The sequence below is a fragment of the Pseudomonas sp. LD120 genome, from assembly GCF_009861525.1.
Classification (GTDB): domain Bacteria; phylum Pseudomonadota; class Gammaproteobacteria; order Pseudomonadales; family Pseudomonadaceae; genus Aquipseudomonas.
This window is the reverse complement of sequence record NZ_WVHL01000005.1, coordinates 283,020-398,362: the sequence shown is the minus strand read 5'-3', so window position 1 is coordinate 398,362 and position 115,343 is coordinate 283,020. Positions and strand designations below refer to the sequence as shown.

The window sequence follows — 115,343 nt, the reverse complement described above, 5'->3', positions numbered from 1 at the left end:
GTGAATGCGGCATCTATCTGCGCCACATCGATCTGGGTGGTGGCCTGGGCGTGCGCTATCGCGACGAAGAACCGCCGCTGGCCGCCGCCTACATCAAGGCCGTGCGCGAACGCCTCGCTGGCCGCGAGCTGGCCCTGGTGTTTGAGCCGGGCCGCTTCATCGTCGCCAACGCCGGCGTGCTGCTGACACGGGTCGAGTACCTCAAGCACACCGAACACAAGGATTTCGCCATCGTCGACGGCGCCATGAACGACCTGATCCGCCCAGCGCTGTACCAGGCCTGGATGGACGTCAGCGCCGTACAGCCACGCGAGGCCGAACCCCGTACCTACGACATCGTCGGACCGATCTGCGAAACCGGCGACTTCCTCGCCAAGGAACGCGCCCTGGCCCTGGCCGAGGGCGACCTGCTGGCGGTGCATTCCGCTGGCGCCTATGGTTTCGTCATGAGCTCGAACTACAACACCCGCGGCCGTGCCGCTGAAGTGCTGGTCGATGGTGACCAGGCTGTTGAAGTGCGTCGCCGCGAGACGGTAGCCGAGTTATTCGCTGGCGAAAGCCTGCTGCCGGAGTAAGACCATGCTGCTGCGTTTTACCAAGATGCACGGCCTGGGCAATGACTTCATGGTTCTCGACCTGGTCAGCCAGCACGCGCACATTCTGCCCAAGCACGCCAAACAATGGGGTGATCGCAACACCGGGGTCGGCTTCGATCAGTTGCTGATCGTCGAAGCCCCGAGCAACCCGGACGTGGACTTCCGCTACCGGATTTTCAACTCGGACGGCTCCGAAGTAGAGCAGTGCGGCAACGGTGCCCGCTGCTTCGCCCGCTTCGTGTTGGACAAGCGCCTGACCACCAAGCGCCAGATCCTCGTGGAAACCAAGAGCGGCGTGATCAAACTGGATATCCGCAATGACGGCCAGATCAGCGTCAACATGGGTGCCCCACGCCTGGTGCCAGCGGACATTCCGTTCCTGGCACCAGCGCAGGCCGACCGTTACACGCTGGACGTCGAGGGGCGCCAGGTTGAGCTGGCTGCCGTATCCATGGGCAATCCCCACGCCGTATTGCGGGTAGATGACATCAACAGCGCGCCGGTGCACGAGCTGGGCCCGAAAATCGAACACCACCCGCGCTTCCCGGCACGGGTCAACGTCGGTTTTCTCCAGGTGCTGGACCGTCAGCACGCCCAGTTGCGGGTCTGGGAACGCGGTGCCGGGGAAACCCAGGCCTGCGGTACCGGGGCCTGTGCAGCGGCTGTGGCCGCGATCAGCCAGGGGTGGATGGATTCGCCCCTATTGATCGACCTGCCGGGCGGGCGCTTGTCCATTGAATGGGCGGGCCCTGGCCAACCGGTGATGATGACCGGCCCGGCAGTACGCGTATACGAAGGACAGGTGCGTCTATAAGTGAGCGAAATCCATGACTGATCAGCCGCAGGTTCCCGACGAATCGCCCTCCGAACACCTGGAGGCCGCCGCCGTTGCCGCCTACCTGGAGGCACATCCGGACTTCTTCGTCGAACACGACGAGTTGCTGCCGGCCTTACGCGTCCCCCACCAGCGCGGCGACACCGTGTCGCTGGTGGAACGCCAGATGGTAATTCTGCGCGAACGCAACATCGAAATGCGCCACCGCCTGTCGCAGTTGATGGACGTGGCCCGGGACAATGACCGGCTGTTCGACAAGACCCGCCGCCTGGTCCTCGCACTGATGGACGCCACTAGCCTCGAAGAAGTGGTGATGAGTGTCGAAGACAGCCTGCGCCAGGAGTTCCAAGTGCCCTTCGTCAGCCTGATTCTGTTTAGCGACAACGCCATGCCGGTGGGTCGCTGGGTCTGCGCCGCCGAAGCCCAGGAGGCCATTGGTGGCCTGTTGTCGGAAGGCAAGAGTGTCAGCGGCAGCCTGCGCGAACACGAACTGGACTTCCTCTTTGGCGAAGAGCAGCGCAAGCAGATCGGCTCCAGCGCCGTGGTCGCCCTGGCACACCAGGGCATGCACGGCGTGCTGGCCATCGCCAGCCGTGATCCACAGCACTACAAGAGCTCGGTGGGCACGCTGTTCCTCACTTACATCGCCGAAGTCACCGGCCGCGTGCTGCCACGCTTCACCCACTCGCTGCGCTCGGTACGCTGACCATGCAGCAACAACTGGACGCCTACTGCGCGCACCTGCGCAGTGAGCGCCAGGTGTCGCCCCACACCCTGCAAGCCTATCGGCGCGACCTCGACAAAGTGCTGGGGTTTTGCGAAAAGCAGCAAGTGCAGCGCTGGAGCGACCTGGATATCCAGGGTCTGCGTAGCCTGATTGCCCGCCTGCATCAACAAGGCCAATCATCGCGCAGTCTGGCACGGCTGCTGTCTGCGGTGCGCGGGCTCTATCACTACCTGAACCGTGAAGGGCTGTGCGATCACGACCCGGCCAACGGCCTGGCGCCGCCCAAGGGCGAACGACGCCTGCCCAAAACCCTGGACACCGATCGCACCCTGCAACTGCTCGATGGCGCAGTGGAAGACGACTTCCTGGCCCATCGCGACCAGGCGATTCTGGAGCTCTTCTACTCTTGCGGACTGCGCCTTTCCGAATTGACCAGCCTGAACCTTGAACAACTGGATCTGGCGGATGGCCTGGTGCAGGTCCAGGGCAAAGGCAGCAAGACCCGAGTGCTGCCCGTGGGCAAGAAAGCCCAGGAAGCGCTGTCGTTATGGTTGCCATTGCGAGCCCTGAGCAACCCGCCGGATGGTGCACTGTTCGTGAGTCAAAAAGGCCGACGCCTGGGGCCCCGAGCCATTCAACTGCGGGTCAAGGCCGCTGGCGAACGCGAACTGGGACAAAACCTGCACCCGCACATGCTGCGTCACTCCTTCGCCAGCCACTTGCTGGAATCCTCCCAGGACCTGCGCGCCGTGCAGGAGTTACTGGGACACTCGGACATCAAGACCACGCAGATCTACACCCACCTGGACTTCCAGCATCTAGCTGCGGTCTATGACAGCGCCCATCCCCGAGCCAAACGCACTAAAGGCGGTGAGTAATGACCATCAAGTTGATCACATTCGACCTCGACGACACTCTGTGGGACACCGCTCCGGTAATCGCCAATGCCGAAGCCACCCTGCGCCAGTGGCTGACGGAACACGCGCCGAACCTGGGGAGCGTGCCGGTGGAACACCTGTGGGCCATACGCGAGCGCGTGCTGAACCACGAACCAAGCTTCAAGCATCGTATCAGCGCCCTGCGCCGCCGGGTGTTGTTCCATGCCCTGGAAGAAGCCGGGTACGAGCATACCCAGGCCAACCAGCTGGCCGACCAGGGCTTTGAAGTGTTTCTGCATGCCCGTCATCAATTGGACATCTTCCCCGACGTCCAACCGACCTTGGAGGCTTTGGCCAATCACTTCGCCCTGGGAGTGCTCACCAACGGCAACGCCGACGTGCGCCGCCTGGGCCTGGCGGACTACTTCAAGTTCGCCCTGTGCGCCGAAGACATCGGCATCGCCAAACCGGACGCTCGACTGTTCCACGAAGCCTTGCACCGCGGCGAAGCCACTGCGGATAGCGCCGTGCATATCGGTGATCACCCTGGCGATGACATCGCCGGCGCCCAGCAAGCGGGCCTGCGCGCAATCTGGTTCAACCCTACCGGCAAGGCCTGGGAAGCCGAACGTGCTCCCGATGCCGAGATCCGCAGTCTCAAAGAGCTGCCGGCACTGCTCGGCCGCTGGCACAGCTGCTCCTGAACCGGCATCTTCGCGAGCAAGCTGGCACCTACTGGCGAAGCGGGCTCACCTGCGATCAGCTCACGACGGCGCTCCCCAAGCAGGCGCCCATGAAAAAGCCCGCAGCGACGGCGGGCTTTTTCAGCAAGTTGAACAGCCAGGTTCAGATAGGCCGGCTGCCGTACTTGTTATCCGGCTTTTTGGGCGGATCGGCGACCACATTGGCCTCGACTTCCTGCACTTTACCGCCACGGGCCAGGAACTCTTCCATGGCACGCGCCAGTGCATCGCGCTCCTTGTTCTTGGCTTCGACACTCGGCAACTCGTCTACCGATACGGCAGCCTTGGCCTTGCCTTTGGAGGTCGGAGCAGGGGCATCGCTGCCATCGTCTTCCGCCACATCGTCGGCGGCCGCTTCAAGACCTTCTTCGGTATCGTCTTCGTCACCGACTTCGAGGTCGTCGTTTTCCAGATCATCGTCGCTCATGTTCTACCTCATGACTTGCGAAAAGCAGATTAGTTATAGCCCAGCTCAGCCGGCTGTCGACGGCCGCCAGAAAAAATCAACGTCCACTGATACTCAGCGGCTTATGCCTCATCACCGTGCAAGGTGGCAAGGACTTTGCGAGCACCGCCATGGTCACGATGCTCGCCCAGATAAACACCTTGCCAGACACCTAGCGCCAAGCGCCCTGCCGATACCGGCAAAGTCAGCTGACAGCCCAGCAGACTGGCTTTGAAGTGCGCCGCAAGGTCGTCCGCGCCTTCATCGTTATGTTCGTACCCGGCCATGCCTTGAGGCACCAGGGTGTTGAAAAAACGCTCAAAGTCACGTCGCACTGCCGGATCGGCGTTCTCATTGATGGTCAAAGAGGCCGAGGTATGTTGCAGCCACAGATGCAGCAGACCAACCCGACATGCCCGCAACTCAGGCAAGCCGGCGAGCAACTCGTCCGTCACCAGATGAAAGCCTCGGGGCCTGGCTTGCAGGGTAATCAGGGTCTGTTGCCACATACCAATCTCCACGCTTCGGCGCGCATTCTAGCGCGCTCTGGAAAAAAACAAAGCGCCGAATAATCCTGCTTTAGTGTAAGCATTTGCCCTGCTGAAAATCGTTATGGCAAACACGCCAATACTCGTCAGAAAATCCTTTCAGCCGTCGTCAATGACAAACACCAGGCGAAAAAAAACCCGGCCGAAGCCGGGATTTTTTATCCGTCATGATTACAAGTTGTAACCACGCTCATTGTGCTGGGCCAGATCCAGGCCAACCGCCTCTTCTTCTTCGGTCACCCGCAGCCCCATGGCCGCATCCAAGACTTTGAGAATGATGAAGGTGATGATCGCGGTGTAGATCACCGTGAAGCCAACACCTTTGCACTGGATCCAGACTTGCGCGGCAATGTCGGTCACCGTGCCGAAGCCGCCCAGGGACGGAGCAGCGAATACCCCCGTCAGGATCGCGCCGAGGATACCGCCGATACCGTGCACGCCAAAGGCATCCAGGGAATCGTCATAACCCAATTTGCGCTTGAGCGTGGTGGCGCAGAAGAAGCACACCACGCCGGCCGCCAGACCGATGATCAGCGCGCCCATCGGGCCCACCGTACCGGCGGCTGGAGTGATCGCCACCAGACCGGCAACCACACCCGAAGCAATGCCCAGCGCACTTGGCTTACCGTGGGTGACCCACTCGGCAAACATCCAGCCCAGCGCAGCAGCAGCGGTGGCGATCTGAGTCACCAACATGGCCATGCCGGCGGTGCCGTTGGCCGCTGCGGCGGAACCGGCGTTGAAGCCGAACCAGCCGATCCACAGCATGGCCGCGCCCATCAAGGTGTAACCCAGGTTGTGAGGCGCCATCGGCGTGGTAGGGAAGCCTTTGCGTTTGCCCAACACCAGGCAGGCAATCAGACCGGCCACACCGGCGTTGATGTGCACCACGGTGCCGCCAGCGAAGTCCAGCACGCCCCAGTCCCACATCAAGCCGCCGTTGCCGGACCAGACCATGTGCGCGATCGGTGCATACACCAGGGTGAACCACACACCCATGAAGATCAGCATCGCCGAGAACTTCATCCGCTCGGCGAAAGCACCGACGATCAGCGCCGGGGTAATGATGGCAAACGTCATCTGGAACGTGATGAACACCGCTTCAGGGAACAACGCCGCCGGACCGGTCAGGCTTTCTGGCGTGACTCCCGCCAGGAACGCCTTGCCCATGCCACCGAAGAAGGAATTGAAGTTGACGACGCCCTGCTCCATGCCGGTGGTGTCGAACGCAATGCTGTAGCCATAAATGACCCACAGAATGCTGATCAGGCCGGTAATGGCGAAGCACTGCATCATCACCGAAAGAATGTTTTTCGACCGCACCATGCCACCGTAGAACAGCGCCAGGCCAGGAATGGTCATGAACAGCACCAGGGCTGTGGAGGTCAGCATCCAGGCGGTGTCGCCGGAATTGAGGACTGGAGCTGCCACTTCGTCTGCCGCCATGGCCAGGCCTGGCATTACGAGGGACAAAAGGGCTCCTAGCCCTGCGATTTTACGCAGAGTCATATTGTTTTCTCCTGGGGCGTTGGGTTTGGCGGCTTAGATTGCGTCGGTATCGGTTTCGCCGGTACGGATGCGAATAGCCTGTTCCAGATTGACCACGAAAATCTTGCCGTCACCGATCTTGCCAGTGTTGGCAGCCTTGGTTATCGCCTCGATAACCCGGTCAAGATCCTTGTCGTCAATGGCGACATCGATCTTGACCTTGGGCAGAAAATCCACCACATACTCCGCACCGCGATACAGCTCGGTGTGACCCTTCTGCCGGCCGAAGCCTTTGACTTCAGTAACGGTAATGCCCTGCACGCCGATCTCGGACAGCGACTCGCGCACGTCGTCCAACTTGAACGGCTTGATGATGGCAGTGACTAGCTTCATGAAACTCTCTCCCGAATTGGTGGACTTGCCCCAGGAAAACAAACCCGACTCAAGTCTATGCGCAGTGCCTGGCTTTGTAACGCATCGTCGGCCTTGGTCAGCCAGACCGACACCCGCTAACCGCTCCTGACGAACCACTCCCCGCGCAGGTTGCCGCACTGCATTCGCCACAGCGACTGCATCAGTGCATGGGTCACCCAGGTCTAAGCAGAAAGCTTGCCAGCTCCAGAAAAGCCCATGATTTCAGTCCCTTGCCCGCAGCCAGCCCGACCCGCCAGAAACCCACAACATCGATACGCACAATAACGGTGCGTCGGCGCCCAGCCCGATGCGCGAAAAACGTGCAGAGCAGGCACCGCCAGGCCCTTGAGTGGCCCGTGATACACTGGCGCCCATCTGCTCTTCAGGACTCTCCCATGCTCGCGCCCAAAGACCTTCTCGATGCCCTGAGCGGCCACGCTTCGCGGTTGCTCAGCGGTGAAACGCCATTGCCTCGCAACGAAATCGAAAGCCAGCTCAAAGCCCTGCTGCAAAGCGGCTTCAGCAAACTGGACCTGGTCAGTCGGGAAGAATTCGACAGCCAGATGGTGGTCCTGGCCCGCACCCGGGCTCGCCTGGAAAGCCTCGAGGCCAAGGTGGCGGAACTAGAAGCCCGACTCAACCCCGCAGCGCAGTAAACGGATACGCCCTGCGCCCTCTGCGCCAACAAGCAGCCATCAGAGGGCCAAGGGCCGGCAGACGACATATCCTGTCTGCATTCCAGCCGCCTCCAGCCACCCCCCTCATCTATCCTTGCTGCACCGCAGGACGCGGTTCTCGATGTCTCAAGGAAGATCTCCCCATGTCCCTGGCAATCATCAACAGTCGTGCCCAGGTGGGCGTACAGGCGCCGGCAGTCAGCGTTGAAGTGCACCTGGCCAACGGCCTGCCAAGCCTGACGCTGGTTGGACTGCCGGAAGCCGCCGTCAAGGAAAGCAAGGACCGGGTGCGCAGTGCCATCCTCAACGCAGGGTTCAATTTCCCCGCGCGCCGCATCACCCTCAACCTGGCGCCGGCGGACCTGCCCAAGGACGGCGGACGCTTCGACCTGGCGATCGCCCTGGGCATCCTCGCCGCCAGCCTGCAAGTACCAACCCTGGCCCTGGACAACATCGAGTGCCTGGGAGAACTGGCGTTATCCGGCGCGGTACGTCCAGTACGCGGTGTACTGCCGGCGGCGCTGGCGGCACGCAAGGCCGGACGCACCTTGCTGGTCCCCCGGGCCAACGCCGAAGAAGCCTGCCTGGCGTCGGGTTTGCGCGTCATCGCCGTGGACCATCTGCTGGAGGCGGTCGCCCACTTCAATGACCAGGCGCCAATTGCGCCCTATGTCACCGACGGCTTGCAACAGTGCCATGTGCCGTATCCCGACCTGAAGGAAGTTCAGGGGCAGCTCGCCGCCAAGCGAGCCCTATTGATCGCCGCCGCTGGCGCCCACAACCTGCTATTAAGCGGTCCTCCGGGCACCGGCAAAACCCTGCTCGCCAGCCGCCTGCCTGGGCTGTTGCCGCCGCTGCAGGAGGATGAAGCCCTGGAAGTGGCGGCGATTCAATCAGTCAGCAGCCACAAGCCCTTGCGTCACTGGCCACAACGGCCGTTTCGCCAACCTCATCACTCGGCCTCGGGGCCGGCACTGGTGGGAGGTGGCGCAAAACCGCAACCCGGGGAAATCACCCTGGCCCATCATGGCGTGCTGTTTCTCGATGAATTCGAACTTAGGTAAACATGTCAACACCTGTAGCCCCGGCTGATTTGATACCTTGCTATACCTACCGGGACGAATGCGGAATGACTCAAATTTATGCATTAGCCTCGTTCTCATACCTAACCAGGTAGGAAACGTTGGAGGTAGAGTCGGTCTACAGACTTTTTTAGAAGATTAGGTAATGTCGCCACGCTGGCGAAGAATTCGTAGGTCATTGGCTACAGTAGGCTGGCTTTTTCCAACCAAATCAGCGATTTCACTCTGCGTCATTCCTTTATTGTAGAGCGTACTCTCGAGCGTGCGACGCTCGTCAACCGTAAGTTTCGCCGGATCAAAAGCTGTCATCTGCTGAAAAGCACCATTAGCATGAACATGAACCGACATCACTCGACCGTCCGGTTTTTTGACATGGGCGACCCCTACCCCCGCCCCGCCCTTAATGACATAAGTGTCGTTTTGTAAATCGATGTTCAACGCAATCGAAAATGGCGAAATTTGCTGGGCTTGCTGGGCTTGCTGGCCTACGGCTGAGCCTGAGCCTGAGCTGTTCTTCGGGGTACGTGGAGGCATGGCGTGAATCCTCAAGGTCTGATCTATCTAATAGAATTGATTGAATTGGTTCAACTCCATCAGAATTTAGCATCTCAGCTGAGGCGTTGCAAGTTCACGACTGGGACGACCCGGGATGGCTCTTCACAAAGCCCGCTGCAAAGCGGGCTTCGGCTCAAATCATTTGAGTGTAAGCTCGGCCACATGCTTCAGTGATCGGATATGCCCCATCTTGTGCAGTCCGACCTCTACTAAAGAAGCGATATGGCGAACAGGATCCCAATCTAACCCATTATCACTCGTAAACTGCCTTAAAAGAGCTTCATAAATGTCCATGTGCTCCCCAAACAGCGTTGGAGAGTTGAACTCCTGCCCATCAAGATCGGAGACGCTGGCATTGCCCAGGCCGCTCTCATCTGCTAGTGCAAGAGAGACCGCAAAGCGACATAAAATATTAGGCGTCAACCCAGTCTTAGATTTCAAAAACTTAAGCTTTGCTGTCGACGATGTCGAAATTTTAAATTTATGAGGAAATGAGTTCATACACTTTCCTTCCAACGCCAGAAATAACCTTCCTCAACTTCCGTAGAGCGGGTTTCCGGATTATATATAAGATGATAAGAATGGGATATGCTAGCCCGCAGGCTCTCATAAAAATCGTAGTTAATCTCTGTATCGGTTGACAGGATTACCACCTGGTGACTAGTTTGAGGAAAGTAGTTCTCGAGAAGTTTTTTTCTGTGAAGTGAGTCAAGTCTACCGAGCGGAGTGTCGATAACGACAGGCAAGCTGCGACCGGAAGTCCGGGCCAAAGCTTCTAGGATTGATATGGCAAAAATTTGTTTTTCACCAGCGGAAAGCTCGGCCTTTCTGATTAAAAAGCCACTGTCGTCAACCAGCGTGATTTCGAACGTAACCGGATTTACCTTGATGCTAAGATGACGATCATCTTTTCGCGCAAGCCCATTAAACGAACTATAGAACTGAGACTCGAGCTCGGCAATTTTTTGTACACGAGCACGTGATGCAAACTCTTTTAATACATCTCTCGCGCTTTGAGCGAGCGCAAAGGTACGCTCCCCGTCTTGCGACTTCGCCATATCCGCGTTCAGCTCGTCAAGTCGACGAGATATTGGAGACATTTTTTGAAGAGTTGCCTTTGCTTGATCTACAAGAATAATCCTCTTCTCGTTTAACGCAGCCAACCTTTCTTGAAACACACCTTGCTCTCTAAATAACGGAGCGATGATGCTGTCATCGGGGGCACGGGCGATATTCTCTCCGGCCGAGTCAATCGCTGACTCAGTTTCATGCAACTCCTCGACTAAATCTTTGACTCGGCTCTTTAGAGAAGTCACACCGTCCAATAAGCGATGAGTCATCCCGACAGAGCCGCTCTCAGATAGTTCGTGAACTTTTTCAGTAGTATTGCTGCCCCGAGAAACTGCCTCACCAAATGTAGATAAAAAAGCAGCGTCTAAAACATTCTTATACTCGGAGGCTCCGGGAAGATTTCTCTCCAGCTCTTGCACAAATCTGTCTTGTTGAAGCTTTAAGTAATCGGAAAGAACCTTGGCTTTGGCCTCATCGCGTTCGACTTCAAGCTGAGCTATTAGCCTTGAATTTAGACGTTTAGTAATCGTGAGCGGTAGAATTCCGCTTAGCAGCTCATGAAGAGAGCTCTCAATGTTTCGTTTGTTAGCCACTAGCGAGCCGAGTTTAGCCGACTCCTCTTCTCTTGAAGCATTCCACGCCCCACCACGCCCATTAATACTAGATTCAATATTGGACAGATTACTGTTGACTTGACTAATCTCTAATCGCAAGTCTAGTATTTTATCCTTAATGCACTCTAGCGATTGATGTAGTTCATCATACTCAACTTGAGCATCGGATATCTTTGCCTTCCGCTCTTCCGATGCTTTCTTTGCTGCACGTGTCCGAATTAGAACTGAAAGATCTGAATCTAATCTATCAATTAAATCAAGACCAAGAAGCTTGTTAATTGAATCACGCAGACTATCGCCGGTAGTTTCTTCTGCAAGGCTAGCAATTTTCTCACCATCAAAGAAAAATAATTCCGAGACGCCAATTGGAATCAACTCATTCAGGAAAGATTGCGCTTGCTCATATGTAAGCTCAGACAGCTGATGACCATCACGCGAAATTAGTAACCCTTCCTTGATTTTCTCACCATTCTCAACATACCAGTCTCTTACCAAATGATATGTTGAGATCTCGCCATGCTGAGCATATCGAAACGTAAGCTCAATAGCAGACCTAGAAGGTTTAGCAATACTATTATAAGCCCTATGGATACAATCTTTTAAATACTGATGATAATCCGATACCGTGGCAGCCGCGCCCAATACCCCTTTACCATATAACGCCAACTTCAATGCGCTAAGGATCGTGGTTTTTCCACCCCCATTTAGCCCTCCAAACAGTATAATCGGAGCTTGCTTTCCTCTTTTCATTTTTGGCGTGAGATCAAATTTATGAGCTCCGCTGAAAACTCTAAAATCCAAAACGGATAGGGTATCAATAATCATTGTAGCAGGCCATCTAGTTCGGATTTTAGGGATTCAAAAGCTGATTTATAGGTGTCATGATTGCGCGATACTGAGTGTCGCTCTAAGGCCTCATCAAGCTCGCCCCAATCTTGTTCAAGAATTTTTTGCAACTCGTCGAGGATCCCCTTACGCCTAGATAGGCCAGAAAACGATAGTTCAGCGTCAATCAAACGCATGATCAAAACCGCCGGAAGTCCTTTTTCGTCTTCGAGAGCGCCCAAAATTTTTGCATCAGGCTCAGTAAATGAACCAGCATCATTTTTTATCCACTCAATGCAGTCATCAGGATAGACCGCAGCGTATATTTTAGGCAAAGAGTCGACCCAATCAGGTTCATTTGGATCCTTAAGCCATTGTTGCCGGATGATCTGTAACTCATCACGCCCGATAAGCTCAAGTTCTCTATCGGTCTCACGGATTCCTTTTTCAATCTCAAGCAGCAGTTGCAGCCATTCTTTCCGATACTTCATCCAGTACGGGCCAGGCACATGCTTCGTAGCAGTATTAGTGTCATCATCAATGACACCACGAGCGAATGTTACCTTTCCTGTACGGCGTTTATAGTTGCGATACTCAGTTTTATTCTCAGGTAATGTGCTTGAATGCAATTGGTTACGAAAATCCAACAATGGGCGCATCCAGTCTTCACCACTGTCAACCAGTCCTTCAATAGCTTTATCATGGGTAACAACAGTGCAAGTCCAACAGCCAAAGCGCGAATTACCACATGAGGGGGTATTGGTATCAATTACCAGCGGACACTCACCTGCATTTGAGTCTTTATACAGTTCAAACAACACACGGTTAGAGCCTCCCCAAGGACGAGAAGCACTCATCAAGTACTCCCAGACATCGTCAGAGTTCCAATGTTCAATTGGCATATACGTATAGGCGTTTGGAAGCGATGTATGTCGGCCTAAGGCAGACCCATCAATACGGTGACGGGCGATTACTTGTGCGCGTGTAGAACTTTCTTGACGTCTAGAGCCTAAAGCTACAACGACCTCACCAAACTTCGCTACTTTATCCTTAATAAAATCACTTACTGGATCAATCTTCATGCGCTCCGTGCACCAACGAAAGGCTTTAGTCGGCGCAGGGTAGCCTTTGCCTAGAAGGTTAACCCAGAAGGTTTGGCTAGTTTCTGGAGTTACGGAATGGGCGGTAATAGGAAGATTGTCAAGCTTTGCTTGCGAGTTAACAGAGTTCAGTGCCTCACGTATCATATCGACAACAACCGGGGTTTCTACCCGGGTATCTGACGAAACAATGTAGACATGCTTGTGCCTTTGAGACGCCTCAAGTGTCTTCAACGCGAAATAAATGAGGGATAGAACAACAGTTGAATCCTTACCACCACTAAAACCAACTACCCAAGGCCGATTATCAGCTTGGTAAATGTGCTGAATTTCCCTAATCAGATCTGCCAAAGGCCTCCCGCCAATGGTCGACTCACTTACAAATGCATCGTGAGTTGGATACAAAAACTGTTCAGTAGTCATTACTTTGCAAACCTTTCTTCGTATTCTCTTTCGGCAACTGATAGAGGCATCCCAAGCTTCTGCTTAATTAAGCTTGCGGTCAGGGCTACGTTCATCGTGGCCTTAGAAATCCGACCGTGCACCATAGCTCGCCCCTCCCATTCGAGATTGGAGCGAGACCAATCTATTTCTTTTAGTTTAATCGCAGTAGCTTTCCATTGAGACTCGCTCCGGATAATAAGGTCAGACCCCACAATACCCATTGCTTGTAACATCACACCATGAGCGTGTATGTAATTATCCCTAAGGTCGGAAGTTAAAAGCTCTTTATTCTTTGCGCTAATCCAATCGGGCATCTGAGACGATACATGCTCCCAAAAAGATTTTGCTAGCTCTTTTTCATTTTGCTCTATTGCGTCACCTTTACTTTTTTTAAGCAAAACTTTGGAAGCATTTTTAATGGCACTTAACGTAAATAGTTTTGAACTGCGATGTGAGAGGCTAGATTTTTCAAGCTCTGTCATGCGCGCGAAAACTTCAACATTTTTTACTAAGTAACGGGCTAAATCCGACAAGTTATCACGATGATCGTACAAGGTGCTTATTGAGTCACTCGGACGAACAGCGTGCTTATTCAGATCAGCAAACATCTGCTGACTCCGAACTAAACCATTATCAATAAAGAACAATACAGGGATATTGTCATATCCAAGTTCTGGATTATCCTGGATCGCCTGCTCAATCGCCGCGCGGCGGTGCTGACCATCATTAATAAGAATTTGCGCATCCATCGGGATGGATAATGTCCCTATACTCTGTTCTAAACCTGTATCGGAAGCAGGATGAAATTTCACCACGCCATCAATCGAGGCGGTGATCGCCGAGAGTGTGTAGTCGTCCCTATTATTAATGAGGTAATTTGAAATCTCAGGGACACGGGCAAGGTTCAGTGTTCTCTGCGCTCTAAGGTCAGCAGGAACATCATCTTCATTAAAGATAAAAATTTTAGGGACTAAGCGCATGGGGCACATCGCTATATAGCAAGGCCGGCCAGCTTGGATGCCCCTAACGCATGGGAACGAGTGAACGTACGTAGTCATTTTTAAAACGTCATTTTCTGTACAGTACGTTATTTTGCATATTTTTAACGTACAAGCAAGAAATGCGTGATGAAAGGCATGCGCAAAATGCGGGCTACGGGGATTGCGTTCCCACGTGTGTTGGAGGCGCTGAGCCGCTAGCTACGAGGGTGAAGCCGCCTTAGGCTGAGCCACACCGCTGTTTTTTGTACAATGACTTGCTCGCGATTTCCTAGCCAAAAATCTTACCAAACCGACCTATTGACTAACGCAATCTGAAAATCGGGGGAGACAGTCAGCCAAAATCCAGAACCCTACCGACCATGCTATAGGTAACGATCCGACAAGATGAGCACTACTTAGCTTAAACAGCGTCCACACCACAATTTAATCACTTCAAACAGCTGTATATTGATAAAGACCATTGATGTTAAGCTCGCGTAATATTGCATCATACGCCAGCGCTTTATTGTCAGCTAAAATAGTCCCTTTAATGTCCCGGTAAATTCTTTTCCATAAGAAATGTTTTTGGTTTCCTCGCCTTTCTAAATTGAGTAATTGTCGTATAACTGATCGGGAAAACTCATGAAGAAGACCCTCGCTGACTTTTACGTCGCCATGTGTATAGTGAAACTTGTTTCGGAGCTTCAGGTAAAAATCACACATTTGGTAGTGAGAGTCACCCAGCACATTAAACTCTTTTCCAACCGCTTTAAATACCGTCCCGAATCCAAATACACGCGCGGTACCAAGCTTATAAATATCTTTTTCAAGCACGCCTTTTTTTAGTTCATCTGAAATTTCAGCGCCATAAAGAAACATTGCACCACAAGAATAACATTCATAGGACCTAAACAAATGCATAAACGCTTTGTTATAAAGCTTTCGCTGCAAGGACAGCTCATAGCCAAGAAAATGAAAAACAGACATTACCTTGTATACACAAGGAAATCCATTCTGCATCGCTGCACCAGTAGCAGTTGTAGAGAGCTCTGTTGAGTTAGTAGGGCATACATTAATTAGCGAATTAAAATAACTAATCACCCTTTGGACATCAGGCTGGATTACGGAAAAGCCGCCGACCACCGATGATAGATAATCATTAAAAGCTTTCAGTTCTCGCAGCTGCAAACCGTCTAAATCTGAATCGCCACATCTGCTTCGCAACATAGAGTCTGATAAGAAGCTGTATCCGTTCAATAGCCTGATAACTAACGAATTAAATTCGTTATATTCAGCGCATACTGACTGGACCTTGCTTTTCACGATAGGATGAAGGTACTCAACTTGAGTCGAGCAACTGATGTGGTTTTCAGAATCAAGCCCAAAACTGTCAACTTTAAGCTGGCTTATTTTTTCAATATCACCATCTTTTAAGCACAATCTGTAAAAGCATTGTTCTATCTCAGCATCTATCTCTGGAAAGGTGCTCGCCAAAAAGTTCTCAGCAGTGGCTAATAGCACACCGCTAGGAATGAGCACAGATACGGGACGAACTCCAACACTCTGATTTACATAATTGGAAGCATCTGCCAACAGCACCGCGGAGCTAGCGATAATTAAAAAGCGCTGATGCTCTAGAACCGCGGCGGCTAGCATTTCCCTTTGACTTTGATCAAACGTATTCCCATCTAATACGCTAAAATAGATCTTAGAGCTCATCTTCTAGCTCTTCACCGTCAGAGTAAATAAAGTCTCGCGAGTTTAACGTCCTTGCCAAATCGTTAAATGAATCTGTGAGGTCTTCATTAATAAGATCCGCTACCAAAGTATCAAAAGTTGTCTTGGAAGAATCACCACCATGTTTTTTCATTTCGCTAGATTTCCCGAGCTCCGCTACATATAGCCGATCTCGCTCCACCGCAGCAATACTAAAGTTGGTCTTATAAGACTTTTCGAATACTTTTCTTTTGTCTTCCCGCATTTGATTAATAAAACTACCAACCTCTGCTTTAGCTAGATCAGACAGCACTTCTTTTTCTTTATCATCGCAAATCGTGTGCTCGCCATTAGAAAGTAACAATCTGACTATCTGTCGCTTAGCAGATCTTGTGACCTTTATTCTCGAGCCGCTATATATAGTATCCTGAAGATAGAGATGGCGTTCATCAAATAGATCTGAATTAGAAGCAAATGAGTGTTCAACAAACTTCTTCACATAGTGCGAAGCTCTTTGAACTGGAATATTATGAGCAATGAATTTAGAGCATAGGATGGACCAGGCCTCAATCATTGCTTTTTGAAAGATAACTTTCCTGGCAAACCCTGGAATTTCCTCTCCTATTATGTTTGTCAGGTCAGTTCGCACGTCGCTATGCATAGAATACGCCCCCTTCCCTAGCAGCCCATTAAGAAGGAAGTGGTCTTTAACCGCCAAAAATATTCTATGCTCACCGGTTCTATCCCGCTTTATTATTTCCTCTTTTTGCGTAAAGTAATCACCGAACTTTTCGTAATAGCTTTCGAAATAAGAAACTCCAAAAAACAAATCCATCAATGCGGGCGTAATATTTTGGTTAACCAATGTAACTAATTGTTCACGGTGGCGAGACAAGAAATCTCTCCAAGGGAAATACTCAGGTGAGCTCAATTGCTCTTCGTACTCGTCCGTTCCAAAGTCGAAATCAGCTGCTCGCTTATCAAGACCGAGTATTGCAGCTAGCAACTTCACCCCACCTTTAGTTTTGAAACATTCTTCAAAGGAGCTATTAATTACGCCAATACTGGTAAGCGTGTGCTCTCTAGATATTTCAAGCGATTCTTTGTGTTTTTTTGTATTCCACTCCACCAGACCAAGGCCTTCAATACCTTTAGTATCGAGTACTTTCTTACAAAATTCTCTGCAGATAATAGACCCTAACGTCTGCTCAGAAAGCAATGTTAGAAAGTGCCCGCTTACCCTTTCGACTGTGGAGTTAACATCCACAAATAAGTTTCTAAGCACATCCGGAACTTTTGGCTGGTCTTCATTATGTTTACCGATTGAATTCGGTGGGTACACTATACATATAGGGATCGTAAGGCCTTCAATTAAATGCCTGTGTTCTACTCTTAAAAAATTTAATGCGAAAAGGCGATGCTGTCCATCGATTACAACTAGCTTAGCACCCTTAACATTATCACGGGTTACATTTACCTCAATCTTCGCGCTGTCGATACTTATTGATACGTTATGATCGTCATCTCCACACGAGAATACTCTAGCCTCTTCCTGCTCTACTTTGTAGTTTGTTACTCTTTGTATGCCAGGCCACTCCCTAACATAAATTGGCCCCATATTATCTGAAGTATCTTCAAATTTTGAATCAGGATAATAGTCCTCTAAACGATTATTCTGGTCTACGCCTACAACCGCAACCAAAAGAGGAGGAAGGAATACTATCTCCTTTTGAGCCTCGCCCTCTTTGGCTGCCAGATATTGACTGATCTCCGCACGAGCCCTATCTTCATCAATGTCACGTTGAATCAGGTAGTCGAAATTCAAGTCCGTATTAACGTCTTTTGCGTAAGACAAGAAAGTGAGGTCATCTACTTTGAACGAGGTCATGAAATATTCAATGGGAACAGAACCATTGGTTTTAAATACGCCAAACGCTCCTTCTTTTTTAAATTCATACCTGTGTGGTGCTGCTGCTGGTCTTCTAGACATAAAATTTCCTTTTCTTAAGCTTTCTAAAAGAGAGCTATTAAATGAGTAGACGCAGGCCGACCCTTCGAGTGGGGCGATCCTGAAAAACTTGGCTAGATCTTACCTGCTTCATTGATGGCTTGGCACCTGCAAACCCAGCTTTCTAATTTTGCTCGTAGGTCCCAGCTGCGCGTCCCTGAGTGGGGCGGCGTTCCAGCGGCATTGCGATGATTCACCGAGTTTGCTCCTTGAGAGACAAGTTCTCATAAAGCACTGGCTGCCATGGCGTAAATTTTTGAGTTTGACTATGGGATTAGGGTTCGTGATTCGCTTTATCTATTCCACAGGACGGGTCTTAGCCAGCGCCTTAGCAACAGCTGTGCCCTTAGGTCGCAGGCTGGCACCTAGACAGGAGAGTTAATGCAGCGCATGACGGGGAGTGAGCGCCCCCAGTCCAAGTGGCAACGAGACACCCAATCAGCACTGACTCGAGCCCAGGGGGCGCAGCAGCAAGCAGTACCTGCAGAAATTTTAGAATCATCCCAGGCATCACGTTCGTCGTTTAGAAAGCCTTAGCGGGTTTGGCGTATCAGCAGTGATGCGCCATTACGAAGCGCTCCGGGCTTACGTTCGAATGGGTGGATTCTAATCTTGCTAGTCAATCCTGACCCATCCTTACGAGGAAAGCGCCTGTGGCTGGCTAGAAAAGTGCCATCGGTAATGAAAAAATTACGAATTTTTATAATAGGCCGCTGACCACTAGTCGAGGCTCGCGCGCACCTTAACTGCCGTCTAGCACGTGCTTAGCAGGCATCATTTTCTTAGCTTCCCAAACCCTTAGCGACCAGAAAATTTTTGGCAATTGGCTCTAACTCCGAAATACCGTGTTGAAACTCTGATAAGGCATACTGATAGGCTGACACGTGTGAGCCTGGTAGAGAGCCTTCAAGGTCAATAGACCGCGTTAACAACCGCTCCCATCGAACGAGCATCATCTTTTTAGGACATTGCTGCTTTCGCTCACAATCAATCAAAAAAGTCAGAAGTGAAATTAGATGATTATGAACATCCTCAATGCTTTCTAAGAGTTGCAGACATTCTTTATGACCCATTTGCTTTGATTCCGCTCCCAGTATTAGCACAACACCTCCGAATTCGGAAATAGTTAAAACCTTAGCTTCGGGCATGCCCATACGTCTGGCTTAATTAACGCAGGGCCTACCCAGCAGCGAGCCCAAAATTCAAACTCTTCGGCGGTATGAATGACGTAGCAGCGGACACCTTTGTTATTATAAAACTCAATGTAATCGTGTGCAATAACTGCTCTTGGCACTCTAACCTCACCGTCCCTTCCCCATGAACTACCCTTGCTGTATATCAAAACCTCACCGTCTATGCATTCTGTTAATAAAAAATAACCTTTACCTAAGTCTGGCACTCTATTCAAACAAATATTTTTTAGCTCTTCGCTGGCCCCAGTCTCAATTTCATTTCCAAACTTTTTCATCTTTTGACCCGATAAAATATCTGACTAGTAACCATTCGAGCAGGCTCAAAATCGCCGCATGTAGTTTTCACACGTAAAAATTTCACAGCCACCGTACAAATATACTCTATAGAGCATAGCGTTTTCTAGCTCGAGCGGGCTTCATTTTCCACCTTTTACAGAGGTGAAAAATGACGCTTGATGAGGCAATTGGTCTTGCAATCAGGCAAAGCCGGGCTCAAAAAGGTCTATCTCAAGAATCTATAGGAGCAAGCCAGAGCTTCGTAAGTGATGTAGAGCGCGGTAAAAAGTCAATCACAATGAATCGACTTGGAGAGTTTGCAAATTGTTTAGATGTCCAGCCCGCTACTTTAATTATCAGGGCTGCATTACTGGCAACTCCTCACTTAAGTATGGACGAACTTTTCGAACAAATTCGATTTGAGATTTCCAGCTAATTCTTACTAGACTTTACTTCACTCTCCGCAGAGTATTTTTTTCCAGCTTGGCAATTTTGCTTTCCAAATAAGATACACGAGCACTATTGCTTTTCTGGATCTGATCGATGGCTTCCTCTAGTTCTGAGATTTCAATGAGTTGGTTGGAGCAGATATTTGACAAATAGAGTACAAGATCTTTACTTTTAGATAGCTGGTGTTTAATCAGATCTATCTTTCTTAAATCGTTGGCGCTGCTAACTGTAACGATGGATTCTTGCTGGGAACGTAATAACGCCAGCACATCTGGGTAATATTTATAAATAGTTGACCGACTAACGCCAGCCGTAGTTGCAAGAGCAGTTACTGTTATCGCGTCTCCATTTGCTTCCCTCATCTTTACGACCAATTCTTTTAAATACAACCGCATATCACTCATTGTTTTCCACCTGAAGTTTAGATATCACTGCTGTAGCAGCAGAAAGTCTTTCGTTTAGCAAAAGTTTTGTTTGGATAGGTAGCTGACTTTGGCTCAAAATTCTTTTGCAGTCAGACTCGAATTCTAACCACCACAGCAAATTTGTTGGAGTGGCTAAGAAATTGCTACACTTAGAACATACTTCAGGAGTTCTTTTTATTACATTCGGCTTTGTTTTACTCCCTTCACAAGCGCTTGTGTCTTGCATGTATAGACAGACGCCCCACTGGCAAGGAAGCATCACTGTACCGCTCGACATCAGGAGTTTTATATCTCGAGACTTTCGTAGTTCTCCAAGAAACGTTTCAACTCGTCCGTTATTATTCGTCGAATAAAAATTACCTGCTGATGAGTCCAATAGAGTGGCGGCCACTTGAGCCATTTCATTACCTAGCTCCTCTGCAAGCATTCTCCGAAACTCTGAATCGGGCCTTGCATAGCTAATATCAACACTATCCGCCGATAGATGAGAATACTGCTGTGCTAAATCCCCTAAGGCTGAACGGTCCCTTTTGGCAACAAATCGAGCAAGATGCTTGCGCCCCATGTGCGAATGGAGTCGTCCTCCCCATTCTGTATTAGCTTCAAGGTTTATGAATCTGGCAAAATTGTTAATTCTGATATTAATTTGAGAAGAGCTTAATACACTGAAACTTTTTTTCGGAAAAAATGGCCATAACGAATTTCCGGCAGGGGTTAACCAAAGATTATCAATACCACTTTTTTCCCGGGCCGGCTTAGACAACGACAACAGTATATCGAAAGCCTCTACGGCAGCAGGTGAAAGTATCCATGGAAAATCGCTATGACCCGTGCCCTCACTTCGCTTATTTTCTGCAGAGAAACGAATTTTTGAGCGAGGGGCGTGGTAATAAAAATGCTCGACGCCGTTATCATGGAGCCTCGGCATTACGCTTCCAGTGCTCGCGCGTCTGATTTCACTCACTCGCTGACCGCAAGTATAGGTAATCGTAATGAAGCAAGCTGTTGACAGGTGCCTAATTAGCTTTCCTATTAAAATAGGGTCATGGCTCCACATTTCACAGCTTTCTATATTTTCGTAGGTCGTTGCAAAGTCCTCAGCGCATAAATTTGATTCTATATATGCGGAAATCTGTTCTGACTTATCTAGACCATCTGCGATCCCGCTATGCACAAGGGATATATATTTCTGATAAAATGCGAGGATTTGCGCAGAGTTCTTTCTCATAAAATCGATCGATTCTTTAAGTAAGAAAATACATACCGGCTCCGGAGGTGCTTCCCAGTATCCAGGCTCGCGAAGTGAGGCAGAGATCCTTGCAATGTCTCTTCTTGAAATGGGCTGACCGATAAATGAGTCATTTAGAAAACCCTTCAATCGATAAAACTGGTTGATTGTTGTCGTCCACCATTCTAAAGTTTGCTTAGTTACTCCTCTTCCTTTCTTCGCGTCAGCGCCTACAATTTTGACGACAGACGCTGTGGTTGCCAGATGCGCTCTTTCGAATCCGTTAGATTGTATTAGCGAAAATAGTCTTCGCAAATAAATCACTTTCGGTTTAATTGTGCTAGGGGAGTAGCGCCCAATTACTCCGAGTAGCATTCCAGTAGCAAACCGCTTTAGAAGATCTATATAGTAGGCACTGAGCGGGGTTTCTTCGCTTCCTTTCTGCCACTCTATTTTTATTTGCTTATCCGAAATTTCAAAGTCAGTCGACGTCAAAACCCAAGTATCATCAGTATAGATAATCCCTAATGAGACCAACGGATCGATAAACTCTTGTTTTTCTTCTCTATACGCATTTAAGATTTTCATGTCATAACCGGCAAATCGGGAATAGTTTCTTTTAACTTAACCGCATTTTTGTATGTTGAAGCAGGAACTCTACAAATTATTTCACTTTTAATTATGTTAAGAATTGGGCGGTATACTTTATCAAATCGCTCTCGCGCCTCATGGTCAAACATCGAAGCACTACCTAATTTTTCTAAATGCTCTTGAGCTCGGATTATTCTCGCTATCGAAACAGCATCATCTATGGGCACTACAGCGTTTTTGCAGGTTGCACATGATAGAAACTCTAAACATGGTTCTCCTTTTTTTGACCCTATCGCTGTACCCGTAAGAGGTGCAGAGCAGTCAAAGCCTATAACTGTTTTAAAATTTTCATTATTAGTTTTTTCAGCTAATTCAAGCATCTGGCCTTGAAAACCCGCTAGCTTTTCGTACCTGTACTCGGCCGCAGTTCTGCTTCTCAAATAGGGATGTGTCGTGACTTCCTTTCGATGCTGCAGTAGCTTAGAGACTTCCTGAACTGATCCAGTCTTGTTATATACAAGCTCAGCGACGGCACGTCGTATGTCAGCAAATGTAAAGTGACTTAGCTGATGCTCCTCTCGGAATGTTTTTAGGCAGTTATGAAGACTTTGGGTATTAAGGCGTTTTGCTTTGTGACCAGCCCTAGTGATAAATAAAAGCTCTCTATCTGCCGCAGAAGCTAAATGCCGTATAGGAGCAGTCATACCGACTACCAACTGGATTAAATTTGGAACCGAGTAGTTACCTTCTCGTATAAGGCTTATTTTTTGTGTCTTAGAAGCTCTATGTTTATCCCATACCAGCAGTGCCGAATTCGGATCTAAGGGATTCTGAGTTATACACTCGAGGTTTATCTCCATTAGTGATAGCGGATTCGCGGCAGTCTGAACCATTATTAACAAATAGATTGGAAGAACACTAGACATCGTGAGTTCTTTGCAGGCTGTTAGTTTCCTCAGGCCGCATCCACCTAAAGTTGCATAGCCGCTACATACCATTTGTTTTTGGGTCCAAATTTCTCTACTTTCTAACTCAATTAGTTTTTTCAGGTTCTTTAAATCGCGCTCTGAAAATCCGGTAGCTTTAGCTGGCGATTCATCTATTAACAGCTTTCTTATCAAGAATTTTTGCTTAACTTTTAAAATTTCTTTCTTACAAGCAGACGAAATCTTTTTAAGATCTTCGATACTGACTGGATTATCCCTGATGCAATCAGCTTCCCTGGTGAAACTTTTAAAGCTCAACCCTTGGTCAAACCAAGCAGGCTGTGAACTTTCATCGGCTATACGACTTACTAGGCGTCGCACAATATTATAATGTGTCCCATTAGTTTTCTTCAGGCGTCCATTATTTTTTAGATACTCTGCAAAGCCGCTTACAACATCTATCTGCCTGACTGATTCAGAAAACCCTATAAGGCACAGGTAGTTTACAAATTTTTTTACTGACCGCCAGGCTTGATCTCTGCTCCGACTATTGTAATGTCCCGTAACATCGTAAAAGGCTTCCATTATATCGCTGGCGATTTGGGGGCCTAGAGTCTCAGTACGCAATCGATAAACAACTTCAACTCTTCTGTTTTCGTCGTAAAAAACCTTCTCAATATTAGGCATTCGTGCCTCCCAACCTACGAGAGTTCCCCTCGAGTATATTCAATATATCTATATCGTAGACGTTGAGGCTTTCCAGATACATTACGGTAGTATTTACACTTGAATGCCCTAGTAGCCCCTGTATGATTTTTATGTGATCCACTCCACTTTCTTTTGCGTAGGCTCTTAGCGACTTCTCCATAAAAGTCGCGAAAGTGGTCCTGGTCTGATGGGGATTTGATTTTATACCAAGACTATTGCAGCCTCTTTTATATGCGGCGTAGTAGCAATCATAGCTTAACGTAGCGCCGTTTTGATTAATAAAAAGCTTATCTTCTGTGGCGCTTTTCCCTGCCTTGCGACGAAGTTCTAGAAGCCTTCTTTCTACTGCAATATATCTTCTGGTCTCGCTAATTACATATTCAGTGAGATAAACTTTTAGCCACTTCCCACCCTTTGCCAACACTTCGATAAATCCGCCAGAATTTGCATCGGCCAGAGAACTAAAGTCCTTCTTTGATATAGAGAGCAAGCTACTTACTCTAAGCCCGGTTGAAACTGCCCAAATGAATACAATACGATGTGTACCCTTAAGCTTTGCGCTCAATTTCTTGCAAGACTCAACCGAAAGTGCAATAGGCCGAGAATACTTTCCTCTTAAAGATAATCGCGCCCTGGCTAACTCTGATGAGTTCATAGCTTTCAAGGAGCGTAAGCTATCGTTTTCAGGCTTAGAGTTTAAGTAAAACTTTAAAAACTCAACTACTACAGTGGTTCTTAAATTAATCGTTGCCGGCTTGAGACTTTTTTCAATCTCACCAGACGAAGCTTTCATAGAGTTTCGATATGCGATCACAGAGCGAACGCTAGATTCTTTCCACTCCAACCTTTTTAAGCTGCAATATTCAAACCAATGATAAAGGCACTCACTATATGTTTTGATAGTCTTAAAAGAGGACATGCCCTTTGATTGCATATGTTTTTCATATAAATAACTATGAGCCTCTCGAATTAATAACCCATCCTTAGTAAGCAGTATCGGTATGCAAGCATTGTGCTTATTGATGTAAGTACATAGGTGGTCTTGGTTTTGGCAAGGGAATTTAATACCGATCCCTAAGGGCATGGCAACCTTCTTGACTGGGATCAACGCCATCGAATATTCCTCCCGTATGGGTCTACACTGTAGCCCATTAGTCTAATACCTGAGTTCGACCGCAAGGTGTTGGAGGTCCTGCGCGAGCCCATGGAGTCCGGGATGATTGTCATCGCGCGCGCGCGCGACCGGGTGCAGTTCCCGGCGCGCTTTCAACTGGTGGCCGCCATGAACCCTTGCCCCTGCGGCTACCTGGGCGAACCCAGCGGACGCTGCCGCTGCACCCCGGAGCAGATCCAGCGCTACCGCAACAAACTGTCCGGCCCGCTGCTGGACCGCATCGACCTGCACTTGACCGTGGCCCGAGAGGCCACGTCCCTGAACCCCGAGCCACAGCCCGGGGGTGGCAGCGTTAACGCTGCCGCCCAAGTGGCTCGGGCCCGCGAGCTGCAGTTGCAGCGCCAGGGTTGCGCCAATGCCTTTCTCGACCTGCCCGGTCTGCGGCGCCATTGCGGCCTGTCCAGCACCGATGAGCATTGGCTGGAGACCGCCTGCGAACGCCTGAGCCTGTCGCTACGCGCCGCCCACCGCCTGCTCAAGGTGGCCCGGACCCTGGCCGACCTGGAACACCAAAACGCCATCTGCCGCGAGCATCTGGCGGAGGCGCTGCACTATCGACCCAGCACCGGCTGAAGGCTCACTCCTGGGCCAGGTCCACCAGCGGCGTCGCTCGCACTTCAGTCTCGCGCCCGGCCTGAATCTGGCTAACCCGACTCAAAGCCTGATCCACAGCTGCCTTGTCCGCCAATACGCTATAGCGGATCTGAAACAGCCGCTGCTCCTTGGCTCCGATGGTGGGCACCAGGTTCAGCGGGCGCTGATAACGGCGGTTGTAAGAAAAACTGGTGCCCGGCTCCAGCCCGGTCACGTAGCCCTGACCCTGGGTGTCGGTGTTTTTCCATAGCGAGAACACCGGCAGTTGCTGGGTGTTGAAGCCCAACGAGACACCGAGACTGCCCGCCTTGTTGTGCAACACCGCCAGGGTCTGGCCCGTGGCGTCGGCATACGGCACGACGTTGTATACGGCCTCGTCATAGTCGCGAGTCGGGCCGCGGTAGGTTTGCCAGTCGGCCAGATCGCCCTTGGCCTTGTCGTTGAACGGTGAGACCTGCTTCACCGGCGCAGCGAACTTCGCTCCTTGCTCCAGAAACGGCGTGCTGAAGTTGCTGTGGTACAGCGCTTGGTATTCCTTCGGGTAATCGCCATTGTTGGTCAGACGATCATTGAGCGTAAAACTGCTGCTGCCAGGCTCGGTCACCAGTTCGGTGCCGACGCTGAAATCCACTTTTTTGAATGCCTGCTCCTTGAGCTCGCCGCGCAGGCGAATGGCGTACGGCGGCTTCTCGTCAATGTGCAAGGTGACCTTGCTGGCCGGGGTGTTCGCCGCGCGGCCGTGCAAGGTCAGAAGTTCGCCATTGTCTATCCCCGGATGCCCGACCCACTCATAACCGCACCGGGTTACCAACTCATTGAAGCCTTCCAGCCAACCCAGCCCACCGCGGCCACTGAGCTCGATAAAGGCTGGATTGACCACCTCCTTGACCGGGGAATCCCAGCCCAGGCGCACCTCGCCCACCGAGGCCTGCAACACATTCATGCCCCGGGTCGGCACCACCGAGAGCTTCATCAGACCGTTGTCGATGTCGATGATGCTCACCCCTTCCTGACGACCACCGTGTAACGTGCGCAGGGTCACGGAAAACGGTCGCTCAGTCTTAATCCCTAATTGTTCGCTGGTGAGGTGCAGGCCTTGGACGGCCTTGTCGGTGTCGAGCAGTACATAGTCCCAGGCCAGAGCGTGGGATGCGGTGGTCAACGCACCGAGGGCGACAAGCAGTTTGAGCGAGGTCATGGAGGGGATGCCTTTCTTGGAGTTGTGTCGTTTTTATAGCGCTGAAGAATCGTTTCAGCAAGCAACGAAGCCGTAAAAACCACACCCGTCCGCAAACCATCGCTTACCGGCTCAACCCCGCAATCCTCGGTGCACAGCCGCCAGCACCGTCGACGCGCCTCCCGCTGAGCGGGCTGCTTTAAGCCTCAGAACGGCCGGATGCGGTAGCCGCCAGCGCTCTGCGCGGCGAACCTGTAGTACGCCGACAGATTGATCTTCTGGTTGATGTGCTGGGCGAACGACACCTCGTCATCACCCCAGACGCGGCCGATATGGCTGTAGGCAAAGGCCTGCTTTGCCCAACTTTTGTCGCCCTTGCCCATGTTGTTCATGGCTACATAGCCGGATGACTGGCTGGACATGCCGCTGACCTTGCCACTGATATCGTTCTGGCCGTTGGTTACTGGCGAAATGAACACCTTAGCCTTAGAGGTGCGGGCCTCGGCGTACTGCGAGAGCTTCTGGTTTTCCGAGTGGTTGAGCACCAACAGCACCTTGCCCTGCAGATCGTTGGCGGTGGGCCAGGACTTACCCTTGAGGTTGCCCTGCAAGGCCCCCGCGCCACTGCCAATGTGCGTCGCCAGATCCTGGGGGGTAAAGAGCTTGCCCTGGAACACCCGCGCCACCAGTTCGTCGAAATCCTTTGGTGTGCGCCCCGAACTTTCTTTCGACCAGCCCTGTTTCTTGTCCAGGATCAGCGTGATGGGGAAGTGCCCCGGATGCTTGTCACTCCAGTTCTTGACGTCGTTCAGACAGGCTTCGAGGTCGTTCTTGCCGGTGCCATCGCCGGTGCAGTTATTGTCGTTGCCGGATTGGAACAAGGTGCCGGGGTTGTGCCGCACGAACCAGTGATGGGGCGAACCGCCGCTCACCGCATCGCGCTGGTCCCAGAAGTCCAGCTCCAGGGTCCGTACACTGTCAAGCACACTGCTGAAGGTGTTCGCGTATTGCTTCTCGTAGCAGTTATGACAAGCCACCTGGGCAATGCCATTGAACGGGGTGTTCCACGACGCAGGATCGATGAATGCCGGGCTTTCCTGGCTGAATGCCGTCTGGCTGAGCAACAGCGCCGAAAAAGCCAGCAACCGAGGGGCGAAACCAATGAGATGAGTCATGCGAGCTCCTGCTAAAGGACAGTCCTTGAAGGGCAAAACATTGCTCATCTGTTTTAGTCGACTCACACCTCATTGCAACTTTCGCCCCATCGCCCGAACAGCGGCCAAGGAGCGAAGCCGCCCCCCCTCAACGGAAGCGATCGACTTCCTGACGCAGGTCCGCCGCCAGCGCTTCCAGCTCTCGGGCCGTGACGGCCAGATTGGAGACCACTTCCCGCTGTTCGCTGTTGGCCTGGGCAATGCTCTGCAAGTTACTGCTCAACACCGTGGCGGTGCTGCTCTGCTCCTGAGTCGCGGTGGAGATCGCCGCGAACTGCTCGCCAGCGCTGCGGCTCTGCTCGTCGATCAAGGCCAGGGCCGAGGCCACATTGGCATTGCGCGACAGCCCCTCTTGCATCAAGCGGTTGCCCTGCTCCATGGTCTCGATGGCGTGGCCGGTTTCCTGCTGGATACTGCTGATCATCTGGGAAATTTCATCAGTGGCTTGGCGGGTGCGCGACGCCAAGTTGCGCACTTCATCGGCCACCACGGCGAAACCGCGCCCCTGCTCGCCAGCACGGGCGGCCTCGATGGCGGCATTGAGGGCCAGCAAATTGGTTTGATCGGCGATTGCGGTGATCACCCCGACAATCCCGCCGATCTCCTGGGAGCGCTGGCCCAAGGTGTTGATCACCGTGGCCGTGCTGTTGAGTGCCCCGGCAATCTGCTCCAGGGACGATGACGCCTGCTCCATGGACTCGCGGCCAATGTGGGTCTGCTGGGCGTTTTCCTGAGCCAGGCGCTGGGTACTGCCCATGTTGTCGGCGATGTTCAGCGAGGTGGCGCTGAACTCTTCCACGGCCCCGGCCATGCTGGTGATCTCGCCGGACTGCTGTTCCATGCCCTCATAAGCGCCGTTGGACAGCCCCGAGAGCACCTGAGCCCGACCGTTGACCTCGGCGGCGGAGCGGCGAATGTGCTCGACCATGGTCGACAAGGCTTCGCCCATCTGGTTGAAACTACCGGCCAGTTGGCCGATTTCGTCATGGCTGGATACATTCAGCCGCGCACTCAGGTCACCAGCGCCCAGAGCCTGAGCCTGTTGCACCAGATCACTCAGCGGCGCCAGCTTGTTGCGCAACAGCCAGACCGTGGCGCCCACCGCCAGCAGCATCGCCAGCAGGCTACCAATGACCAGGCGAATACCCACGCTCCAGGTCACCGCGCGGATCTCAGCCTTGGGCATGCTCGCCACCACCGACCAGGGACCATCGCTAAACGCCACCGCCAGGCTGTAGAAGTCTTCGTTCCTATCACTCCAGAAACGCCCTTTGCCAGGCTCCCTGGTCGCCGTCGCCATGACCTTCGCCGCTTGCTCCAGGTTCTGCACGCCCGCAGGCGGCACCAGCCAGTGGTTCTGCTCATCGAGCAAGGCCAGGGAGCCGCTTTGACCAATGCGGAAACGCTTGAGGTTATCGAACTGGGCCGCTTGCGCGTCGGTGTAGTCGAAGCCGACAAACAGCACCGCTATGACCTTGCCGGCGCTATCGAGCACCGGGGTGTACTGGGTCATGTAAGAGCGCCCGAACAACATGGCGCGACCGACATACCCTTGCCCCGCCATGAGTTTCTGGTAGGCCGGATGGCCATGGTCGAGCAAGGTGCCGATGGCCCGGTTGCCGTCCTGTTTACTCAAGGAGGTGCTGACTCGGACCAAGTCATCGCCACTGCGTACGAACACCGTCGCCACCCCGGCGGTCATCTGCTTGAATTCGTCCACTTCCGCGAAGTTGTTGTTCAGCACCACGTCCCCCAAGTGCAGCCCGGGAGTCTGCACACCGGCCACGGTCACCGGCTGCTCGGGGTGCAGGCTCAGGCCACTGCTGAAGCGGTTTTCGAACAACCCGCTCAGGCGCAGGGTGCTGTCGCGCAGGCTACCGTGGAAGGTGTTGAGCTGGTCCGCCAGCAGGCGGGCTTCGCTGGCCAGGTGCTCTTCTCGGGTGGCGAGGTTCGCAGCGTCCAGTGAGCGCAGGGCAAACAGGGTACTGCCGCTGATGACCAGGGCGAGTATCAAGGCAAGGGCAAGCCCTAGCTGAGAGGCTATCCGGGCACGGGGTTGGGACATGATGGCTCCTGGCCGAGAAGGCGGATCGTCCTGATCAGTTGGCACACTCGGCAACAATATCTCTAAGAATTTTCAGTAATCTAGGACCTTCCTGAACGCTGGCTCCATAATCCAGATTCGGCAGCACTGCACCATACTTGAGCAAATTGCAGGGATATTTGCGCAGGCCCTCCGCGGGATGCTTCATCGTTTCAGCCAAGGCGCTCGACATCAGGCAACTGCATGGCATGCACCTCACCCTGCAGGAAGTCGCTGAGACGACGCAAACGTTCACCTCCGGGCCGGGTCTTGGGCCACACCAGATAGTAGTTCAGGCCACTGGCCACGGCCGTCGGCCACGGCAAGCTCAGGCGCCCCTGGGCCACATCCTCGGCCACCATCAGCAAATCCCCCATGGACACGCCGTAACCTCGCGCGGCTGCGATCATCCCCAACTCCAAGGTGTCGAATACCTGTCCGCCTTTGAGCGAAACCCGATCCGTGAGCCCCATGTGCTCCAGCCAACTGCGCCAATCCCGCCGATCCGGGGTCGGGTGCAGCAGTTCCGTGGTCGCCAGCCGCGTTGCATCCCAGGGCTGATCGTTGAGCAGGTTCGGCGCGCCCACCGGAATCAACAGTTCGGGAAACAGATGGCTGGCCTCCCAATCCACCGGGAAGTGCCCGTCGCTCAACAACACCGCACAGTCGAAGGGTTCCTGGTTGAAGTCCACGGAATCCACGTCCATCCAGGCGCTGGTGAGCTGCACTTCATTGCCCGGCTGCAGATGACGGAAACGGCTGAGGCGCGCCAGCAACCAACGCATGGTCAAGGTCGAGGGTGCTTTCATGCGCAGGATGTCATCTTCACCGCGCAAGGTGCTGCAGGCCCGCTCCAGGGCACCGAAGCCTTCCCGGACGCCTGGCACCAGCAGCCGCGCCGCTTCGGTCAATTGCAGGTTGCGCCCGCTGCGCTGGAACAGCCGACAGGCGAAGTGTTCTTCCAACGTACGGACATGCCGACTGACGGCGCTCTGGGTAATGGACAACTCTTCGGCGGCGCGGGTGAACGAGCGATGCCGGGCCGCGGCTTCAAAAGCACGCAAGGCATACAAAGGAGGAAGACGGCGGGACATGGACGCGCTCCAAAACGCAATGAGGTGAGGCGATCAATAAACTCATTCATATGAGTTTTTATCATGCCAGCAATCGTTTTTATCCCTTTGTGCTATCGCCGGCAAGCGCCGAGAATCAGCGCCATTCCCGACGTTCCCGTTGATTGAGACTAATGACCATGCAGCATCCGGCACGCACTGAATTCTGGGCCATCCTGCGGCTGGCGGGGCCGCTGATCGCCTCCCAGCTGGCACACATGCTGATGGTCCTCACCGACACCTTGATGATGGCTCGCCTGAGCCCCGAGGCCCTGGCCGGTGGCGGTCTCGGCGCGGCCAGCTACTCCTTCGTCTCGATCTTCTGCATCGGCGTGATCGCCGCCGTGGGCACCCTGGTGGCGATTCGTCAGGGCGCCGGTGACATTGACGGCGCGGCACGTCTGACCCAGGCCGGCTTGTGGCTAGCCTGGCTGATGGCCCTGGTGGCCGGCCTGCTGCTGTGGAACCTCAAACCGGTGTTGCTGCTGTTCGGCCAGACCGAGAGCAACGTCAACGCCGCGGGCCAGTTTCTGCTGATCTTGCCGTTCGCCCTGCCCGGCTACCTGAGTTTCATGGCGCTGCGCGGCTTCACCAGTGCCATTGGCCGGGCAACCCCCGTGATGGTCATCAGCCTGATCGGTACCGTGGCCAACTTCCTGCTCAACTACGCGCTGATCACCGGCATGTTCGGCTTGCCAAAACTCGGGCTGATGGGTATCGGCCTGGTCACCGCCATCGTCGCCAATTGCATGGCCGTGGCGCTGGCCTGGCACATCCGGCAGCACCCGGCCTACACCGCGTACCCACTGCGCCAGGGCCTGCTCCGGCTGAACCCTCAGTACCTGCGGGAACTGTGGCGTCTGGGCCTGCCCATTGGCGGCACTTACGCGGTGGAAGTCGGGCTGTTCGCCTTCGCTGCCCTGTGCATCGGCACCATGGGCAGCACCCCGTTGGCGGCGCACCAGATCGCCCTGCAGATTGTGTCGGTGGCGTTCATGGTGCCGGCGGGGATTTCCTACGCCATCACCATGCGCATCGGCCAGCATTACGGCGCCGGGCAGCTACTCGACGCACGTCTGGCCGGACGGGTCGGCATCGCCTTCGGCGCGGTGGCGATGCTGGGCTTTGCCATGGTATTCTGGTTGTTGCCCAACCAGCTGATCGGGCTGTTCCTGGATCACAACGACCCGGCCTTCGCCGACGTCATCCAGCTAGCGGTGAGCCTGTTGGCCGTGGCCGCCTGGTTCGAACTGTTCGACGGCACCCAAACCATTGCCATGGGCGCGATCCGTGGCCTCAAGGACGCCAAGACCACCTTCCTGGTAGGCCTGGGCTGTTACTGGCTGATCGGTGCGCCATGCGCCTGGCTGATGGCGTTTACCCTGGGCTGGGGACCGACCGGCGTCTGGTGGGGATTGGCTCTGGGCCTGGCCTGTGCGGCCATCAGCCTGACCCTGGCCTTCGAATGGCGCATGCGCCGCATGATCAAGCGCGAGCCTGAGGTATCGCTGATGCGCTTTGAGGCCAGCCAGACTGACTGAAGCAGCGCCAGAACAGCCCCAACACCAGCGCTCAGCAGACTCGAAGGCGCCCTATACGCCGCCTCCGAGCATCGACTGCTGACTGTTGCCAAACGTCAGGTACTCCACCAACTCCGCCAGCGGCAACGGCTTGCTGATCAAGTAGCCCTGAGCCTGATCACAACCAAAACCGCGCAGCAACGCCAGTTGCTCTGCGGTTTCCACGCCTTCGGCCACCACATCCAGGTGGAGGTTGTGGGCCAGGTTGATCATCGCGTGGACCAGCTTGCGATTCTCTTCACGTTGCTCCATGCCGCCGACGAAACTCTTGTCGACCTTGAGCAAGGTGATCGGCAAGCTGTTGAGGTGGACGAAGGAAGAGAAACCGGTACCAAAGTCGTCCAGAGAAAACCGCACCCCCAAGCGCCCGAGGGCATCCATGGTCTGCTTCACCAGATCGCTGCGACGCATCACTGCGGTTTCGGTCAGCTCGAACTCCAGCCACTGCGCCTCCACCCCGCGTTCAGCAATCAGCCGACTCAGGGTCGAAAGCAACTGGCTGTCCTGAAACTGCCGGAACGACAGGTTGACCGCCATGTGCAACGGCGGCAGCCCGCGCTCGCGCAGGGCCTGCATGTCGCGCAGAGCGCGGGAGATGACCCAGTAACCCAGCGGCACGATCAGACCACTCTGTTCGGCCAGGGGCACAAATTCACTGGGGGGCAGCAACCCACGCTCGCCGTGGCGCCAGCGCACCAGGGCCTCGAGACCGACGATCTTGCCATCATGCAGGTTCAGCCGTGGCTGGTAGTGCAACTCCAGTTCGTCACGGCGCAAGGCCCGGCGCAGCTCGCCTTCCAGGTCGGCCAGACTGCGAGCGTTGCGATTGATCCGCTCGTTGAAGAGGTGAAAGGTACAACCCTGGGTGCTCTTGGCCTGTTGCATGGCAATGTGCGCATGCCACATCAACGGATCGGCGCCCGCATTGGCCCGGGCATGGGCAATCCCCAGGCTGCAGCCGATCAACAGACTTTCACCGTCAACCCAGTAAGGTTCGGCCATGGCTTCGGTAATGCGTTCGGCCATCCACTCGGCCCGCTGCGGCGCGCGACGGGTATCGATCAGCAAAGCAAATTCATCGCTGCCCAGGCGAGCCAGTTGATCACCGGCTTCCAACTGGCTTTTGAGTCGCGAAACCACCTGCAGGATCAGCCGGTCACCCGCCTGGTGACCGAGGGCGTCGTTGGCATGGCGAAAGTTATCCAGATCCAGATGCCCCAGGGCCAGGCCGCGCCCGTCGTTTTCGGCCAGGCGTGCGGCCAGCAGGGTCTGGAAGCCCTGGCGGTTGGCGATGCCGGTCAACGGGTCCTGTTCGGCCAAGCGCTGCAAGGTACTTTCCAGCACGCCGCGTTCGCGCACGTGGCGCAGGCAACGGCGCAAGGCATCGGTGCTCAGGCAGGAACCCACCAACCAGTCGCTGACGCCCACCGGGGCCACTTCGGGTTCCTGGTCCAGCAACAGAATGGTTGGCAGGCTGCAGCGCCCGGGGCCGGGCTGCAGTTGGGCAATGGTCAACAGGACCGCATTGCGGTCGTCTTCAAACAAACGGCTGACCGACTCCCAGCTGGGAGCGCTGATCAATACCACCGAGTCTCCCAACGGAGCGACACACTCGCGCAACAACGCTGTCCACACAGGCTCTTCGGCCAGTAGCAGCAAACGCAAGGGTTCGACAGGCTTAGACAAGCTAGCTCCCTAGACTCTGCAAAAAAGTTGGCGGCATGCATTATGGCGCGCAAATAAGCAATAACAAATGATATTGATTATCATACGCAATTTTTTGTACCGCTCTAACTCGAACATTAGGCGCATATTCAGCGCGCATCCTGAGGGAAAGTATCAAAACCGGCAAATTTAGATAGCGTTGTGCGTCACAAGTCGCAGAGACGCAGCAGAATCTGTACAGCCTGTTAAAATGCCCGCCCTTTTCGTCAGCGATCCCTTTTTACCGTCATGTCCCGACTCAATCCCCGGCAGCAAGAAGCCGTGAACTATGTCGGCGGCCCTCTTTTGGTGCTCGCCGGCGCAGGCTCCGGCAAGACCAGCGTGATCACCCGCAAGATCGCGCACTTGATCCAGAACTGCGGTATCCGCGCCCAGTACATTGTCGCGATGACCTTTACCAACAAGGCCGCGCGGGAAATGAAAGAGCGCGTCGGCACCTTGCTGCGTGCCGGCGAAGGCCGCGGCCTGACCGTGTCGACCTTCCACAACCTGGGCCTGAACATCATCCGCAAGGAGCATGCGCGCCTGGGCTACAAGCCGGGCTTCTCGATCTTCGACGAGGCCGATGTCAAAGCACTGATGACCGACATCATGCAGAAGGAATATTCCGGGGACGACGGCGTCGACGAAATCAAGAACATGATCGGCTCGTGGAAAAACGACCTGATCCTGCCGCCCCAGGCCCTGGAAAACGCACGCAACCCCAAGGAACAGACCGCCGCCATCGTCTACACCCACTACCAACGCACGCTCAAGGCGTTCAACGCGGTGGACTTCGACGACCTGATCCTGCTGCCGGTGAAGCTGTTCGAGGAACACGCCGACATCCTGGAAAAATGGCAGAACAAGGTCCGCTACCTGCTGGTGGACGAGTACCAGGACACCAACGCCAGCCAGTACCTGCTGGTGAAAATGCTCATCGGCAAGCGCAACCAGTTCACCGTGGTGGGTGACGACGACCAGTCGATCTACGCCTGGCGCGGCGCGCGGCCGGAGAACCTGATGCTGCTCAAGGACGACTACCCGTCCCTGAAAGTGGTGATGCTGGAGCAAAACTACCGCTCCACCAGCCGCATCCTGCGCTGCGCCAACGTACTGATCTCCAACAACCCCCACGAGTTCGAAAAACAGCTGTGGAGCGAGATGGGCCACGGTGACGAAATCCGCGTGATCCGCTGCCGCAACGAAGACGCCGAGGCCGAGCGGGTAGCCATGGAAATCCTTAGCCTGCACCTGCGCACCGACCGGCCCTACAGCGACTTCGCCATTCTTTACCGGGGCAACTACCAGGCCAAGCTGATCGAACTGAAGCTGCAGCACCACCAGGTACCCTATCGCCTGTCCGGCGGTAACAGCTTCTTCGGACGCCAGGAAGTAAAAGACCTGATGGCCTACTTCCGCCTGATCGTGAACCCCGACGACGACAACGCCTTCCTCCGGGTGATCAACGTACCGCGCCGGGAAATCGGCTCCACGACCCTGGAAAAACTCGGCAACTACGCCACTGAACGCAAGATCTCGATGTATGCCGCCACCGATGAAATCGGCCTGGGCGAGCACCTGGACAGCCGTTTCACCGACCGCCTGGCGCGTTTCAAGCGCTTCATGGACCGGGTGCGTGAACAATGTGCTGGCGAAGACCCGATCTCCGCCCTGCGCAGCATGGTCATGGACATCGACTACGAGAACTGGCTGCGCACCAACAGCTCCAGCGACAAGGCCGCGGACTACCGGATGGGCAACGTCTGGTTCCTGATCGAAGCCTTGAAGAACACCCTGGAAAAAGACGAAGACGGCGAAATGACCGTCGAGGACGCCATCGGCAAGCTGGTCCTGCGGGACATGCTGGAACGTCAGCAGGAAGAGGAAGACGGCGCCGAAGGTGTGCAGATGATGACCTTGCATGCCTCCAAGGGCCTGGAATTTCCCTACGTGTTCATCATGGGCATGGAAGAGGAAATCCTCCCGCACCGTTCCAGTATCGAAGCCGATACCATCGAGGAAGAACGACGCCTGGCCTACGTGGGCATTACCCGGGCTCGCCAGACCCTGGCCTTCACTTTCGCGGCCAAGCGCAAGCAATACGGTGAAATCATCGACTGCTCGCCCAGCCGCTTCCTTGATGAACTGCCCCCGGACGATCTGGCCTGGGAAGGCAATGACGACACGCCGACCGAAGTCAAAGCCGTTCGCGGCAATAGCGCTTTGGCGGATATACGCGCGATGTTAAAGCGCTAAAATCGACTATTTTTAACTGACTTTTGGCGCAACAGGCGCTATTTGAGGAAGCTCCGTGGAAGCACTGCACAAGAAAATTCGCGAAGAAGGCATCGTGCTTTCCGATCAAGTACTGAAAGTCGACGCCTTTCTGAACCATCAGATCGATCCGCAGTTGATGAAGCTGATCGGCGACGAATTCGCCACGCTGTTCAAGGATTCGGGCATCACCAAGATCGTCACCATCGAAGCCTCCGGCATCGCCCCGGCAATCATGACCGGCCTGAACCTGGGCGTACCGGTGATCTTCGCCCGCAAGCACCAGTCCCTGACCCTGACCGAGAACCTGCTGTCGGCCACCGTGTACTCCTTCACCAAACAGGTGGAAAGCACCGTCGCCATCTCGCCACGGCACCTGACCAGCAGCGACCGGGTGCTGATCATCGACGACTTCCTGGCCAACGGTAAGGCGTCCAAAGCGTTGATTTCGATCATCAAGCAGGCCGGCGCCACCGTCGCCGGCCTGGGCATCGTCATCGAGAAGTCCTTCCAGGGCGGCCGCGCCGAACTGGACGCCCAGGGCTACCGCGTGGAATCCCTGGCTCGGGTCAAATCCCTGGCCGGCGGCGTGGTCACCTTTATCGAGTAATCCCGCCCACCAGGCCTGCGCAACAACTGGCGTATGCGGGAGCTAGCTTGTGTAGCTGGCTTGCCAGCGAAGGTGCCCTTTAAGGGCAATGCCAGACTTGATGGCCCATTCACCGGCAAGCCGGCTCCTACGACAAGCTGGGGGCCGTGGCCTGCAGCCCGGCCAGCAGGAACCGCTGATACAGTTCCTCCCGCAGTCCATCGGGCTGCTCCAGCCCCATGCGCTCAAGGTGCGCTGCAAATGCCTCAGGCTCCGGCGCGTCGAATGCTGCCTTGCCCAGTTCGAGGATCTCGCTGAGCTTGAACTTGCTCTTGAGCCAGTTCAGCGCCCGCAGCAGATCACGCTCCTCGTCGCTGAAGTCGCTGCCCAACGGATACTCCGGAAACAGGTGGCGATGACGCGCCTGAATCCGCTGCAGACGCTGTGGGCTGTTGTCGGTAAAACGCGGATCCAGACGAAAATCCTTCGGCAGCTTTCCGGCTTTCTGCGCCTGCTCCAGCAACCCGGGCTGAAAGCGTGAATCGCTGATACTGAGCAGCGCTTCGATCACCTTCGCATCCGTCTTGCCCCGCAGATCGGCAATGCCGTACTCGGTGATCACGATGTCCCGCAGGTGACGCGGGATGGTGCAATGGCCGTACTCCCAGACAATATTGGAACTGACCTCGCCGGCCGATTCGCGCCAACTGCGCAGGATCAGCACCGAGCGAGCATCTTCCAGTGCATGGGCTTGGGCGACGAAGTTGTACTGCCCGCCGACGCCACTCAAGACACGGCCATCTTGCAACTGATCGGACACCGCCGCGCCCATCAAGGTCATGGTGAAGGCGCTGTTGATAAAGCGCGCATCCCGACGCTGCAAACGCTTGAGCGCCTCATCGCCATACAGCTCGTTGATGTGGCTGATGGCGGTCATGTTGAATGACGCCAGCTTGTCCCGGGGCAGCTCCCGCAGACGCTGGTAGAAGCTGCTCGGGCCGAGGAAAAAGCCGCCGTAGATCGAGACACCACCCGCCGCTGACGCCGGGTCCAGGGTTCCGGCATAGGCTTGCTGTTGCAGCGCAATCGTCGGGTAGACCTGGCGCCGCACGATGCCCGCATCGGCCAATGCCAGCAGGCCGTTGACGAACATTTCACTGCAACCGTAAAGGCCCTGGGCAAAGGGTTCGACGCCACCTTCGCGGTCGATCAGCGCCTGCCAGTGCTCCACCTGCAGATCCGCCAGCAGGGCGCGGTAACCTTGGTTGTCTGCCTGCCGCGCCAGCAACGCGGCGGTCAGCGCATCGCCCATGGAGCCAATGCCGATCTGCAAGGTCCCGCCGTCGCGCACCAAGGTGCTGGCATGCAGGCCGATGCAGTGATCCTGAACCCCCACCGGCATGTTCGGCGTGGAAAACAACGTGCTGCGCTCCTCCTCGTCAATCAGCAGGTCGAAGTCCGCCGCATCGATCTCGGAGTCCCCCGGCATATAAGGCAAATCGCTGTGGACCTGACCCAGCAACACAATGGTCTCCCCCGCCGCACGGCGCTTGGCGATCATCGGCAGCAAGTCGAGGGTGATGTCCGGGTTGCAGCTCAGGCTCAAACGCCCCGGCTGCTGCGAGTCGCGGGCCACCAGTTGCGCCACCAGGTTCAGGCCGGCGGCGTTGATGTCCCGGGCGGCATGGCTGTAGTTGCTGCTGACGTAGTCCTGTTGCGCTGGCGCACTGTGCAAAAGACTGCCGGGCTGCAGAAAGAACTGCTGGACGCGAATATTCGCCGGCAGGCTGTCACGGTGCAGGTCGGCAAGAAAATCCAGTTCGGGGTAGTCGCCAAATACCCGCTCGACAAAAGGTTCGAGAAACCGCTTCTGCAAACCGTCGCCCAGCGAAGGCCGCCCCAGGCTCAAGGCGGTGTAGATCGTCAGTTGGCGTTCGGGCAGTTGGGCGACCCGGCGATACAGGGCGTTGGCAAAACGGTTGGGTTTGCCCAACCCCAACGGCATGCCCATATGAATGTGTTGCGGCAAACGCGCGAGCACGTCATCCACCGCTTGCTCGATAGAACAGGATTGCAGCATCTGACCCTCCGAGAACCGTCCATGAATTGAGGTTGGACCGAGCTTGCCGGGAGTTTGCTGCGTTGAACAGTACGGCAGGAAAATTGCGCCCACAAAAAAGCCGCTCGTAAGCGGCTTTTTCGCTGAAGATGACTGCTTATTTCAAGCCGGACATCTTCTGGATAGCGGCTTTGAGCTCGTCATCGGTGCAATCAGCGCAAGTGCCTTTAGGTGGCATGGCGTTGATACCGGTGATGGCCTTGGCCAGGATGCCGTCGAGGCCGCCCTGGTGATCGGCACGCTCTTTCCAGGCTGCGGTGTCACCGATTTTCGGAGCGCCCAGCAGACCAGTGCCATGACACGCGTTGCAGTGCTTGGCAATTACGTCATCCGGGGATTTCGCCCCACCGCCACCGCCACTGGAAGCTGCGACTTCCATACCCTTGCATTCCTGCCCCTGGACGCAGACCTGGCCAACAGGCTCAAGGCGCTTGGCAATGTCGTCATTAGTCGCAGCTTGAGCGCTGACTGCCCAAAGGGCCAATACGGTTGCTGGTGCGGCCAGCATTTTCATAATTAGGTTCACGCGTACACCCTCAATGGTGGCTAGTCACGCCTGCGGCCACGGTTTCGCAGGCGGGCGAAAGTATAACGGTTAGCCCGCCACACTGAAACAACCCCAAAGTCGAAGGGGTCTTAATCGCGGCGAAATGTCGCTGGGCGGCTTAGGATCAGCCCTACAGGACGCCTCTTGGCTAGAAGTTCGCAGGCGTGGCTGCGCTGATTAGTCGCGCCGGGGCATCAAACGGATTACGGAAGCGGTGCGGCTTAGTACTTTCAAAGTAGTAGCTGTCGCCAGCTTCGAGGACAAATGTTTCAAGCCCTACCACCAGCTCCAGACGGCCCTCGAGCAGTATTCCGGTTTCCTCGCCATCGTGGGTGAGCATCTCTTCACCGGTATCGGCGCCCGGAGGATAGATCTCATTGAGGAAGGCAATGGCACGACTCGGGTGCGCCCGACCCACCAGTTTCATGGTCACCGCGCCATCGGAAATATCGATCAATTCGTGAGCTTTGTAGACGATCTGAGAAGGCGTTTCCTGAAGAACTTCTTCGGAAAAGAACTCGACCATGGACATGGGAATGCCGCTCAGTACCTTTCTCAGCGAGCTGATCGAGGGGCTGACGCTGTTCTTTTCGATCATTGAAATGGTGCTATTGGTGACGCCCGCACGCTTGGCAAGCTCACGCTGGGAAAGACCTTTCAGTTTACGGATGGATTGCAGTCGTTCACCGACGTCCAATGCGGCAGCCTCCTAGGCGGGAATCAGGCGTTGTTGTAATTGAGCGTTATCATGGCGACAGCGTTCAGTATTTACAACACTTGGTCCCGATTCCCCCAAAGACAGGCGACTTTCGGTACAGGCCGCGTAATCTCAGCCTTCGCAGTACACCAGCGGCACCCGGCGCAGGTTGCAGAACAGCTGATAAGGGATGGTATCGGCGGCCAGCGCGACCTCGCTGGCAAGGATGTTCTTGCCCCACAACTCCACCGAGGAACCGAGGCCGGCCTGCGGCACATCCGTCAGGTCGATGCACAACATGTCCATGGACACGCGGCCCAGCAGGCGGCTGCGCTGACCAGCCACCAGCACTGGCGTGCCAGTGGGCGCGTGACGCGGATATCCGTCGGCATAGCCCATGGCAACCACGCCGATACGCATCGGCTTGTCGGTGATGAACTTGGCGCCGTAGCCAACCGGCTCGCCGGCGGGCAGCTCACGCACACAGATCACTTTGGACTCCAGGGTCATGACCGGCTGCAGCCGTGCTGCCACGGAGTTGCCTTCTTCGAACGGTGTTGCGCCGTAGAGCATGATGCCCGGACGCACCCAATCACTGGGAACGCTCGGCCAGCCCATCAGCGCAGGCGAGTTGCACAGGCTGACTTCAGCGCCCAGGCCCTGGCGCGCAGCCTCAAACACCGCCAGTTGCTCGCTGCTGCGTGGGCAATCCGGCTCGTCGGCACGGGCGAAGTGGCTCATCAGCACAATCTTTTCGACCTTGGTGCTGGCCTGCAGCCGTTGATAAGCCGCCTGGTAGTCCTGGGGGTTAAGACCGACCCGGTGCATGCCCGAATCCAGCTTGAGCCAGATCGTCAGCGGCTTGGCCACGGCAGTCTGTTCGATAGCCTCGAGCTGCCACAGCGAATGCACCACGCACCAGAAGCCATGCTCGACAATCAATTGCAGTTCCGAGGCCTCGAAGAAGCCTTCCAGCAGCAGGACCGGCGCACGAATACCCGCAGCCCGCAGCTCCAGCGCTTCTTCGATGCAGGCCACGGCAAAACCGTCAGCCTCGGCTTCCAGGGCCTGGGCACAGCGCACCGCGCCATGACCATAGGCATCGGCCTTGATCACCGCCAGGGCGCGAGCGCCGGAGGTTTCACGGGCCAGTTGGTAGTTGTGACGCAGGGCTTGGAGATCGATCAGGGCACGGGCAGGACGCATGGCGGCAGACTTCTAGGCGGTCATGGGGAAGAAAAAACCGGTGCTGATGGCGGCACGCCGCCACCAGTACCGGGAGAGGGATATTGTCGCTTAAGGCAGAGCAGCCTCCACCGACAGCTCGATGAGGATTTCGGGCTCGCACAACTTGGCTTCGACGGTAGCCCGGGCCGGTGCCACGCCTTTTGGCAGCCACTGGTCCCAAACACTGTTCATGCCTGCGAAGTGGGCATCGATGTCCTTCAGGTAGATGGTCACCGAGAGCAGCTTGCTCTTGTCGGTGCCCGCCAGGTCCAGCAGGCGCTCGATGTTGGTCAGGGTTTCCCGAGTCTGCTGCTCGATCCCGGCCTGCATGTCATCGCCGACCTGACCAGACAGATACACCGTGTTGCCGTGAACAACGATCTGGCTCATGCGCTCATTGGTGAGCTGGCGCTGGATTGACATGTTTAGCTGACTCCTGATGGTTGCCATAACGGGAAATATCGATGCCTTCGGCACTGATCTGCGGCTTCTTCTTGGCCATCAGATCCGCCAGCAAGCGACCGGAGCCGCAAGCCATGGTCCAGCCGAGGGTGCCGTGACCGGTGTTCAAGAACAGGTTACGGAACGGCGTGCCGCCGACAATCGGCGTACCGTCCGGGGTAGTAGGACGCAGCCCGGTCCAGAAACTGGCTTGGGACAGATCGCCGCCCTGAGGATAGAGATCGTTGACGATCATCTCCAGCGTCTCACGCCGGCGTGGGTTCAGCGACAGGTCAAAACCGGCTATCTCGGCCATGCCGCCGACGCGGATGCGGTTGTCGAAACGAGTGATCGCGACCTTGAAGGTTTCGTCGAGGATGGTCGAGGTCGGGGCCATCGCCGGATTAGTGATCGGCACGGTCAAGGAGTAGCCCTTGAGCGGGTACACCGGCGCCTTGATCCCCAGCGGCTTGAGCAGTTGCGGCGAGTAGCTGCCGAGGGCGAGTACGTAGCGATCGGCGGTTTCCAGCTTGCCGTCGATCCACACGCCATTGATCCGGTCGCCGGCGAAGTCCAGACGCTGAATGTCCTGGCCGAAGCGGAACTCCACACCCAGCTTGGTGGCCATTTCCGCCAAGCGCGTGGTGAACATCTGGCAATCGCCCGTCTGGTCATTGGGCAAACGCAACGCGCCGGCAAGGATGTCGGTGACACTGGCCAGCGCCGGCTCGACCCGGGCAATGCCTTCACGGTCCAGCAGTTCGAACGGTACGCCGGACTCTTTGAGCACGGCGATGTCTTTGGCCGCGCCGTCCAGTTGGGCCTGGGTACGGAACAGTTGGGTGGTGCCCAGGCAGCGCCCTTCGTAGGCAATACCGGTTTCCGCCCGCAGCTCGTCGAGGCAGTCACGGCTGTACTCGGACAGACGCACCATGCGCTCCTTGTTCACCGCGTAACGGCTGGCGGTGCAGTTGCGCAGCATCTGCGCCATCCACAGGTATTGATCGATGTCGGCGGTGGCCTTGATCGCCAACGGAGCATGGCGCTGCAGCAGCCATTTGATGGCCTTGAGTGGTACACCCGGCGCAGCCCAGGGTGAGGCGTAACCTGGCGACACCTGGCCGGCGTTGGCGAAGCTGGTTTCCATGGCAGCGGCCGGCTGGCGGTCCACCACTGTGACATCAAACCCGGCTCGAGCCAGGTAATAGGCACTGGTGGTTCCGATAACGCCACTGCCCAAGACCAGAACGCGCATTTTCATATCCCTCATCGCGGTTTAACCGCTGACGTTTGTTATTCAGAGCAAAGATGGTCGCAGTGTAAGAAACATTGAGCAGTGATTTTCACTATATAACCGCCTATATTTGGCGAGAATTCTCGGCAATATCGCTTTTCACGGAGGGGCATCCCCTATGCGTACCAATCATCAGACCCGTCGCGCCCTGGACAAGATAGATCGCAACATCCTGCGGATACTCCAGGCCGATGGACGCATTTCCTTTACCGAGCTGGGGGAACGGGTCGGGCTCTCCACCACCCCCTGCACCGAGCGGGTGCGCCGCCTGGAACGCGAAGGAATCATCATGGGCTACAACGCCCGACTCAATCCGCAGCACTTGAAAGGCAGTCTGCTGGTGTTCGTCGAGATCAGCCTGGACTACAAGTCCGGCGACACCTTCGAGGAGTTCCGCCGGGCAGTGCTGAAGCTGCCTCACGTGCTGGAGTGCCACTTGGTGTCGGGCGACTTCGACTATCTGGTCAAGGCGCGCATCTCGGAAATGGCGTCCTACCGCAAGTTACTGGGGGATATCCTGCTCAAGCTGCCCCATGTACGCGAATCCAAGAGCTACATCGTGATGGAAGAGGTGAAGGAGAGCCTGAACTTGCCAATTCCGGATTGAGCGAAAATGGCCGCAAGCTCTGGGGCGATTGCGCCGGCAAGCCGACTCCTGCGCCGCGCCATGGAGCTAGACCAGCACCTGACGATTACTGGCCATGTATTCATGGATCTGTTTTTCGACCCGGGGGTGGATCATCTCCACCGGGCGCCGGCCGTTGGGGCACGGCAGGCTCGGCGTGGTGCCGAACAGACGACAGATCAGCGGGCGCTCGTCATACACCGTGCAGCCATTGGCCCCCAGGTGCACACAGTTGAGCTGGTCCATGGCGGCCTCCTGCTCGGCGGCGGTCTTGCGCGGCAGACGGGACATCTCCTCTGGCGAAGTGGTCACCGGGCCGCAGCAGTCGTGGCAGCCAGGAACACAGTCGAAGGTGGGAATCTGCTGACGCAGGCTGCGGACGATTTGACGGTTACAGCTCATGAGAAGGCTACCAGGACATGAATAGTCGTGAATTCTGCCTCAAATGCCCCGCCGCAAACAGGACCGGGCGTCCCGCGGTTGCCGCGACGGAAAGCCCCGGCTTATGCTCCGTGAATTTTTCCAGACGCCACAATCAGGACGCTTTCCATGCCCGCCAGCCCTCAGCACACCGCTTCCTATTACGCCGCCAGCAGCCTGCCGCAGCCTGACTATCCAACGCTGGCGGGCGAGCTGGCGGCGGACGTGTGTGTGGTGGGTGGCGGGTTCTCCGGGCTCAATACCGCCCTGGAACTGACTGAACGCGGGTTCAGCGTAGTCCTGCTGGAGGCCCGCAAGATCGGCTGGGGAGCCAGCGGACGCAACGGTGGACAACTGATTCGTGGGGTCGGCCACGGCCTGGACCAGTTCACCAAGGTGATCGGCAGCGATGGCGTGCGGCAGATGAAGCTCATGGGCCTGGAAGCGGTGGAAATCGTCCGCCAGCGTATCGAACGCCTGCAGATCCCTTGCGATCTGACCTGGGGCTACTGCGACCTGGCCAACAAGCCGGCGGACCTTGAAGGCTTCGCCGAAGACGCCGAAGAGCTGCGCAGCCTGGGTTATCGCTACGAAACCCGCCTGCTGCAGGCCGATGAAATGCACAGCGTGGTGGGTTCCAAACGCTACGTTGGCGGCCTGATCGACATGGGCTCGGGCCACCTGCATCCGTTGAACCTGGCCCTGGGTGAAGCCCAGGCAGCGCAACAGATGGGCGTGCAACTGTTCGAGCATTCAGCAGTGACCGCTATCGACTATGGCCCCCAGATCAAGGTCCACAGTGCTCGGGGCACGGTTCGCGCCAAGACCCTGGTGCTGGGCTGCAACGCCTACCTCAATGGCCTCAACCCGGTGTTGGGGGGCAAGGTCCTGCCGGCCGGCAGCTACGTCATCGCTACCGAGCCCCTGAGCCCGGCCCAGGCTCGAGAGCTGCTGCCACAGAACATGGCGGTCTGCGACCAGCGTGTTGCCCTGGACTACTACCGGCTCTCGGCTGATCGGCGCCTGCTGTTCGGCGGCGCCTGTCACTATTCGGGACGCGACCCCAAGGACATCGCGGCTTACATGCGACCCAAGATGCTGGAAGTATTCCCGCAACTGGCCGGGGTCAAGATCGACTACCAATGGGGTGGCATGATCGGCATCGGCGCCAACCGCCTGCCGCAGATCGGCCGACTCAAGGATCAGCCCAATGTGTATTACGCCCAGGCCTATTCCGGCCATGGCCTGAACGCCACGCACTTGGCGGGCAAGTTGCTGGGGGAGGCGATCAGTGGCCAACAGGGCGGTGGTTTCGACCTGTTCGCCAAGGTGCCGCACATCACCTTCCCCGGCGGCCAGCACCTGCGCTCGCCGCTGCTGGCCCTGGGCATGCTCTGGCACCGGCTGAAGGAACTGGTCTGACTCGTCCAGCGTCAGCCAACCGCTGCCGGTTACAACCGCCAGAAAGGCTTAAGGCCCTCGGCCCGCGCTTGCTCACGGCTCAGCCCGACATCCCGTAGCTGCTCGGCGGTCAGTTCCAGCAATGCCTTGCGGGTGCGCAGTCGATGCCAATACAGACTCCAGGCGCTCAAACCGGACGGCGCACTGCACGGCAGCGTCGGCGCCGCCGACCGTTCTTGCTCCACCTCCAGCTCCTGACCGCGTAACGACAGCCGCACATCGCTCAAGCCGTTCATCTGCATTGCTCCTGTTTGCTCAAATCGCCATGAGCAGACATGATGCGTGGCGCCAGAAAACCATTACAGACTCAAATCAGCGGTATTACCCCCATACAGTTCTGCCAGAAATAGCGCTGAATCCTGTATTTTTGCCCCATCTGTACTGGTTCCTAGCCACCACCACTTCGAGCCCACGCCATGACCCTCTATGTGAACCTCGCCGAACTCCTGGGTACCCGTATCGAACAGGGCTTCTATCGCCCAGGAGATCGACTGCCCTCGGTACGCGCCCTGAGCATCGAGCACGGGGTCAGCCTGAGTACCGTGCAACAGGCCTATCGCTTGCTGGAAGACAACGGGCTGGCGATGCCCAAGCCCAAATCCGGGTATTTCGTGCCTCCCAGTCGCGAGCTGCCCGCATTGCCGGCCATCGGGCGTCCGGCGCAAAGGCCGGTGGAAATCTCTCAATGGGACCAGGTCCTGGAGCTGATCCGCGCCGTGCCGCGCAAGGACGTGGTGCAGTTGGGCCGCGGCATGCCGGACATCACCACGCCGACCATGAAGCCCCTGCTGCGGGCCCTGGCCCGACTCAGTCGACGGCAAGACATGCCCGGCCTGCACTACGACAACATCTACGGCGTGCTTGAGCTGCGTGAACAAGTGGCGCGGCTGCTGCTGGATTCCGGCTGCCAACTGGGGGCCAGCGATCTGGTGATCACCACCGGCTGCCACGAGGCCCTGTCCACCAGCATTCGCGCCATCTGCGAGCCCGGGGATATCGTCGCCGTGGACTCGCCGAGCTTTCACGGCGCCATGCAAACCCTCAAGGGCCTGGGTATGAAGGCCCTGGAAATCCCCACCGACCCGATTACCGGCATCAGCCTGGAAGCCCTGGAACTGGCCCTGGAACAGTGGCCGATCAAGGCCATACAGCTGACCCCCAACTGCAACAACCCTCTGGGTTACATCATGCCGGAGCCGCGCAAACGAGCCTTGCTGACCCTGGCCCAGCGCTTCGACGTGGCAATCATCGAGGACGATGTGTATGGCGAACTGGCCTACACCTACCCGCGCCCAAGGACCATCAAGTCCTTTGACGACGACGGTCGGGTGCTGCTGTGCAGCTCGTTCTCGAAGACCCTGGCCCCCGGCCTGCGCATCGGCTGGGTTGCTCCGGGCCGCTACCTGGAGCGGGTGCTGCACATGAAGTACATCAGCACCGGCTCCACGGCCCCGCAGCCCCAGGTGGCGATCGCCGAGTTCCTGAAAAGCGGCCATTTCGAACCCCATTTGCGCAAGATGCGCACCCAATACCAGCGCAATCGTGACCTGATGCTCGACTGGGTCAGCCACTACTTCCCCACGGGCACCCGCGCCAGTCGCCCCCAGGGCAGCTTCATGCTGTGGATCGAACTGCCCGAAGGCTTCGACGCTTTGAAGCTCAACCGGGTACTGCTGGACCAAGGCGTGCAGATCGCCGTGGGCAGCATCTTTTCGGCGTCGGGCAAATACCGCAATTGCCTGCGGATGAACTACGCTGCCAAGCCAACCGCGCAGATCGAAGACGCGGTACGCAAAGTCGGCGCCGCGGCCATCAAGCTGCTCAGTGAAACTCCGGACTGAGGCCCAACCCCGCCGCACAAAGCCAGCCGCCCCCCTGCCAACCCGTGCCGTGATACGAGATGACCGGACTTGAGTCGTAAACAGGCGTTTATCCTGCCGCTGATCCTCAGCCTCGGACTAGGCGGCTGCAGCACCCGTGAAGTGCCCTATCAACCCAGCCAGGCCCTGGTCGCCAGCGACTCCAGCTTCGCCCGGTCCATCCGCGCCCAGGCCACGCCCTATCAGGGCCGCTCCGGCTTTCGCCTGCTGCCCAACAGCGCCGAAGCCTTCATGGCCCGCGCCGAACTGATCCGCAACGCCCAAAGCAGCCTCGACTTGCAGTACTACATCGTCCACGACGGCATCAGCACCCGGATGCTGGTGCATGAACTGCTCAAGGCCGCCGACCGCGGTGTACGGGTGCGCGTCCTGCTAGACGACACCACCAGCGACGGCCTGGACCAGATCATCGCCATCCTGGCCACCCATCCACGGATTCAGATCCGCCTGTTTAACCCACTGCACCTGGGTCGCCGTACCGGCCTGACCCGGGCCATGGGCCGCTTGTTCAACCTGTCGCAACAGCACCGGCGAATGCACAACAAGCTGTGGCTGGCGGACAACAGCGTCGCCATCGTCGGCGGGCGCAACCTCGGGGACGAGTACTTCGATGCCGAACCCAACCTGAACTTCACCGACATCGACCTGTTCTGCGTCGGCCCGGTAGCCGAACAACTCGGGCACAGCTTCGACCAGTACTGGAACAGCGCGCTGAGCCGGCCAGTGGGCGAGTTCATCTCCGACGCCCCTTCGGCCAAGGACCTGAGTCACACTCGCCAGCGCCTGGAAGCATCGCTGCAACATATCCGCCAGCGCGACCAGTTGCTGTACCGCCAGTTGATGACCTACCAGACCCAGCCCCGCATGGACATCTGGCGTAAAGAGCTGATCTGGGCCTGGAACCAAGCGCTGTGGGACGCGCCCACCAAGGTCCTGGCCAAGGGGGATCCCGACCCGCGCCTACTGCTGACCACCCAACTGGCACCGGAACTCAATGGGGTCAGCAAGGAACTGATGATGATCTCGGCCTACTTCGTCCCCGGCCAGGCAGGACTGGTGTACCTGACCCGTCGCGCTGATGCCGGGGTATCGGTCAGCCTCTTGACCAACGCCCTGGAAGCCACCGACGTGCCGGTGGTGCACGGAGGTTATGCGCCCTACCGCAAGGCATTGCTGGAACACGGAGTGAAGCTCTATGAACTGCGCCGACAACCTGGAGAGCACGGAGGCAGCGGCCCACGGCTATTGCACAGCGCCCTCCTGCGGGGCTCGGACTCCAGCCTGCACAGCAAGGCGATGATCTTCGACCGGCAGAAAAGCTTTATCGGCTCATTCAATTTCGATCCACGTTCGGTGCTGTGGAACACCGAAGTCGGCGTACTGGTGGACAGTCCCGAGCTTGCTGAGCAGGTGCGCGCCCTGGCCCGACAAGGGATGGCGCCAGCCCTGAGCTACGAAGTGAAGCAGGAGGGCAACCAACTGGTCTGGGTCACTGAAGATCAGGGCCGGCTGCACACTCTGCGCCACGAACCTGGCAGTTGGTGGCGCCGCGTCAATGCCTGGCTGAGCACTCGCATCGGCCTTGAGCGCATGCTCTGAGCCGCTACAGGGGGTGAGTCTGAACACGACCGAAGGCGCCCTGGCGCAGCAACAGGACCAGCAACCCGAAGGCTCCAGCCGCCACCAACAACAACATCGCATGCCCACTGACCCACTGACTGCCCGCCCCTGCCAGCAAAGGCCCGATCAGGCAACCAATGCCCCACAGCTGCGCCACGTGAGCATTAGCCCGCACCAGCGCATCATCGCGATAGCGTTCGCCGATCAAGATCAGCGACAAGGTGAACAAACCGCCGGCACTGGCTCCGAACAACACCCACAACGGCCAGATCAGTACGCTGTTCAGCAACAGAGGAATGGCCAGGCTGGCGCCCAGCAAAACCACTGCGCAGCCCGTGAACAAACCACGCCGGGACACTCGGTCCGCCAGGGCGCCAATCGGCAATTGCAACAGCGCATCGCCCACCACCACGGTGCTGACCATTGCCAGGGCGATGTCGGTGCTAAAGCCCTGACTCAAGCAATAAACCGGCAGCAAGGTCAGGATCAGCGCCTCGAAGGTCGCGAACAACGCCACCGCCCAGGCAATCGCCGGCAGTTCCTGGCAAAAGCGCCAGAGATCGAACAGGGTCACGCTGCACGCCTCGGAACTCGGCGCGCCGCTGCGCCCCAGCAACAACAGCGGGGATGCCAACAGCAACACCACCGACACCCAAAAACCGTAATCCTGCTCAGTCCCCAGAACGCCCAGCAACAGCGGCCCAGCCAACTGACTCAAGGCATAACCACTGCCATAGAGCGCCACCAGTCGGCCCCGCCACTGCTCCACCACCAACTGATTGATCCAGCTTTCGCCCAGAATGAAGATGATGGTCAACACCACACCCAGCAGCAGGCGCAGCGCCAGCCACACCGGGTAACTGGGCAGCAACGCCAGCAAACCAATGGAGAAGGCACCCGCCCACAGACACAGGCGCATCAAGCGGGCAGTACCAAACCGCGCAGCCAGGCGACTGGACATCTTCGCGCCGAGCAACACACCAATGGCCGGCATCGCCGCCACCACGCCAATTGCAAAAGGCCCGTAGCCCCAGCTTTCCAGGCGAAAGGACACCAGCGGCATGGTCATACCCAGGGCCAGGCCGACACTCAAGACAGCGGATAAAACGGCGAAATAGGTCGCCCAAGGCATTTCCACGCTCCTGTGGATCATTGTTCTGCAAGCCACAGACAACACAGCCGGACTCCCCTCACGGGAAGCCCGGCTGCGCTGTGGATCTAGGGTTTCGGGCAACCGCGCCTATGCCGCGTGGCGCTTGCCGGCGCTGGCTCCATCACGGACGCCAGCCGTTGAACCCCGAAGACTCAGAGCTTGATCCAGGTCGCTTTCAGTTCGGTGTACTTGTCGAACGCGTGCAGCGACTTGTCCCGACCATTGCCCGACTGCTTGAAGCCGCCGAACGGCGCGGTCATGTCGCCTCCGTCGTACTGGTTGACCCACACACTACCGGCGCGCAACGCCTTGGCGGTCAGGTGAGCCTTGGAAAGGTTCGCGGTCCACACGGCAGCCGCCAGCCCGTAGGGCGTGTCGTTGGCAATCTGAATCGCCTCCTCCACGCTGTCGAAGGCAATCACCGACAGTACCGGGCCAAAGATCTCTTCCTGAGCAATCTTCATGGCGTTGCTGACGCCGTCGAAAATCGTCGGCTCGACGTAGGTGCCGCCGGTTTCCTCCAGGGTGCGCTTGCCACCGGCCACCAGCTTGGCGCCATCGGCATGCCCGGCTTCGATGTAGGACAGCACGGTGTTCATCTGCTGGGTGTCCACCAGGGCGCCGACGCTGGTGGCCGGGTCCAGTGGGTTGCCCGGCTTCCAGGCTTTCAAGGCCTCGATCACCAGCGGTAGGAACTTGTCCTTGATGGAACGCTCCACCAGCAGGCGCGAACCGGCGGTGCAGACTTCGCCCTGGTTGAAGGCAATGGCACTGGCGGCCGATTCAGCGGCGGCCTGCAGGTCCGGGGCATCGGCGAATACGATGTTCGGGCTTTTGCCACCAGCTTCCAGCCAGACGCGCTTCATGTTGGATTCGCCGGAGTACACCAGCAGTTGCTTGGCGATCTTGGTCGAACCGGTGAACACCAGGGTGTCCACGTCCATGTGCAGGGCCAGAGCCTTGCCCACGGTATGACCGTAGCCCGGCAGCACGTTGAACACGCCAGCCGGAATACCCGCTTCCACGGCCAGGGCAGCGATGCGGATCGCCGTCAGCGGGGATTTTTCCGAAGGCTTGAGGATCACCGAGTTGCCGGTGGACAGCGCCGGGCCCAACTTCCAGCAGGCCATCATCAGCGGGAAGTTCCACGGCACGATGGCCGCGACCACCCCCACCGGCTCACGGGTCACCAGACCCAACTGGTCATGAGGAGTGGCGGCGACTTCATCATAGATCTTGTCGATCGCCTCGCCGCTCCAGCTCAGCGCTTGCGCGGCGCCAGGGACGTCGATGCCCAGGGAATCGCTGATGGGCTTGCCCATGTCCAGGGTTTCCAGGAGCGCGAGCTCTTGAGCGTGCTGCTTGAGCAGGCCGGCAAAGCGAATCATCACGGCCTTGCGCTTGGCTGGCGCCAGGCGCGACCAGACGCCGGAGTTGAAGGTGGCGCGGGCGTTTTCCACGGCGCGCTCGGCATCGGCGGCGTCACAGCTGGCGATGGTCGCCAGCACACGGCCGTCTACCGGGCTGATGCACTCGAAAGTGTCGTTGGAAACGGATGCGGTGTATTCGCCATTGATGTAGGCGCGACCTTCGATGGTCAGGTCGCGAGCACGTTGTTCCCAGTCGGCACGAGTCAGGGTGGTCATACGAGTGTCCTCCTCTTATTTGCATAAAAGCGCCACGCGAACTACGCCGGCACTCCCGAAGAATTCTGCCCAGCCAGCCCGTATTCGGCCGAAGGCAATCGCCACCCTAAACCAGCGACGCCGGTACTTTCAATATATTTGACAAAGGCCCGGCAAACGCCATTGCTATGTGCATTTTAATAAACATAGACTTTGGCCTTCATAGCCACTCGCGCCGCGATCACGGGGGAATACAAGAATGAGCATCCATAATGTCGTCGACTTCAGTCAAGCCAACACCGAGGGTGAGCGCTACCACCCCGCGCCGGAGAAAATCCTCAAGGGCGACCCCGAGCAGGCAGTGTTCAATCACTACGCCAGCCCTTGTGGACAACTGAACGCTGGAATCTGGGAAGGCGCCGTTGGCCAATGGACCGTGAACTTCAGCGAACATGAGTACTGCGAGATTCTCCAGGGTGTCTCGGTGCTGCGTGATCACGACGGCAACGCCAAGACCCTCCGCGCTGGCGACCGCTTCGTGATTCCGGCCGGCTTCAAGGGCACCTGGGAAGTGCTGGAGCCCTGCCGCAAGGTCTACGTGGCCTTCGAACAGAAGGCCTGAATCACAGGCACAAAAAAACCCGCTTGAAGGCGGGTTTTTTTGTCAGAAGAAAAATCAATTACTTGATTTTGCCTTCCTTGTAGATCACGTGCTTACGAACAACCGGATCATATTTCTTGATCTCGATTTTGTCCGGAGTAGTACGCTTGTTCTTGTCGGTAGTGTAGAAGTGACCAGTACCGGCGCTCGAGATCAAACGAATCAATTCACGCATGATTAGCTCCCTTAAACCTTGCCGCCATCGCGACGGATTTCGGCCAGCACGACATCAATGCCGCGCTTGTCGATGATACGCATGCCTTTGGCAGATACGCGCAGACGCACAAAACGTTTCTCGGACTCAACCCAGAAGCGGTGATGCTGCAGGTTCGGCAGGAAACGACGACGGGTTTTGTTGTTTGCGTGGGAAATGTTATTCCCAGTCACCGGACCCTTACCGGTAACTTGACAGACTCTAGACATGCCTCAGCCCTCTAAAACCACATGCCCAACCCGGCATGGGTTGGCCGCTTAATCTCTCAGTCATTTGGCGCCAGGCGCCGCGTTTCTTTAGGGTCTTACCGGCTACACCTACAAGCGAAGGAACCGGGCCCCTAGAAAAGAGCGCTGCTTTATACCAGAAAGACCCCATAGCAACAACAACCGCTGTGCCTGGGATGATGAAAAGTCCTGATTTTCTTGTGCCGGACGCCTGCGGCAAAGGCTACCGTAGAAAACGACCGCTCGTCGCAGAATATATTTCTCTCGAAACCACAGGAGTAAATCGACCGTCGATCGCGGACAGCACAGCACAAAATAGCCGACCCAGCGCAAGCCAAGCCCCAAGTTCCGACGGCAAATACAAAAGGGATAGTCATTTTCCAACGAGGTCACTAGGGTAAGGCATTTCCAGACTGCACTCGCAGATGGGCTTTCGATCTGCACGAGGAACCCGACCATGCGTCTCGCCGCACTCCCGCTCCTGTTTGCCCCTCTTCTGAGCCCGCTGGCTCAGGCCGCCGCGTTGAGCGTCTGCACCGAAGCCAGTCCGGAAGGCTTCGATGTGGTGCAGTACAACTCGCTGACCACCACCAACGCCTCCGCTGACGTGCTGATGAACCGCTTGGTGGAATTCGACGCCAACAGCGGCAAGGTGGTGCCCAGCCTCGCCGACAGCTGGGAAATTTCCGCCGACGGCCTGACCTATGTGTTCAAACTGCACCCCAAGGTCAAGTTTCACCGTACCGACTACTTCAACCCCAGCCGTGAGCTGAGCGCCGAAGACGTCAAGTTCAGCTTCGACCGCATGCTCGATCCCGCTCATCCGTGGCACAAGGTCGCCCAGAGCGGTTTCCCCCACGCCCAGTCCCTGCAACTGCCCAACCTGATCAAGAAGATCGATGCCCTGGACCCGCTGACAGTGCGCTTCACCCTGAACCATGCCGACTCAACCTTCCTCGCCACCCTGAGCATGGGTTTCGCTTCGATCTACTCCGCCGAATACGCCGATCAACTACTCAAGGCCGGCACACCGGAGAAACTCAACAGCCAGCCAATCGGCAGCGGCCCGTTCATCTTCAGGCGTTTCCAGAAAGACGCGTCGATCCGCTACAAGGCTAACCGCGAATATTTTGCAGGCAAGCCAGCCGTAGACTCACTGATCTTCGCCATTACCCCGGACGCCAACGTGCGCCTGCAAAAGTTGCGGCGCAACGAATGCCAGATCGCCCTGTCGCCCAAGCCTCTGGACGTCCAGGCCGCCAGTGACGACCCGACGCTGAAGGTTGAGAAAACCGCGGCCTTCATGACCGCTTTTGTCGCCATCAACAGCCAGCACCCGCCGCTGGACAAGCCCGAAGTGCGCCAGGCCATCAACCTGGCCTTCGACAAATCCAGCTACCTCAAGGCCGTGTTCGACAATACCGCCGAAGCGGCCAACGGCCCGTATCCGCCCAACACCTGGAGCTACGCCAAAGACCTGCCCGGTTACGCCCACGATCCAGAAAAAGCCCGCCAGTTGCTGGCCAAGGTCGGGCTGAAAAACGGCTTTGAGACCACTCTGTGGACCCGCCCTTCCGGTAGCTTGCTCAACCCCAACCCCAGCCTCGGCGCGCAGTTGTTGCAGTCGGATCTGGCCAAGGTGGGTATCCAGGCCGACATCCGCGTGATCGAGTGGGGCGAACTGATTCGCAGGGCCAAGGCCGGCGAGCATGACCTGCTGTTCATGGGCTGGGCCGGCGACAATGGCGACCCGGATAATTTCCTCTCGCCGCAGTTCACCTGCGCAGCGGTCAAGGCAGGCACCAACTTCGCCCGCTACTGCGACCAGAACCTGGACAAGCTGATCACGGCCGGCAAGACCACCAGCGAGCAAGGCGTGCGCAGCAAGCTGTATCAACAGGCCCAAACCCAGATCCAGCAACAGGCGCTATGGCTCCCCCTGGCGCACCCAAGCGCTTTTGCCCTGACTCGCAAACAGGTCGAGGGTTACCAGGTGAGCCCCTTCGGTCGCCAGGACTACTCGAAAGTCAGCCTCAATTAACCCATCAGCACCACCTCAAGCGACCAGTTTCAGGATGAAACTGGCCGCCCACTCAGATCCAGCCGTATTCGGCCATCGACAATGGATCACCATCGCCGATGATGAAGTGGTCCAGCACCCGCACATCAATCAACTCCAACGCCTCCTGCAAACGCCGGGTGACAACTCGATCCGAAGGACTGGGCTCAGCGATGCCCGATGGATGGTTATGGCAGAGGATCAGCGACGCCGCGTTATGCGCCAAGGCACGCTTGATCACCTGCCGCGGATAAACCGTGGTGCTGTCGATCGACCCTTGAAACAGCACTTCAAAGGCCAGAACCCGATGCTTGGTATCGAGAAACAGGCAACCGAATACTTCATGGGGCTCGTGCCGCAGCATGGACTTGAGGTAATCACGGACCACCAGAGGACTTTCCAGCGCGGACTGCCGATGGAGTTTCTCCGCCAGGTGCCGCCGAGCCATTTCCAGCACCGCCTGCAACAAGGCGTACTTGGCCGGCCCCAGCCCCAACTGGCGAGTGAAGGTCAACTGGTCGGCCTCCAGCAGGGCGCGCAGGCTGCCAAAGCGCTGCAACAGGTGCCGCGCCAGGTCCACCGCGCTCTTACCTGCCACCCCGGTACGTAGGAAAATTGCCAGTAGTTCGGCGTCGGAAAGACTGATAGCGCCCTGTTCCAGAAGCCGCTCCCGCGGACGCTCCGCCGCAGGCCAATCACGAATGCTCATCACACCTCCCTGTGTGTGGCGCCGCTGTTCCACAGCGGACGCTGTGCTATCTTAGCCCCCCTCTTTTTTGCGTGGTATTTCACCTGGGGAGGGGGCATGCCACGCAGCAATCACTTAACGGAAAGACAGGCCTATGCAGCGGCTGTATCGGAAACGCATCGTGCTCGGCGTCGGCGGTGGCATTGCCGCCTATAAGAGCGCGGAGCTGGTTCGCCGACTCCTCGACCAGGGCGCCGAAGTGCGCGTGGTCATGACCCGGGGCGGCATTGAATTCATTACCCCGCTGACCCTGCAGGCCCTCTCCGGGCACCCGGTCCACCTCGACCTGCTGGACCCGGCCGCCGAAGCGGCCATGGGCCACATCGAGCTGGCCAAATGGGCCGACCTGGTATTGATCGCACCGGCCACGGCCGACCTGATCGCCCGCCTGGCCCAAGGCATTGCCGACGACCTGCTGACGACCCTGGTCCTGGCCACCGACGCCACCGTCGCCATCGCCCCAGCCATGAACCAAGCCATGTGGCGCGACCCTGCCACCCAGGCCAACACGCAACTGCTGCAAAGCCGTGGCCTGCGGGTATTCGGCCCGGCCTCCGGCAGCCAGGCCTGTGGCGATGTTGGCCTGGGTCGCATGCTGGAAGCCTCTGACCTGGCGCAATGCGCCGCTGACTGCTTCCAGCACCAGGCACTGACCGGCAAACACCTGCTGATCACCGCAGGTCCCACCCAGGAAAACATCGATCCGGTGCGCTACATCACCAACCATAGCTCAGGAAAAATGGGCTTCGCCCTGGCCGAGGCGGCTGTCGAAGCTGGCGCCCGGGTCACCCTGATCACCGGCCCTGTGCACTTGCCAACACCCGACAGAGTCACGCGGATCGACGTTGTCAGCGCTCGCGACATGCTCGCAGCCTGCGAAGCAGCCATCCCATGTGATGTTTTCATCGCCTCTGCGGCGGTCGCGGACTACCGTCCGGAAGTCGTCGCCCCACAAAAATTAAAGAAAGACCCTACGAAAGGTGACGGCCTGCTCCTGCAGATGGTGCGCAATCCAGACATCCTGGCCACCATTGCCGGCCGCCCGGATCGCCCTTTCAGTGTTGGCTTCGCCGCCGAGACCGAGAATCTGCTCGACTACGCTGCACGTAAATTGAAGGACAAGAACCTCGACCTGATCGTCGCCAACGACGTGGCCAACCCGAGCATTGGCTTTAACAGCGAGGAAAACGCCTGCAGCGTGATTGACCGGGAGTTGCACGCAACTCTCTTCGCCCAGACCAGCAAGGGCAAGATTGCCCGCCAACTGATCTCTTTTATCGCCCAACGGCTGAACCAGGTTTAACTCGCATGCACGCTTTACAAGCCAAGATCCTCGACCCACGCATCGGCAACGAATTTCCCCTGCCGCAGTACGCCACGCCGGGCTCCGCCGGCCTCGACCTGCGGGCCATGCTCAAGCAAGACACCGTCCTGGAGCCAGGTCAGACCTTGCTGATTCCCACCGGGCTGTCAGTCTACATCGGTGACCCGGGTTTGGCCGCGCTGATCCTGCCTCGCTCCGGCCTGGGCCATAAACACGGCATCGTGCTGGGTAACCTGGTAGGCCTGATCGACTCGGACTACCAGGGCGAACTGATGGTGTCTTGCTGGAACCGCGGCCAGGCCGCCTTCAACATTGCCGTCGGCGAGCGCATCGCCCAACTGGTACTGGTACCGGTGGTGCAGGCGCACTTCGAAGTGGTCGCAGCCTTTGACGAAAGCCAGCGCGGCGCGGGCGGCTTCGGACACTCGGGCAGTCACTGATTGCCCCGCAACGAGCCGGGCACCCGCTCGGCTCGGTCGCTGCAGCAGGACATTTAAGGATGAATGGTCGGCGCAACCTGCATCACGGCCCGCCCCGTCAAACCGGGCACTTGAGCGCTTGTCGCCGGGCAAGCCCCCTTCGGATGGCACTTTCACAGCACGAACTCCAGGCTGTAAACGCCGTCATACCCTTCAGTTCGAGCCCGCCGCGTGGTTATTCCCCGGCCACCCCCCTTCAAATGGAGCCCCCTCAGCGATGAGCAACGCAGCCAAAGTCGCACCACGTTTTCCCGATAGCATCTTCCGTGCCTACGACATCCGTGGCGTTGTGCCGCAAACCCTGACCGCTGAAACCGCGTACTGGATCGGCCGCGCCATCGGCTCCCAGAGCCTGGCCCAGGGTGAGCCTGACGTCTGCGTGGGCCGCGACGGTCGCCTGTCGGGACCTGAGCTGGTGGAGCAACTGATCCAGGGTCTGTACGACAGCGGCTGCCATGTCAGCGATGTCGGCCTGGTGCCGACTCCGGCCCTGTACTACGCCGCCAACGTCCTGGCCGGCAAGTCCGGAGTGATGCTCACCGGCAGTCACAACCCGTCAAACTACAACGGTTTCAAGATCGTCATTGCCGGCGACACCCTGGCCAACGAACAAATCCAGGCCCTGCACGAACGCCTCAAGAACAACGACCTGAGCAGCGGCCAGGGCAGCATCAGCCGGGTCGACATTCTGCCGCGCTACAGCGCTGAGATCACCCAGGACGTGAAGCTGGCGCGGCGCCTGAAGGTCGTGGTGGATTGTGGCAACGGCGCCGCCGGGGTCATTGCCCCGCAACTGATCGAAGCCTTGAATTGCGAGGTCATTCCATTGTTTTGCGAGGTGGACGGCAACTTCCCCAACCACCACCCGGATCCGGGAAAGCCCGAAAACCTCGAAGACCTGATCGCCAAGGTCAAGGAAACCGGCGCTGACCTGGGCCTGGCGTTCGACGGCGATGGCGACCGCGTCGGCGTGGTGACCAACACCGGCACCATCGTCTTTCCAGACCGCCTGCTGATGCTGTTCGCCAAGGACGTGGTGGCGCGTAATCCAGACGCGGAGATCATCTTCGACGTCAAATGCACCCGACGCCTGATCCCACTGATCAAGGAATACGGCGGTCGTCCGCTCATGTGGAAGACCGGTCATTCGTTGATCAAAAAGAAAATGAAACAGACCGGCGCACTGCTGGCCGGCGAAATGAGCGGACACCTGTTCTTCAAGGAGCGCTGGTTCGGTTTCGACGACGGTATCTACAGCGCGGCGCGCTTGCTGGAAATCCTCAGCAACGAGCCATCCAGCGCAGAAGAGCTGTTCGCCACCTTCCCGAACGACATTTCTACGCCGGAAATCAATATCCATGTGACCGAAGAGAGCAAATTCAGCATCATTGATGCCTTACACGACGCGCAATGGGGCGCAGGCGCCGACCTGACCACCATTGATGGAGTGCGAGTCGACTATGCCAAGGGCTGGGGCTTGGTTCGCGCCTCCAACACCACCCCTGTGCTGGTACTGCGCTTTGAGGCTGATAACGAAGCCGAGTTGCAGCGGATTAAGGACGTCTTCCACGTCCAGCTGAAACGTGTTGCACCTGATCTCCAACTACCGTTTTGACCGTTTGAAACACCGGAGCCCTGAATGACCATCGAACGCGACGCCGCCGCCAATACCGCCAAGGTCCTATCCGAAGCGCTGCCTTATATTCGCCGCTATGTCGGCAAGACCCTGGTGATCAAGTACGGCGGCAACGCTATGGAGAGCGAGGAGCTGAAGACTGGCTTCGCCCGCGACATCGTGCTGATGAAGGCTGTCGGGATCAACCCGGTGGTGGTGCACGGGGGCGGCCCGCAAATCGGTGACCTGCTCAAGCGTCTGTCCATCGAGAGCCACTTCGTCGACGGCATGCGCGTGACCGACGCGCAAACCATGGACGTGGTGGAGATGGTCCTCGGCGGCCAGGTCAACAAGGACATCGTCAACCTGATCAACCGTCACGGCGGCAGCGCCATCGGCCTGACCGGTAAAGATGCCGAGCTGATCCGGGCGAAAAAGCTGACCGTAACCCGCCAGACGCCGGAAATGACCACCCCGGAAATCATCGATATCGGCCATGTGGGCGAAGTGGTCGGGATCAATACCGACTTGCTGAACCTGCTGGTCAAGGGTGATTTCATTCCAGTGATCGCACCAATCGGCGTTGGCGCCAACGGCGAGTCCTACAACATCAACGCTGACCTGGTAGCCGGCAAGGTGGCTGAGGCCCTGAAAGCCGAGAAGCTGATGCTGCTGACCAATATTGCCGGCCTGATGGATAAGTCGGGCAAGGTACTGACCGGTTTAAGCACCCAGCAAGTGGACGAACTGATCGCCGATGGCACTATCTACGGTGGCATGCTGCCAAAAATCCGCTGCGCTCTGGAAGCCGTGCAAGGCGGCGTCGGCAGCTCGCTGATCATCGATGGCCGCGTGCCCAATGCGATCCTGCTGGAGATCTTCACCGATACCGGTGTCGGCACCCTGATCAGCAACCGCAAGCGCCCTTAAGCGCACGCAAAAAAAGCCCCCGCCCGGAATACCGGGCGGGGGCTTTTTTATCGACGCTGTCCCGTCCTGAATAAGGTTGACACCTTCTGACCTTATTCAAGGAGAGGGTGATGAGCACTGAGATCAAGCGCACGCAGAGTGATTACACGCTGGCTTTTAAACTGGCCGTGGTGGATCAGGTCGAAAAAGGCGAGTTGAGTTATAAAGAGGCTCAACAGCGCTACGGTATCCAAGGTCGATCAACTGTTCTGGTCTGGTTGCGCAAGCATGGCCTCCAGGACTGGAGCCAAGGCGCTTCAATTCGCTCTTCGAGGACCATTTCCGTGAATGAGCCCGCCCTGCCGTTAACCCCGGAACAACGTATCAAGGAGCTGGAAGCGCAGCTCGCGCTGTCGAATCAGAAAGCCCAGTTCCTTGAGGCGGTAGTCAATGTTCTAAAGAACGATTACGGGATCAGCGTCGTAAAAAAGCGTCCCGGCAAGTCCTCACGCAAAAGCAAATCCAGGACCTGAGTATCAGTAGGGCTTGCCAGTTCATGGGGATTAGCCGACAGGCCTACTACAAGCGCAACCAAGCTCAGGACGCGCGCTTGACCCTCGACCAGAGAGTGATGGATTTCGTCCAATACAAGCGCTTGCACCAGCCCCGCTTGGGCACCCGCAAGCTGCACCATCTGCTGCATTGCCAGCCCCTGCTTGAACTTCAAGTAGGCCGTGATCGGCTGTTTGCAATCTTGCGCGAACATCGCCTGCTGGTGGCTCGCAAGCGTGCTTACCATAAGACTACCGACAGTCATCATCGCTTCCGGCGCCATCCAAACCTGCTTAAATCCGGCCCTGATCAAGTGGTGCCAAATGGTCCGGAGCAGGTCTGGGTGGCCGACATCACCTATCTACCCACTCGCGAAGGTGTGGCGTATCTGAGTCTTGTGACCGACGCTTACTCGCGCAAGATTGTGGGTTATCACGTCCATGAAAACTTACGGACCGAGTCGGTAATACGAGCGCTGCGCAGTGCCGTGAAGCAGCGTCAAACCGAATTACCGTTGGTGCATCACTCGGATCGGGGTAGCCAATACTGTTCTGCGCTTTATCAGGCGCTGCATGCCAAACACGGAATCCGTTGTTCGATGACGGACGGTTATGACTGCTACCAGAATGCTTTGGCGGAGCGGGTGAATGGGATCTTGAAGACAGAGTTTCTGTTTCATCGACCAGAGAACTTGGCGCATGCAAGGAAGATGGTGAGTGAGTCGGTATCAATTTATAACGCTGAGCGACCCCATCTAGCGCTCAAATACAAAACGCCCGATGCGGTGCATCGGGCGTTTTGAGTGAAACAAGTGTCAACCTATTTCAGGACTAGACACGCTGTCTTTATAGAAGCCGGCTTGCAAAGCTGGCTTGCCAGCGAAAGGATCACAAGAACGGTATCGGACCGTCAGAGGCTTTCGCCGGCAATCCGACACCTACGGGTCAGATGCCATATTGCGCGCGGTAGGCTTCCACTGCGGGCAGATGCTGCTTGAGCGCCGGATCGTCAGCCAGGAACTGCAGAACCTGGGTCAGGGAAACGATGCTCACGACGGGAATACCGAAGTCACGCTCGACTTCCTGGATCGCCGACAGCTCGCCGTTGCCGCGCTCCTGGCGGTTCAAGGCGATCAACACGCCCGCCGCCTTGGCGCCATCCTGAGACTCGATGATCTGCATCACCTCGCGAATGGCAGTGCCTGCGGTGATCACGTCATCAATGATCAGCACATCGCCGGTCAATGGCGCGCCCACCAGGCTGCCACCTTCGCCATGTGCCTTGGCTTCCTTGCGGTTGAAGCACCAAGGCAGATCGCGCTGATGATGCTCAGCTAGAGCAACGGCTGTAGCCGCCGCCAGAGGAATGCCTTTATAAGCCGGGCCAAACAGCACATCGAAGGGAATACCGCTTTCGACGATCGCCGCCGCATAAAAGCGCCCCAACTGAGCCAGGGCCGAGCCACTGTTGAACAGGCCGGCATTGAAGAAGTAAGGACTGGTGCGCCCGGACTTGAGGGTGAACTCACCGAAGCGCAAAACCCCGCGATCGATGGCAAAACGAATGAAATCGCGCTGATACGCCTGCATGAAAAAACCCCAGATACCACGGATTTAGCTAATTAGGTAGAGCTCGGGTATCATACACGCACGTGATTTTTGGGGCCATTTATGCGGATCATCAGTGTGAACGTCAATGGTATTCAGGCTGCGGTCGAGCGAGGTTTGCTCAGTTGGCTGCAGGCACAGAATGCCGACGTTATCTGCCTGCAGGACACCCGCGCCTCTGCCTTTGAACTGGACGACCCAGCCTTCCAACTGGATGGCTACTTCCTTTATGCCTGCGATGCTGAAGTCCCTGCCCAAGGCGGCGTGGCTTTGTACTCGCGGTTGCAACCGAAGGCGGTCATCAGCGGCCTCGGCTTCGAAACAGCCGATCGTTACGGGCGCTACCTGCAAGCCGATTTCGACAAGGTCAGCATCGCGACCTTGCTGCTTCCATCAGGGCAGAACGGCGATGAAGACTTGAACCAGAAGTTCAAGCTAATGGACGATTTTGCCCGTTATCTGGATAAACAGCGACGCAAACGTCGCGAGTACATCTACTGTGGCTCGCTGTACGTGGCGCAACAGAAGCTGGATATCAAGAACTGGCGCGATAGCCAGCAATCTCCAGGTTTCCTGGCACCTGAACGCGCCTGGATGGATGAGATTGTCGGCAACATGGGTTATGTCGACGCCTTGCGCGAAGTCAGCCGTGAAGGTGACCAATACAGCTGGTGGCCGGACAACGAACAAGCCGAGATGCTCAACCTGGGCTGGCGCTTCGACTACCAGTTGCTAACCCCAGGCCTGCGTCGTTTTGTACGTAGTGCGCGCCTGCCGCGTCAACCACGCTTCTCGCAGCACGCGCCGCTGATCGTCGACTATGACTGGACGCTGACCATCTGAGTGCCTTCTCAAGAACAACAAAAAAGCCGACATCACTGTCGGCTTTTTTGTACGCGCTTGACCTACTTGATCAGGCGCCAGGTGAAAGGGTAGCGATAAGGCACCCCTTCTCCGGCTTTAACGCCACCGATGATGGTCAGCACCAAGGCACCTATCGCCAACAAACCGAACATAAAGAAGCCGATCACCACAATCATCAACAAAAAGCAGACCGCCGAAGCAATGGCGACAGTCAACTGAAAGTTCAGCGCCTCCTTGCCCTGGGCATCGATGAAAGGGTCGGATTCACGCTTCATCTGCCAGAGAATCAGCGGGCCGATCAGCGTACCGAAAGGCACCCAGATCCCCAGCAACGCCGAGAGATGACAAAACATCGCCCACTGCCGGACTTCATGACTTGGCGTAGGCACTGGAGACTGTTCATCACTCATGGTGTTCTCCTTGCAGAAGGGACACGCCTATCAATCAGCGAGCGCCGCCTGCTGCAGTTGGAAGATTTCGTTCATGCCTTGCTGAGCCAAAGCCAGCATTGCATTCAGTTCAGTCGGCTGGAACGGCGCGCCTTCGGCGGTGCCCTGCACTTCGATGAAACCGCCGTTACTGGTCATTACCACATTGAGGTCAGTCTCGGCCGCCGAGTCTTCCAGGTAATCCAGATCCAGAACCGGCTCACCCTGATACATGCCCACGGACACCGCGGCAATCATCTGCTTGAGCGGATCGCCGCCTTTCAGGCCGCCACGCTTCTTGATCACCTTCAAGGCATCAACCAGGGCCACCATGGCACCGGTGATCGACGCAGTACGGGTACCGCCATCAGCCTGGATCACGTCGCAATCGACGTACAAGGTGACGTCACCCAGCTTGGACATATCCAATGCGGCGCGCAGCGAACGACCAATCAGGCGTTGGATCTCCAGGGTCCGGCCGCCTTGCTTGCCACGACTGGCTTCACGCTGGTTACGCTCGCCAGTGGCCCGCGGCAGCATGCCGTACTCGGCGGTCAGCCAGCCCTGGCCCTGACCTTTAAGAAAACGCGGTACGCCGTTCTCAACGCTGACTGTGCAGATCACTTTGGTATCACCAAACTCGACCAGTACAGATCCCTCGGCGTGTTTGGTGTAGTTGCGGGTAATGCGGATCGAGCGGAGCTGATCGGCAGCGCGACCACTTGGACGTTTCATAGGGAAATACCTGTACGAGGACGGAAAACTGCCGGGCATTATAAAGCCCGTAACCGCGCCAGGGCACGCCTAAAACGGCCGAAGGCAGATTCACACGTCAGATCGTTCCTATTATGACGATCTGCAGCCCATCGCCCGCACCAGTGTTTGGGGCCTCAGACCGCACTGCGCTACAATCCTGCGCCTTCGTAGCCTGTCGGCTTTAATTCATCACAATCAGGCCCGCTTCACCCACCCTTGGTGAGCGCTGGCACTGAATCGGAGGGACCTCCATGGTGCACAGCATGACCGCCTTCGCCCGGGTCGAACGAGCCGGCGCTCAGGGCACCCTGAGCTGGGAACTGCGCTCGGTCAACAGCCGTTACCTGGAGCCGCACCTACGTTTACCAGAAGCCTTTCGCGACCTCGAAGGCGCGATCCGCGAGGCCTTGCGCCAAGGATTGTCTCGCGGCAAGGTCGAATGCACCTTGCGCTTCAACGAAGAAACCACAGGCAAGCCACTGCAGGTCGACCGCGAACGCGCTGCACAACTGGTCGCCGCTGCCGAGTCTGTCGCCAGCCTGATCAAACAGCCAGCAGCACTGAACCCGCTGGAAGTCTTGGCCTGGCCAGGGGTTCTGGTAGCGGACGCTACTGACCCGCAAGCGTTGAATAACGATGCCCTGAGCCTGTTCAAGCTGTGCCTCAAGGAGCTGAAGAGTGGCCGCGAGCGCGAAGGTGCCGAGCTGGCCAGGCTGATCAACGAGCGCCTGTCCTCGATAGAGGAAGACGTAGCCACCTTGCGCGAGCTGGTGCCACAGATGCTCGCGACTCAACGCCAGAAAGTCCTCGACCGCTTCGCCGACATGCAGGCCGAGCTGGACCCTACCCGCCTGGAGCAAGAGATGGTCCTGCTGGCGCAGAAGAGCGATGTCGCCGAAGAACTGGATCGCCTGAACACTCACATCATCGAAGTGCGCCGCGTGCTCAAGTCCGGTGGTGCCGCCGGTCGGCGCCTGGACTTCCTGATGCAGGAGCTCAACCGCGAAGCCAACACACTGGGCTCCAAGGCCTTCGACCCGCGCAGCACACAGGCCGCAGTCAACCTCAAGGTGTTGATCGAGCAGATGCGCGAACAAGTGCAAAACATTGAGTAAGGCAACTGAAATGACCCACAGCACCGGCACCCTATACATCATTTCCGCCCCGTCGGGCGCGGGCAAGAGCAGCCTGGTCAAGGCCCTGACCGACGCCAACCCGGAAATCCGCGTCTCGATCTCCCACACCACCCGCGCCATGCGTCCAGGTGAAGTGAACGGGGTGAACTACCACTTCGTCGAACGCAGCGAGTTCGTGAAGATGATCGAACATGGGGACTTTCTCGAGCGTGCCGAAGTGTTCGGCAACCTCTACGGCACCTCACAAAGCCATCTGCAACAGACCCTGGACGAAGGCCACGATCTGATCCTGGAAATCGACTGGCAAGGTGCCGAGCAGGTGCGCAAGCTGATGCCCCAGGCGCGTTCGATCTTCATCCTGCCGCCATCCTTGCAAGCCTTGCACCAGCGCCTGACCAATCGCGGGCAAGACAGCGACGAGATCATCGAAGGGCGCATGCGCGAAGCCGTCAGTGAAATGAGCCACTACGTCGACTACGACTACCTGATCATCAACGATGATTTCGCCCACGCACTGGACGATCTGAAAGCGATTTTCCGCTCCAGCCAGTTGCAGCAGAAACGTCAACAGCAACGCTTCGGCAAATTACTCGCTGAATTGCTGGGTTAAAACAGCGCTTCCCAAAACCGCTGCAAGCGCTTTACATTGGCGCTTGTAGCGTGTTGAAGAGCTTGGTTAAAAAATCAGCGCTTCCCTAAACGCTGGTGATTTTTTAAACTGTTGAGTCCGCTCGCCCATCCGGGCAACGCGCATATTGCATTTGCTACGAGGAAGACCATGGCCCGCGTAACCGTTGAAGACTGTCTAGAACACGTGGATAACCGCTTTGAGCTGGTCATGCTCTCTACCAAGCGTGCCCGTCAACTGGCAACTGGCGGCAAAGAGCCGAAAGTAGCATGGGAAAACGACAAACCTACCGTCGTTGCCCTGCGTGAAATCGCTGAAGGCCTGATCGACTACGCAGCTATCGCGGAAGCCGAAATCGTTGAAGACGAACCGCTTTTTGCCGCATTCGAGGACGAGTCCAACGAGGCTGTCTGAGCCCATGCCTGGTCGACGTAGCACGGCGCGGGATCACAGCTTACGGCAGGAGACATCATGCCGAGCATAGACGCCCTCGCCGATCGCTTATCGACCTACCTCGGCACGGACCAGGTCAATCTGGTCCGCCGAGCGTATTTCTACGCCGAACAAGCCCATGACGGTCAACGCCGTCGCAGCGGCGAGGCGTACGTCACGCACCCACTCGCGGTAGCGAACATTCTTGCCGACATGCACATGGACCATCAAAGCCTGATGGCCGCGATGCTGCATGACGTGATCGAAGACACCGGCATCGCCAAGGAAGCGCTCTGTGCGCAGTTTGGTGAAACCGTGGCCGAACTGGTCGACGGGGTCAGCAAACTGACCCAGATGAACTTCGAGACCAAAGCCGAAGCCCAAGCGGAAAACTTCCAGAAAATGGCCATGGCCATGGCCCGCGACATCCGCGTGATCCTGGTCAAGCTGGCCGACCGCCTGCACAACATGCGCACCCTGGAAGTGCTGTCCGGCGAAAAACGTCGGCGGATCGCCAAGGAAACCCTGGAGATCTACGCCCCCATCGCCAATCGCCTGGGCATGCACAGCATCCGCATCGAATTCGAAGACCTGGGCTTCAAGGCGATGCACCCGATGCGTTCCGCGCGGATCTACCAGGCAGTCAAACGCGCCCGAGGCAACCGCAAGGAAATCGTCAACAAGATTGAAGAATCCCTCAGCCATTGCCTGGCCATCGACGGCATCCAGGGCGAGGTCAGCGGTCGCCAGAAGCACCTCTACGGCATCTACAAGAAGATGCGCGGCAAGCGCCGGGCCTTCAACGAGATCATGGACGTCTATGCGTTCCGCATCATCGTCGACAAGGTAGACACCTGCTATCGCGTGCTCGGCGCTGTACATAATCTGTACAAACCACTGCCGGGACGCTTCAAGGACTACATCGCCATCCCCAAGGCCAACGGCTATCAATCGCTGCATACCACGCTGTTCGGTATGCACGGGGTACCGATCGAGATCCAGATCCGTACCCGGGAAATGGAAGAGATGGCCAACAACGGCATCGCCGCCCACTGGCTGTATAAGTCCAGCGGCGACGAACAGCCCAAAGGCACTCACGCTCGCGCCCGGCAATGGGTCAAGGGCGTGCTGGAAATGCAGCAACGCGCTGGCAACTCCCTGGAATTCATCGAAAGCGTGAAGATCGACCTGTTCCCGGACGAGGTCTACGTATTCACGCCCAAAGGCCGGATCATGGAGCTGCCCAAAGGCTCCACTGCCGTGGACTTCGCCTACGCGGTGCACACCGACGTGGGCAACAGTTGCATCGCCTGCCGGATCAATCGCCGCCTGGCGCCCTTGTCAGAACCGCTACAAAGCGGCTCCACCGTGGAAATCGTCAGCGCTCCGGGCGCGCGGCCGAACCCGGCCTGGCTCAACTTCGTGGTCACCGGCAAGGCCCGCACCCATATTCGGCACGCCCTCAAGCTGCAACGCCGCTCCGAATCCATCAGCCTTGGCGAACGCTTGCTGAACAAGGTGCTCAACGGCTTCGACAGCGCCCTGGAAAAAATCCCGGCGGAACGCATTCAGGCGATTCTTCAGGAGTACCGCCTGGAACTGATCGAAGACCTGCTGGAAGACATCGGCCTGGGCAACCGCATGGCCTACGTCGTGGCCCGGCGCCTGCTGGGCGAAGGCGAACAGCTGCCAAGCCCGGAAGGCCCGCTGGCGATCCGCGGCACCGAAGGCCTGGTACTGAGCTACGCCAAGTGCTGCACACCGATCCCTGGCGATCCGATCGTCGGCCATCTCTCGGCCGGCAAAGGGATGGTGGTGCACCTGGACAACTGCCGCAATATCAGCGAAATCCGCCACAACCCGGAAAAATGCATCCAGCTGTCATGGGCCAAGGATGTCACCGGCGAATTCAACGTCGAACTGCGCGTCGAGCTGGAACACCAACGCGGCCTGATCGCGCTGCTGGCCAGCAGCGTCAACGCCGCCGACGGCAACATAGAGAAAATCAGCATGGACGAACGCGATGGTCGCATCAGCGTGGTCCAACTGGTGGTCAGCGTGCACGACCGCGTGCACCTGGCCCGCGTGATCAAGAAACTGCGCGCCCTGACCGGGGTCATCCGCATCACCCGCATGCGTGCGTAGCCCGTCCATTACAAGGAGTCATTCATGACCAAGACTGTTATCACCAGCGACAAAGCCCCTGCCGCCATCGGCACTTACTCCCAGGCGATCAAGGCTGGCAACACCGTCTACATGTCGGGGCAAATCCCTCTCGACCCAAAAACCATGGAGCTGGTGGAAGGCTTCGAAGCCCAAACCGTCCAGGTGTTCGAGAACCTCAAGTCGGTCGCCGAAGCCGCTGGCGGTTCGTTCAAGGACATCGTCAAGCTGAACATCTTCCTGACTGACCTGAGCCACTTCGCCAAGGTCAACGAGATCATGGGCAAGTACTTCGAACAGCCCTACCCTGCACGTGCCGCTATCGGCGTTGCCGCCCTGCCAAAGGGCGCACAGGTTGAAATGGATGCCATTCTGGTCATCGAGTAATACCCGCGGCGCAGCGGTTCAAGCTGCGCCGTTTTCGTTCTGAAAGGATTTCGTCATGCGCCAAGCGCTAGCTGTTTCGCTGCTCGCCATGTTGCTCGGCGGTTGTGCCAGCGACCCCGCCAAAAACGACGTTGGCGGCATCTGGATCAATCAGGTAGCGATAGACGCAGCCTCCAAAGGTGGGCCTTTGCGTGAAGCACTCCAGGCTTACGGCCCAAACCTGGAGTGGGAACTCAACACCAAGGCTGGCCAGGCGCGCTACACCAACGGATTCGAAACCGTCGAAGGCAAGATCCTCGACGACGGCTCCAGCACCACGAAAGTCGAGTTCTATGGCAGCGCCGCCACCGAACTCAAGCGCAACGCTCAGCAACTGCTGCAAGTGGCCAACGACAACGAACCCGAGCAGGTGTTCGAGCGCCCCAAGGACCCAGCGCCTGAAGGTGCCCCCTTGGGCGCCAACTTCGAGCGCGCCTTGTACTCGGCCTACCTGGGCGGCGGCTGGAAGATTGTCCGCGGACCAGGGCTGGGCAACAGCGTGCAATTCATGGCTGACGGGGCCGTGCAGGGACTGCCCGGGGCTGATCGCTACGCCCTGTGCCTGGCTGGCGATTGCGCCTCCATGAGCGACGGCAATGACAGCATCTGGCTGCAGCTCAATGGCCAGGGGCACTCCTGGATCTTCGTACGCAAGGATCACCAGTTGGAAATCTACCAGGCAGTGAACACCTCACTGGCCGATGAAGTACCTTCCCTGGCACCTGGCAACCAGCAGTGGCAACTGGAAAAGCAATAAAACCGCTGTAGCCACTGCCACAGTGGCTACCTCTCAGCTCCGCCCTTCCAGAATCGCCGCATACCCCTCGCGATAACTCAGGTAACGCGGCGCCCAGCCCAACGCTCGGGCCCGGGCATTGCTGCAGCGCTTGCTGCCCGTGCGGCGAACGCTCGCATCATCGTCCCACTCAGTCACGCCCAAGTACTCGCGCAGCCAGTCCACCACCTCCGCCAGGGGCGCTGGGGCGTCGTCCACGCCGATATAGCAGTCGTCCAAGGCGGCACCGCCGTGATCGGCCTTGAGCAGGAATGCCAACAACCCCGCCGCATCGTCGGCATGAATGCGGTTGCCGTATAACGGCGGATCAGTTGCCACGCGATAACCCCGACGTACCTGGGTCAGCAACCACTCACGTCCCGGACCGTAGATCCCAGTGAGACGCACACGGCAAGCGGGAATTCCGCTGTCCAATGCCACCTGCTCCGCTTCCAGCATCAACCGCCCGGAGTAACCAGAAGCCTCGGCCGGTGAGTGCTCGTCGACCCACTCACCGCCTTTTTGCCCGTAAACGCCGCTGCTGGATACAAACAACAGACGCTTGGGCCGCTGATGACGCTGCTTGAGCCAAGCCAGCACATGTTGCAGCCCTTCGACATAAGCCGCTCGGTAACCCGCCTCGTCATGTTCGGTGGCAGCAGCGCAATACACCAAGTAATCCACCGCTGCTTCGGGCCAGCCCGCAGGGCACTGTTCGCTGAACAGATCGCCAGCGATACCGATCACGCCCTGAGGCAGGCGCGAAACATTACGGCGCAGACCGTAGACCTGCCATTGCTCAGCCAGCAGTTGAGTCGCCAAGCGACTGCCAACATCACCGCAACCGGCAATCAAAACAGAGGGGGAGGACATCAGAAAACTCCTTTCAGAAAGGCCAAGACTAGCCTCGACATTGGACGAACGGCTAGCAATCAACGAAAAATAGTTACTGTATTACTTTTGTTAACAAGAATTAATTGCAATAATAACCGCCCATTTGTTCTCGGCCCCACGAGGCCTAGAAGGACATTTCACCTTTTCCTCCTCTCAGGTCCGGCCAGCATGACAAGCATTCAACTCTCCGCCTCGCCAACCAAACGCCCGAGCCCGCTGCGCGCCATGAGCGCGGTTGCAGCGCTGCTGTGCAGCCTGCTGCTGGCACCGACCCTGGCCTTTGCCGACCAACAACCAGCCACCACCGCGCCCGCGGCTAGCGCCCCGGCACCCGAGCAGGCGGCAACCGACCCAGCCTCCCCCGTGGCAACCCCAGAGGCCGGCGATCCTGCTCAGGCTGAAGAATCATCGGCAGCAGCTCTGGACACTCCCGAAGTCCTTGAAGCCGACAACTCTCTGGGCATGGCCCACGACCTGTCGCCTTGGGGCATGTACCAAAACGCCGACATCATCGTAAAACTGGTGATGATCGGTCTGGCCATCGCCTCGATCATCACCTGGACTATCTGGATCGCCAAAGGCTTCGAACTGCTGGGCGCCAAGCGTCGCCTGCGCAGTGAGATTGCCGCACTGAAGAAGGCCACCACCCTCAAGGAAGCCAGTGCCAGCGCCGCCAAAGAGGGCACCCTTGCCCACCTGCTGGTTCACGACGCTCTGGAAGAAATGCGCCTGTCGGCCAACAGCCGTGAGAAAGAAGGCATCAAGGAACGCGTCAGCTTCCGCCTCGAACGCCTGGTCGCGGCCTGCGGTCGCAACATGAGCAGCGGCACCGGGGTACTGGCCACTATCGGCTCCACCGCTCCTTTCGTCGGCCTGTTCGGTACCGTATGGGGCATCATGAACAGCTTCATCGGCATCGCCAAAACCCAGACCACCAACCTCGCCGTGGTAGCCCCGGGCATCGCCGAAGCCCTGCTGGCCACCGCGCTGGGCCTGGTTGCAGCGATCCCCGCAGTGGTGATCTACAACGTCTTCGCCCGCTCCATCACCGGCTACCGCGCCCAGGTGGCCGATGCTTCGGCAGAGGTCCTGCTGCTGGTCAGCCGCGACCTGGATCATCAGCCGGCCGAGCGCTCCGCACAACCGCACATGGTGAAAGTGGGGTAATCAGCCATGGGCTTGCATTTGAAAGAAGGCGCAGGCGACGACCTGGCCGAAAACCACGAAATCAACGTCACGCCGTTTATCGACGTGATGCTGGTGCTATTGATCATCTTCATGGTGGCCGCGCCTCTGGCCACCGTGGACATCAAGGTCGACCTGCCCGCCTCCAGCGCCAAGCCGGCACCGCGCCCAGAAAAGCCTGTGTTCCTCAGCGTCAAGGCTGATCAGCGGCTGTTTCTCGGTGAAGATGAAGTCAAGGCCGAAACCCTCGGCGCCATCCTCGACGCCCGGACCCAAGGCAAGAAAGACACGACGATTTTCTTCCAGGCTGATAAAGGCGTGGACTACGGCGACCTGATGAGTGTGATGGACACCCTGCGGGCCGCTGGCTACCTGAAAGTCGGCCTGGTCGGACTTGAGACGGCAGCCAAGAAATGATCACGACGCGCCAAAGACTGACGCGTTACAGCGGTAGCCTGGCCGTGGTGCTGGGTGTCCATGCGGTGGCGATCCTGCTCGCCCTCAACTGGTCCAGACCACAGCCGATGCCCATTCCTCCCCAAGCCATGGTGGTGGAACTGGCGCCTGCCCCTGTGCCGCCGCCACCGGCACCACCGAAAGTGGTGGCGCCGCCGCAACCGCCGGCGCCAGTGGAAGAACTGCCGCTGCCAAAACTGGCCGAAGCGCCGAAGCCGACTATTTCGGTGCCCAAGCCGGCCAAGCAGAAGCCCAAGCCACAACCACCAAAGCCCGTGGTCAAGCCTGAGCCACCCAAGGAAAAACCTTCCGAGGAAAAACCCAGCGACGCCCCGGCAACACCGACGCCATCCACGCAACCGGCGCCGGCAACCGCAGGCCCGTCACCGGCCCAGGCTGCGGCCAAGGCCAACTGGCAAGGACTCGTGCAGGCGCACCTGGCCAAGTACAAGCGCTATCCGAGTGAAGCCCAGCGTCGAGGCAAGGAAGGCACCAACTCGCTACGCTTCATCGTGGATGCCGAAGGCAAGGTGCTGTCCTACGAACTGATCAACCGCTCGGGCAATGCCGATCTGGACCGGGCCACCCTGGACATGATCCGACGCGCGCGACAACTGCCCAAGCCACCGGCCGACATGCTCACCAATGGCACAGTGGAAATCACCGCTCCCTTCAACTACCAGATCGACAGAAGCCGCGGCCGACGCTGACTGACGCAGGGGCACCGGCAAGGTGCCCCTGGCGTTTTTGCAGCCACAGACAAGCATCGCCCGGTGTCGTGCTCCACCTTCGGTCTGATAACGTGCGTCTATCGATTGCAGCCGTTATGCTTGGCCGCAACCTCATGGACGCCTGCTATGACTCTCACAGAATTACGCTACATCGTTACCCTCGCCCAAGAGCAGCACTTCGGCCATGCCGCCGAGCGTTGCCATGTCAGCCAGCCCACCCTTTCGGTTGGCGTGAAGAAGCTTGAAGACGAACTCGGTGTGCTGATTTTCGAGCGCAGCAAGAGCGCAGTACGCCTGACCCCGGTGGGTGAAACCATCGTCGCCCAGGCGCAGAAGGTCCTGGAACAGGCCCAAGGCATCCGCGAACTGGCCCAGGCCGGCAAGAACCAGCTGACCGCACCACTCAAGGTCGGCGCCATCTACACCGTTGGTCCGTACCTGTTTCCACACCTGATTCCGCAGCTGCACCGGGTGGCCCCGCAGATGCCGCTATATATAGAAGAAAACTTCACTCACGTACTGCGCGACAAACTGCGCAACGGCGAGCTGGACGCGATCATCATCGCCCTGCCGTTCAATGAAGCCGACGTGCTCACCCTGCCGCTGTACGACGAACCCTTCTACGTGCTGATGCCCAGCGACCATTCCTGGACCAAGAAAGAAACCATCGACGCCAGCCTGCTCAACGACAAGAGCCTGTTGCTGCTGGGCGAAGGCCACTGCTTCCGCGACCAGGTACTGGAAGCCTGCCCGACCCTGACCAAGGGCAATGACGGCGCCAAGCACACCACCGTGGAATCCAGCTCCCTGGAAACCATCCGCCACATGGTCGCTTCCGGCCTGGGCATCTCGATCCTGCCGCTGTCGGCGGTAGACAGCCATCACTACGCCCCCGGCGTGATCGAAGTCCGCCCATTGACCCCGCCGGTGCCGTTTCGCACCGTCGCCATCGCCTGGCGTGCGAGTTTTCCGCGGCCCAAGGCCATCGAGATCCTCGCCGACTCGATCCGCCTGTGTTCGGTGGCCAAGCCGCCCGCCGCCAGTTAAGCGATCGTCATGACTGAGTTGTCGAAAGTGTCGGTCACGGCACTCAAGGGCGTCGGCGACGCCATGGCCGAGAAGCTGGCCAAGGTCGGCCTGGAGAACCTCCAGGACGTACTGTTTCACCTGCCCCTGCGTTATCAGGATCGCACCCGTGTGGTGCCGATCGGTGCCCTGCGCCCGGGCCAGGACGCGGTGATCGAAGGCACCGTCAGCGGCGCCGACGTGGTCATGGGCAAGCGCCGCAGCCTGCTGGTACGCCTGCAAGACGGCACGGGCGGCCTGAGCCTGCGTTTCTACCATTTCAGCAATGCGCAAAAAGACGGCCTGAAACGCGGCACCCGCGTGCGCTGCTACGGCGAAGCCCGGCCCGGGGCCTCGGGCCTGGAAATCTACCACCCGGAATACCGCGCCATCAGTGGCGACGAACCACCGCCGGTGGACCAGACCCTGACCCCGATCTACCCCCTCACCGAAGGCCTGACCCAGCAGCGCCTGCGCCTGTTGTGCCAGCAGAGCCTGGCCCTGCTCGGCCCCCGCAGCCTGCCCGACTGGCTGCCGGACGAGTTGGCCCGGGACTATCAACTGGCGCCCCTGGACGATGCGATCCGCTACCTGCACCACCCACCCGCGGATGCTGATGTCGACGAACTGGCCCTGGGTCACCACTGGGCCCAGCATCGCCTGGCGTTCGAGGAACTGCTGACCCACCAGTTGTCCCAGCAACGCCTGCGCGACAGCCTACGCTCCCAGCGCGCCCCGGTGCTGCCACTGGCCAAGAAGCTACCGGCCAAGTACCTGAAAAACCTCGGCTTCGCGCCCACCGGCGCGCAGCAACGCGTCGGCAACGAAATCGCCTACGACCTGAGCCAGCCCGAACCCATGCTGCGCCTGATCCAGGGCGACGTTGGCGCCGGCAAGACCGTGGTCGCCGCCCTCGCCGCCCTGCAAGCGCTGGAAGCCGGTTACCAAGTGGCATTGATGGCGCCCACAGAAATTCTCGCCGAGCAGCACTTCGTCACCTTCAAGCGCTGGCTTGAACCGCTGGGCCTGGAAGTCGCCTGGCTGGCGGGCAAGCTCAAGGGCAAGAACCGCGCCGCGGCCCTGGAACAGATCGCCGCCGGAGCACCGATGGTGGTGGGCACCCATGCGTTGTTCCAGGACGAAGTACGCTTCAAGAACCTGGCCCTGGTGATCATCGACGAACAACACCGCTTCGGCGTGCAACAACGCCTGGCCCTGCGCCAGAAAGGCGTGGGCGGACGCCTTTGCCCGCACCAACTGATCATGACCGCTACGCCGATTCCACGCACCCTGGCCATGAGCGCCTACGCCGACCTGGACACCTCGATCCTCGACGAACTGCCGCCTGGCCGGACCCCGGTGAACACCGTGCTGGTCACCGACAGCCGTCGCGTCGAGGTGATCGAACGGGTACGCGCCGCCTGTGCCGAGGGGCGCCAGGCCTACTGGGTCTGCACCCTGATCGAGGAGTCCGAAGAACTGACCTGCCAGGCCGCCGAAACCACCTTCGAAGACCTCTCCAGCGCCCTGGGTGAACTGCGGGTGGGGCTGATCCACGGCCGCATGAAACCGGCAGAGAAAGCCGCGGTCATGGCCGAGTTCAAGGCCGGCCACCTGCAACTGCTGGTGGCCACCACGGTGATTGAAGTCGGGGTCGACGTGCCCAATGCCAGCTTGATGATCATCGAGAACCCGGAGCGCCTGGGCCTGGCTCAACTGCACCAACTGCGCGGGCGGGTCGGGCGCGGCAGCGCCGCCAGCCACTGCGTATTGCTCTACCATCCGCCGCTTTCACAGATCGGTCGTCAGCGACTGGGCATCATGCGCGAGACCAACGACGGTTTCGTCATTGCCGAGAAAGACCTGGAGCTGCGTGGCCCCGGAGAAATGCTCGGCACCCGCCAGACCGGCCTGTTGCAATTCAAGGTCGCCGACCTGATGCGTGACGCCGATCTGCTGCCGGCGGTACGGGATGCTGCCCAGGCCCTGCTGGAGCGCTGGCCGGACCACGTGAGCCCCTTGCTGGAGCGCTGGCTGCGTCACGGCCAGCAATACGGCCAAGTGTGAACCCGTACTCAGTTAATGAACCATCGCCATAACCAAGCTGGTTATACTCGACAAATTGTAGAAAAAATGGACACCTGGCCATGACCGAAGTTGCCCTCGCCGCTGCAACCCCACACGCTCCGTCTGTCATCCGGTTGCTGCTCGGCAAGTTGGCCATCAGCTACACCGAAGTCGCCGATCAGGCAGGCTTGTCGGCGGCGCGCAAGGTCCAGGCGGTGTTGCTGGACGACGCCGTCGGCGCACTGATGGTGCTGTTCCCGCAGAGCCAGTTGCTCGACCTCAACCGCCTCGCCGAACTCACCGGCCGACGCCTGACGGCCGTCTCCACCGAACGCCTGGAGCGCATGCTCGGCAAACACAGCTTGAGCTTGCTGCCCGGCCTGCCGGCGTTGACCAGTTCGCCCTGCCTGTATGAAGAAAGCCTGTTGCTCGAACCGAGCTTGCTGATCCACTCCGGCGAGCCCGGGGTGCTGCTGGAAATCGCCCGCGAAGACTTCAAGAGCATGCTCAACAAAGCCAGCGCCGGTCACTTCGGCGAGCCCTTGAGCAGCATCCGCCCCAACCTCGATCGCCCCGACGACGACCGTGAGGAAATCTCCCAGGCGATGCAGGCCTTCACCGCGCGACGCATTCAGCAGCGCCTGGAAGCCACCATCGAGATCCCACCACTGGCGGAAACCGCGCAGAAGATCATCAAGCTGCGGGTCGACCCCAACGCCACCATTGACGACATCACCGGTGTGGTGGAAACCGACCCGGCCCTGGCCGCGCAAGTGGTCAGTTGGGCGGCCTCGCCGTACTACGCATCGCCAGGCAAGATCCGCTCGGTAGAGGATGCCATCGTCCGCGTGCTGGGCTTCGATCTGGTGATCAATCTGGCGCTGGGACTGGCTCTGGGCAAGACCCTGAGCCTGCCCAAGGACCAGCCGCAGCACGCCACGCCGTACTGGCATCAATCGATCTACACCGCGGCGGTGATCGAAGGCCTGACCCGTGCCATGCCTCGGGCCCAGCGTCCGGAAGCTGGCCTGACCTACCTCGCCGGTCTGCTGCACAGCTTCGGCTACCTGCTGCTGGCCCACGTGTTCCCGCCACACTTCTCGCTGATCTGCCGGCACCTGGAGGTCAACCCGCACCTGTGCCACAGCTATATCGAACAACACCTGCTGGGCATCAGCCGCGAACAGATCGGCGCGTGGCTGATGCGTTACTGGGACATGCCGGACGAACTGTCCACGGCGCTGCGCTTCCAGCACGACCCAAGCTACGACGCGGCCTACGCCGAGTACCCGAATCTGGTGTGCCTGGCGGTGCGCCTGCTGCGCAGCCGTGGCATCGGCTCCGGCCCCCACGAAGAAATCCCCGACGCCCTGTTCGAGCGACTGGACCTGAGCCGCGACAAAGCCGAAGACGTGGTGAGCAAAGTGCTGGAAGCGGAAGTGCTGCTGCGGGAACTGGCTTCGCAGTTCAGCCAGGCCTGACCCCATTCGCCGGCAAGCCGGCTCCTACAGGGCGCTTGCAGGAATCGGCTTGCCGGCGAACTCCCACCCTCAAGCCTTGGGCTTGGCCTTCTTCGGTTTCAGATACTTGGTCAGGCCCTGGAACCAGATCACCAACGCCGGGTTGCCCTTGATCTGGATCGATTTGTCCTGAATACCGGTCATGAATGCCAACTGCTTGTTCTTCGCCTGCATCGTGGCAAAGCCATAAGCGGCATCCTTGAAGGCAATGGCGAACGCCGGCTCGGGATAGAAACCCGAACGGCTGGTGACACGCTGGTCTTTGACGAAGAAATGACGAGCAACCTTGCCATCGAGCGTCTGCAGCTGAAACACCAGCTCCTTATCGCCCAACTGTTGCTGAAAAGCAGGATTATTGCGGCTGGCTTTGCCCATCAACAGGCCAAGCACCCAAAGAAGAAAACGAAATTTCATGCACCGCGCCTCAGTGGAATTATTGGATGGCCGGCGCAGTTTAACCCGTAACTCGAAGAGCGCCAGTCGATCTGCTCGATTACTCGAAGATCGACTGGCGTTCAACGCTTATCGCGACATCTTGTCAGACAATGACTGACTCAGACGTTAGGGCAAGGCACCGGAGCCCAGTCACCCAGGTCGGGGTTCTTGCACATGCTGTTGACCTGAGTCTGACCACTGCTGGCCACCTGAGTGCTCTCAGCTTGCTTGGCCTTGGCTTTTTGCATCGACTTCTCGGTGGCTACGGCTTCCTTGGGCACTGCGGGCAGTGCAGGCTTCTTCGCCGCCCTGACCTTCTTCTTGCCCTTGCCGGTGGTCACCGGGGTGGTGTCGGCGGTGGCGACTTTCACCACGTCGGTACGCTGCACGCCCACTTGCTGCAGGTCCTGCTCGTAGGCTTGGCTGTACTTGCTCAGGTCTTCGCTGGCGCGACCGTTCACGGCGGCGATCAGGTCATTGGACTCTTTCAAGCCACTGACGATTTCCGCCAAGCGCTTGCGCCCTTCCACGTCGTTGATGCTGTTGGCCTTGCGGGCGCTGATCAGGCTGTCGAACGCGCGCTGGTAGCAGGTCTGCGAAGCACGGGCATAAGCGGTGCTGCGATCGATGTCAGCCACGCTTTTGTTGACGTCGGTGGCGTAGGACGCAATGCGCAGGTTGTCGTCGGCGATTTGCTTCTGGCGCTCGGTGTAATAACCGGCGGCGCCACCGGCCAGGGCACCGCCCGCAGCACCGATGGCGGCATTGCGGCCGCGCTTGTCGGAGTCGCCGGTCAGGGCGCCGAGCAACGCACCACCGGCGGCGCCCAGGGCAGCACCGGTGACCACCGACCTGGTCATGTCCGAATCAGTGGCGCGCAGGTGCTGTACCGGCTCGTAACAGCTCGGGTAGTACTCGACCTTGGTGGTCGAGGCAACCTTGGACACCGGTGAGGTCGCGCAACCGGTCAATACGGTGCTGAACCCGGCGGCAACCAACAGCAGGTGACGCTTGGATGTTGAAAAAAGTGGCTTGCGGGAAAAAAGCATGTTCGTGATCTCGATTAAGTTTGACCCACTCGGTACGACACAACGTCGCCCAAGCTCCTCCAGGCTCGACAGATAGCGCCCGATCATGACTTCTGACCGGCCGATGCGAGCAGCTCCTTCAAAATCGTCGCCGGATCGGCTCGCCGTTTCTGGCGATAATTGCCGACATGACGGACGAATAACGTAGCGCGCGTCACCAGGCTCTTGCCGAGCACCGGCTTGCGATTGAGCTCTTCCTTGATTCGTTGAAACTGCGCCTGGATCACCGCGTCGGTGTAACGGGTGCCCGTGGCCAGGTTGTCGATGTAAATCGCCACCGCCCCATCCAGCGCGCTGCGACCATTCTTGATGGCTTCGGCGAACAGTTGGGCGCTGGGTTCATCCTTGGCCGCAATGGCCTGCTGCTGACTCTTCTTCAAGTTGGTCAGGCGGATGTTGTAGTTGTTGATGGTCTCGGCCACCAGGGCCGCGGACTGGATCAAGTTGCCGGCCGCTTCCTCACGCTGTTGGGCAATCAGCGAAACGTTGCGCTTGAGCTCTTCGTTGACCAGTCCCAGCTCCGCCTGCAAGCGTGGATCAAGGCTGGCGGCGATGATGCTGTCAAGGCGCTTGGTGGGCTCCTGGGCGTCGTCGATGGCGTCGGTCAGAGAGGCCAGGCGACCCTCCTTCTGCCATTGCGCGAACAGTTCCTTGTAACGTGAACGCGGCGCCGCCAGGGCGCCGATGGCCACTCGAAAACCGGTGGTTTCGTTGCTCTGCTCAGTGCCATCGGCGCCAAACAGCGGGTACTCGCGACGCATCCCGGTGAATAGCGTGCCTTCGCCTTCCAGGTAGTTGCCGCCCTTGACCACAAAGCCGCCGTAGGTGCCTTGGCGTCGTCCGGAATGCACCAGCTGGAACGACTCCTGGACCATCTCCGCGGCGTTGCCAATCACGTCGAACATGCCGATGGGGTTGGGCAGTTTGGTGCCAATGGGCATCAACCGCGCAGCCTGGCCGGTGCCGCCGGCCACCTGGTTGAACACCGCCCAGTCCGCCAGCGGGCCGTCGCTTTCACTGCCCTCCAGGCGCCTCGGGAACAAACGCCCTTCGAGGTCCTGGCGGCTCACCGCCTGGCCACCCCGGGCGGCGTATTCCCACTCGACTTCGGTGGGCAGACGGACAAAGCCCAGGCCGCCGTCTTGCGCCGAAGTGCCACGGCCGCTGACCGGCAGCAGGTCGCGGTGATTCTTCATCAGCCAGGCGCTGTAGACCGCGGCAAAGCGTTCGGCCTCGAAACGCGACAGCTTGACCTTGGGCAAACGCCCCTGCATGCCTTCGGGCACCTCACAGGCCGGAGCCGGCTCACCGCTGGCCAAGGATTGCGCCTGAGCCATGACCTGGGCGTACTGGCGGGCGGTGACTTCGTACTTGCCAATGAAGTACAGCATCGGCTTGAGCGGCACCTCGGCGCCCGCTTTCGGCAAGCCCGGGCCAATGGTCTTGACCCAGCTGCGAGGCAGGTCCTTGAGGGTGAACTGGCCATTGATGTAGTCCCGGCGATAGCCGGAGATGAACGACTGCTTATAGCCGCTTTCGCCTTCGCTAAAGGGGTAGCCGAGGTTCACCTCGCGGTCGTCCAGGGCGCCTTGGGCCAGCACATAGACGTAGCGGAAGACCATCTCGCCTTCGCAGGGCAGCGGCAGACTGACGTCATCCGGCAATGGCTTGGGGTTGTCCATCTTGTTGCTGGCCTCTTCGGCCCACACCGCGCCAGCCAGGGTCATGGCCAACACAACGCCGATCAACTTATACATCGCGAATTCCTTCACACGCTTCAATGCGCGACACTCGCCAGCCCCCCAGCCCAGCGGCCAGAGTGCTGACGCCCAGCGTCGCCAAGAGGGCCAGCCCGTAATGGACCGGCAGCAGATGACTGGCGTACTCGCCCGGCACCTGCATGAACAGTTGGTTCAGCCCAGCCTCGGCCAGGCCATACAGGGCGACACTCAACAGCGCGGCGAAACCGGCGCTGTACAGCGCCTGGGCGACCACGAACAGCAACAGCGCCGCAGTGGAAAACCCCAGCAGGCGCAGCACCGCCAACTCCCGACGCTTGCGCTCCACCGCCGCCAGGGCCCCGGCGAAGATCGCCGCGAAAGCCCCCGCCAACGCCAGTCCAGCGATCACCCAGAAAATGATCGACAGGTTGCGGCTCAAGGACTGCACCTGGGCAATGCTCTGGGCCTGGGTCGACACCAGCAGGCCACGCTCGGCGAAATAGCGGCGCAACGGCTCGACGTCATCCAGGTTGCGGGCATACAGGCGAAACGCCGGATAAATCCGCTGCCGCGATACAGCCGGCGCCTCGCCCAGCCAGCCCAAGGCCGCCACCGCACGGCCGTCGCGGTAATCCTCGGCAGCCTCCAGCAACACCAGCGGGGCGAACAAGGCATCCCGGGCGAAGGCTTGCACCGGCAATACCCCCTCGACCAAGACCCGCGTGCGCTGCACTTCGCTGCGCCCCGCCACTTGCCGGCCAAAACTGGCCTGCAACCAGTCTCCGGGCTCGGCGCCAAGCTTCTCGGCGGCGGTGCGACTGAGCACTACGCGATTCATGCCACGGGGCACCGGCAAGCGCCCGAGCAACGGATCGGACGCCGCCGTCGGCAACATCTCCACAGTCACCCCGGCCTCGCCTTCGCCCCGTGACAGCTGCGCCGTCGCGGCGATCTGCCGCGTTCTGGGCAAGGCAAACGCGACGTCCGGGCGCTGCCCTAACTGGGCGATGAAATCAGCGTTGAAACGCCCGCCGCCCAAAGGAATGATCTCGCGCACCGCCGGGTCCTTCTCCAGACGCTCGGTGAGGCTGCTGACCAGGCCGAACTTGAGCCCAAACAGCACCAGCAGCGGCGCGATCACCGCCACCAGGGCCAACACCGAACACGCAGACAGCCAGCTGTCGGCGCGGTAGTCCTGCCAGGCCAGCGCAGCGGTCAGGGACGCACGCATCAGCAGGCCTCTCCCAGCGTCGCGGTGACCCCGCCATCGGCGTCGCGCTGGCAGGCAATGCGCCGCACCTGCAAGCCATTGGCCCGGGCCAGGGCTTCATCGTGGGTCGCCACCACACAGCACAGGCGCTGCTCCCTTGCCTGCTGCACCAGCAATTGCATCACCCGCTGGGCATTCAGCGGGTCCAGGGCGGCCGTCGGCTCGTCCGCCAACAGCAGCCGCGGAGCATGGGCCAGGGCCCGGGCGCAACTGACCCGCTGACGTTGGCCTACCGACAGTGCCGCAGGCTTCTTGCGCAGTTGATCGGCAATTTCCAGACGCTCGGCCAAGCGTCGGGGAATGCCCTCGTCGGCCAGCCCGAGCAACCGCCGGGGCAGGCTGATGTTGCCGCGCACATCGAGAAACCCCAGCAACCCGCCGGTCTGCGGCACGTACCCCAGGTGCTGGCTGCGCAGTTGCGCCAAGGCGCTGTGGCCCGCCACGCGCCAGATCCCGGTGATGTCGACCACGTCATTGGTCGGGGCGAATTCGAAGCGCGCCGCCGAATCCGGGGCCAGCACCAGCGCCAGCAGGTCGAGCAAAGTGCTTTTGCCGCAGCCGCTGGGACCGACCACCGCCAGTTGATCGCCGGCGCGCAACTGCAGCCGGGGAATCACCAGGCTGTAGCGCTGGCGTCCCTCGCCGCGGCTCTTGCGCACATCCGTCAGGTTGAGCATCACGGCAGCGTCGACAACGGCACGCGATACAGCGCATCCCCAGGCTCGGCGTCGCCGAAGCGCACCCAGTTGGCCAGGTCGTTGTGGAAGGTTTCATAGAGACGGATCTTCGAATCCAGCTCGTCGATGAAGTCTTCCTGTTCGGCCACACTCAGCGACAGCCACAAATCCTGAGTCATGCTCAGCGACTTGCTGCGATACGGCAGCCCTTCCAGGTATTCCCCCAGCACGCCGCCATCAGCCAGATTGCCGCCCTTGCGCAGGGCCGAAGGATCGCGGCTCATGTAGGCGCTGGCGCTGGCGATTTCCTGGAAGAAATCCTTGGGCGAGGTCTGGGTCTTACGTGCCGCGTCGACGATCAGTTTCAGCGACTGTTGCAAGTCGTTGAGTTGCAGCTTGGTCAGCATCACGCAGACCTGGAACGCCGGCAGCGCCGGGTTGGTCAGGTCGCGGTCGGCGGTCCAGGCGCTGACCAGTTGCGGCGCCTGGCTGGCGGCCTTGCGACCGAGAAAGTCCATGTGCATGGCGTAGCCGATGGCCGCGGATTTTTGCGCGATGCTCGGCGCCGCCGCCAGCAGCGGCACCGCCTGGTTCTGGTTGCTGCGCACCTGATGCACCAGGTCGGCGAACACCGTACCGATCTCATCGACGCGCTCACCGAACTTGCGTACGTCGCCACCGGGCACCGGGATATACAGATCACCGATCTTCGGGTTGGCATCGGCGGTCAGCACCCGGTACTGGGTTTCGGCCTGGGCATGGTTGTTCTTGCCGGCGGCGGTGCGCAGGTGCAGGGCGTAGATCTTGATCTGCTTGCCCAGGGCCGCCTGACGCACTTCGGCCTCATTCATCTGAGAGCCGCTGTAGGGGTCGTTCTTGCGCAAGGCTCCGGCATCGCTGACCAGCAGAATCAAACGCCCGCCGTAGCCCTTCCAGTCCATGCCTTCCACCGCCTGCATCACCCCGGCGAAGGCATCTTCGTTGAACGAATGACTGGACACGCTGGTGGCCTTGACCTGACTCATCAGTTCCTGGAAGCGCTGGGGGTCGCGGCCCTGATCCAGGGTGACCAGGGTCTTGGTCACGTACTCCAGGCCCGGAGTCTTGCGGGTGCTGTTGCGAAAACCCACCAGACCGAAGCTGACGCTGTCCAGTTCGCCACGCTCGGCAATCTTGCTTTGCAGTTCGCGGACCACCTCGCGCACTTGATCGATGTACGGCTGCATCGACACCGAGGTGTCCACCACCAGCACCACCGCCGTACGGAAAGCATCGGCGGCGGCCGGCGGGCTGTTCGCCGGCAGGGACTTGCCGCTGCTGTCGCTGATGCTCTGCGGGCTGTTGCCCGGATCGATCGAGGCGACATTGAGTAACTGCACCGGCTGGCCGTTCTCGTCGAAGCTCTCTTTGGAGTCGAAGATCGGCAGCAGGTAGAACTGATCCTGAGGCACCGCGCTGGCATTGGGCTCCAGGGCCAGCACCTGCTGCTCGTCCTGGGGGTTCTTCTGCGCCCGGAGCAACAGGTTCTTGGCCGCCGCCGGGTCCGCCAGCAGGCGCTCCAGCTCGCTGGCCTGGCGCACGAACATCACCGGCGCACGCCCGGAACGCTCGGTGAATTTCAGCACCAGGCTCTGCTTCCAGTCGCTGACCTGTTCGGCCGGCAGCCAGCCGGCGCTGCGGCCATCACTGGCGGCGCCCAGGCGCAGCCAGGCGCGGCCGTCGAGGGTTTTGCGCTGGTACACATACAGCACCGAAAACGCCGGCACCGCCTGGTCCGGAGCGGCACCTGGGGCACTGGAGAAACTCGCCCCCGGCTTGCTCAGCACCCGCTGGAACAGGGTCTTCTTGCCCGGCATCAGCAGCGGCCGCTGGCCGCCATCGACATCGGCGGCAACGGCTTGATGCACTGGCGCCACCGTGGGCGTGGAGCTGGCAGCCGAAGCGCTCGGCGGCGCCGGGCTATCGCCGGACAACCACCAGTAACCGCCGCCGGCCACCGCCAGGGCCACCGCCACGGCCACCCCGGCCAGGGCCAGCACCGGCCCACGGCGCTGCTCGGAAGGCGCGCTACCCGCCGAGGGCGGGGCGGAGCGCGATGGCGGTTCCTGGCGGACAGGCTGCGGCGGCGCCTTCGGCGAGGCGTGATGCGCCGGCGCTTCTGGTTGCGGCGCCTGTTGCGGAATTTCGATCGACACCGGGGTCAACCCGCCCAGGTCGTTGCCCACGGGCACGGCCTGAGGGGGCAGCGGCAACGGCTGGATCAGCGTCGCCTCGACCTCGGCCGTCTCCGGCGGCAGGTGATCCAGGGCCGCCAGCAACGCAGCGGCGTCCGGGTAACGCTGGGCCGGGTCCTTGGCCAGCAGCTTGAGCAGAATGTGCTGGTAGCGCCCGTGGTGCAGCGGCAGCTCCGGCAGCGGTTCGGTGAGGTGGGCCAGGGCCGTGGACAGCGCATCGGTGCCGTTGTACGGCAGCTCGCCGACGAGGATCTCATACAGCACCACGCCCAGGGCGTAGAGGTCGGCACGCCCATCGATCTCCTGGCCACGGGCCTGTTCAGGGCTCATGTAGCTGGGTGTGCCCACGGCGAAACCGGCCTGGGTGAACTGGGTGCGGTCGTCCAGCGACTTGGCGATGCCGAAGTCCGAGAGCACCGCCGTGCCATCGGCGCGGAACAGGATGTTGGCCGGCTTCACATCACGGTGCACCAGCCCCTGGGCGTGGGCATAGCCCAGGGCCGAGGCGATCTGGCGGATGTAGGTCAGGCCCTGCTGCGGGGTCAGTCCAGCGGCGATGCGCTCTTTCAGCGTGCCGTTGGGCAGGTACTCCATGGCCATGTAGTACAGCTCACCGACATTGCCGATGTCGTGGATGGTCACCGTGTGTGGGTGCGACAGGCGCGCCAGGGTCTTGCCCTCACGCAAGAAGCGTTCACAAAAGCTCGGGTCGGCGGCCAGCGCCGCGGCCATGACCTTGAGCGCCACCTTGCGTTCCAACGAGCGCTGGGTCGCCAGGTACACACTGGCCATGGCGCCTTCGCCAATCTCGCCCTGGATGTCAAAGCCGGGAATCAGAATATCCATGGTCACTGTCCTGCGGCCTTGATCACGATGGCGGTGATGTTGTCGGGCGCACCCCGGGTCAAGCCCAGGTGAATCAAGCTGCGCACCACGTCGTTGGGCTCGCTGTGACTGAGCACGTCGCGCAGCTCAAAGTCTTCGGCGGTCTTGTTCAGGCCGTCGCTGCACAGCAGGAAGGTGTCGCCCTCCCGCACCTGCAGATCGACCTGGGACAGCTCCAAGTGCGCTTCGACGCCAACGGCCCGAGTGACGATGTTGGCCCGTGGATGCACCCGCGCTTCGGCCTCGCTGAGCAAGCCACTGTCCTGCAGGTCCTGGACGTAGCTGTGATCCCGGGAAATGCTCTCCAATTGCTCGTCGCGCAACCGGTACAGGCGGCTGTCGCCGGCCCACAGGCACACCGCCTGCGCCCCGCGCACCACCAGCAGGACCACGGTGCTGCCCATCATGATCACGCCGCGATTGGCGGTTTCCTCGCGCACCGCGGCATTCACCGCCGCCAGGCCATTGCGCAGCGCGGCGACGTACTGCTCCAGGCTCTCGGCCGCCGGCACCGCCCGCAGGCTGTCGACGATCAGGCTGCTGACGTAATCGCCGGCGGCGTGCCCGCCCATGCCATCGGCCACCAGCCACAGGCCGGTCTCCGGGGCTTCGAGCCAGGCATCTTCATTGATTTTCCGCACCATGCCGACATGGCTGTAGCTGGCGGACTGGTAGGACAGTTGCGGCGCTGAACCCATTTAAACGGCACCCTCTTGTCCGAGCAAAAATTGCGCAAAATCGCTGGCCGCTGGCAGGCCCTGACACCGCAGCAGCATCGGGCTGATGGCAGCCGAACCTCGTCCCCACCAAGCACTGGAACCTTCACAGCCCTGGGCCGCGAGTACCGCCCCCCGGGCCTGAGGATCACTGACATAAAAGCGCTGCAATCCGGCAAACCGGCTGTCTTCAAGGCGAGGCGCCGCAATGGGCGCGCCCAAGGCCTGCAAGCCCGCTTCCAGGGCTTCGAAACAGGCGCCTTCATCCAGGGTCGCCAACAACAGCGCTTCCACCTGTTCAAACCACTGTTCCGGGCCGCTCACCAGGGACGCCAGATCAGCGTCGGGTTCCAGCAACGCCGCCACGGTCAGGGGGAAATAACGCCCGACCCGATCGATACTCGGCATCACCACACCCACCGCCGCGTCGGGTCCGCAGACCCCGGGCGCCAGGGCGAAACGCCACAACGGGCTGACCAGATAGGCGTTCAGCCACTGCTCGCCCAAGGCGTTCTGGCTGGCCAACAAACCGGCGGCCAACCAGCCGTCCCAGGGGCTGATAAAACTCTGCGGCAGCCCACGGCTGACAAAATCACCGCGACTGGCCAACTTGCCGTACAGGCCAAACGCCGTCATAGCCGCTCCGGCAGGCTGAAGCCGCTGAGCACCCGGCGATTGAACGGGTTGAAGGCGCTGTTGGCACGCAGTTCGTAAGAGATGCTCGCACTGTCCACCCGCAGCCGCAGGTTGAAACGGTCCGGCGAGTTGCCGGCAGTCAGGTCCGACTGCTCCAGCAGGCGGAACCAGGCCCAGGGACCGTCCAGGGTGACCCCGGAGCGCCCGGTGGCCGAGGGCGGCATGATCGACAGGCGGACCACGCCGATGCTCCCCGGATTCGGCCATTGCATGGCCACCGGCCGGCTTGGGCCGTGGTCGTAGCTCAGTTGCTGGCCGTCCAGATCGAGGAGAAACTGGCTGATGCTGGCGTCCATGGCCACCGGCTTAAGCTCGAAGCGCACCATAGGTTGGGTGCCACCGGAGCGGAAGAAGGCGTCACGGATGTTCGATGCACGCTGGAAGGTGTGCAGCACCCCGGAGGAAATCCCCAGCTTCTGCGCGGCTCCCGGCTGCCAGCTCCAGGTCGGAGTCGAGGTGTTGACGTAGGGCTGCAGGTACTTGCGGAAGTAGTTGTCCATCACCCCGCCCACCCCGAAGAACTGGCCGAAGTCATCCAGGGTCGCATCCCGCGAGCTGCTACGCGACATCGGATAGCGCCCACTCAGGGACTGGCGATAAACGTTGACCACTTCGCTGACCCAGGCCGCGTTCAGCTGATTGCGCACCCCGCCCATCATGGTGTTGGTGGTGGCGTTCACCACCGATTTGACCAAGCCCTGGACCACCGGCGGCTGGCGCGCGGCGCTCAAGCTGACCCGCGCCGCCGCGGCGCTGGCCTGGTTCTTGGCCTCGCCCAAAAGCGCATCGCCACTGGCGCCGACCATGGCGCTGACCTGCACGTACAAAGCGTTCATGTCCGCCAGCAAGCCGTCGATGGCCGCCGGCTCGCCTTCACCTTGGCTCACCAGACTGTTGAGCTCGGCGAAATGCGCGCTGACCGGGTCTTCATGACTGGCGGTCGCGGCCGGGTTGGCCGCCTGTTCCTGACCGAGCAAGGAGCCCAGGCGCTGCTTGAGCTGATCCACCCCACCCTCGACCTTCTGGCCCTGGGCCGCCAACAGGCGTTCTTCCTGCTGCAGGTCGGTTTCCTTGGCCACCGCCACCAGCAGTTTCTTCAGCGGCGAGCTGGGCCCGGAGAGGATCCGCAGCACATCGGCGGCCTGGGCCACGCTGGTGATGGGGACAAAGTCGACGTCCGCCAACAACGCCTCCCACTGGCGCAGGTAGTCCTGGAAGTACAGCCGACGCACATCAGCCGCGAGGCTGGCGAGGTTCTGCTGGTCGGCCTGATCGCGCCCCAGCACCCACTGCTCTTCGGCCAGGGTGCTGGCCTGATTGACGCTGGCCAGGAGGAAGCCTTCGCGGTAGCCCTTGGCGGTGAACAGCCCGCTCAGGGGTTCGCTCAACGGCTTGCCGCTCTTGCGGGTGAACACCAGCGCCGCATCACGGCCACCGGCTTCGCTGAGGCGGAAGTCCGGCACACCGTCCGGCAGCTTGGCCCGCTTGACCCGGTCATATACACGCTGGGCCACCGGCAGCTGTTGCAGTTGGCGGCGCAGGTCGTCGATCAGGCGCTGGTCCAGCCGCGCATTGGGAGGATGTTTTTCGAACAGTGCCTGCAGGTGGCCGGTCAGGGCCTGGCGCTGCTCGGGCGGCAGGTCGCGGGCCAGGGTGCGGTCCCAGTCCAGGGTGATCCAGGCCTTGATGAAGTCCGGATCGTAGTGCTCGCTGTCCGCCAGCATCAGGTAGGCCTTGAGGCCCTCGTAGAGAAAATCCGAGCTGCCGCCGCTGTGCAGCTGCTCCTCGATGCGGGTCATCAGGCGCGGGGCGAACACCGCCACCAGCAGCTTGCGATAGACGCTGGCGGACTCGGCTTCGAGCATGTCGCCCTGATACAGGCCCAGGCCCTCGGCCCAACCCGGAGCATTGCCGGCCAGGTTGCGCGTGGCGTTGAGCAGCGGCAGCACTGCCAGCACATCGCGCTGGGCCGGGCTGAGGCTCTGCACGTCCTGACGCACCGGGCCGACCCGCTGGTCGACCTGGGCGATATAGGCCTGGTTGGCCCGGTAGCTGACGATCCACAAGGTACTGACCACCAGCACCAGGGCCACGGTGGCCGCCAGGGCGCCGCGGGCGATCCATTTACGCCGCCGCTCGACCTTGGGGTTGACCCCCACCAGCCCGCGCTCGGCAAACGCCACGGCGCTGAACAGCTTCTCGATGAAGTAGCTGCGGCCGGTGCCGGTCTGGCGCGCCAGGTGCTGACGGTCCAGGTTCATGCTCTGGGCCATGGCGCCGATCAAGCGGTCGATGGGACTGCCTTCCTGGGTGCCGCTGGTGAAATACACCCCTCGCAGCAATACCCGCTCCTCGAAGGCATTGGGCTTGAACACCCCATCGAGAAAGCCCTGCAAAGACTCCTTGAGCGCCGCGAACTGCTGCGGGAAACCGTAGATCAGGTCGCGCCGCGCCGGGTCACGCTCCTGCTGCAGACGCTCCACCAGCCGCTCGTTGAGGCGCTGCTCCAGGGCCGCCAGCTCGGCCGGCAGTTGGAGCAGCGGGCTGTCGCCGCTGTTGCCGTCGTCCAGGGCGAAGGTCATGCCCCAGACCTGGGAGCGCTCTTCCTGGCTCAAGCCGTCGAAGAACTCCATGAAACCTGGCACCAGATCGAGCTTGGTGAGCATCAGGTAGATCGGGAAACGCACGCCCAACTGGGTGTACAGCTCCTGGATCCGCAGACGGATCGCCGCAGCATGCGCCGCCCGCTCGGCTTCGCTGCTGAGCAGCAGGTCGGAGAGGCTGATGGCGACGAAGGCGCCATCGATCGGCCGCCGCGAACGCTGGGTTTTCAGCAGGTCGAGAAATCCCAACCAGGCCGCCTTGTCCACCGTGGCGTGGCTGTCCTGGGTGGTGTAGCGCCCAGCGGTGTCCAGCAGCACAGCCTGGTCGGTGAACCACCAGTCGCAGTTGCGGGTGCCGCCCACGCCGCGCACGGCACCGGCGCCCAGTTGCGCGGCCAGGGGAAAATGCAGGCCGGAATTGACCAGCGCCGTGGTCTTGCCGGACCCCGGCGGGCCGATGATCACGTACCACGGCAGCTCATAGAGATTGCGTCGCTCGTCACCGCCGAGCTTGGCCTTCTTCAGCAACGCCAGTGCCTCGTCCATGCGCTGACGCAGGGCCGCCAGCTCCTCGGCGGTGGCCACGCTGTCCGGATCGGGCGGGGTATCGGCGGCCAGGCTTTGTAACACCTTGGCCGCATGCCGACGGGCCTGAATGAGGCGAAACACCCGATAGCCGATCCACACCGCGAAGATGCAGATGATCAGCGCCCAGCGCCGGCCTTCCGGCACCAGCAACTCCCACAGCGGGCCAATGAACCAGATGATCAGGCTCAGGGCGAGCAGCCCCAGCAGCGGGATCACCCAGCGAACCACAAAACCGAAAAACGCCTTCACTCGACCCCCTCCGCCAACACGCTGATTTCTACCCGACGATTACGCGCTCGCCCTTCGGCGGTGGCGTTGCTGGCCAAGGGTTCGGTGTCGCTGCGACCTTCGGCGCTGAAGCGCTCGGCTTGGCCGGTCTTCGCCGCGAGAATCTGCAGCACCGATTCGGCGCGGGCCTGGGACAGCTTCCAGTTGGACGGGAAGCGCAAGGTGGCGATTGGCCGATTGTCACTGTGGCCGGTGACCCGCACCTGGCCCTTGACCTTGCGGATGGCATCGGCGATGCGCAGCATCAACGGCTGGAAGTCATCGCGAATACTGGCGCTGGCCGAGGCGAACAACTCGTCGCCACGGATGGTCACCACCGAACGGTCAACGGCGTCTTCCACCGCCACTCGCCCGGCCTTGATGTCCTCGGCGAGGAAGCCCGCCAGACGCGGACGCTCCACCAGTTTGGGCTGGATCACCGGACGGTCCAGGGTCTGCACCGGGATTTCGCCCAGGGCATGAATGTTCTTGAACACAGGTTCCGCGTCCGCCGCCAGCTTCAGGCGCAGGCCGAACAACAGCGCCAGCAGCAGCGCCACGCCAATGGCGATACCGACCCAGGGCGGCATGAACTGGGCCAGACGATCACGGGCCACGCTGACCCCGCGCCAATGCGGCGACAGCTCGCGCTCGTGCTCGCCACGGGCGCTGCGAATGGTGGCCGCGGTGCGCTCACGCAACACTTCAAGCTGACTGCGCCCGTCAATCATCACCCGATAGCGACCTTCAAAACCCAGGCACATGCACAGGTACAACAGCTCCAGCAGGTACAGGCGCTCGCGAGGGCTTTGCAGGCAGTGCTCCAGCAACTGGAAGACCTTCTCGCCGCCCCAGGCTTCGTTGTGCACGGTGATCAACAGGCTCTGTTTGCCCCAATCACTGGTGCTGCCCCAGGGGGTACTGAGCACCGCTTCATCCAGGGCGGTGCATAGCGCATAGCGCGCCAGGAGCACGTCGTTGCGCGGCACGCCGGCGGCTTCCGCACGCTCCTCGAACTGGCGCAGGTAGGCCAGCAGTTGCGCCCGCAAGCTGGCCGGCGCCGGATGCGCCAAGGTGCTGCGCAGCCGGGTAAGCAAAGCCAGCAGCGGGCCGGCAGCGCTTTCCAGCGGGTTCAGGCCACGGGCCTGACCGGTCGCCAGCGGCGCGGCCGGCATCGCCAACGACGGGGCGGGCGAGGCCGCCCGCCCGGGCTCGGGCGCACGGCCACCGGGGCGCGGCATGAATTGGGTGCGGTCATTGGCCGGGGACGGCTGCCCTGGCGAATCGTCGAACGGATGCATCGCGACTTATCCTCGAATGGCCCAGAAGGCCAGGTTCAAGCCCGGGAAATCCCCCGCGACGTGGAAGGCGAAGCCGCCGGAATGCACCAGTTGTTTCCAGTGTTCGCTGCCACGGTCGAGCTCGTAATACGTGGAACCGGCGTGGTACGGCAGTTGCCGTGGCGCCACCGGCAACGGCAGTAGGCCGATGCCCGGCAGTTGCAGGTTGACCAGGTCGCGGATGTGCTCCACCGACCCCACCTTGCTCTGCTGGGCAAAGCGCCCGCGCAGGGTCTCCCCCGGCACATCGGCGCGCACCACCAGGATAAAGCTGGCGTTATCCAGCAAGGTGCGATCGGCCAACATCGCCACGTGCACGCCGTAGGCTTTTTCGACGATGGGGATCGGCGTCGCCTTGCTGTCGATCAGCATCGACAGCGCCTCGCGCAGGGCCTGCATCACCGGGGCAAAGCTCAGGGCCAGTTCATCGTGCTGGTACTGCGGGTACTCGGCCGGACGCCGGGCACTGGTGGAAAAGGTCGAGAATTCACCGGCCAGGCTCACCAGCTCGCTGTACAAACGCTCAGGGTGCAGTGGGCTGATCTGGTTCAGGTGACCGATCAGCGGTTGGGCACGGTTGACCAACTGCAGCAGCATGAAGTCGGCGATCTCCGATGCACCGCCAGCCCCCGACGCCACCACCCGCCCGGCCAGGGCTTCGCCGCGCTGGTGCAGCAGGCCCAGCAACTCGCTGCGAAAAGCGCTCAAGGTCTTGGACGCCGCCACATCCAGCAGCGGCGGGATGTAGCTGTCATCCAGCACCAGGGCGCGGTCGGCGCGCTTTTCCTTGATCCGCACCACGCCGACAGCGGCGTAGTCGCTCAGCCCGTCCTGGGCGGTGAGCAGGCGCAAGGCCCGGGAGCCCACGGCCACCGGCGCACGGTTTTCAAACGGCGCGTTGTCGTCGCGCACCTCGCGCACCTGGCTCAGGTAACGGGCGCCGCCCAACTCTTCGCCTTCGTCCACGGTGTCACGGGCTCCGGCGCGCTTGAGCGGCAGCGCCAGGTACACCAGACCGTCCCGCAGGTTGTCGTCGATGCTCAGCGGGCTGGGCGCCAGATCGTCATGGGGAATATTGAACGGTGTGCCGTCGGGCAGCAGGCCACGGGCGCTGACGATGGCCAGCTTGCCCTGGGCCAGCAGACCCTGATCGATGCGCAGCTCGGAAAACCCCCAGGCGCCCACCGACAGCGGCCGGCTGCGGGCGTCGATAAGGTTTTCCAGGTAACGGTCATGCTGCTGGAAGTGCTGGGTTCCAATGAACATGCCTTCCGACCAGACCACGCGATTGTTCCAGGACATGCTTGCTCCGATTGCCTATTGGGCAGGGCTGGATGGGGACGCCTCAAGCTCAGCGCTGACCGCGCGGGCTTCAAGGACGATCTGATAGACGTTATTCAGGCGCTGCGCGGTGTTGACGCTGAGCCGCCACAGGGCCCGGTCCACTTCGCGATAGCCCACCAACAGGCCGACCTGGCGGGTGGCCGGGTCGAGGGTGCGCTTGAGGGTGAACTGGTCACCGGGCTGGACCAGCACTTCATCCTGGTCGATCAGGTCGGGACCCAAGGTCGCCGGGGCCCGCTCGGCCAGGGCGAAGTAATCGCTGCGCATGAACGTGGCCGGGTTCTTCAGCTCGAAGATCCGTACCCGTACCGGCGTGCTTTGGCCGTCAGGGCCAGGATTAAGCCCGGGCACTGCCTGAAAATGCAGGGCCACCGTGGTGGCGCCGGCGCCTTGCTTGAGCGGCTCGGCCGGGGGTGCGTCCTTGGCACAGGCCGCCAGAACCAGCATGGCAACCAATGTCAGCAATCGTTGAATCATCCTGCGTCCTCAATGACGTATCAGCTGTCCGTGTATCCGTGTGTTCGGGGGTGTTCCAGGCGCGCTCAGGAGCGGCGCAGGCGCTGGGTGTGTTCTTCGTAGGCGCGACTGAATTCACGACCGAACAGGTCCTGGAAATCGTCTTGGGCCTCGCGGGAAATCTGGCTGTAGAGCGCGGTGAACTGCTGCCAGTGCTGCGCCTGACGGGAGCCACTGAACAGGTTGCTCAGGCCTCCGGGCTTGGCCATGCGGGCTTCCAGTTCGCTGGGCTCGAAACGCCCCAGCAAATGTTTGATGGCAGCTTCGACCCCGGCCATGACCGCCAACTGGTGAGCCCGCAGGTCGTCGAAGCTGTCCTGCACTGCCTGGTCCGGGGCCATGAACGCCTGGTTGCTGTGGCGCAGCAGCAGGAGCAGGGCCTCCTCGACATTGGGGGCGAACTTCAGCGGGTTGTTTTCCACCGGGCGGATCATGGTCTGCTGCATGCGGAACTCGCCCTTGAGGCTGCTGCGGGCACGCAACACATCGATCAGGCCCTCGACCATCAAGCGGTAGCTGCGGCCCAGGCTTTCCATCTGTGCCTGGGCCTGTTGCGGATCGATGCGCAACTGATCGAGCCCGGCGCCCCGCAGGAAGGCTTGCAGCAGGTCGGGCTGAGGCACCGCCGGCGTGGGCTCCGCGACCGGCGCCAGCGGGGCCTCGGCAACCACCGGGGCCACGGGCGCCAGGGCCTGAGGCTGTGGCTGTGGCTGTGGCTGTGGCTGTGGCTGTGGCTGTGCAGGCTCTGCGCTGAATGGCGTCGGGTCGGCAAGCGGGGCCGGGGCTGGGGCCACCACGGGCGGTGCGACCGCTGGCAGCACATCGAACCCTGGCGCAGGGCTGCGTGGCGTCTCGGCGAACAGGTCCCAGTCTTCCGGAATCAGCGCGCCACCCTGGGGCGCCGCTGGCTGCGGCGCCACCACGGGCTGCGGCACCGCAGTCGGGGTCGGCGGGCGAAAATCGTGCTGCTCGGCCGGCACGTGGTCCGGCTGCGTGGCCGGCGGGGTCGCGCTCGGGGTGAGAAAGTCGAACAGGTCGGGAAAGGTGTCCTGGGCCGAAGCGCCCTGGAAATGCGCCACCGGCGCCACGGAAATCGGTTCGATCGGCGTCGGCGGCGCCAACTGGCGCCCCATCAACGCCTCGAAACTGTTGGAGCTGTCCCCGGAAAAGGGTTCAGCACCTGCACGGTTCAGGCTGAAATCGATCCGCGCGCTGATCTCATAATCGCCAATGCGAATAACCTCGCCATCTTCCAGCGGCTCGCTGTTGCCCCGGCGCATGCGAATACCGGCACGGACTAACTCCACACCATTAGTACTGCTGTCAGTCAAGTAATAACGGCCATCTTTGTATTGGATGACGCAATGTCGCGCGGAAACTAAGCGCTCAGGATCAGGAAGTACCCAGTCATTATCGGAACTACGGCCAATTGCCATCATCCCCTGATCCATTAGTTTCTCAGGGCATTGACCAGGGGTGATCTTGTGATAACTAGTGATAGTCAAACACAGCGACATCTCGCCTCCTTGCTGTACTTCGCCTGCGAACCGGCGTCAGGAAAAAAGTTCCGTAAAAAAACAAAAAGTTCGCAAAAAAATCCCTTGAGCAACGCCGTTCACAGCATGATCGACCAACTTAAACCACACAGATGACAAAAGCCCTTCACGCCGCCGCTATCTGACTCGGCGGTCAACGAACTAATAAGACGACATTACACTGTCATGCGGGGCGAATAGCTTACCTTGACAAGGCACAACTACTACACCAAAAATGCACAACTTCTTGAACACGGATGATGGCCCACTAGTATCAACTAGTCCATGTTAACCAAGAAATGTGCGCGAGTTCACAAACAACTAGTGCATTAATTGCCTGACTGTCCTGCAGGCTGATAGGGAGATCGAACCAGGTGGATGTACCGATGTTGCTCGCCGCCATTTCAGCAACTTCGCCTTGTGGCGAAGACTTGGAATATGACGCGGATTTCTTGCACTTGGAGCGGGCCGCACAGGGCCAGCCCGAGCGCAGCATGGGCGACTCGATCCTGCCAGCCGAGCCCCCAGACTGGCGCAGCATCCAGCAACAGAGCCTGGATTTGCTGGCGCGCAGCAAAGACCTGCGCATCACCCATTTTCTTGTGCAAAGCACCCTGGCCCTCGAAGGCCTGCCGGGATTTGCCACCAGCCTCGACCTGATCAACAGCCTGCTGCGCGACTACTGGGCAGAGCTGCATCCGCGCCTGGATGCCGACGACGACAACGATCCCACGGTGCGCATCAACGCCCTGGCGGGCCTTGCCTCGGACACCACCATCGGTTTGCTGCGCGAAGCCATGCTGACCCGTTCCCGGACCTTCGGCCCGGTGAGCCTGCGCGCGGCGCTGAACGCGGCGGGCCTGCAGCATTTTTCCGGCGAGAGCCTGGGCGCCGACCACCTGGCCGGCGCCATGCAAGACAGCGATCCAGACCATCTGGAGCAGATTCGCAACGCCTTGAGCCAAGCACGCTCGGCGGCTGAATCCATCGAAAAGCAGGTCAGCGACCAGGTCGGTTCCGCCAGCGGTGTCGACCTTAGTGCGCTCAAGCAGCCACTGCGCCTGGCCTTGCAGGTGCTTGGCCAACATGCACCGCAAACACCCAACAGCCACGCCGAACAGGACAACGACACCTTCACCGCCGAGGTCGCCGACCTGCCGGCGGCGGCCGTGGCACGCGTGTCCGGCGAGATCAACAGCCGTGACGATGTCCTGCGCAGCCTTGACCGACTGCTGGCCTATTACAGCCGCTACGAGCCTTCGAGCCCGCTACCGGTGCTGCTTAACCGAGCCAAGCACCTGGTCAACGCCGATTTCGCGACCATCGTGCGCAATCTGATCCCCGATGGCCTGTCGCAATTTGAAAACCTGCGCGGCCCCGAATCCGAATAACCCCCAAGTGGCCGAACAGCACCGTCAGCGGCTATCACCGACCGACGCCAACACCGTCGCAACAGCGACCAGGAGCACAACGTGGCGAAGCAAAGTTCTCAAAAGTTCATCGCGCGCAACCGCGCGCCCCGGGTGCAGATCGAGTACGACGTCGAACTCTACGGCGCCGAGAAAAAGGTTCAGTTGCCCTTCGTCATGGGTGTAATGGCCGATCTGGCGGGCAAGCCCGTCGAGCCCCTGCCCGCCGTGGCCGAGCGCAAGTTCCTGGAAATCGACGTCGACAACTTCGACTCGCGCCTCAAGGCCATGCAGCCACGCGTGGCGTTCCACGTACCCAACGAGCTGACCGGCGAAGGCAACCTGAGCCTGGACATCACCTTCGAAAGCATGGACGACTTCAGCCCTGCCGCGGTGGCGCGCAAGGTCGACTCGCTGAACCAGTTGCTGGAGGCTCGCACTCAGTTGGCCAACCTGCTGACCTACATGGACGGCAAGACCGGCGCCGAAGAAATCATCATGAAAGCCATCAAGGATCCGGCGTTGCTCCAGGCCCTGGCCAGTGCGCCAAAGCCTGCTGACTCCGAGCCGAACGCGTAAATCAGGACCAACGATCATGACCGAATTGATGCGTGACAATCAGGCGCAACCTGCCGCCACCGAGCAGGCCAGCGAATTCGCTTCGCTGCTGCTGCAGGAATTCAAACCCAAGACCGAGCGTGCCCGCGAAGCCGTGGAAACCGCCGTGCGGACCCTGGCCGAACAAGCCCTGGCGCAGACTGACCTGGTGTCCAACGACGCCATCAAGTCGATCGAATCGATCATCGCCGCCATCGACGCCAAGCTCACCGCCCAGGTCAACCAGGTGATCCATCACCCGGAATTCCAGAAACTGGAAAGCGCCTGGCGCGGCCTGCACTACCTGGTCAACAACACTGAGACCGACGAGCAGCTGAAGATCCGCGTGCTCAACATCTCCAAGCCGGAACTGCACAAGACCCTGAAGAAATTCAAGGGCACGGCCTGGGACCAGAGCCCGATCTTCAAGAAGATGTACGAAGAGGAATACGGCCAGTTCGGCGGCGAGCCTTACGGCTGCCTGGTGGGCGACTACTACTTCGACCAGTCGCCACCGGATGTCGAGCTCTTGGGCGAGCTGTCGAAAGTCTGCGCCGCCATGCACTCGCCGTTCATTGCCGCGGCATCGCCGACCGTGATGGGCATGGGTTCGTGGCAGGAACTGTCCAACCCGCGCGACCTGACCAAGATCTTCACCACCCCGGAATACGCCGGCTGGCGCTCGCTGCGTGAATCGGAAGACTCGCGCTACATCGGCCTGACCATGCCGCGCTTCCTGGCGCGCCTGCCGTATGGCGCCAAGACCGACCCGGTGGAAGCCTTCGCCTTCGAAGAGAACACCGACGGCGCCGACAGCTCCAAATACACCTGGGCCAACGCCGCCTACGCCATGGCGGTGAACATCAACCGCTCGTTCAAGCATTTCGGCTGGTGCTCGCGGATCCGCGGCGTGGAATCCGGTGGCGAGGTGGAAAACCTGCCAGCGCATACCTTCCCCACCGATGACGGCGGTGTGGACATGAAGTGCCCAACCGAGATCGCCATCTCCGACCGCCGTGAAGCGGAACTGGCGAAGAACGGTTTCATGCCGCTGCTGCACAAGAAGAACACCGACTTCGCTGCCTTCATTGGCGCCCAGTCGCTGCAAAAGCCCGCCGAATACGACGACCCGGACGCCACCGCCAACGCCAACCTGGCGGCGCGCCTGCCGTACCTGTTCGCCACCTGCCGCTTCGCCCATTACCTGAAGTGCATCGTGCGCGACAAGATCGGCTCGTTCAAAGAGAAGGACGAAATGCAGCGCTGGCTGCAGGACTGGATCCTCAACTACGTCGACGGTGACCCGGCGCACTCCACCGAAACCACCAAGGCCCAGCACCCGCTGGCGGCGGCGGAAGTGGTGGTCGAGGAAGTCGAAGGCAACCCGGGTTATTACAACTCGAAGTTCTTCCTGCGCCCGCACTACCAGCTCGAAGGGCTGACCGTGTCGCTGCGCCTGGTCTCCAAACTGCCGTCCGCCAAGGGCGTCTGATCCATAACCGACTCAAACCTGTAGCCACTGCCGCAGGCTGCGACCGACCGCGAGGCGGGCGCTACCGCAGCCAGCAGTGGCGACTACAGAAGCAGAACCAACATCGTGGCAAGGGCCACACAGGGAGAAAACATGGCTGTTGATATTTTCATCAAGATCGGTGACATCAAGGGCGAGTCCATGGACAAAGCCCACAAAGACGAGATCGACGTGTTGAACTGGAGCTGGGGCATGTCCCAGTCCGGCAACATGCACGTTGGCGGTGGCGGCGGCGCGGGCAAGGTGAACATCCAGGACCTGTCGCTGACCAAGTACGTCGACAAGGCCTCGCCGAACCTGATGATGCATTGCTCCAGCGGCAAGCACATCGACAAGGTGCGCCTGACCGTGCGCAAGGCCGGCGGCGAAAGCCAGGTCGAGTACATGATCATCGACCTGGAAGAAGTGCTGATCACCTCGCTGAGCACCGGCGGTTCGGGCAGCGATGACCGTCTGACCGAAAACATCACCCTGAACTTTGCTCAGGTGATGGTCGAGTACCAGCCGCAGAAAGCCGACGGCACCAAGGACGGCGGCCCGATCAAGTACGGCTGGAACATCCGCTCGAACACCAAGCGCTGATCCGCTGCGGTCGCGCCGCGGCGGCGAAAGATCCGGGCCACGCCGCATGGGTGGTCCGGGTCGCGAGGACGTTGTCCTCGTTCGCAGCCTGCGGCAGCGGCTACAGGTTTGTGCACCTGTGCCCCTTTTCGTGACGTCATGCCTGCGCAATCCGATCCTGGAGCGAACCCTTTGGTAACCGACATCGCCGCCCGCGATCGCTTGCAACCTTCCCTGCTGGATCGTCTGTCCGACGATGAACCCGGCAACCTGAAAGAAAGCCCGGACAAACGCGTGCTGTCCCTGAGCCAACTCAAGGCCTCGGTACTGCGCGACCTGGCGTGGCTGCTCAACACCACCTCTTTACTCGACGCCGATGCCACCCTGCACACCCCCGCCGGCACCTCGGTGGTCAACTACGGGCTGCCAGCCCTGGCTGGGTACAGTGCCTCAAGCATCGACATCCCGGCCCTGGAAAGCCTGATTCACCAGGCCATCGCGACCTATGAACCGCGGATTCTGCGCAGCACGTTGCGGGTCCGTGCGCGCACCGCGCCCGGCGAAATGAACCACAACGCCTTGAGCTTCGAGATCGAAGGCGACCTGTGGGCCCAGCCGATGCCCCTGCGCCTGCTGCTGCAAACCGACATGGACCTGGAGTCGGGCCATGTACGGGTGGTCCACGCCGATTCCCGGAGGCGCCCATGAACCCGCGCCTGCTGGAGCTGTACAACCAGGAACTGCACCACGTGCGCGAAAGCGCCGCCGAGTTCGCCAAGGAATTTCCCAAGATTGCCAGCCGCCTGACCTTGTCGGGCATGGATTGCGCCGACCCCTATGTCGAGCGCCTGCTGGAAGGCTTCGCCTATCTGACGGCCCGGGTGCAGCTCAAACTCGATGCCGAGTACCCGACCTTCACCCACAACCTGCTGGAGATCGCCTACCCGCACTACCTGGCGCCGACCCCGTCGATGACCGTGGTGCAGTTGCAGGCCGATCCCGACGAAGGCTCCCTGAGCAGCGGCTTTACCCTGGAGCGCGACACCCGCTTGCGCTCCGCCCTGGGCCGCGACACCCAGACCTGCTGCGAATACCGCACCGCGCACCCGGTGACGCTGTGGCCGCTGCAAGTCAGCCAGGCCGAGTACTTCGGCAACCCATCGACGGTGCTCGGACGCCTGGCCGCCAGCGAACCCAAGGCCAAGGCCGGGCTACGCCTGACCCTGCGCACCGGCGCCGAACTGCCGTTCAACAGCCTGGGCCTGGATACATTGCCGCTGTACCTGAACGGCAACAACGAGCTGCCGTTCCGTCTCTACGAACAGTTGCTGGGCAACGCCTGCGCGGTGTTCGCCCGGGCCCCGGGCAGCGACTGGGTCGAGCGCCTGCCCCAGGACGCCCTGCGCTCCCGAGGCTTCGATGATTGCGATGCGGCGCTGCCAGTGGTGCCCCAGGCGTTCCAGGGCTATCGCCTGCTGCAGGAATATTTCGCCCTGCCCAACCGCTTCCTGTTCGTCGAATTCGCCCAACTGAGCCGTGCCGTACAACGCTGCGCCGGCCAGGAACTGGAGCTGATCGTACTCTTCGAGCGCTTCGAGCAGAGCCTGGAGGGCAGCGTTGGCGCCAGCCAGTTCGTGCCGTTCTGCACCCCGGCGATCAACCTGTTTCCCAAGCGCCTGGACCGTATCCACCTGTCCGACCGGGTCAATGAGCACCATGTGATCGCCGACCGCACCCGGCCGATGGATTTCGAAGTGCATTCGCTGACCGCCCTCAGCGGCCACGGCACCGGTCCGGAGCAGCCGTTCCTGCCGTTCTACGCGGTGCGCGACCCGTCCCGCTACGGCCGTGACCAGGCCTATTACATGATCCGCCGCGAGCCGCGGGTGCTGTCCAGCGACCAGCGCCGCAACGGCCCGCGCTCGACCTACATCGGCAGCGAATCGTTCGTCAGCCTGGTGGACGGCCAGCAAGCGCCCTATCGCCACGACTTGCGCCAGCTCGGGGTCAGCGCCCTGTGCACCAACCGCGACCTGCCGCTGTTCATGAACGTGGGCAACGGCAAGACCGACTTCACCCTGGCCGACAGCGCCCCGGTGCAGGCCATCCGCTGCCTGGCGGGACCGAGCCGGCCACGCCCCAGCCATGCCCACGACGGCAAGGCCTGGCGGCTGATCAGCCAACTGTCGCTGAACTACCTGTCGCTCGCCGAACAGGGCCAGGGCGCGGCGGCCCTGCGCGAGCTGTTGCGGCTGTACGGCGACAGCAACGACGCGGCCCTGCAATTGCAGATCGAGGGCCTGCGCGAGGTCAGCAGCCAGGCGGTGACCCGGCGCCTGCCGATGCCCGGGCCGATCGTCTTTGGCCGCGGCCTGGAGATCACCCTGGAATTCGATGAAAACGCGTTTCGCGGCACCGGGGTGTTCCTGCTCGGCGCGGTCTTCGAGCGCTTCCTGGCACGTTACGTGTCGATCAACAGTTTTACCGAGACGGTGATCCGTACCACCGAACGCGGCGAGATCATGCGATGGAAAGCCAAGCCCGGACGTCGTCCGACTCTTTGAATACGCTGACGGCGATGCACGCCGAGCCCTGGGAGTACGACTTCTTCCAGGCCTTGCGGCGGATCGAATGCCTGTCGCCGCAACTGCCGCGCTTCGGTCACTCCCTGCGCCTGGCGGACGATCCCCTGCGCCTGGGCCAGCAGGCTGACTGCACCTTCGCTCCCTCGACCCTGGCTTCGGTGAGCCCCGGCAGCGAAGGCGGTGCCGCGCGCCTGGAGCAGTTCTTCTTCGGCCTGGGCGGCCCCAACGGCCCCCTGCCGCTGCACCTCACCGAGTACGTGCGCGAACGCCAGCGCAACAACGCCGACAGCACCAGCAAGCGCTTTCTCGATGTGTTCCACCATCGCCTGCTGAGCCTGTTCTACCGCGCCTGGGCCGAAGCCCGGCCGACGGTGAGCCACGACCGCCCAGACGACGACTACTGGTCCGCGCGCCTCGCCGCCCTGAGCGGCCGGGGCATGCCCAGCCTGCTCAACCAGGGGCTGCTTGCCGACACCGCCAAGCTGCACTACAGCGGCCACCTGGCGGCCCAGACCCGCTACCCCGACGGCCTGCGGGCGATCATCGGCGAGTACTTCGGCCTGCCGGTGGCGATCGAGGAATACGTCGGCCAGTGGCTGGAACTGCCCGAGCGCAGCCGGCTCGGGGTCCAGGCCCGCCAACTGGGCGTGGATTTGTGCCTGGGTAGCCACGTCTGGGACCGCCAGCACAAATTCCGCATCCGCCTGGGTCCGCTGAAGCTCGACGACTACCTGGGGATGCTGCCCGACGGCCAGCCGTTCAAGGAACTGGTGGCCTGGGTCGCCGAATACCTGGGGCATGAACTGGACTGGGACCTGAACCTGGTTCTGCTCAAGGACGAAGTGCCCAAGCTGCAACTCAACGGCCGCCAGCGCCTGGGTTTCAACACCTGGCTCGGTCAACCCGGCAGTGATGCCAAGGATCTCATACTGGCCCGGCACTACGCCGATCAGGCCACGACCTCACATACACCAAGGAGCACAGAGCATGGGTGAAATCAGTCGCGCGGCGCTGTTCGGCAAACTCAACAGCGTTGCCTACAAAGCCATCGAAGCCGCCACGGTCTTCTGCAAACTGCGGGGCAATCCCTATGTGGAACTGGCCCACTGGCTGCACCAGTTGCTGCAACTTACGGACTCGGACCTGCACCGCATCATCCGCCAGTTCAACCTGGAGCCGGCGCGCCTGGCCAAGGACCTGACCGAAGCCCTGGACCGCCTGCCCCGGGGCTCGACCTCGATCACCGACCTGTCGTCCCACGTCGAGGAAGCGGTGGAGCGCGGCTGGGTCTACGGCAGCCTGATGTTCGGTGAAAGCCAGGTGCGCACCGGCTATCTGGTGATCGGCATCCTCAAGACCCCGAGCCTGCGCCACGCGCTGCTGGGGCTGTCCCGGGAGTTCGACAAGATCAAGGTCGAAACCCTGTGCGAGCGCTTTGACGAATACATCGGCGACTCGCCGGAAAACGCCCTGAGCGCCAGCGACGGCTTCAATGTCGGCGCGGTGCCCGGCGAAGCCAGCGGCGCCATGGCCCCCAGCGCCCTGGGCAAGCAGGAAGCCTTGCAGCGCTTCACCTTCGACCTCACCGAGCAGGCCCGCAGCGGTAAGCTCGACCCGATCGTCGGCCGTGACGAAGAGATCCGCCAGCTGGTGGACATCCTCATGCGCCGCCGGCAGAACAACCCGATCCTCACCGGCGAGGCCGGGGTCGGCAAGACCGCTGTGGTGGAAGGCTTCGCCCTGCGCATCGTCGCCGGCGACGTGCCGCCGGCGCTCAAGGATGTCGAGCTGCGCAGCCTCGACGTCGGCCTGCTGCAGGCCGGCGCCAGCATGAAAGGCGAGTTCGAACAGCGCCTGCGCCAGGTCATCGAAGACGTCCAGGCCTCGCCCAAACCGATCATCCTGTTCATCGACGAAGCCCACACCCTGGTGGGCGCCGGTGGCGCCGCCGGCACCGGCGACGCGGCCAACCTGCTGAAACCGGCCCTGGCCCGCGGCACCCTGCGTACCGTGGCCGCCACCACCTGGGCCGAGTACAAGAAGCACATCGAGAAAGACCCGGCCCTGACCCGGCGCTTCCAGGTGGTGCAAGTGGCCGAGCCTTCGGAAGACAAGGCGCTGCTGATGATGCGCGGCGTGGCCTCGACCATGGAACAGCACCATCAGGTGCAAATCCTCGACGAAGCCCTGGAAGCCTCGGTCAAGCTCTCGCACCGCTACATTCCGGCGCGCCAGTTGCCGGACAAATCCGTGAGTCTGCTGGACACCGCGTGTGCCCGCGTCGCCATCAGCCTGCACGCGGTGCCGGCCGAAGTGGACGACAGCCGCCGGCGCATCGAGGCCCTGGAAACCGAGCTGCAGATCATCGCCCGGGAACAGGCGATCGGCGTGGCCATCGGCAACCGTCAGGTCAACAGCGAGAACCTCCTGGCCGCCGAGCGCGAGCGCCTGGCCGCGCTGGAAAGCCGCTGGGCGCAAGAGAAGACCCTGGTGGATGAGCTGCTGGCGACCCGCGCCCAACTGCGGGAGAACGTCGGCCTGGTGGACAGCGACGTTGGCGACGACAGCCACGGCCTGCGCGAGAAGCTGGTGGACCTGCAACAGCGCCTGAGCGCCCTGCAGGGCGAGACCCCGTTGATCCTGCCGACCGTGGATTACCAGGCGGTGGCCTCGGTGGTCGCCGACTGGACCGGGATTCCGGTGGGGCGCATGGCCCGCAACGAACTGGAAACCGTGCTCAACCTCGACCAGCACCTGAAAAAGCGCATCATCGGCCAGGACCACGCCCTGCAAATGATCGCCAAGCGCATCCAGACCTCCCGCGCTGGCCTCGACAACCCCAACAAGCCGATTGGCGTATTCATGCTGGCGGGCACCTCCGGGGTGGGCAAGACCGAAACCGCCCTGGCCCTGGCCGAAGCCATGTACGGCGGCGAGCAGAACGTCATCACCATCAACATGAGCGAGTTCCAGGAAGCCCACACCGTGTCCACCCTCAAGGGGGCCCCGCCGGGCTATGTCGGCTACGGCGAAGGCGGCGTGCTCACCGAAGCGGTGCGGCGCAAGCCCTACAGCGTGGTGCTGCTGGACGAAGTGGAAAAAGCCCACCCGGACGTGCACGAGATCTTCTTCCAGGTGTTCGACAAGGGCGTCATGGAAGACGGTGAAGGCCGCATGATCGACTTCAAGAACACCCTGATCCTGCTCACCACCAACGCCGGCACCGAGCTGATCGCCAATGTCTGCAAGAACCCGCAGGCGGTGCCCGAGCCCGAGGAAATCGCCAAGGCCCTGCGCCAGCCATTGCTGGAGATCTTCCCGCCGGCACTGCTGGGGCGCCTGGTGACCATCCCCTACTACCCGCTCAGCGACGACATGCTCAAGGCGATCACCCGCCTGCAACTGGGACGGATCAAGAAGCGCGTGGAAAGCACCCACAAGGTGGATTTCGACTTCGACGACGAGGTCATCGACCTGATCGTCTCGCGTTGCACCGAGACCGAAAGCGGCGGTCGGATGATCGACGCCATCCTCACCAACAGCCTGTTGCCGGACATGAGCCGCGAGTTCCTCACCCGCCTGCTCGAAGGCCGCGCCCTGGCCGGGGTGCGCATCCGCCAGCGGGACAACGAACTGCACTACGACTTCAGCGAGCCGGCCTGACCCCGGGTTCCCTGTAGCCGCTGCCGCAGGCTGCCAAAGCGGCACTCCGACGCAGCGGTCGCGCTCTTGAGGGCCAGAGAAGGCCCTTCGGGCCTTGTCGCAGCCGTCGACAGCGGCTACCGGGAGCGCATCGGGCGCAGTGTTCAGGCACACCACGCATTCAACGAGACTGACGATGCTATTTCAGCAATCCACACGATTGGCACAGGTCAACTGCCCCCTGGGACCGGACGTCCTGCTGCTCAAGAACATGGGCGGCGGCGAGGAGTTGGGGCGGCTGTTCGACTATCAGCTGCAACTGGTCTCCAGCGACGCCAACATCGACCTCAACCAGTTGCTGGGCAAACCCATGGGCCTCAGCGTGCAACTGGACGGCGGCGGCCAGCGGCACTTCCACGGCATCGTTGCGCGCTGCAGCCAGAACGTCGACAGTGGCCAGTTCGCCAGCTATCAAGTGACCCTGCGACCTTGGTTGTGGCTGCTCAGCCGCACCTCCGATTGCCGGATTTTCCAGCACCTGAGCATCCCGCAGATCATCAAGCAGGTGTTCCGCGACCTGGGCTTCTCCGATTTCGAAGATGCCCTCAGCCGCCCCTACCGGGAGTGGGAGTACTGCGTGCAGTACCGCGAAACCAGCTTCGATTTCGTCAGCCGGCTGATGGAACAGGAAGGCATCTACTACTTCTTCCGCCATGAGAAGGACCGCCACGTGCTGGTGCTGGCCGACGCCTACGGCGCCCACAGCAGCGTGCCCGGCTATGCCTCGGTGCCCTACTACCCGCGGGATGAACAGCAGCGCGAGCGCGACCATATCTTCGACTGGCACCTGGCCCAGGAGGTCCAACCCGGCTCGCTGGAACTCAACGACTACGACTTTCAGCGCCCCAGCGCGCGCATCGACGTGCGCTCGGCCATGCCCCGGCCCCACAGCGCCGGTGACTACCCGCTGTACGACTACCCGGGCACCTACGTGCAGAGCAACGACGGCGAGCACTATGCGCAAACCCGCATCGAGGCCCTGCAAAGCCTGCACGAACGCATCGAGCTCAGCGGCAACGCGCGGGGCCTGGGGGTGGGCAACCTGTTCAGCCTCAGCGGCTTCAGCCGCCTGGACCAGAACCGCGAATACCTGATCGTCGGCATCCGTTACTACGTGGTCCAGGAAAGCCTGGAAACCGGCGGTGGCGGCGGCTCGGCACAGTTTGAAAGCCACCTGACCTGCATCGACGCCCAGCAGAGCTTCCGGCCCCTGGCCACCACCCACAAGCCGATGGTCCAGGGCCCGCAGACCGCACGGGTGGTGGGCCCGGCCGGCGAAGAGATCTGGACCGACCAATACGGTCGGGTCAAGGTGCACTTCCATTGGGACCGCCACGACCAGTCCAACGAAAACAGCTCGTGCTGGATTCGTGTGTCCCAGGCCTGGGCCGGGAAGAACTGGGGTTCGATGCAGATCCCGCGTATCGGCCAGGAGGTGATCGTCAGCTTCCTCGAAGGCGACCCCGACCGCCCGATCATCACCGGCCGGGTGTACAACGCCGAGCAGACCGTGCCCTACGACCTGCCGGCCAACGCCACCCAGAGCGGCATGAAGAGCCGCTCCAGCAAGGGCGGCAGCCCGGCCAACTTCAACGAAATCCGCATGGAAGACAAAAAGGGCGCCGAGCAGCTGTACATCCACGCCGAGCGCAACCAGGACATTGTGGTCGAGGTCAATGAAAGCCACTCGGTGGGCAATGACCGGGTCAAGAGCATCGGCCACGACGAGTACGTGACCATCGGCAACAAGCGCACGCGCATCGTCCAGCACGTGGATGAGCTGACGGTGGGCGAGAAGAAGCTCGACAGCATCGGCCAGAGCTACGTGATCGAGGTCGGCGAACGCCTGCGCCTGGTGTGCGGGGCCAGCATCCTGGAGCTCAATGCCAGCGGCCAGATCAACCTGTGCGGAGTCAACATCAGCGTGCATGCCTCGGCCGATGCCGAGATCAATACCGGTGGCGTGCTGCACCTGAACAACGGCGGCGGCCCGGGCACCACCACCGAGGGCCAGGGCGTGCAGGGTGCCATCAGCGCCAAGGCCAAAGCCCCCTTTTCCGCCCCCAAAGGCTAATGAACGGATGCCCATGCCATGACCTATCGCCTCAATGAATTGCAGTTCCAGCCCCCTGCCAGCGAATTGCAGGACGCCTCGATCAACATCCTCAAGTTCCCGGCCCTGGGGACTTCGCTGATCGTCAGCCGCAGCCTGCTGGGCGACGGCGAAACCCTGGAGAGCAGCCTGGCCAGCCAGCTGCAGCGGCTGGAACAGCAAGTGCAGGAACTGCGGGTCAAGGGTCCGCAGCCAGTGCTGCTGGGCCCGGCCCAGGACATTCCGGGCCTGGAGCTGCGCAGCCAGTTCAGCAAGGGCAGCGAGCAGGTGTTCCAGTACCAGCTGGCCCTGGTGCTGCCCGGCACCCGGCAGATGCTCGCCATGAGCTACGTCAAGGCACAGAAGCTCGGCGACGCCGAAGCCGCCCATTGGGCGCAGATCAAGAACACCCTGGTGCTGGGCTGAGGCGGGCCCATGTCTGACGCGCTGTGGGCCGCCCGACTGGGCGACGGGCTGGAACACACCTCGATGATGGCCGACATCCTCGGCGGCGTGCTGGAGGTAGCGGCCAACGTCGCCATCGGCGCCCTGGCGACCATGGCGGTGGCCGCGGCGGCGGGCATCACCGTGGCCACCGGCGGCCTCGGCGCCTGCGTGCTGGGGCTGGTGGTGGGCGTGGTGGTCGGCGTGGTCATGAGCAAGACCGGCGCCGACAAGGGCCTGAGCAATTTATGCGAGGGCATCGCCAATGCCCTGTTCCCGCCCTCGATCCAGGCCACCATCGCCAGCGGTTCGAAAAAGGTCCTGACCAACAACAAACCGGCGGCCCGCGCGGCCGGTATCGCCCCGCCGTCGCAGATCAACGGCGACGGCGCCGAGGAAGGCGAAGCCACCGACACCCCTTCGGCCACCCCGGAGGAAGGCCCGGGCTTTCTCGACATGGCCAAGGAATTCTTCTCGCAGATGTGGCGGCCCACCGTGGCCTCCCCGGCGCCCGGCTCGCAGACCAAGGAACTGGACCTGGTGACCTGCACCAAGCACCCGCCGATGCCCGTGCAGTACCTGGCCGAAGGCTCGGAGAAGGTCAGCATCGACGGCCAGCCGGCGGTGCGCAGCGGCGACCGCAGCACCTGCGACGCCAAGGTGGTGTCCGCCGGGCCGATCTCCCCCGACGTGACCATCGGCGGCGGTTCGGTGGTGGTGCGCGAGATCCGCAGCGGCAAGACTCCGGGAGTGGGCCTGGCGGTGACCGTGCTGATGATGCTCAAAGGCGGCAAGGGCAAGTTCCTCAGCAACCTGCCGTGCATGCTGATGGCCGGGGTCAATTCGTTTGTCGTCAGCCAGGCGACCAATGCGCTGACCCAGGCTATCGCCGGCTCGCCGAATCCGGTGCATGCAGCAACCGGGGCCAAGGTGCTGGGGTACGACGAGGACCTGGATTTCGCCTTGCCCGGGGTGTTGCCCATCGATTGGCAGCGGGTCTACAACAGCCTCGACGAACGCCGGGACGGGCTGTTCGGCGCCGGCTGGAGCGTGCTCTACGAGAGCTTCGTGGCGCTCGACGCCCACCCCGAGGGCGGTGAACGCCTGATCTACACCGATGAACAGGGGCGGCGCATCGACATGGGCTCGATTCCCCTCGGTGGCGCGGTGTTCAGCGACGGCGAAGGCTTGAGCGTGCGGCGCAATCACGACGGCCGGCTGCTGATCGAGAGCGAGGACGGCCTGTACCGGCTGTTCGAGCCCAGTCCGGATCGGCCGGCCCATCTGCGCCTGAGCCAGCTGGGGGACCGCAACGACAACCGCATTCACCTGGACTACGACAGCAGCGGGCGCCTCGGCCGCCTGCGCGATACCTTCGATCAGGTCCAGGTCGAACTGATCTACAGCCCGCAATGGCCCGGCCGAGTGGCGCAGATCGAGCGCCTGTACCCCGACCAGCAGCGTGAAGTGCTGGCCAGCTACGCCTATGACAGCCAGGGCGACCTGGCCGAAGTGCGCGACGCCAGCCAGCAATTGCAACGCCACTTTGCCTACGACAGTGCCCGGCGCATGGTCGAGCACTGGCTCCCCACCGGGCTGCGCTGCTTCTATGAATGGGCCTGGATCGACGAGCGCGAATGGCGGGTGGTTCGCCATTACACCGACGAAGGCGACGAATACCGCTACGACTACGACCTGCAGGCGGGCGTCACCCGCATCACCGACAACTTGCAGCGCCAGAGCCTGCGCCGTTGGAACAGCCAACGACAGATCACCGAATACACCGACAACCTCGGGCAGACCTGGCAGTTCCAGTGGAACGAAGAGCGCCAGCTGCTGGGCGCTGTCGACCCCCAGGGCGGCCAGTACCAGTTCCAGTACGACGACACCGGCAACCTGTGCCGCAGCGTCGACCCCCTGGGACGCTGCGAGTCGACCCTGTGGCTGGAGCACTGGTCGCTGCCACTGGCGCAGATCGACGCCGCGGGCAATAGCTGGACCTACCAGTACGATGCCCACGGCAACTGCATCCGCGAAACCGATCCGCTGGGCCACAGCACCCGCTACCGCTATGACGCCCGCGGCCTGGTGCGGGAAGTCATCGACGCCAGCGGCAAGCGCCAGACCCTGGAATGGAACGCCCAGGGTCAGCTGGTGCAGCAGGTCGACTGCTCGGGCTACCCCACCCGTTTCAGCTATGACCGCCAGGGCTACCTGCAGACCATTACCAACGCCCTGGGCGAGCGTCAGACCTTTCACTACAACGCCCAAGGGCGCTTACTGCGGAGCCACCTGCCCGATGGCCGCAGCGAACACTACCAGCGCGACGCCAGCGGCCTGCTGACCGGCTACATCGACCCGGCGGGCCACAGCACCGGCTATCAATACGATCGCCGGGGCCAGGTGCGCTTGCGCACCGATCCCCATGGCCGGCAGGTGCAGTTCAGCTACGACGCCTTTGGCCGCCTGCTGGCGCTGACCAATGAAAACGGCGAAAGCTACCGTTTCACCTGGGACGCCGGTGATCGCCTGGTGCAACAGCAGGACCTCGACGGCAGCGCCCGACGCTTTGCCTACGACGGCCTGGACCAGGTCACCCGCCTGGAGTACGTTCCCGCCCCCCCGGCCCCGGGAGCGCCGGCCGTAGCGCCCATCGTCCACCAGTTGCAGCGCGACGCCGTGGGCCGCCTGATCGGCAAGACCACCGACGACGGGCACATCCGGTACGACTACGACCCACTGGATCAACTGACGGCGGTGCACTTCACCGACCACGCCGGCCAGCAGCAGGACCTGAGCTTCACCTACGACGCCCTCGGCCAGCTGCTTTCGGAGCAGACCCCCGACGCCAGCCTGCAGTACCAGTACGACGAACTGGGCAACCCGACCCGCACCCGCCTGCCGGATGGGCGCTGGCTCAACCGCCTGTATTACGGCAGTGGCCACCTGCACCAGATCAACCTCGACGGCCAGCTCATCAGCGACTTCGAACGCGACCGGCTGCACCGCGAAGTGCTGCGCACCCAGGGCCAGCTCAGCTGCCACAGCGAATACGACCGCGGTGGGCGCCTGCGCGCCCGTCTGCGGCGCTCGACAGCAATGCCGGGCAACCCGGCGCTGGAGCGGCAGAAGCACTTCGACTTCGACCCCGGCGACAACCTGATCGGGCGCATGACCCGCCAGCCTCAGGGGCAGGACCAGCAACTGCTGCACTACGACGCCAGCGGTCGCATCATCGCCAGCCAGGGACGCCTGGCGGGGCACAACGAAACCTTCAGCTACGACGCCGCGGCCAACCTGCTGGACGGGCCCCAGGTGGCGGGCGGGCAGGTCCGGCACAACCAACTGCTGAGCTTTCAGGACAAACGCTACCGCTACGACGGCTTCGGCCGGCTGATCGAAAAACACAGTGCCCGCCGCGGCGTGCAGCATTTCAGCTATGACGCCGAACATCGCCTGATCGAGGTGCGCAACCAGAGCGCCGCGGGCGACACCCTGGTACGCATGCGCTACGACCCGTTCGGCCGGCGGATCTCCAAGAGCCTCTGCGACAGCCAGGGCCAGCCCCTGGACGAAACCCGCTTCACCTGGGATGGCATGCAACTGCTGCAGGAGCACAACAGCCGCCAGGACAGCCTGTACCTCTATGCCCCGGACAGCGACGAGCCCCTGGCCCGGGTCGATGGCCTGGGCGACCAACAGAAGGTGCGCTACTACCACAACGACTTGAGCGGACTGCCGGAGCAATTGACCGAGGCCGATGGCCACTGCGTCTGGCAGGCGCGCTATCAGGTATGGGGCAACACCCTGGAAGAGGTGCGTGAACCCTATTACATCGAAGAACAGAACCTGCGGTTCCAGGGGCAGTACCTGGATCGGGAAACCGGCCTGCACTACAACACCTTCCGCTTCTATGACCCGGATGTGGGACGCTTCACCACGCCGGACCCGATCAGCCTGGCCGGGGGCCTGAACCTCTACCTCTACGCCCCCAACCCGTTCGGCTGGATCGACCCCCTGGGCTGGAGCTGTGCCTCATCGATCAACCGCCGGATCAAGAGCCTGAAGAAACAGGGCTATCAGGACCACCACATCCTCAGCGACAAGCACCCGGCCACCAAGAATCATCCGTTGCTCAAGCTGGCCGGGTACGATCTGCAAAGCCGAAGGAATAAAATCTTCCTGCCCAACAAGAAGACCGCAATGAAGGATCCGCGCCGTTCGATCCACGAAGGCCGCCACGCCGGCCGGGTCAGCGACAACCTGGCGGCGAAGATGACCCAGGTGGAACAGGTCGGCAAACGCAATAACTGGAACCAGGCCCAATACCGCAAGGCCCTGGACAAAATTGTCTCCGACGAGCGCCAGTTGCTGCGCTCAGGCCAGCGGCAACTGAACAAGAACGCCCGGCCGGGAGCCTATTACGATTAGGAACAGATGATGATCTTGAGCTGGAAACCTCCGATCCAATACAACCCGAAGTTGATCGGCTCCTACGACGTCGAGACCGGTGCCTATCAAACCCCGGGCTCCAGTTTCGACTACCTGGCCCTGCTCGCCGGGCAACCGTATCCAAAGGCAATGGACACGCCGCCGGTGTTTTTCCAGTGCAAGGCCAAGAAGCTGCTGGAGCATGATTGCCTGTGGCTGCTGGGGGGCATTCCTCTGGTGTCGGCGCGCCTGGCGGACTTTCTCCGCCAGCAGGCGCCGGCCGATGTCGAGCTGATCCAGCCCTTGCGCCTGGTGGCCGACCACCAGGAGGTCAGCCAGCCGTACTACATCGTCAACGCCATCCAGGCCGTCAAGGCCATCGACCACGCGCGCTCCGAAGCACAGCGCGACGATGACGGTACCCTGCTCTACTTCAACAAGACCTGGTTTCTCGAAAGCGCCCCGGGCATGGGCCAGATCGCCCGGGAGCCGGAGTCCGGGGACTTGTTGATCAGCGCAACCCTGGCCGACCGCTTGATCGACACCGGCTTCAAGGGTGACAAGGGACTGGGGCTGTACAGCGCCGAACGGCGTTTCGTGCCCTATCGGAACAATGCCTGAGCGCCTGGGGCATCCGATCAGATCGCCGTGCCGCGATGACTGCCCGGCTGGATGATCAGCGACCGATCCAGCTCGCGCCTTCTGGCGCGGGTGACCAATGCCAGCGCGGCGGGCAGGTCCTGTTCGAACAGTTCGAAGGTCGCGCGATCGATGGCGTAGTACTCCTCGTAATCGACCATGCCGAGGCTGACCGGGAAGGAGACGTAGTACTGGCCGCTGAGTGCTTCGATGCCCATGGAGAACATCTCCTCGCGGTTGACCAACAGATCGATGAATTTCATCTCGGTCCCGTGTAAGACGGCCACTGGCCAAGGGTGGTCCTTCGAGGCGGACGATCAGACCTCGACCAGGTGATAACGTCCGGGTTCGCGCCAGGAAACCCGGGTGAAGGTGCCGCTGAGCAGGTTCATGTCGCGCAGGTATTCAAAAACCTCGGCCGGGCACCATTCCTTGCCATCGGCGAAGGCCACGCCGAGCGTGCGCAAGGCATCGAAGAGCTGCGCCTTGCGCCCGTCGTCCGCTACGTCCAGGGCATACACCCCCGGTTCGATCGTTGCGCCAAACCCCAGGGCCACCAGGGCCGCGTCCAGCGAGGCGTCCATGACCCGAACACGTACTGTGTCGGCATCCGCCTTTTCCACATAGGCCTGCAATTCTTGCTCAGTCACTTACAAACACCTCAGTTAAGGTTTTGACCCCGTCCATGTCTTTGGTCGGGATCGACTCGACCACCATTTCCGGTGCTCCTCCCGGCAGGTGCTTACCCGGGCCGAGGAAGTACTGGTTGCCCTCCATCGGGCTTCTGGGCATACGCTCGATGACATTATCGACCTGACGAATCTTGAAGCCGTCTTTCAACGAGCCTTCTTCCAGACCGAAAGCCCGTTCGAGCTTCGCCGCTTTCTCGGTGCTGATGGTGACTTTCGAGCGCCCGGAAAAGTCGCCGATGATATCCGCGACACCCTTCTTGTCGGAAACATAAGTGCCATTGCGGCCGATGGTCGGGTATTTGTCCCACGCCACCGGGCTGACGTTGTAACCCCGATTGTCCTTGAGCATCTGCGCCTGGCGGCGCTGCGCCATCAGCGTGCGTTGTGTCGCGCTCATCGGCGTGCGCGCCAGCTTGGGGCCCATGCCCAGCAAGGCCATTCCGGCCACGCCCTGAAGCAGATCGCGATAACCCGGGCCCAAACGGTCGCCCAGGTCCCCCAGCAGCGACATCCCGCCATACATCGCGCCACCGACCGCCAGGGCGCCGAAAAACGCCGCCGCTCCGGCACAGGCCGCCAGCACCAAGGCGGCCCCGGCCGCCAGCAGCCCCAGCGCTTCCAGCCCGGTGTGCATCCAGCCTTCGATATCCAGGACAAAGGCCACCTGC

100 protein-coding genes and 4 pseudogenes (2 of these 104 cut by a window edge) are annotated in these 115,343 nt (G+C 60.0%); 48 read left to right on the top strand and 56 right to left on the bottom strand.

Translation table 11 applies throughout. The features are described 5' to 3' along the window. The 5 genes in view from lysA to PLD_RS16095 are tightly spaced (at most 13 nt apart) and all read left to right on the top strand, a layout consistent with a single transcriptional unit that may run on beyond the window. Positions 1 to 575: the final stretch of a diaminopimelate decarboxylase gene (gene lysA / locus PLD_RS16115; protein ID WP_159894370.1), read on the top strand. Its footprint begins 673 nt before the window's first position; the window shows 575 of its 1,248 coding nt (coding positions 674-1,248); its start codon lies off the left edge, out of view; it ends in the stop codon at positions 573 to 575. A 4-nt stretch (positions 576 to 579) separates the two neighbouring features. Continuing rightward, positions 580 to 1,410 (top strand): diaminopimelate epimerase, encoded by an 831-nt coding sequence (gene dapF / locus PLD_RS16110; RefSeq protein ID WP_159894368.1) that lies wholly within the window; start codon positions 580 to 582, stop codon positions 1,408 to 1,410. Between the two features lie 13 nt (positions 1,411 to 1,423). Beyond that, positions 1,424 to 2,137 carry a DUF484 family protein gene (locus PLD_RS16105; RefSeq protein WP_159894366.1) on the top strand — a complete coding sequence of 238 codons (714 nt, stop codon included), beginning with the start codon at positions 1,424 to 1,426 and terminating at the stop codon, positions 2,135 to 2,137. A 2-nt stretch (positions 2,138 to 2,139) separates the two neighbouring features. Then, positions 2,140 to 3,036, top strand: coding sequence for a tyrosine recombinase XerC (xerC, locus tag PLD_RS16100; RefSeq protein ID WP_159894364.1), 897 nt, complete (start codon positions 2,140 to 2,142; stop codon positions 3,034 to 3,036). After that, entirely contained in the window at positions 3,036 to 3,740 is a 705-nt protein-coding gene (locus PLD_RS16095; protein WP_159894362.1) for an HAD family hydrolase, read from the top strand. Before xerC ends, PLD_RS16095 begins: the two co-directional genes overlap by 1 nt. Positions 3,741 to 3,882: 142 nt before the next feature. Here PLD_RS16095 and sutA read toward each other — a convergent pair whose 3' ends face one another. The 4 genes from sutA to glnK form a co-directional block, all read right to left on the bottom strand. After that, the gene (gene sutA / locus PLD_RS16090; RefSeq protein ID WP_159894360.1) at positions 3,883 to 4,206 is read right to left on the bottom strand and encodes a transcriptional regulator SutA; all 324 of its coding nucleotides are present in this window, start codon (positions 4,204 to 4,206) and stop codon (positions 3,883 to 3,885) included. Positions 4,207 to 4,307: 101 nt separating this feature from the next. Next, on the bottom strand, positions 4,308 to 4,733 hold the full coding sequence (locus PLD_RS16085) for a secondary thiamine-phosphate synthase enzyme YjbQ (protein ID WP_159894358.1): 426 nt from the start codon (positions 4,731 to 4,733) through the stop codon (positions 4,308 to 4,310). Between the two features lie 210 nt (positions 4,734 to 4,943). Beyond that, on the bottom strand, positions 4,944 to 6,281 hold the full coding sequence (locus PLD_RS16080; protein ID WP_159894356.1) for an ammonium transporter: 1,338 nt from the start codon (positions 6,279 to 6,281) through the stop codon (positions 4,944 to 4,946). A 33-nt stretch (positions 6,282 to 6,314) separates the two neighbouring features. Beyond that, the gene (glnK, locus tag PLD_RS16075; RefSeq protein ID WP_002555808.1) at positions 6,315 to 6,653 is read right to left on the bottom strand and encodes a P-II family nitrogen regulator; all 339 of its coding nucleotides are present in this window, start codon (positions 6,651 to 6,653) and stop codon (positions 6,315 to 6,317) included. A gap of 416 nt (positions 6,654 to 7,069) precedes the next feature. Between glnK and PLD_RS16070 the strand changes: the two genes are divergently transcribed. Next, positions 7,070 to 7,330, top strand: a complete 261-nt coding sequence (locus tag PLD_RS16070) for an accessory factor UbiK family protein (RefSeq protein WP_011064192.1) — start codon at positions 7,070 to 7,072, stop codon at positions 7,328 to 7,330. 164 nt (positions 7,331 to 7,494) lie between these two features. Further along, a pseudogene (locus PLD_RS16065) lies at positions 7,495 to 8,400 on the top strand (YifB family Mg chelatase-like AAA ATPase); the annotation flags it as partial. A 171-nt stretch (positions 8,401 to 8,571) separates the two neighbouring features. On the opposite strand, the gene PLD_RS16060 reads toward PLD_RS16065, so the two are convergent. The 9 genes from PLD_RS16060 to PLD_RS16020 form a co-directional block, all read right to left on the bottom strand. Continuing rightward, on the bottom strand, positions 8,572 to 8,967 hold the full coding sequence (locus PLD_RS16060) for a helix-turn-helix domain-containing protein (protein WP_159894354.1): 396 nt from the start codon (positions 8,965 to 8,967) through the stop codon (positions 8,572 to 8,574). 159 nt (positions 8,968 to 9,126) lie between these two features. After that, the gene (locus tag PLD_RS16055) at positions 9,127 to 9,489 is read right to left on the bottom strand and encodes a DndE family protein (RefSeq protein ID WP_159894352.1); all 363 of its coding nucleotides are present in this window, start codon (positions 9,487 to 9,489) and stop codon (positions 9,127 to 9,129) included. Then, positions 9,486 to 11,498, bottom strand: a complete 2,013-nt coding sequence (dndD, locus tag PLD_RS16050) for a DNA sulfur modification protein DndD (protein ID WP_159894350.1) — start codon at positions 11,496 to 11,498, stop codon at positions 9,486 to 9,488. The genes PLD_RS16055 and dndD overlap by 4 nt, the downstream gene beginning before the upstream one ends. Continuing rightward, on the bottom strand, positions 11,495 to 13,021 hold the full coding sequence (gene dndC, locus PLD_RS16045) for a DNA phosphorothioation system sulfurtransferase DndC (RefSeq protein ID WP_159894348.1): 1,527 nt from the start codon (positions 13,019 to 13,021) through the stop codon (positions 11,495 to 11,497). Before dndC ends, dndD begins: the two co-directional genes overlap by 4 nt. After that, positions 13,021 to 14,100, bottom strand: a complete 1,080-nt coding sequence (gene dndB / locus PLD_RS16040; protein WP_159894346.1) for a DNA sulfur modification protein DndB — start codon at positions 14,098 to 14,100, stop codon at positions 13,021 to 13,023. Before dndB ends, dndC begins: the two co-directional genes overlap by 1 nt. Before the next feature lie 375 nt (positions 14,101 to 14,475). Then, a complete protein-coding gene (locus PLD_RS16035) occupies positions 14,476 to 15,741 on the bottom strand; it encodes a hypothetical protein (RefSeq protein ID WP_159894344.1) in 1,266 nt (421 codons plus the stop codon). Beyond that, positions 15,731 to 17,728: a hypothetical protein gene (locus PLD_RS16030; protein WP_159894342.1), complete on the bottom strand. Its 1,998-nt coding sequence runs from the start codon at positions 17,726 to 17,728 to the stop codon at positions 15,731 to 15,733. The genes PLD_RS16035 and PLD_RS16030 overlap by 11 nt, the downstream gene beginning before the upstream one ends. 800 nt (positions 17,729 to 18,528) lie before the next feature. After that, positions 18,529 to 18,894 carry a hypothetical protein gene (locus tag PLD_RS16025; RefSeq protein ID WP_159894340.1) on the bottom strand — a complete coding sequence of 122 codons (366 nt, stop codon included), beginning with the start codon at positions 18,892 to 18,894 and terminating at the stop codon, positions 18,529 to 18,531. After that, positions 18,873 to 19,214, bottom strand: a complete 342-nt coding sequence (locus PLD_RS16020) for a hypothetical protein (protein ID WP_159894338.1) — start codon at positions 19,212 to 19,214, stop codon at positions 18,873 to 18,875. Before PLD_RS16020 ends, PLD_RS16025 begins: the two co-directional genes overlap by 22 nt. 170 nt (positions 19,215 to 19,384) lie before the next feature. Here PLD_RS16020 and PLD_RS16015 point away from each other — a divergent pair, with 170 nt between their 5' ends. Then, on the top strand, positions 19,385 to 19,651 hold the full coding sequence (locus PLD_RS16015) for a helix-turn-helix domain-containing protein (RefSeq protein WP_159894336.1): 267 nt from the start codon (positions 19,385 to 19,387) through the stop codon (positions 19,649 to 19,651). Positions 19,652 to 19,664: 13 nt separating this feature from the next. Here PLD_RS16015 and PLD_RS16010 read toward each other — a convergent pair whose 3' ends face one another. From PLD_RS16010 to PLD_RS15995, 4 genes are read right to left on the bottom strand one after another with little or no spacing between them, the layout of a single operon-like run. Continuing rightward, positions 19,665 to 20,069, bottom strand: a complete 405-nt coding sequence (locus PLD_RS16010) for a hypothetical protein (RefSeq protein WP_159894334.1) — start codon at positions 20,067 to 20,069, stop codon at positions 19,665 to 19,667. After that, positions 20,062 to 21,906 (bottom strand): hypothetical protein, encoded by a 1,845-nt coding sequence (locus PLD_RS16005; protein ID WP_159894332.1) that lies wholly within the window; start codon positions 21,904 to 21,906, stop codon positions 20,062 to 20,064. The genes PLD_RS16010 and PLD_RS16005 overlap by 8 nt, the downstream gene beginning before the upstream one ends. Then, on the bottom strand, positions 21,903 to 23,522 hold the full coding sequence (locus PLD_RS16000) for a tyrosine-type recombinase/integrase (protein ID WP_159894330.1): 1,620 nt from the start codon (positions 23,520 to 23,522) through the stop codon (positions 21,903 to 21,905). The genes PLD_RS16005 and PLD_RS16000 overlap by 4 nt, the downstream gene beginning before the upstream one ends. Then, a complete protein-coding gene (locus PLD_RS15995; protein WP_159894328.1) occupies positions 23,515 to 24,657 on the bottom strand; it encodes a tyrosine-type recombinase/integrase in 1,143 nt (380 codons plus the stop codon). Before PLD_RS15995 ends, PLD_RS16000 begins: the two co-directional genes overlap by 8 nt. A gap of 45 nt (positions 24,658 to 24,702) precedes the next feature. Between PLD_RS15995 and PLD_RS15990 the strand changes: the two are divergent. Next, positions 24,703 to 25,290 (top strand): annotated as a pseudogene (locus PLD_RS15990) (ATP-binding protein); the annotation flags it as partial. 4 nt (positions 25,291 to 25,294) lie between these two features. Here PLD_RS15990 and PLD_RS15985 read toward each other — a convergent pair. The 5 genes and pseudogenes from PLD_RS15985 to PLD_RS15970 form a co-directional block, all read right to left on the bottom strand. Further along, on the bottom strand, positions 25,295 to 26,509 hold the full coding sequence (locus PLD_RS15985; RefSeq protein ID WP_159894326.1) for an aldose 1-epimerase family protein: 1,215 nt from the start codon (positions 26,507 to 26,509) through the stop codon (positions 25,295 to 25,297). A 185-nt stretch (positions 26,510 to 26,694) separates the two neighbouring features. Beyond that, positions 26,695 to 27,663, bottom strand: a complete 969-nt coding sequence (locus PLD_RS15980; RefSeq protein WP_159894324.1) for a Ca2+-dependent phosphoinositide-specific phospholipase C — start codon at positions 27,661 to 27,663, stop codon at positions 26,695 to 26,697. Positions 27,664 to 27,790: 127 nt separating this feature from the next. Further along, a complete protein-coding gene (locus tag PLD_RS31180) occupies positions 27,791 to 28,513 on the bottom strand; it encodes a methyl-accepting chemotaxis protein (RefSeq protein WP_371929087.1) in 723 nt (240 codons plus the stop codon). A gap of 132 nt (positions 28,514 to 28,645) precedes the next feature. Continuing rightward, a pseudogene (locus PLD_RS31175) lies at positions 28,646 to 29,767 on the bottom strand (Cache 3/Cache 2 fusion domain-containing protein); the annotation flags it as partial. Between the two features lie 191 nt (positions 29,768 to 29,958). Continuing rightward, a complete protein-coding gene (locus PLD_RS15970) occupies positions 29,959 to 30,879 on the bottom strand; it encodes a LysR substrate-binding domain-containing protein (protein WP_159894319.1) in 921 nt (306 codons plus the stop codon). Positions 30,880 to 31,037: 158 nt separating this feature from the next. Here PLD_RS15970 and PLD_RS15965 point away from each other — a divergent pair, with 158 nt between their 5' ends. Then, a complete protein-coding gene (locus PLD_RS15965; RefSeq protein ID WP_178116226.1) occupies positions 31,038 to 32,438 on the top strand; it encodes a NorM family multidrug efflux MATE transporter in 1,401 nt (466 codons plus the stop codon). A 51-nt stretch (positions 32,439 to 32,489) separates the two neighbouring features. Here PLD_RS15965 and PLD_RS15960 read toward each other — a convergent pair whose 3' ends face one another. Continuing rightward, positions 32,490 to 34,163, bottom strand: coding sequence for a bifunctional diguanylate cyclase/phosphodiesterase (locus PLD_RS15960; protein WP_159894315.1), 1,674 nt, complete (start codon positions 34,161 to 34,163; stop codon positions 32,490 to 32,492). A 267-nt stretch (positions 34,164 to 34,430) separates the two neighbouring features. Between PLD_RS15960 and rep the strand changes: the two genes are divergently transcribed. Further along, the gene (gene rep / locus PLD_RS15955) at positions 34,431 to 36,440 is read left to right on the top strand and encodes a DNA helicase Rep (RefSeq protein WP_159894313.1); all 2,010 of its coding nucleotides are present in this window, start codon (positions 34,431 to 34,433) and stop codon (positions 36,438 to 36,440) included. Between the two features lie 55 nt (positions 36,441 to 36,495). Beyond that, on the top strand, positions 36,496 to 37,068 hold the full coding sequence (locus tag PLD_RS15950; protein WP_159894311.1) for a xanthine phosphoribosyltransferase: 573 nt from the start codon (positions 36,496 to 36,498) through the stop codon (positions 37,066 to 37,068). A gap of 127 nt (positions 37,069 to 37,195) precedes the next feature. Here PLD_RS15950 and PLD_RS15945 read toward each other — a convergent pair whose 3' ends face one another. From PLD_RS15945 to dadA, 6 genes are all read right to left on the bottom strand, one after another. Further along, positions 37,196 to 39,127, bottom strand: coding sequence for an acetyl-CoA hydrolase/transferase C-terminal domain-containing protein (locus PLD_RS15945; RefSeq protein ID WP_159894309.1), 1,932 nt, complete (start codon positions 39,125 to 39,127; stop codon positions 37,196 to 37,198). 136 nt (positions 39,128 to 39,263) lie between these two features. Beyond that, a complete protein-coding gene (locus PLD_RS15940; protein WP_159894307.1) occupies positions 39,264 to 39,680 on the bottom strand; it encodes a cytochrome c5 family protein in 417 nt (138 codons plus the stop codon). A gap of 181 nt (positions 39,681 to 39,861) precedes the next feature. Continuing rightward, complete coding sequence (locus tag PLD_RS15935; protein ID WP_159894305.1) at positions 39,862 to 40,410, bottom strand: cupin domain-containing protein; 549 nt, start codon at positions 40,408 to 40,410, stop codon at positions 39,862 to 39,864. Between the two features lie 132 nt (positions 40,411 to 40,542). Then, the gene (gene alr, locus PLD_RS15930; protein ID WP_159894303.1) at positions 40,543 to 41,616 is read right to left on the bottom strand and encodes an alanine racemase; all 1,074 of its coding nucleotides are present in this window, start codon (positions 41,614 to 41,616) and stop codon (positions 40,543 to 40,545) included. Between the two features lie 90 nt (positions 41,617 to 41,706). After that, positions 41,707 to 42,060 (bottom strand): RidA family protein, encoded by a 354-nt coding sequence (locus PLD_RS15925; protein WP_159894302.1) that lies wholly within the window; start codon positions 42,058 to 42,060, stop codon positions 41,707 to 41,709. Further along, complete coding sequence (dadA, locus tag PLD_RS15920; protein ID WP_159894300.1) at positions 42,032 to 43,333, bottom strand: D-amino acid dehydrogenase; 1,302 nt, start codon at positions 43,331 to 43,333, stop codon at positions 42,032 to 42,034. The genes PLD_RS15925 and dadA overlap by 29 nt, the downstream gene beginning before the upstream one ends. A gap of 157 nt (positions 43,334 to 43,490) precedes the next feature. On the opposite strand from dadA, the gene PLD_RS15915 reads away from it, so the two are divergent. Beyond that, positions 43,491 to 43,979: an Lrp/AsnC ligand binding domain-containing protein gene (locus PLD_RS15915; RefSeq protein ID WP_159894298.1), complete on the top strand. Its 489-nt coding sequence runs from the start codon at positions 43,491 to 43,493 to the stop codon at positions 43,977 to 43,979. Positions 43,980 to 44,045: 66 nt separating this feature from the next. On the opposite strand, the gene PLD_RS15910 is transcribed toward PLD_RS15915, so the two are convergent. Continuing rightward, entirely contained in the window at positions 44,046 to 44,399 is a 354-nt protein-coding gene (locus PLD_RS15910) for a YkgJ family cysteine cluster protein (RefSeq protein ID WP_159894296.1), read from the bottom strand. 147 nt (positions 44,400 to 44,546) lie between these two features. Between PLD_RS15910 and PLD_RS15905 the strand changes: the two genes are divergently transcribed. Next, positions 44,547 to 45,839, top strand: a complete 1,293-nt coding sequence (locus PLD_RS15905) for an FAD-binding oxidoreductase (RefSeq protein ID WP_159894294.1) — start codon at positions 44,547 to 44,549, stop codon at positions 45,837 to 45,839. Between the two features lie 29 nt (positions 45,840 to 45,868). Here the strand turns inward: PLD_RS15905 and PLD_RS15900 are convergent, their stop codons facing one another. Next, positions 45,869 to 46,114 carry a DUF1127 domain-containing protein gene (locus PLD_RS15900; protein ID WP_159894292.1) on the bottom strand — a complete coding sequence of 82 codons (246 nt, stop codon included), beginning with the start codon at positions 46,112 to 46,114 and terminating at the stop codon, positions 45,869 to 45,871. A 180-nt stretch (positions 46,115 to 46,294) separates the two neighbouring features. On the opposite strand from PLD_RS15900, the gene PLD_RS15895 reads away from it, so the two are divergent. Together PLD_RS15895 and PLD_RS15890 are read left to right on the top strand one after the other, a co-directional pair. Beyond that, complete coding sequence (locus PLD_RS15895) at positions 46,295 to 47,719, top strand: PLP-dependent aminotransferase family protein (protein ID WP_159894290.1); 1,425 nt, start codon at positions 46,295 to 46,297, stop codon at positions 47,717 to 47,719. Between the two features lie 69 nt (positions 47,720 to 47,788). Continuing rightward, positions 47,789 to 49,357 carry a phospholipase D family protein gene (locus tag PLD_RS15890; protein ID WP_159894288.1) on the top strand — a complete coding sequence of 523 codons (1,569 nt, stop codon included), beginning with the start codon at positions 47,789 to 47,791 and terminating at the stop codon, positions 49,355 to 49,357. Between the two features lie 4 nt (positions 49,358 to 49,361). Here PLD_RS15890 and PLD_RS15885 read toward each other — a convergent pair whose 3' ends face one another. Continuing rightward, positions 49,362 to 50,510, bottom strand: coding sequence for an MFS transporter (locus PLD_RS15885; protein WP_159894286.1), 1,149 nt, complete (start codon positions 50,508 to 50,510; stop codon positions 49,362 to 49,364). A 173-nt stretch (positions 50,511 to 50,683) separates the two neighbouring features. Next, on the bottom strand, positions 50,684 to 52,177 hold the full coding sequence (locus PLD_RS15880; protein ID WP_159894284.1) for an aldehyde dehydrogenase: 1,494 nt from the start codon (positions 52,175 to 52,177) through the stop codon (positions 50,684 to 50,686). A 238-nt stretch (positions 52,178 to 52,415) separates the two neighbouring features. On the opposite strand from PLD_RS15880, the gene PLD_RS15875 reads away from it, so the two are divergent. Beyond that, the gene (locus PLD_RS15875) at positions 52,416 to 52,778 is read left to right on the top strand and encodes a cupin domain-containing protein (RefSeq protein WP_159894282.1); all 363 of its coding nucleotides are present in this window, start codon (positions 52,416 to 52,418) and stop codon (positions 52,776 to 52,778) included. Positions 52,779 to 52,836: 58 nt separating this feature from the next. On the opposite strand, the gene rpmG is transcribed toward PLD_RS15875, so the two are convergent. Then, positions 52,837 to 52,992 carry a 50S ribosomal protein L33 gene (gene rpmG, locus PLD_RS15870; protein WP_003177274.1) on the bottom strand — a complete coding sequence of 52 codons (156 nt, stop codon included), beginning with the start codon at positions 52,990 to 52,992 and terminating at the stop codon, positions 52,837 to 52,839. Positions 52,993 to 53,003: 11 nt separating this feature from the next. Continuing rightward, a complete protein-coding gene (gene rpmB, locus PLD_RS15865; protein WP_011064219.1) occupies positions 53,004 to 53,240 on the bottom strand; it encodes a 50S ribosomal protein L28 in 237 nt (78 codons plus the stop codon). A 475-nt stretch (positions 53,241 to 53,715) separates the two neighbouring features. Here rpmB and PLD_RS15860 point away from each other — a divergent pair, with 475 nt between their 5' ends. Then, positions 53,716 to 55,299: an ABC transporter substrate-binding protein gene (locus PLD_RS15860; protein WP_159894280.1), complete on the top strand. Its 1,584-nt coding sequence runs from the start codon at positions 53,716 to 53,718 to the stop codon at positions 55,297 to 55,299. Between the two features lie 52 nt (positions 55,300 to 55,351). Here the strand turns inward: PLD_RS15860 and radC are convergent, their stop codons facing one another. Continuing rightward, the gene (gene radC / locus PLD_RS15855; protein ID WP_159894278.1) at positions 55,352 to 56,026 is read right to left on the bottom strand and encodes a DNA repair protein RadC; all 675 of its coding nucleotides are present in this window, start codon (positions 56,024 to 56,026) and stop codon (positions 55,352 to 55,354) included. 133 nt (positions 56,027 to 56,159) lie between these two features. On the opposite strand from radC, the gene coaBC reads away from it, so the two are divergent. The 5 genes and pseudogenes from coaBC (at position 56,160) to PLD_RS15830 (ending at position 61,746) form a co-directional block, all read left to right on the top strand. Then, positions 56,160 to 57,368, top strand: coding sequence for a bifunctional phosphopantothenoylcysteine decarboxylase/phosphopantothenate--cysteine ligase CoaBC (gene coaBC / locus PLD_RS15850; protein ID WP_159894276.1), 1,209 nt, complete (start codon positions 56,160 to 56,162; stop codon positions 57,366 to 57,368). 5 nt (positions 57,369 to 57,373) lie between these two features. Continuing rightward, the gene (dut, locus tag PLD_RS15845) at positions 57,374 to 57,829 is read left to right on the top strand and encodes a dUTP diphosphatase (protein WP_159894274.1); all 456 of its coding nucleotides are present in this window, start codon (positions 57,374 to 57,376) and stop codon (positions 57,827 to 57,829) included. Between the two features lie 277 nt (positions 57,830 to 58,106). After that, positions 58,107 to 59,483: pseudogene (locus PLD_RS15840) on the top strand (phosphomannomutase/phosphoglucomutase); the annotation flags it as partial. 24 nt (positions 59,484 to 59,507) lie between these two features. Further along, positions 59,508 to 60,413 carry an acetylglutamate kinase gene (gene argB, locus PLD_RS15835; protein ID WP_011064225.1) on the top strand — a complete coding sequence of 302 codons (906 nt, stop codon included), beginning with the start codon at positions 59,508 to 59,510 and terminating at the stop codon, positions 60,411 to 60,413. A gap of 110 nt (positions 60,414 to 60,523) precedes the next feature. After that, positions 60,524 to 61,746 (top strand): IS3 family transposase gene (locus tag PLD_RS15830; RefSeq protein WP_159889365.1). Its coding sequence is split into 2 segments (ribosomal slippage): positions 60,524 to 60,887 and positions 60,887 to 61,746, totalling 1,224 coding nucleotides; the frame shifts between segments, so codons are not numbered across the junction. Between the two features lie 142 nt (positions 61,747 to 61,888). Here the strand turns inward: PLD_RS15830 and pyrE are convergent. Continuing rightward, complete coding sequence (pyrE, locus tag PLD_RS15825; RefSeq protein ID WP_011064226.1) at positions 61,889 to 62,533, bottom strand: orotate phosphoribosyltransferase; 645 nt, start codon at positions 62,531 to 62,533, stop codon at positions 61,889 to 61,891. Between the two features lie 81 nt (positions 62,534 to 62,614). On the opposite strand from pyrE, the gene PLD_RS15820 reads away from it, so the two are divergent. Continuing rightward, positions 62,615 to 63,394: an exodeoxyribonuclease III gene (locus tag PLD_RS15820; protein ID WP_003176915.1), complete on the top strand. Its 780-nt coding sequence runs from the start codon at positions 62,615 to 62,617 to the stop codon at positions 63,392 to 63,394. A 62-nt stretch (positions 63,395 to 63,456) separates the two neighbouring features. Here PLD_RS15820 and PLD_RS15815 read toward each other — a convergent pair whose 3' ends face one another. Continuing rightward, entirely contained in the window at positions 63,457 to 63,825 is a 369-nt protein-coding gene (locus tag PLD_RS15815; RefSeq protein WP_159894270.1) for a DUF4870 domain-containing protein, read from the bottom strand. A gap of 30 nt (positions 63,826 to 63,855) precedes the next feature. Then, positions 63,856 to 64,578, bottom strand: a complete 723-nt coding sequence (rph, locus tag PLD_RS15810; protein WP_159894268.1) for a ribonuclease PH — start codon at positions 64,576 to 64,578, stop codon at positions 63,856 to 63,858. Positions 64,579 to 64,850: 272 nt separating this feature from the next. Between rph and PLD_RS15805 the strand changes: the two genes are divergently transcribed. The 6 genes from PLD_RS15805 (at position 64,851) to PLD_RS15780 (ending at position 70,141) form a co-directional block, all read left to right on the top strand. Then, positions 64,851 to 65,714, top strand: coding sequence for a YicC/YloC family endoribonuclease (locus PLD_RS15805; RefSeq protein ID WP_159894266.1), 864 nt, complete (start codon positions 64,851 to 64,853; stop codon positions 65,712 to 65,714). A 10-nt stretch (positions 65,715 to 65,724) separates the two neighbouring features. Beyond that, entirely contained in the window at positions 65,725 to 66,345 is a 621-nt protein-coding gene (gmk, locus tag PLD_RS15800) for a guanylate kinase (protein ID WP_159894264.1), read from the top strand. Between the two features lie 168 nt (positions 66,346 to 66,513). Further along, positions 66,514 to 66,777 (top strand): DNA-directed RNA polymerase subunit omega, encoded by a 264-nt coding sequence (gene rpoZ, locus PLD_RS15795; protein WP_007921129.1) that lies wholly within the window; start codon positions 66,514 to 66,516, stop codon positions 66,775 to 66,777. 57 nt (positions 66,778 to 66,834) lie between these two features. Then, complete coding sequence (gene spoT, locus PLD_RS15790; RefSeq protein ID WP_159894262.1) at positions 66,835 to 68,940, top strand: bifunctional GTP diphosphokinase/guanosine-3',5'-bis pyrophosphate 3'-pyrophosphohydrolase; 2,106 nt, start codon at positions 66,835 to 66,837, stop codon at positions 68,938 to 68,940. Positions 68,941 to 68,964: 24 nt separating this feature from the next. Then, a complete protein-coding gene (locus PLD_RS15785) occupies positions 68,965 to 69,345 on the top strand; it encodes a RidA family protein (RefSeq protein WP_003176922.1) in 381 nt (126 codons plus the stop codon). Positions 69,346 to 69,400: 55 nt separating this feature from the next. Next, complete coding sequence (locus PLD_RS15780; RefSeq protein WP_159894260.1) at positions 69,401 to 70,141, top strand: hypothetical protein; 741 nt, start codon at positions 69,401 to 69,403, stop codon at positions 70,139 to 70,141. A 33-nt stretch (positions 70,142 to 70,174) separates the two neighbouring features. On the opposite strand, the gene PLD_RS15775 is transcribed toward PLD_RS15780, so the two are convergent. Beyond that, on the bottom strand, positions 70,175 to 71,032 hold the full coding sequence (locus PLD_RS15775; RefSeq protein ID WP_159894258.1) for an SDR family oxidoreductase: 858 nt from the start codon (positions 71,030 to 71,032) through the stop codon (positions 70,175 to 70,177). A 189-nt stretch (positions 71,033 to 71,221) separates the two neighbouring features. Between PLD_RS15775 and exbB the strand changes: the two genes are divergently transcribed. The 6 genes from exbB to PLD_RS15745 all read left to right on the top strand — a co-directional run bounded on the left by exbB (position 71,222) and on the right by PLD_RS15745 (position 78,038). Next, the gene (gene exbB / locus PLD_RS15770; protein WP_159894256.1) at positions 71,222 to 72,220 is read left to right on the top strand and encodes a tonB-system energizer ExbB; all 999 of its coding nucleotides are present in this window, start codon (positions 71,222 to 71,224) and stop codon (positions 72,218 to 72,220) included. Between the two features lie 6 nt (positions 72,221 to 72,226). Further along, positions 72,227 to 72,655, top strand: a complete 429-nt coding sequence (gene exbD, locus PLD_RS15765) for a TonB system transport protein ExbD (protein WP_102862272.1) — start codon at positions 72,227 to 72,229, stop codon at positions 72,653 to 72,655. After that, positions 72,652 to 73,404, top strand: a complete 753-nt coding sequence (locus PLD_RS15760; RefSeq protein ID WP_159894254.1) for an energy transducer TonB — start codon at positions 72,652 to 72,654, stop codon at positions 73,402 to 73,404. Before exbD ends, PLD_RS15760 begins: the two co-directional genes overlap by 4 nt. 147 nt (positions 73,405 to 73,551) lie before the next feature. Continuing rightward, a complete protein-coding gene (locus PLD_RS15755) occupies positions 73,552 to 74,472 on the top strand; it encodes a hydrogen peroxide-inducible genes activator (protein WP_092317638.1) in 921 nt (306 codons plus the stop codon). A 9-nt stretch (positions 74,473 to 74,481) separates the two neighbouring features. Beyond that, positions 74,482 to 76,557 (top strand): ATP-dependent DNA helicase RecG, encoded by a 2,076-nt coding sequence (recG, locus tag PLD_RS15750; RefSeq protein WP_159894252.1) that lies wholly within the window; start codon positions 74,482 to 74,484, stop codon positions 76,555 to 76,557. Between the two features lie 80 nt (positions 76,558 to 76,637). Then, positions 76,638 to 78,038: an aminoacyl-tRNA deacylase and HDOD domain-containing protein gene (locus tag PLD_RS15745; RefSeq protein WP_159894250.1), complete on the top strand. Its 1,401-nt coding sequence runs from the start codon at positions 76,638 to 76,640 to the stop codon at positions 78,036 to 78,038. Positions 78,039 to 78,107: 69 nt separating this feature from the next. Here the strand turns inward: PLD_RS15745 and PLD_RS15740 are convergent, their stop codons facing one another. The 13 genes from PLD_RS15740 to tagH all read right to left on the bottom strand — a co-directional run bounded on the left by PLD_RS15740 (position 78,108) and on the right by tagH (position 95,974). Beyond that, positions 78,108 to 78,491, bottom strand: coding sequence for a helicase (locus PLD_RS15740; protein ID WP_102862277.1), 384 nt, complete (start codon positions 78,489 to 78,491; stop codon positions 78,108 to 78,110). 140 nt (positions 78,492 to 78,631) lie between these two features. Further along, positions 78,632 to 79,561, bottom strand: a complete 930-nt coding sequence (gene tagQ / locus PLD_RS15735) for a type VI secretion system-associated lipoprotein TagQ (RefSeq protein ID WP_159894248.1) — start codon at positions 79,559 to 79,561, stop codon at positions 78,632 to 78,634. 83 nt (positions 79,562 to 79,644) lie between these two features. After that, positions 79,645 to 81,327 carry a formylglycine-generating enzyme family protein gene (locus tag PLD_RS15730; protein ID WP_371929086.1) on the bottom strand — a complete coding sequence of 561 codons (1,683 nt, stop codon included), beginning with the start codon at positions 81,325 to 81,327 and terminating at the stop codon, positions 79,645 to 79,647. A 22-nt stretch (positions 81,328 to 81,349) separates the two neighbouring features. Next, positions 81,350 to 82,552 carry an FtsX-like permease family protein gene (locus PLD_RS15725; RefSeq protein WP_159894244.1) on the bottom strand — a complete coding sequence of 401 codons (1,203 nt, stop codon included), beginning with the start codon at positions 82,550 to 82,552 and terminating at the stop codon, positions 81,350 to 81,352. Beyond that, positions 82,552 to 83,268: an ABC transporter ATP-binding protein gene (locus PLD_RS15720; protein ID WP_159894242.1), complete on the bottom strand. Its 717-nt coding sequence runs from the start codon at positions 83,266 to 83,268 to the stop codon at positions 82,552 to 82,554. The genes PLD_RS15725 and PLD_RS15720 overlap by 1 nt, the downstream gene beginning before the upstream one ends. After that, the gene (locus PLD_RS15715; protein WP_159894240.1) at positions 83,268 to 86,348 is read right to left on the bottom strand and encodes a serine/threonine-protein kinase; all 3,081 of its coding nucleotides are present in this window, start codon (positions 86,346 to 86,348) and stop codon (positions 83,268 to 83,270) included. Before PLD_RS15715 ends, PLD_RS15720 begins: the two co-directional genes overlap by 1 nt. Before the next feature lie 2 nt (positions 86,349 to 86,350). After that, the gene (locus PLD_RS15710; protein WP_159894237.1) at positions 86,351 to 87,085 is read right to left on the bottom strand and encodes a PP2C family serine/threonine-protein phosphatase; all 735 of its coding nucleotides are present in this window, start codon (positions 87,083 to 87,085) and stop codon (positions 86,351 to 86,353) included. Beyond that, on the bottom strand, positions 87,086 to 87,739 hold the full coding sequence (gene tagF / locus PLD_RS15705) for a type VI secretion system-associated protein TagF (RefSeq protein ID WP_159894235.1): 654 nt from the start codon (positions 87,737 to 87,739) through the stop codon (positions 87,086 to 87,088). Further along, positions 87,736 to 91,239, bottom strand: coding sequence for a type VI secretion system membrane subunit TssM (tssM, locus tag PLD_RS15700; protein ID WP_159894233.1), 3,504 nt, complete (start codon positions 91,237 to 91,239; stop codon positions 87,736 to 87,738). Before tssM ends, tagF begins: the two co-directional genes overlap by 4 nt. After that, a complete protein-coding gene (locus PLD_RS15695; RefSeq protein ID WP_159894231.1) occupies positions 91,236 to 92,558 on the bottom strand; it encodes a DotU family type VI secretion system protein in 1,323 nt (440 codons plus the stop codon). The genes tssM and PLD_RS15695 overlap by 4 nt, the downstream gene beginning before the upstream one ends. A 6-nt stretch (positions 92,559 to 92,564) precedes the next feature. Continuing rightward, positions 92,565 to 93,899 (bottom strand): type VI secretion system baseplate subunit TssK, encoded by a 1,335-nt coding sequence (gene tssK, locus PLD_RS15690; protein WP_159894229.1) that lies wholly within the window; start codon positions 93,897 to 93,899, stop codon positions 92,565 to 92,567. A gap of 15 nt (positions 93,900 to 93,914) precedes the next feature. Then, positions 93,915 to 94,418 (bottom strand): type VI secretion system lipoprotein TssJ, encoded by a 504-nt coding sequence (gene tssJ / locus PLD_RS15685; protein ID WP_159894227.1) that lies wholly within the window; start codon positions 94,416 to 94,418, stop codon positions 93,915 to 93,917. Positions 94,419 to 94,483: 65 nt separating this feature from the next. Beyond that, complete coding sequence (gene tagH / locus PLD_RS15680) at positions 94,484 to 95,974, bottom strand: type VI secretion system-associated FHA domain protein TagH (RefSeq protein ID WP_159894225.1); 1,491 nt, start codon at positions 95,972 to 95,974, stop codon at positions 94,484 to 94,486. A 392-nt stretch (positions 95,975 to 96,366) separates the two neighbouring features. Between tagH and tssA the strand changes: the two genes are divergently transcribed. From tssA to PLD_RS15620, 12 genes are all read left to right on the top strand, one after another. Then, positions 96,367 to 97,383 (top strand): type VI secretion system protein TssA, encoded by a 1,017-nt coding sequence (gene tssA / locus PLD_RS15675; protein ID WP_159894223.1) that lies wholly within the window; start codon positions 96,367 to 96,369, stop codon positions 97,381 to 97,383. 81 nt (positions 97,384 to 97,464) lie between these two features. Beyond that, positions 97,465 to 97,980, top strand: coding sequence for a type VI secretion system contractile sheath small subunit (gene tssB / locus PLD_RS15670; protein ID WP_159894221.1), 516 nt, complete (start codon positions 97,465 to 97,467; stop codon positions 97,978 to 97,980). A 16-nt stretch (positions 97,981 to 97,996) separates the two neighbouring features. After that, positions 97,997 to 99,490 (top strand): type VI secretion system contractile sheath large subunit, encoded by a 1,494-nt coding sequence (gene tssC, locus PLD_RS15665; RefSeq protein ID WP_159894219.1) that lies wholly within the window; start codon positions 97,997 to 97,999, stop codon positions 99,488 to 99,490. Positions 99,491 to 99,622: 132 nt separating this feature from the next. Next, positions 99,623 to 100,111, top strand: coding sequence for a type VI secretion system tube protein Hcp (locus PLD_RS15660; RefSeq protein WP_011064257.1), 489 nt, complete (start codon positions 99,623 to 99,625; stop codon positions 100,109 to 100,111). A 171-nt stretch (positions 100,112 to 100,282) separates the two neighbouring features. Then, positions 100,283 to 100,798 carry a type VI secretion system baseplate subunit TssE gene (tssE, locus tag PLD_RS15655; RefSeq protein ID WP_159894217.1) on the top strand — a complete coding sequence of 172 codons (516 nt, stop codon included), beginning with the start codon at positions 100,283 to 100,285 and terminating at the stop codon, positions 100,796 to 100,798. Beyond that, positions 100,795 to 102,654, top strand: coding sequence for a type VI secretion system baseplate subunit TssF (gene tssF / locus PLD_RS15650; protein WP_159894215.1), 1,860 nt, complete (start codon positions 100,795 to 100,797; stop codon positions 102,652 to 102,654). The genes tssE and tssF overlap by 4 nt, the downstream gene beginning before the upstream one ends. Further along, entirely contained in the window at positions 102,618 to 103,670 is a 1,053-nt protein-coding gene (gene tssG / locus PLD_RS15645) for a type VI secretion system baseplate subunit TssG (protein WP_159894213.1), read from the top strand. The genes tssF and tssG overlap by 37 nt, the downstream gene beginning before the upstream one ends. Beyond that, on the top strand, positions 103,663 to 106,338 hold the full coding sequence (gene tssH / locus PLD_RS15640) for a type VI secretion system ATPase TssH (RefSeq protein ID WP_159894211.1): 2,676 nt from the start codon (positions 103,663 to 103,665) through the stop codon (positions 106,336 to 106,338). Before tssG ends, tssH begins: the two co-directional genes overlap by 8 nt. Before the next feature lie 175 nt (positions 106,339 to 106,513). Next, a complete protein-coding gene (locus tag PLD_RS15635) occupies positions 106,514 to 108,451 on the top strand; it encodes a type VI secretion system tip protein VgrG (protein WP_159894209.1) in 1,938 nt (645 codons plus the stop codon). A gap of 18 nt (positions 108,452 to 108,469) precedes the next feature. Further along, positions 108,470 to 108,895 (top strand): DcrB-related protein, encoded by a 426-nt coding sequence (locus PLD_RS15630; protein ID WP_159894207.1) that lies wholly within the window; start codon positions 108,470 to 108,472, stop codon positions 108,893 to 108,895. Positions 108,896 to 108,904: 9 nt separating this feature from the next. Next, positions 108,905 to 113,344: an RHS repeat-associated core domain-containing protein gene (locus PLD_RS15625; RefSeq protein ID WP_159894205.1), complete on the top strand. Its 4,440-nt coding sequence runs from the start codon at positions 108,905 to 108,907 to the stop codon at positions 113,342 to 113,344. A 15-nt stretch (positions 113,345 to 113,359) separates the two neighbouring features. Continuing rightward, on the top strand, positions 113,360 to 113,965 hold the full coding sequence (locus tag PLD_RS15620) for an imm11 family protein (RefSeq protein WP_159894203.1): 606 nt from the start codon (positions 113,360 to 113,362) through the stop codon (positions 113,963 to 113,965). 17 nt (positions 113,966 to 113,982) lie between these two features. Here PLD_RS15620 and PLD_RS15615 read toward each other — a convergent pair whose 3' ends face one another. The 3 genes in view from PLD_RS15615 to PLD_RS30945 are tightly spaced (at most 54 nt apart) and all read right to left on the bottom strand, a layout consistent with a single transcriptional unit that may run on beyond the window. Then, entirely contained in the window at positions 113,983 to 114,246 is a 264-nt protein-coding gene (locus PLD_RS15615) for a hypothetical protein (RefSeq protein ID WP_159894201.1), read from the bottom strand. A 54-nt stretch (positions 114,247 to 114,300) separates the two neighbouring features. Continuing rightward, positions 114,301 to 114,633, bottom strand: a complete 333-nt coding sequence (locus tag PLD_RS15610) for a hypothetical protein (RefSeq protein ID WP_042940740.1) — start codon at positions 114,631 to 114,633, stop codon at positions 114,301 to 114,303. Continuing rightward, positions 114,626 to 115,343, bottom strand: partial view of a PAAR domain-containing protein gene (locus PLD_RS30945; protein ID WP_159894199.1) — the 3' portion only. 494 nt of this gene lie beyond the right edge of the window; the window shows 718 of its 1,212 coding nt (coding positions 495-1,212); its start codon lies beyond the right edge, outside the window; it ends in the stop codon at positions 114,626 to 114,628. The genes PLD_RS15610 and PLD_RS30945 overlap by 8 nt, the downstream gene beginning before the upstream one ends.

Bases quoted from the DNA above. Each gene is read 5' to 3' on its own strand.
- dapF (WP_159894368.1), top strand. From the start codon at position 580: ATGCTGCTGCGTTTTACCAAGATGCACGGCCTGGGCAATGACTTCATG.
- PLD_RS16105 (WP_159894366.1), top strand. From the start codon at position 1,424: ATGACTGATCAGCCGCAGGTTCCCGACGAATCGCCCTCCGAACACCTG.
- xerC (WP_159894364.1), top strand. From the start codon at position 2,140: ATGCAGCAACAACTGGACGCCTACTGCGCGCACCTGCGCAGTGAGCGC.
- PLD_RS16095 (WP_159894362.1), top strand. From the start codon at position 3,036: ATGACCATCAAGTTGATCACATTCGACCTCGACGACACTCTGTGGGAC.
- sutA (WP_159894360.1), bottom strand. From the start codon at position 4,206: ATGAGCGACGATGATCTGGAAAACGACGACCTCGAAGTCGGTGACGAA.
- PLD_RS16085 (WP_159894358.1), bottom strand. From the start codon at position 4,733: ATGTGGCAACAGACCCTGATTACCCTGCAAGCCAGGCCCCGAGGCTTT.
- PLD_RS16080 (WP_159894356.1), bottom strand. From the start codon at position 6,281: ATGACTCTGCGTAAAATCGCAGGGCTAGGAGCCCTTTTGTCCCTCGTA.
- glnK (WP_002555808.1), bottom strand. From the start codon at position 6,653: ATGAAGCTAGTCACTGCCATCATCAAGCCGTTCAAGTTGGACGACGTG.
- PLD_RS16070 (WP_011064192.1), top strand. From the start codon at position 7,070: ATGCTCGCGCCCAAAGACCTTCTCGATGCCCTGAGCGGCCACGCTTCG.
- PLD_RS16060 (WP_159894354.1), bottom strand. From the start codon at position 8,967: ATGCCTCCACGTACCCCGAAGAACAGCTCAGGCTCAGGCTCAGCCGTA.
- PLD_RS16055 (WP_159894352.1), bottom strand. From the start codon at position 9,489: ATGAACTCATTTCCTCATAAATTTAAAATTTCGACATCGTCGACAGCA.
- dndD (WP_159894350.1), bottom strand. From the start codon at position 11,498: ATGATTATTGATACCCTATCCGTTTTGGATTTTAGAGTTTTCAGCGGA.
- dndC (WP_159894348.1), bottom strand. From the start codon at position 13,021: ATGACTACTGAACAGTTTTTGTATCCAACTCACGATGCATTTGTAAGT.
- dndB (WP_159894346.1), bottom strand. From the start codon at position 14,100: ATGACTACGTACGTTCACTCGTTCCCATGCGTTAGGGGCATCCAAGCT.
- PLD_RS16035 (WP_159894344.1), bottom strand. From the start codon at position 15,741: ATGAGCTCTAAGATCTATTTTAGCGTATTAGATGGGAATACGTTTGAT.
- PLD_RS16030 (WP_159894342.1), bottom strand. From the start codon at position 17,728: ATGTCTAGAAGACCAGCAGCAGCACCACACAGGTATGAATTTAAAAAA.
- PLD_RS16025 (WP_159894340.1), bottom strand. From the start codon at position 18,894: ATGCCCGAAGCTAAGGTTTTAACTATTTCCGAATTCGGAGGTGTTGTG.
- PLD_RS16020 (WP_159894338.1), bottom strand. From the start codon at position 19,214: ATGAAAAAGTTTGGAAATGAAATTGAGACTGGGGCCAGCGAAGAGCTA.
- PLD_RS16015 (WP_159894336.1), top strand. From the start codon at position 19,385: ATGACGCTTGATGAGGCAATTGGTCTTGCAATCAGGCAAAGCCGGGCT.
- PLD_RS16010 (WP_159894334.1), bottom strand. From the start codon at position 20,069: ATGAGTGATATGCGGTTGTATTTAAAAGAATTGGTCGTAAAGATGAGG.
- PLD_RS16005 (WP_159894332.1), bottom strand. From the start codon at position 21,906: ATGAAAATCTTAAATGCGTATAGAGAAGAAAAACAAGAGTTTATCGAT.
- PLD_RS16000 (WP_159894330.1), bottom strand. From the start codon at position 23,522: ATGCCTAATATTGAGAAGGTTTTTTACGACGAAAACAGAAGAGTTGAA.
- PLD_RS15995 (WP_159894328.1), bottom strand. From the start codon at position 24,657: ATGGCGTTGATCCCAGTCAAGAAGGTTGCCATGCCCTTAGGGATCGGT.
- PLD_RS15985 (WP_159894326.1), bottom strand. From the start codon at position 26,509: ATGACCTCGCTCAAACTGCTTGTCGCCCTCGGTGCGTTGACCACCGCA.
- PLD_RS15980 (WP_159894324.1), bottom strand. From the start codon at position 27,663: ATGACTCATCTCATTGGTTTCGCCCCTCGGTTGCTGGCTTTTTCGGCG.
- PLD_RS31180 (WP_371929087.1), bottom strand. From the start codon at position 28,513: ATGGCCGGGGCCGTGGAAGAGTTCAGCGCCACCTCGCTGAACATCGCC.
- PLD_RS15970 (WP_159894319.1), bottom strand. From the start codon at position 30,879: ATGTCCCGCCGTCTTCCTCCTTTGTATGCCTTGCGTGCTTTTGAAGCC.
- PLD_RS15965 (WP_178116226.1), top strand. From the start codon at position 31,038: ATGCAGCATCCGGCACGCACTGAATTCTGGGCCATCCTGCGGCTGGCG.
- rep (WP_159894313.1), top strand. From the start codon at position 34,431: ATGTCCCGACTCAATCCCCGGCAGCAAGAAGCCGTGAACTATGTCGGC.
- PLD_RS15945 (WP_159894309.1), bottom strand. From the start codon at position 39,127: ATGCTGCAATCCTGTTCTATCGAGCAAGCGGTGGATGACGTGCTCGCG.
- PLD_RS15940 (WP_159894307.1), bottom strand. From the start codon at position 39,680: ATGAAAATGCTGGCCGCACCAGCAACCGTATTGGCCCTTTGGGCAGTC.
- alr (WP_159894303.1), bottom strand. From the start codon at position 41,616: ATGCGTCCTGCCCGTGCCCTGATCGATCTCCAAGCCCTGCGTCACAAC.
- PLD_RS15925 (WP_159894302.1), bottom strand. From the start codon at position 42,060: ATGTCAATCCAGCGCCAGCTCACCAATGAGCGCATGAGCCAGATCGTT.
- dadA (WP_159894300.1), bottom strand. From the start codon at position 43,333: ATGCGCGTTCTGGTCTTGGGCAGTGGCGTTATCGGAACCACCAGTGCC.
- PLD_RS15915 (WP_159894298.1), top strand. From the start codon at position 43,491: ATGCGTACCAATCATCAGACCCGTCGCGCCCTGGACAAGATAGATCGC.
- PLD_RS15910 (WP_159894296.1), bottom strand. From the start codon at position 44,399: ATGAGCTGTAACCGTCAAATCGTCCGCAGCCTGCGTCAGCAGATTCCC.
- PLD_RS15905 (WP_159894294.1), top strand. From the start codon at position 44,547: ATGCCCGCCAGCCCTCAGCACACCGCTTCCTATTACGCCGCCAGCAGC.
- PLD_RS15900 (WP_159894292.1), bottom strand. From the start codon at position 46,114: ATGAACGGCTTGAGCGATGTGCGGCTGTCGTTACGCGGTCAGGAGCTG.
- PLD_RS15895 (WP_159894290.1), top strand. From the start codon at position 46,295: ATGACCCTCTATGTGAACCTCGCCGAACTCCTGGGTACCCGTATCGAA.
- PLD_RS15885 (WP_159894286.1), bottom strand. From the start codon at position 50,510: ATGCCTTGGGCGACCTATTTCGCCGTTTTATCCGCTGTCTTGAGTGTC.
- PLD_RS15880 (WP_159894284.1), bottom strand. From the start codon at position 52,177: ATGACCACCCTGACTCGTGCCGACTGGGAACAACGTGCTCGCGACCTG.
- PLD_RS15875 (WP_159894282.1), top strand. From the start codon at position 52,416: ATGAGCATCCATAATGTCGTCGACTTCAGTCAAGCCAACACCGAGGGT.
- rpmG (WP_003177274.1), bottom strand. From the start codon at position 52,992: ATGCGTGAATTGATTCGTTTGATCTCGAGCGCCGGTACTGGTCACTTC.
- rpmB (WP_011064219.1), bottom strand. From the start codon at position 53,240: ATGTCTAGAGTCTGTCAAGTTACCGGTAAGGGTCCGGTGACTGGGAAT.
- PLD_RS15860 (WP_159894280.1), top strand. From the start codon at position 53,716: ATGCGTCTCGCCGCACTCCCGCTCCTGTTTGCCCCTCTTCTGAGCCCG.
- radC (WP_159894278.1), bottom strand. From the start codon at position 56,026: ATGAGCATTCGTGATTGGCCTGCGGCGGAGCGTCCGCGGGAGCGGCTT.
- coaBC (WP_159894276.1), top strand. From the start codon at position 56,160: ATGCAGCGGCTGTATCGGAAACGCATCGTGCTCGGCGTCGGCGGTGGC.
- dut (WP_159894274.1), top strand. From the start codon at position 57,374: ATGCACGCTTTACAAGCCAAGATCCTCGACCCACGCATCGGCAACGAA.
- argB (WP_011064225.1), top strand. From the start codon at position 59,508: ATGACCATCGAACGCGACGCCGCCGCCAATACCGCCAAGGTCCTATCC.
- pyrE (WP_011064226.1), bottom strand. From the start codon at position 62,533: ATGCAGGCGTATCAGCGCGATTTCATTCGTTTTGCCATCGATCGCGGG.
- PLD_RS15820 (WP_003176915.1), top strand. From the start codon at position 62,615: ATGCGGATCATCAGTGTGAACGTCAATGGTATTCAGGCTGCGGTCGAG.
- PLD_RS15815 (WP_159894270.1), bottom strand. From the start codon at position 63,825: ATGAGTGATGAACAGTCTCCAGTGCCTACGCCAAGTCATGAAGTCCGG.
- rph (WP_159894268.1), bottom strand. From the start codon at position 64,578: ATGAAACGTCCAAGTGGTCGCGCTGCCGATCAGCTCCGCTCGATCCGC.
- PLD_RS15805 (WP_159894266.1), top strand. From the start codon at position 64,851: ATGGTGCACAGCATGACCGCCTTCGCCCGGGTCGAACGAGCCGGCGCT.
- gmk (WP_159894264.1), top strand. From the start codon at position 65,725: ATGACCCACAGCACCGGCACCCTATACATCATTTCCGCCCCGTCGGGC.
- rpoZ (WP_007921129.1), top strand. From the start codon at position 66,514: ATGGCCCGCGTAACCGTTGAAGACTGTCTAGAACACGTGGATAACCGC.
- spoT (WP_159894262.1), top strand. From the start codon at position 66,835: ATGCCGAGCATAGACGCCCTCGCCGATCGCTTATCGACCTACCTCGGC.
- PLD_RS15785 (WP_003176922.1), top strand. From the start codon at position 68,965: ATGACCAAGACTGTTATCACCAGCGACAAAGCCCCTGCCGCCATCGGC.
- PLD_RS15780 (WP_159894260.1), top strand. From the start codon at position 69,401: ATGCGCCAAGCGCTAGCTGTTTCGCTGCTCGCCATGTTGCTCGGCGGT.
- PLD_RS15775 (WP_159894258.1), bottom strand. From the start codon at position 71,032: ATGTCCTCCCCCTCTGTTTTGATTGCCGGTTGCGGTGATGTTGGCAGT.
- exbB (WP_159894256.1), top strand. From the start codon at position 71,222: ATGACAAGCATTCAACTCTCCGCCTCGCCAACCAAACGCCCGAGCCCG.
- exbD (WP_102862272.1), top strand. From the start codon at position 72,227: ATGGGCTTGCATTTGAAAGAAGGCGCAGGCGACGACCTGGCCGAAAAC.
- PLD_RS15760 (WP_159894254.1), top strand. From the start codon at position 72,652: ATGATCACGACGCGCCAAAGACTGACGCGTTACAGCGGTAGCCTGGCC.
- PLD_RS15755 (WP_092317638.1), top strand. From the start codon at position 73,552: ATGACTCTCACAGAATTACGCTACATCGTTACCCTCGCCCAAGAGCAG.
- recG (WP_159894252.1), top strand. From the start codon at position 74,482: ATGACTGAGTTGTCGAAAGTGTCGGTCACGGCACTCAAGGGCGTCGGC.
- PLD_RS15745 (WP_159894250.1), top strand. From the start codon at position 76,638: ATGACCGAAGTTGCCCTCGCCGCTGCAACCCCACACGCTCCGTCTGTC.
- PLD_RS15740 (WP_102862277.1), bottom strand. From the start codon at position 78,491: ATGAAATTTCGTTTTCTTCTTTGGGTGCTTGGCCTGTTGATGGGCAAA.
- tagQ (WP_159894248.1), bottom strand. From the start codon at position 79,561: ATGCTTTTTTCCCGCAAGCCACTTTTTTCAACATCCAAGCGTCACCTG.
- PLD_RS15730 (WP_371929086.1), bottom strand. From the start codon at position 81,327: ATGACCCTGGCTGGCGCGGTGTGGGCCGAAGAGGCCAGCAACAAGATG.
- PLD_RS15725 (WP_159894244.1), bottom strand. From the start codon at position 82,552: ATGCGTGCGTCCCTGACCGCTGCGCTGGCCTGGCAGGACTACCGCGCC.
- PLD_RS15720 (WP_159894242.1), bottom strand. From the start codon at position 83,268: ATGCTCAACCTGACGGATGTGCGCAAGAGCCGCGGCGAGGGACGCCAG.
- PLD_RS15715 (WP_159894240.1), bottom strand. From the start codon at position 86,348: ATGGATATTCTGATTCCCGGCTTTGACATCCAGGGCGAGATTGGCGAA.
- PLD_RS15710 (WP_159894237.1), bottom strand. From the start codon at position 87,085: ATGGGTTCAGCGCCGCAACTGTCCTACCAGTCCGCCAGCTACAGCCAT.
- tagF (WP_159894235.1), bottom strand. From the start codon at position 87,739: ATGACGGCGTTTGGCCTGTACGGCAAGTTGGCCAGTCGCGGTGATTTT.
- PLD_RS15695 (WP_159894231.1), bottom strand. From the start codon at position 92,558: ATGCATCCGTTCGACGATTCGCCAGGGCAGCCGTCCCCGGCCAATGAC.
- tssK (WP_159894229.1), bottom strand. From the start codon at position 93,899: ATGTCCTGGAACAATCGCGTGGTCTGGTCGGAAGGCATGTTCATTGGA.
- tssJ (WP_159894227.1), bottom strand. From the start codon at position 94,418: ATGATTCAACGATTGCTGACATTGGTTGCCATGCTGGTTCTGGCGGCC.
- tagH (WP_159894225.1), bottom strand. From the start codon at position 95,974: ATGTCGCTGTGTTTGACTATCACTAGTTATCACAAGATCACCCCTGGT.
- tssC (WP_159894219.1), top strand. From the start codon at position 97,997: ATGACCGAATTGATGCGTGACAATCAGGCGCAACCTGCCGCCACCGAG.
- PLD_RS15660 (WP_011064257.1), top strand. From the start codon at position 99,623: ATGGCTGTTGATATTTTCATCAAGATCGGTGACATCAAGGGCGAGTCC.
- tssF (WP_159894215.1), top strand. From the start codon at position 100,795: ATGAACCCGCGCCTGCTGGAGCTGTACAACCAGGAACTGCACCACGTG.
- tssG (WP_159894213.1), top strand. From the start codon at position 102,618: ATGGAAAGCCAAGCCCGGACGTCGTCCGACTCTTTGAATACGCTGACG.
- tssH (WP_159894211.1), top strand. From the start codon at position 103,663: ATGGGTGAAATCAGTCGCGCGGCGCTGTTCGGCAAACTCAACAGCGTT.
- PLD_RS15635 (WP_159894209.1), top strand. From the start codon at position 106,514: ATGCTATTTCAGCAATCCACACGATTGGCACAGGTCAACTGCCCCCTG.
- PLD_RS15630 (WP_159894207.1), top strand. From the start codon at position 108,470: ATGACCTATCGCCTCAATGAATTGCAGTTCCAGCCCCCTGCCAGCGAA.
- PLD_RS15625 (WP_159894205.1), top strand. From the start codon at position 108,905: ATGTCTGACGCGCTGTGGGCCGCCCGACTGGGCGACGGGCTGGAACAC.
- PLD_RS15615 (WP_159894201.1), bottom strand. From the start codon at position 114,246: ATGAAATTCATCGATCTGTTGGTCAACCGCGAGGAGATGTTCTCCATG.